The following is a 115,343-nucleotide window of genomic DNA, read 5'->3' on the forward strand; positions in this document are numbered from 1 at the left end:
AAATTACACGCAAAAATATACTCCTCACCAGAAACGTATTTAGCACCTAACCCAAAATTTTCATTAAATCTAATGCCATTAAGTAGATCTACTTTTATAATCATATCAATTGAAGAAATAGATGCTGCAGATATTTTATTTATATTTTGTTCTTTATTACCGGGAAGATATTCAATTTCTTCATGAGAATGTGACACAACCAACATCGATAATTTAGGATGTTTTCTCAAATAATCTTCAACATAAATCAAAGCAGAATCATGAATTCCAACATCATCATCCATAATCCATAAATATTCAGCATTTGTATTTTCAATCGCTAAATTCCGGCTTTTTGATAAACCAACAGTATTAGATTTTATATAACGAACATTTTTAGGTAATGTTTGTATGTAATCACTATAATCTACATCATTTGAAATCTGATGTATTATAAGATAATTAAAATCATCTCGAAACTTAGGATTGTAAATGCCATCATTTAACGTTGATATACCTACTTCAATCTTTAGTGTTGAACCCAGCATTATACTTCCTCCCAACACTTCATATATTTATTTGTAACCTGTTCCCAAGTTAATAAATCATTATCGATCATTTCTCTTTCTTTATTATTATATTGAAGAAGAATGGCTTTTTCTAATTGTAGTTTATTATCAACGACCATATAGCTATTAGATTTTGAAATGAAATCATTAATACCAACTAAATTAGACGTAATAATGTAACATTGATAATTAATAGCATCAGCGACAGCTAAAGAAAAAGACTCAAAGTCACTATATTGAATGAAAAACTTTGATTCTGATAATGACTCAAATACTATATTTTTATCACAAAAACCAAAGTCTTTAACAAAAGAAAAACTATTTATTTTATTCGAATCAATCCCATTTTCACCAAAAAGATTAACCTTAATATTCAAACTATGTTCATCATTTATTTTTTGTATTACTTCACAAATATCTAAATGACGTTTTTCCTTGCGACCACCACCAATTAGAGTTATTAAATTATTATTTTTTGATATGGATAAATTATCCATATAATTAAATCCATTCGGTATAACAACAACTTTTTTATTGATTTTTGCCTTTTCCGCCAATAATTTTGATACTGGCATAATTTTATTTGCACATTTTTGTTGTACAAATTCAAAAATACGACGATATAGTGATATTTTTCTAAACCGTGACTCGATAGCAAGACTACCATGCATAGTCATAAATGCTTTTTTTCCACATAAGCGTGAAAAAATCATAAAGAGCATTCCAAGAAATGACACTCCAGATACATGTACAGCATCTACATTAAATATCTTTTTTAAAACAATAAAACTTAATTTTGTCGTTGATTGTAGAAACTCTACCTGATTAACTTGATTTGAATTCTGAATGCTATCTCTAATATTAATATCTACAGTACTAGGTCCATTGCCTTTAATAAAATCACCAATATAAAGTACTTTCATTAACTCTTTAACCTCCGCTTAATTAATACATATATCGTCGCTAAAATTAAAGGTATCGATTTATTTAATGGGTATTTTTTAAATACTTTAATTGTATTTTTAATGGAGAATATTGCAGCAAAATGAAAAGCTGTTTGTTTTACTATATTTAATTTAAATTTTAATAAATTTAGATTCGTATCTAACAAACTAAAAACACCTTTGGGGTTGTTTTTTAACAATTCCTGATAATTATTCGTTAAACCACCATCAATATATTCACCCGTTATTATTGGATAATTAAAACAATGAATATTATATTTATCTACAACTTTATTCCATATTACAGATTCAGTGACGAATCTTTCTTTTTTATAAATAGGAAATTTATTTTTTCTAAAGACATTTGTTTTTATTACAATAAGCCTATCACCACCGAGTTTGATAAATTCATCTAACGAATAAATCTCCTTATCAAAATAAGGATACTGACTTTTACCATCAATAAAAGCATTTATCTCATAATCACAATCAGATAATGATGAAAATAAAGAATCTAGTGCATTATCGACCAAATGATCATCACTATCAACAATAGTTAAATATTTCCCTTTAGCATAATCGATCCCTAAATTTACAGCAGTATGTTTACCACCATTTTCTTTTCTAAGATATTTTAACTTGAAATTTATTTTTGATTTTATATCTTCTATAACTTCACTTGCATTATCTGTCGAACCATCATCAACAACAATCCATTCTATTTTTGATAGCCATTTAATATTTTGATTGTGTATTGATTCAGCTAAAATATTCAAATAATGTGCACGATTATAAAGTGGTGTTATTATTGAAATAAACATTTAATACCTTTTAATTCCTTAATATATTGAATAGGATTAAATATTAACATATAAGCTTTAGACTGCGTTATAAATAACATTCTAGATTCTTTAAATATAATTAGTGATAAATAATTTGCAATTAAATATGCAACAAATGAAGATCCAACAGCACCAATAATACCAAATGTAGGAATAGTATATAAATTCAACCCTATATTAACTATCGCAGCTAGAATAGTTTTTACTATTTCAACCTTATAGAATTCATTTGCATACAGATATCTTGATGTAAATGCACCAGAGAAAATAAACAATGAACACCAAATATGGAATGATAATACTAAGCTAATATTATTATTTTCCCCATATAATGATGATGTCAAATATGGTGCAATTAACATTGTTATAAATGAACCAATGATACAAAATATAGTTACTGTCGTAATGGCTATTTTAATAAATTGAAGTTTATCATTATTAGTTAACTTTACTATTTTCGGATAGAATGTATTAGCTAGAATGCCTGCTAAAATAAATATTGATGTAGATAATCTTGTCGCTGCAGAGAATTCGCCAGTCGCTGTATTACCAATAAAGTATTTAATCATCAATACATCAGTTTGAGTAAATAACATAACACTTAATGTCGATAAAATTAAACTTACACCAACTTTAGAATATTCCTTACATTTATTTTTATTAATGGAAAAAACATATGAAGCCTTAAAAAGGTATTTATTTACAAACCATGAAACCACAAATTGAATAACATAATATATAGCATAAATAAACAATACATATTCTTTATTTTTAATTAAATCTAAATAAACACTAATAACTGGTATAAAAATCAAAAAACTAATGACGACTGCAATAGTTCTATACTTGGATTCGACTAAAGCTGAATAATTCCAATAAAAAGATTTTGATAATATAATAAAAAAATTAGCTATCAAAATTGATGTTATTGCATTTTTAATAATAATATCACTATTATCAAACACAATTAATGATGTTATCATAACAAAAACAAATCCTATAAGCTGGATTATTATCCCAGAATATATATACTCACCCGTTTTATTTTTATTATTAACAATATCTTTTATTACAATAACATCAATTCCAAGAATGAATATTGATATTATAATCGTTACCATATTTAATGTATAAGCCCATTGACCATAATTACTAATACCTAATGTTTGTACATAATATGATGCCATCCATATTTGAAAAACAAGCATAGCCACCCTATCAAAAAGAATAACACCAATATTTAACAAATACTTTTTCATTATTTTATTAGTTACCTTGTGTTAGATATGGTAATTCTTCCGTTAATCTATTTGCAATTAATATAATTAAATCAAAAATATTAGAACGAATTGGCTTAAAAGACATGAAGTTAAGATCGCTACCAAGTAGAGTTACATTATAAAACAAATATAACGCTGGAACTAAATTAATCAGAACAATAGAAATAAGTATTACATACTTTAATTTGAAATTTATATTGCCACTCAAAATAGGATATAATAACAATCCAGGGAAAGCACACATAAATAATGCAAATCGATTCGACATTGCAGGTATGTTTATAAAAACCCAAAAAAGAAGAAAGCTAATGACGCCAAAGAAAATTAGGAACAAACTATTTTTCTCTTTATTTATCTTATGTCTAAACATATATAACAAGATAAATATAATAACTATTTGACTATTATATATGATTATTTGAGATATATTTAATTTTGAAAAACTGACATTTGAGTTAATCAACTTACTTATAATATAGTGATAAAAACCAAGCTCATATGCCGTCAATAATCCGATAAATAATATTGGTGTAATTAAGTATAATACTTTTTTAAATCTTTTCGCATTTATAATAACAATTAAACTTATAGGTATTACGGCTGATGTATGAGATATAATACTAAGAAAACCATATATGATACTTTTCTTATTAAATTCAACTATCATCATAAAAACAAATAACATTGAAATCATTTGCCTTATAAAATATGAATTAGCTTGAACAAAACCATAACTGAAAAATATGCAAAAAAACAACAATAGATAAAATTCATTTGTCATTTTTTTACAAACAATCATTAAAAGAGTAAAAATTAATGCATATATTGAAACTAAAAAAGCAAATTGATTACCTTGTGTTATAAAATACACAACTTTCATTAAGATAAGAATAAAAAACTCAATACCTTTACCAAAACGTGTATAATGAAAAATATCTATAGTATTTATATTATTATATATATGAAGATATTCAGATAAATCACCAAATGGTTGTAATGTCGCATAGAAAAGAACACTAAATATAATTATAACTATTGATGCAATTTTTAGCTCTAATTTGGAAAAAAAGGGACTAAAAACACATATAGCAGCAACACCTAAAAGTGGACTTAAACTAAAAAAAACTAAGAACAATATGAATACAAAAACATCCACTTTCATCAGACTACTGCTAACATTCATGATATTACTACTTATTTATTAAATTCGCTTTTTATTAACACCAAAGAAAAGCCAAAAAATAGCCCAACTACAGAACTAATAATGATTATTAATTTATTTTTTCCATAATTAGCCTTACTAACAGATTGCTCTGACATTATTGATATTTTATAAAAATCCAACTTATTTGATATGACAACTTTATCTAAGGATTTGATATTTTCTGTTACATAAGATATTTCTGGTGATATTAAGCTCAAATCTTTTATGTTTTTTAATATCTCTAATTTTTCAGATAGCACCCTACTACCAAAATAAAAATCAGAATCATTACTTGAAGAAATAGGATTAATAAGTCCTATTTTCTCTGCAATTTTAAGATTATATTCCACATTTTTCTTTTCAATATTTATTTTTACTTTTGCTCGTTCTTCTAATCTATTAAGTTTAACAATTTCTCTTATTTTATTTTCATCTAATATATGATTTAAGGTAGTTATGATACTTTTATTAGCTACTTCTTTGCTATATTCAATATACTTATTAAGTAAATTAGATATTTGTTTTTTGTTTTCACTATTAATAATTATTTTATATTGCTCATTATTATTAATAACCTTAATTACAATTTTCTTAATCTTATCTTTTGATGATGTAGAATTTATCATATTAATAAAATCTACTTGGTTATCAGTTGACTCAATCGTTTCAATATACTCTTTAGCTATATTCTTATTGCTAAAGAGTAATTTAATTTCATTCGATGTTTTCTTATTTGTCGCTATATTATCAAGTAATATTTGTGTGTTCTTTGGAAGGAAATAATTTTTATTAATGCTAACTTCTGTTGCTGTCGTCCATAGCAACGTACTACGATAAGAATAGAAAATAGCGAATGATATAAATAGTATTGACATTATAAAAATTGTTAATCGCCCTCTCCAAAGGGTTTTAATTAACTCTGCACGACTATTATTTATACTATCGATTGTATTCATGAGGCAGATATAGATCCTTTATCCAAAAACGCTACCGCCCTTGGGATATGCTATAAACCCACAAAGCAGTTGTTCTAATTTTTAAACTTACTCATAACAACACGTTATAACATGTTGTTATGCCATTAATTTATCGCTATATTGCTGTACTAATAGCCAATCACTTGGGCTTAATTCACTTTTTGCATCCAATAAGCTTTGTTTTACTTTCTGCTGTATTTGTGCAATATCATCAATACCTTGCTGTTCACAATCAGCAGCGGCAAGTGATATATGCCCACGTAAATAGCCGCCTGCAAATAATTCATCATCCGTTGCAGTATCGATATTGTCATCAATAAGCTGTAATAGTTTATGTTCGTAATCGTGGATCATGTTCTATCCTTGCTGTTAGGCATAATCAGTTAATGGAATCGGCTTAGGAAAATCAGCAGCTGTTAATGGTGCAATACCATAAAAATCACGGAAGGCATCAGAAAGCATTTTAGCTCGTTCAGGAATACCGTTTGTTAAATAACTGATAACTTTATCGCGTACTTTTAAAGTAAAACCAACTCTATCTGGCTCACAGTTACCACTTAAATTATCGCAACTTACCTGATATTTGAACCCACAGCTGGCAGATAAAATCCACTCTATTGCTTGTGGATTAATCTCAACAACCTCAAATGCAGCTTGTACTTCAGCGCTACGTCCGTCGGGTTGATACCAATAACCATAGTCTTCCAATAACCGTCGTGCTTCACCAGCAATACACCAGTGCCCTAATTCATGCATTGCAGAGGCATAATAACCACGCGCAAAGATAATTTGATGATGAATGCGTTCCTCTGAGGCAGGAAGATAGATAGGCTCATCGCCACCTAATAATAGCTCAGTATTTAAACGTTCTAGAAATACCGAGTTAAACAAACGAATAAGATCGTTATAGTCATGATTTATATGTTTTTTCATCTAATTCTATTTAATATGTCATTATGGTTTAACGCTCAAAGTATATAGGTTTTCATAACCAAGCGCGACTTATCACTACCTTTTATGCGGTATAGTCATTATTTTTATAAATACTATAAATATTATTTTTACATGAGCTCAATTCATCTCTAAATTAATTCTTTTCATTAGAAGTTGAGAACCGTCACTATTACAATGCCCTATCTTCATGATTAACAACGGCCATCACAGTTATTATGCTACTTTCTATCTTATACATTATCGGTATTACTGCAGAAGCAATGACGGGCGCACTCGCCGCGGGTAAACGTCACATGGATTGGTTCGGTGTTATGTTAGTCGCAAGTGCTACCGCTATCGGTGGTGGTACTGTAAGAGATATTTTACTCGGTCATTACCCTTTAGGCTGGGTCGCACACCCACAGTATTTAGTCATTACTTGTCTTGCAGGCTTATTAACAACTGTTTTAGGCAAATGGGTAGTACGTTTTCACAAGATTTTCATCATTCTTGATGCCATTGGCTTAATTGTATTTAGTATTATCGGCTGCCAAGTGGCGATCACGATGGGCTTATCACCAATTATCTGTGTTGTCGCTGCGGTAGTAACGGGGGTTTTTGGTGGCTTACTTCGCGATATGATCACTCGTCGCAAACCAATGGTATTACATAAAGAGCTTTATGCGTCAGTCTCTTTTCTTGCGGGTATTATGTATGTCACCATGTTGCACTTTAACGTACCAGCAGACATTACAACGTTGACAACACTAGTCGTCGGTTTTGGTTTACGTATGGCGGCAGTGTTCTTTAGCTGGAGCTTACCTGTATTTAAGTTCGAAGAAGCGTAAAGCAGGGAAAGCAGGGAAAGCAGGGAAAGCAGGGAAAGCAGGGAAAGCAGGGAAAGCAGGGAAAGCAGGGAAAGCAGGGAAAGCAGGGAAAGCAGGGAAAGCAGGGAAAGTGTATTTTAGTTATTGAATAAAAACAACAATAACTAAAAATCAGCCACAAATTCTCATTATTCTATTCTTTCCTGATTCCCTAGATCCTCGAACCTCGTTCCTAAAAACCTAAATCCTAAAAACCTCGTCCCTTGCTTCCCCTCGAAACCTCTATCTATATCTTCGGCGTTGTTGTGACAACATCTGCATTTTGACCACGATTACGTAGCAAGTGATCCATGAGAGTGATTGCTAACATTGCTTCAGCAATCGGCACCGCACGAATACCTACACATGGATCATGACGACCTTTAGTGATAACTTCGGCTGACTCACCCTGCTTAGTGATTGTTTCACCTGGAATGCTGATACTTGAGGTCGGTTTTAGAGCAATATGCGCAATAACATCTTGTCCTGATGAGATACCACCAAGAATGCCACCAGCATGGTTAGTTTTAAACCCTTGTAATGTCATGGCATCACGGTGCTCACTGCCCCGTTGTTCAACCACATCAAAACCATCACCAATTTCCACCCCTTTAACGGCATTAATACTCATTAATGAGTGGGCAATATCTGCATCTAAGCGATCAAATACTGGTTCACCTAAACCTACTGGCACATTACGAGCAACCACGGTAATTTTAGCGCCAATCGAATCACCATCTTTTTTAAGGTGACGGATCAGTTCATCAAAGGCATCAACTTTATCTACATCAGGGCAGAAAAAGGCATTTTGTTCTATTTGTTGCCAATCAACCTTCTCTATTTTTACATCACCCATCTGGGATAAGTAAGCACATACTTCTATACCATGCACTTGTTTAAGGTATTTCTTAGCAACAGCACCCGCAGCAACTCGCATTGCTGTTTCACGTGCAGATGAACGACCACCACCACGGTAATCACGTACACCATATTTTTGATGATAAGTGTAATCAGCGTGACCGGGACGAAATAAATCTTGAATATTAGAGTAATCTTTTGAGCGTTGATCGGTATTTTCAATTAATAAGCCAATTGAGGTACCTGTAGTTTGACCTTCAAAGACGCCGGATAAAATTTTAACTTCATCCGCTTCACGACGTTGAGTGGTGTATTTTGAGGTGCCAGGACGACGACGATCAAGATCGTGTTGCATGTCTGCTTCGGTGAGCGCTAATCCTGGTGGGCAACCATCAATAATACATCCTAATGCTACCCCATGACTTTCGCCAAAGGTGGTAACGCGAAACAATTGTCCTATGGTATTTCCGGCCATGACTTCCCCTGTGAGGTATCTATGCTTACATGCATTTTTAATTATGGTGATTAATACATACTGCAAAGATGTGATTTGAAAAGCAAGGAATAAAGTAGGGGCGAGGAAGTGCAGTGGCGAGTAGCGAGATCATTAGTAACGAGTTTCGAGAATGACTTAGCCCAATATCCGGGATCTACTCAATGCGCGCTTAAGCCTCAAAGACACAGTAAATAGATTAAATCCACAACGCGCGAACAATAGATTCCCTATCTCGTTCGTAACCTCACTGTAGGGAATGACGGGATTTTGGTTTGGCATTCACTCAGCCCTATATCCGTCATCCCGGAAGTTGAGGCACGAAACTATCCGGGATCTACTCACCACAAGCTTGAGCCTTAAAGACACAGTGAATATATTAACTCTACAACGCGCGAACAATAGATTCCCTATCTCGTTCGTAACCTCACTGTAGGGAATGACGGGATTTTGGTTTGGCATTCACTCAGCCCTATATCCGTCATCCCGGAAATTGAGGCACGAAACTATCCGGGATCTACTTAACGCGTGCTTGAGCCTCAGGAACAAAAAAAAGCGATAGGCTTGCACCCATCGCTTAATCTCGTATCTTTAAAACTCGATACTCAAAACCCCTACGCTACCACTAACACTTTATCCGCTTTTGCTTTACGGAATTTCTTCAGTGATACCGCAACCAGTGCTGTAACTACCATACCTGTTGCCATACATACTAAAGCAAGCAATGGTTTATTCATCGCACCTAGTAATGCAACCACTGGACCACCGTGAGCTACGCTATTAGTGATACCAAACGAGAATGCCATTACCGCGGCAACCATGCTGCCTAATACGTTTGCTGGAATAACTGAGATTGGATCTTGCGCTGCAAATGGAATCGCACCTTCAGAGATACCGACCAAGCCCATTGCACCCGCCGCTTTACCCGCTTCAATTTCTGATTGCTCAAAGATATTGAGTTTACGACCAATTATCGTTGCTAGACCCATACCCAACGGTGCTACAGGAATCGCACATGCCATCGCACCCATAAATTGTGTTTGGCCATTGGCGATCATGCCAACAGAGAACAAGAATGCCACTTTGTTAAATGGACCGCCCATGTCAAAGCCAGCCATACCACCTAATACAATACCCAGTAAGATTACGTTACCTGTACTCATTTCAGTTAGTACGGTGTTCATGGTATGCATTAGACCTGCAATTGGCGCACCAATAACAAAGATAAACGCACTTGCAATGAATAATGTACCTGTAATCGGTGCAATAAGAATTGGCACTAAGGGTTGTAATAACTTGTGGTATTTACGTGTTGCAACCCAACGTACAAAGTAACCCACTAATAGACCTGCAATGATGGCACCGATAAAACCTGTACCTGCATCTGCACCATAAAATGAGCCGTTATTCGCAATCCAGCCACCAATGAAACCCGGTGCTAATGCAGGACGATCACCAATCGCATACGCTATGTAACCTGCAAGCACTGGAATCATTAATGTAAAGGCGACCACACCGACATCAAGTACTTTTTGCCACATACTACCGACAGGGATCTGCATTCCCGCATCCGTTGGCTGTCCACCAATCGCTAATGCCAACGCAATTAACAAACCACCAGTAACAACAAACGGGATCATGTGTGATACGCCGTTCATTAAGAAACGGTATAAATCAGAACGGGCTTTAGAAACTTTACTTTCACCGTCATCTAAGCCATCGCCATTAGCATCAAATGGTTTCGCAACTAATGCTTGTTGAATAACGCCTTTACCATCTTTAATCGGGGCTTTTACGCCAGTCTTAATTAATTTCTTACCCGCAAAACGATCCATATCGACTTGCTTATCACAACTAACAATGATCGCTTCTGCACGGGCAATTTCTTCAGCGGTTGGTGAATTTTTAACACCAATAGAGCCGTTAGTTTCAACTTTGATTTCGTAACCTAATTCAGCCGCCGCTTTTTCTAATGCTTCTGCTGCAAGGTAAGTATGCGCAACGCCAGCTGGACAGCCAGTCACCCCAATCAATAAGCCTTTATCTTGTGGTAATGTTGCTACCGCTTGTTTTTCAGCAAGCAACAATGCCAATGCATCAGCCGGTGTTTTAGCGGCTAGGAAGGCGTCAATAAAACCATCTTCAATCAATTTTGATGACAACTCAGCCAATACTTCAATATGGTGATTATCACCACCATCAGGAGAAGCAATCATGAAAAATAGTTTTGATGGCAAACCGTCTTCTGCACCGTATTCAATACCTGTACGGCTAACACCAATCGCAACCGCAGGTTTAATAACGGCCGCACTCTTAGCGTGTGGTAGCGCAACACCGTCTTCAAAACCTGTGTTACCTAATTCTTCACGTGCTTGAATGTCTGCTAAAAATTGGGTTTTATCCGCAACGCGACCTTGTTGAACTAAAATATCTGCCATTTCAGCAAACACTTCATCTTTAGTGGTCGCTTTAAGGTTGATGTTAATCAACTGCTCATTGATGAGGGTGGTAATCATATTCTATCCCCGATAATTTTATTATGGGCTCGATGACATTGTATTGGTCATCAGCATGGCAATATTGTCGGTTTTTTAATGGGGATAAAGTAGAGTACAAAACAGGCTTTAACTGGAAATTTGTAACATTAAACTATCAGTGTGAGCTATCACTCATAATTTTCACCATATATAAAACAAGTTGAACTGCATTTAAAAATTAATTATTTCAATTACTTAAATTTATTATTCTGTGTGGATATTTCAAAAAATGATTATCAAATTATTTTTATAACTATCTAAATGAGGCTTTACTTAGTGTGGATATTGGATTTTTTAGTGCGATAGATCACAGAAGGAAGGGCTAGGAAAAGAAGGACAAGCAAAAAGCAGGTTTAAGGGACGAGGTTTCAAGAGGCGAGGAAAAGCAGTAGCGAGTGGCGAGAATAATCCAGCCCATTATTCACATCTCGAAAGTTGAAGTACGATACTATCCGGGATCTACTCATCACGAGCTTGAGCCATAAAGACATCAGTGGAAACTAGGTAAAAACGAGGTTTTGAGCGGCGAGGAAAAGCAGTGGCGAGTAGCGAGAATAACCCAGCCCATTATTCACATCTCGAAAGTTGAAGTACGATACTATCCGGGATCTACTCACCACGAGCTTGAGCCATAAAGACACCAGTGGAAATAAGGTAAAAACGAGGTTTTGAGGGGCGAGGAACAGCAAGAGCAGTGTGCGGATAGTAGATTCCCTATCTCGTTCGTAACCTCACTATAGGGAATGACGGGGTTTATTACTCACATCCCGGAAGCTAAGGCACGAAGTTATCCGAGATCTACTTAACGCGAGCTTGAGCCTTAAAGAAACCTGTGAATTCAATAATTATAACCATTAAATCAAACGCCAATAATATATCTTGAATTATATCCAAGTACTTTTTTCATACAAACACAAAACAATAGAGATAACGATATACTGATTAAAGAATAAAAAATAGATATTGGAATAATTAAAAATGTTGACGTGAAAAATATATCATAATACTTTTCCATTAATAATTTATTTAATAAATCATTAATAAAGAAGTGAACAAAAAATAAGGCAAAACTATATTTTGCAAACACATTAAGGATATTAATATCTATATGATCTATTCTTTTAAAGAAAACGATAAAAAATAACAAGATAGCTATTTTTTGAATGTAATGAAAAGATTCATAAAGATTAAAAAATAAAAATTTAGGATCAAACAACATTACGATAACAATCAAACCCGTTGATATTATTATTGCAGCAATTAATAATAAAAAACGTTCTTCAATTAAGATTATAAAGCGATCATAATTTGCTGCACATAGTATACCTAAAATATAAATTGGAAAAAAATAAACATATTGGCCTAATGATATTATCGTTCCAGTTCTTGTTCCAATTAACGGTAATATCAACAAGATAGGTAAGGTTAACAGTAATGTTTTATTAGGTATTTTTAATAGCATGGGGCTAATTAAAAATATAGTCACAATAAAAGGTATATACCAATATTGAACTTGTGCCTCCCCCAGAAAAATGTATCTAAAAAACGTTAACAAAGAAAAATTAATTTCACCAATATATATATTAAAAATGAATATAGTAGAGCTTAAAACTATATACGGTAACAATATATTTTTAAACTTTGTTTTGTAATACTTTAAAGGAGATGCAAAGGATAAATATTTAAGAAAAAACCCAGATATAAAAATAAAATAAATAGAACTATCATGAAATAATATTTCTTTTGTTACATTTATAATCTTTGGATATATAGAATCATTTTCAACATACAACGTTGGAATTGTCCATATATGAACAATTATAATATTTAAGATAGCAAAGCCTCTTAAATAATTCATGTTTTTTAAAAAAATTTTTTTTGTCATCGTTATTACTTAGTAAAGAATATTGTCTTAATGCGATCTTATTTAAGATTTGAGTGTTGACAGATATATTTATAAAATAAAAAAGTGATTAATCAACACTACATAGTGCATTAACGGTGTAGGTTTAGGTTTAGGTTTATTTAGTAATGCTATGTTTCTAACAGCAACTAATGATTTTCAAGTAGATTATACATTTCCTTGTTTATGTCCTGTCATTTATTTGTAATTTCGAAGTTAATTTATAAAATTACATAGGGGTATTTTATCTAACCATCCCGCAGCGCGCGGACAGTAGATTCCCTATCTCATTCGTAACCTCACTGTAGGGAATGACGGGGCTATAAAAAAAGCGACAGGCTTTCACCCATCGCTTAATCCATTATCCTGAGAACTAGAGACTCACAACCTCGTCCCTGCTCTTCCCTATAACCCTTTAGTTATACGCACGCGCAAACATACCATCACAATGCGCTGAATATGCCTTTGCATAAGCAGGAATAAACACTGACTGGCCTTTTTCAAGCGTCAATGTTTCACCATTTTGATGCGTCACTGTTAGCGGTGCATCAATCGCAAATAAAATTTCAGCACTGGTATTTTGTAATGCAATATCATTAACTTGCTTATAAACGCTAAATTTAAAATCAGGCACTGGGATCTGATAATCTAAACCACCAGCAACCATTGTTGGCGCCAGTAATAATTCATTCGCCGCCATGCTCTTAAATTCTGTATTCGCGACTAACTCTGGTACATCCATAAATTTCGGCGTCAAACCTGCACGTAGCACATTGTCTGAGTTAGCCATGATCTCAAGGCCAGTTCCTTTAATGTAGGCATGTGGAGTACATGCGCTTAGGAACATCGCCTCGCCTGGTTGTAATGTTAATACATTCAACATTAATGGAACAAACAGACCGATATCACCAGGGTATTGCTCAGATAAATCAATCAATAACGCAAATAATGGCTGATCTTTATGTTCATGACAGAACACTAAAAGTCCATTAACAGCAGACTCTTTACGCTCACCTTCAAGCGATAGCATCGCTTCAAAGAAATCTCGTAAACCTGCATCCGTTTGATTAGCTGCAAAAGTATTAACCAGATCACTGATCACATCGAGATTGATTGTGGTAAATAATTCAACGATTTCAGCTAACTCACGAAAACCATTCATTGCTTGATAAGGTGTTAACGCAAACACTAGCTCAGGTTTATGGTTAGGATCTTTGTAGTTACGGTTAGCGGCATTACGCGCAATACCGATTTTTTCTTCTTTTGCATAGCCTATTTCAGCTTGATGCTTACTTGGGTGAACTTGCACTGATAACGCTTTTTCAGCTGCTAACACTTTAAATAAGTATGGTAACTCAGCAAATTTAGCTTGAGTTTCTGCACCAATAATTGCGTCAGGATCGGTGGCAATAAAATCAGCTAAGCGTACTGCTTCACCATTAACCGTGATCACTGAGCAACCATTAGCATGGGCACCCATCCACATTTCAGCTTGTGGCTTTTGATCTAGATTTGGAATAGCAAACAGTTGCTCAATTGATGTTACACTGCCCCAAGCATAATCTTGGATCACGTTATCCATCTTAAAAAAGACAGTGCGGGTAGAGTCAGTCATTGTCAGGTCCTATTCTTATTATTGCTCACGATATTTATGGTATGGCATCAACCATTATTATTGACGCCATACACTAACTGACAGCACTATAACAAAACTTAATCGGTTTATTCAGCACAAACTAATAATCCTGCTACCACCATTCCAAACATGAAGTGAATACCATGGATAATGTTTTCTTTAATTTAATTGATTCTGTGTTGACGGAACGGGAAAGTTTTAATCGAATTTGGTTTGCTGGCGGTAAAACTCAACCACCACAATTTAGCTATCAGGTAAATTTTCCACGCCTCGAATTGGTACTAAAAGGCGAATATATTAACCAACTCGATGATGGTGATAATGGCATCTGTCAGATTAGTCTAATGGGGGGTGATGCGATCTATATTCCACCCAACAGTTGGAACCAACCAAGCTGGAATACTGAATGTTCGGTGTTGAGCCTGCTGTTTGGTAAGCGTCAATTGGGCTTTAGTCTGGTCAGTAAAACCAAGGATAGCCCCAAGTTTTATGATGTTCAAAAACACTCGATTCAAGCATGGACAGGACACGCAGTTGATCCCATTTTAACAGCACTGAATATGTTAGCGACAGAACACCAACAGCAGCCAATGGATGAGCATTTATTACAAGCTTTACTCAGCTACACCCAAAATATGCTCCATGTTCCATTGCACCAATCAAAAAATCGTACTGAAGATCTGTATCAAGGGATCTGTATTTATATTCAAGAAAATTTTCACCGCGCCATTAGCCGTGACACAATTGCCAATCGATTTAACATTACACCCAATCACCTATCGCGTTTATTTCGTCAACAAGGTCATATGCGACTCGCAGATTATATTTGTTGGGTACGAATTGAACGTGCCAAATTTATGTTACGCCAATACCCGTTTCGATTAACTGAAATTGCTAGCCGCTGCGGGTTTGTCGATGTGAATTATTTTTGTCGTGTTTTTAAAAATAAAACCGGCCGTACGCCATCGGAATATCGAGGTGTCACCTAACGTTGCTATCTTAACGCTTCAATAATTAATGCTTTTAGTTCTTGAGGCTGTTGGGCTAATGTTAGTGCAGTACAATAATCTTCGTTTAATAAACATTTTGAAAACTGCGCAAAGGCCATGATCACGACTTTCTGAGGAGGCTTGGGCAAGATCATCGCAACCGCACGGCTAATATTACCCCGTGACGATCCCCAATCAATAGCCTGAGGGTGACACACTATCGCCATTGCTGGTTTTGCGATCATTTCATGCATCACATGTGGCAAGGCAATACCCGGCCCCATAACAGTGGCAGAAACATTTTCTCGAGCCAATAGTGCTTGTTTTAATGCGGGCTGTTGTTCAGAAGTGATCGCCTGTTGTGCCACCAGCATCTGGCTTAATTGCGTAATGGTGTCTATTTTATGATTCTCACCGCCATCAGCCCAACCAATACTGGTTAATGGCAAACTGATCTTAAATGGCACGGATGGAGTGTATTGTGTCAGCGATAGTGCATATTGAGCAATAAAATCAGTTAACACTAAATTCGCTAATTCAGCATCGCTACCATTAATAATTAATTGGCATAACGCATGGGGTTTATTCGCTAACGATAGCATTTTTAATGGCTGTGATACTGGCGCGCGCGTCAATTGACTCACATTAAATAATTCAACCTGTGATTGAAAATAACCCGTCAGTTTTTTTAGCTGATTAAGTTGGTAAGAAGGCAAACCTGCTGCACCACAATAAAAGGTGATCCGTCGCTCTAACATCCGTTATCCCTGCCGTGTTATGACCTGTTTTATTAGCATGAAAATTATTGACACAATTGCTGGCAACGCTCAATCACTGCGGTTGCATCAACTAAGACTTCTTCTATCGTCACACAATGAATGCGGCTACCGGTAAAACGCGCCCGTTGTTCAACTTCAATATCCGAAGCAATTAAAACAATATTTGCAGCTGCGATATCTTTGGCGGTTAAAAAGTTCTCAATCCCCATTGCACCTTGGGTTTCGACTTGAATCTTGATTCCCATCTGATGCGCAGTTTTGTTAAGTACATCCGCAGCCATATAGGTGTGTGCGATACCCGTTGGACAGGCTGTTACCGCGACAATTTTCATTTTTAATCCTTAAGTAAATAGTGGGGAGGTTTCGAGGGGCGAGGAAAGAGCAGTGGCGAGTGGCGAGTGGCGAGTGGCGAGTGGCGAGTGGCGAAAAATAATGTTCAAAAAAACGAGGAAAGTTAAGCGGTTATTATTGGCTTCACTTTTCCTCGTTTCTGTTTTATTTCAAGCTCTACGCTCTTCCTCGATACTCGAAACCTCGTCCCTGCTCTTCCCTATCTTCTACTCTTCACGCTTTGATTTCCACTTCTTAATACCATTGCTCTTACCGCCAAAACTTGGCTTAGTATCACGGCTTGGCGCAGAAGTACGTGCTGGACGATCATCATTATTACGGCGAGGGGCATCAGTACGACCGCCACGGCTTTCATTACGACTATGACGATCTTCGTTGGTGCGGCTGCTACGGTTAGCGCCATCAGGACGACGATTAAACTCACCTGTACCACGGTAAGTTTTAAACTGCTTCTCAGCGGCATGTTTTTCATTACGTGCTTCTTGCGCACGGTGATCATACAACTTCGCATCTGTTGCTTTAGCAATCGTACGGCCTTCAGCATCGGTTTTTGATGCTTCTTCAGTACCGCTTGATTGTGAAATTAACTGTTGAATTTCAGTAATTTCAGCTTCAGTTAAATAACGCCATTTACCGTTTGGTAAGCCATCAATAGTGATGTTCATGATACGTACGCGACGAAGTTTATACACTTCATAACCTAACGCTTCACACATACGACGAATTTGACGGTTTAAGCCTTGTGTTAAAACGATACGGAATGAGAAATTCGTTTCTTTAGTCACTTTACATGGCAAAGTAACTGTATCTAGAATCTCAACCCCTGATGACATTTTTTCAATAAATTCAGGCGTGATCGGTTGGTCAACACGAACAACGTATTCTTTCTCATGCGAGTTACCCGCACGCAGAATTTTATTAACGATATCACCGTCATTGGTTAAGAAAATAAGACCATCAGACGGCTTATCTAAACGACCAATAGGGAAAATACGCTTACGGTGACCAATAAAGTCAATCACGTTACCTTCAATATGGCGCTCGGTAGTACAGGTGATACCTGTTGGCTTATTAAGTGCAATATAGATTGGGCGTTCTTTACTACGTAGTGGTTTATCATCAACCAATACTTCGTCTTTATCCATTACACGCATACCCATTTCAGGCGCAGTGCCATTGATGGTTACACGTCCCTGATCAATCAGCTTGTCCGCCTCACGGCGTGAGCAATAGCCAGTATCACTGATAAATTTATTAAGTCGAACCCCTTTCGGGCTCTGTTGGTCAGTAGAATGTTGTGACATGTTTTTCTTCTATAAAGGGCTTTAGGTCGATCAGGGCAATAAACCACTTAATTGTAGTTTACTTGCTCGATAGTTGTTATGAGGAGGAGTTTAACTGATTGTCGATTAAAGAGGTAGTTTTGATGTAAAGCTCTTAAGTAAAGGACAAAGGGCGTTGATGTTCTGGCACCAAATATAAATATATTCAGCATCCTCGACACTTTGCCCTCGTCCTTCGTCCCTAAATACGCTTACTTCGGTAAATCACCGTGACTAATACGACCAACATAATCATGCTGCAATTCTTTTTCTAATTGCGCTTCAATATAGCCTGGTGATTTAGTTTTAGCTGATAACAAACGGTACATCGCTGGAATCACTAATAATGTTACCAAGGTAGCAAATGCCATTCCAAAGAACACTACCGTACCCACAGCAATACGACTCTCAGCCCCCGCCCCCGTTGATAAAATCAGTGGTAAGGCGCCAAATAAGGTTGTAAACGCGGTCATTAAAATAGGTCGTAAACGACGTACAGACGCATCAACAATTGCTTGTTCAAACTCAATGCCTTTGTCACGTAACTGGTTAGCAAATTCAACGATCAAAATACCGTTTTTAGTCACCATACCAATCAACATGATCATCCCGATTTGACTATAAATATTGAGCCCTTGCCCCATTATCCATAATCCAGCTAGACCACCAAAAATACCCATTGGTACAGTTAACATCACCACCAGCGGGTTAATAAAGCTTTCAAACTGCGCCGCAAGCACTAAATAAGCAACCAATAACGCTAATCCAAACACCATTGCAATACTGCTTTGGTTATCTCTAAAGTCTTGTGATTCGCCAGCATAATCAATCGAAATATCTGACGGTAAATTATCAATCGCTTGTTGATCAAGGAAATCAAGCGCTTCACCAAGAGTATAACCATCAGAAAGACTCGCTTTTAACGTGATCGATTTCTGTTTTTGGTTATGACTTAACTTCTGTGCTGATGCCACTTCATCAATAGACGCAACAGTATCTAAGGTAACGAGCTTGCCATTTTTTGCGCGTAGGTAAATCTGACTAAGATCGGTCGAGCTATTAAAGCTATTTTCGTCACCGCGAAGATAAACATCATATTCTTCACCACGCTCAACAAAGGTTGTTTCACTGCGACCGCCAAGCATTACTTCTAATGTTTCTGCGATTTCAGTGACGGGAATGCCTAATTCAGCCGCACGCTCACGATTAACATTAACCAATAGCTCAGGTGTTGTTTCTGCATAGTCTAAATCAACCCCTTCCATTAATGGGCTATCTTCAGCAAGATGTTGTAGCTTTGTCGCCCACTTAAACAGTTCTTGGTAATCAGCGCCACCTAATACAAATTGTACTGGTTCTGATGATCCACCGCCAAAACCTGGCATCATCGGCATCACTCGCACATCAGGAATACCTGCCAGCGTTTTACTGATCATACCCAGTGCTTGTTGTGCTCCGACTGAACGATCATTCCAATCTTCTAATTGCATGATCACAAAGCCCGTTTGATCCCCCGCGCGCCCACCAAATGCAGGTGATTGAATACTGACAGATTTCAATACTCCTTTACCTAACAATGGCAATAAACGTGCTTCCACTTGATCCATGTTACCGATCATACGGTTATAACTGGTACCTTCAGCGCCTTTCACAAACGCAAACAACACTCCGCGATCTTCTTGTGGTGCAAGTTGAGCGGGAATTACCTTCATTAATCCGCCACTGGCAGCAATACAACCTAAAACCACTAATGGTGCAACAAACCGTTTTTTCACTGCCACGGTAACAATTCGACGATAACCGTTTTCTAATTTATCAAATTGACGATCAATCCACAGGTTGAACCGATTGGGCTTCACATTGACTTGCAATAACTTACTGCACATCACTGGCGTTAACGTTAGTGCAATTAATGATGAGAAGATCACTGACATCGCCAGTAATACGGAGAACTCAGTAAATAGTCGCCCAACCATTCCTTCCATAAAAGAAATCGGTAAGAATACCATTACTAATACTGCGGTTGTTGCCACCACTGCAAATCCAACTTCTCGAGTGCCTTTATAAGCGGCTAATAAGGGTGATTCTCCGCGTTGTAGATGGTGAAAAACGTTTTCCACCACCACAATCGCATCATCAACCACCAATCCAATGGCTAAAATTAACGCCATCAGAGTTAATAAGTTAATTGAAAAACCAAAGAAATAAGCAGTGATAAAAGCTGAGATTAAAGATACAGGCACCGTAACTGCAGGAATTAATGTTGCCCGAACTTGGCCAATAAAAATATACAGCACCAAAATAACCAGCGCACCAGTGACTAATAGCGTGCTGTAAACTTCATTAATCGAACGTTCAATGAATACGGTGGCATCATAATCCACTGTCAATGACGCACCTTGCGGTAAAAACTGCTGCATCTTAGCAACTTCGGCGCGTACTTCTTTAGCGACATCAAGCGGATTAGCATCAGACATGGTCACAATGCCGAGACTTAAATTAACGGCACCATTACTTTTAAAGGTTGAATTTTCATTTTCAGCGCCAATCGTTACCTCTGCCACATCTTTTAAATAAATCGGTGTGCCAGCTTCTGTGGTACGAATAACGAGATATTTAAAATCATCAACGGTTTGGTAAAGTCGCGCAGTACGCACCGACATTACCGTTTGGTCATTACGTACTTCACCACCGGGTAATTCTACGTTTTCATCATTTAATGCGTTGACAATATCTTTGGTAGTAACACCGCGTCCTGCCATTAATACCGGTTGTAATTTTACATACATTACCTTGTACAATGCGCCACTCAGGCTCACTGAACTGACGCCATTTAACAGGCTAAAACGATCTTCTAAAACGCGCTGAGCGTAATCGGTTAATTGAGTACGATCCATTTCAGATGACGACAAATTAATATAGATCGCGGGTTCACCCGAACCATTATCTTTTGACACAATCGGATCATTGGCATCATCAGGAAGACGACGTTGCGCGCGAGCAACCGCATCTCGAATATCACTGACACCTTCGGTAAGATCCCAGTCCATATTAAATTCAACCGTGATCCGCGACATACCATTACGAGTAACAGAGGTAATATTATCAATACCACTGATCCCTGAGAGCTCATCTTCTATCGGGGTGGTAACTTGGCTTTCCATTACTGTTGCTGATGTGCCGTCATAAGTTGTCATGATGGTCACAACTGGACTTTCAACATCTGGCATTTCACGCACAGCCAGTTTAGAGAATGAAACAATACCAAACACACACAACAGCAAACTTAATACAATGGCGACAACTGGTCGTTTTACTGAAATATCCGATAACCACATTAGCTCGCTACTCCAGTCGTAGGAGTAATGTCTTTAATGGTTATTCCATCACGCATATTCACCAGTCCTTGTACAACAATACGTTCGCCTGTTTTTAAGCCTTTTTTAATGACCACATTATTATCAATACGCTCACCTAACTCAACCAAGGTGCGGTGTACTTTTTGTTGTGAATCAACAAGGTAAACATAACGTTTAGTGCCTGAATATTCTAACGCTTGAACAGGAATAATCGCTTGTTGCTGCGGAATAAAATCAAGCTCTGCCGCAAGTAGCATTCCAGGTTTTAGCGTGTGATCGCTATTTTCAAATACAACGCGCACTTTAATATTTAAAGAGTCCGCTTGAACACGAGAATCTATGGCTTGAATTTCTCCCGTAAAGGCACGATCACCCCATGCTTGGCTTTTTGCGGTAACTTTAATTCCGACCTTTAAAAAAGAGATATATTGCTCTGGAACTTCAATATCCAAACGCATAGAGGAAAGGTCATCAAAATTAAATAATGCACCGCCAGCGGCGACCATGTGGCCAGGGCTAAAATCATATAACCCAACAGTGCCATTGAATGGGGCACGTATAGCATGATCATTAAGATTAGCTAAAGCGGCTTTTAAACGAGCATTTGCAATACTGGCGCTGGCAGATTGAGCATCGATTTCAGTTTTAGTGATAGCACCACGAGATAATAACCGTTGAAATTCAGTTAATTTACGTTTTTCATCATTACGGTATGCCAAGGCTTCATCATAAGCAGCAACGGCTTTATCATTATCAAGTTGAATTAATAATTGCCCTTTGGTTACCGTACTATTTACAGGAACCACAATCGTTTTTATTTTAGCCGAGACTTCCGCTGCAACATTAACCGCATGTTCAGCCTTTAACTTACCCACTAATGATAGTGATTGAGCAACCGCTAAAGAGTTAACTTCTCCGGTTGTTACCGACACAACACGTGATGATTGCGCCGACTGAGATTTATCTTGCGCAGCATGTGATGTCCCTTGAAAGTAAAAGTAACTCCCCGATAATGCGGCGGTGACTAATACGGCTACGGCTATCTTTTTCATTTATTAAAAACCATCATAAAAATCCTAGTCGAATAATATCTGAACTAAAGGTCGAGTAACGTCAAGAAATGTAAAGTTAAGCAAAAATTAGCTTACTGATGAAAAATCCAGCAAGCACTCAATGATATTGATAAAAAAGGTTTACAGCGCTGAAATGTTTGTTATTATCCGCCCCGCACTTGTGGTGGGGTTCCCGAGTGGCCAAAGGGAGCAGATTGTAAATCTGCCGGCACTGCCTTCGAAGGTTCGAATCCTTCCCCCACCACCATTAATTTTGAAGAATTGTTTTATAACAGTTTTTCGATGGTTAAAGTGGCCTTTAATCATCATAGTAACGAATAACTATTGCCACTCACAATAGAGTAGCAAGCAACATCCCGTGGTGGGATTCCCGAGTGGCCAAAGGGAGCAGATTGTAAATCTGCCGGCACTGCCTTCGAAGGTTCGAATCCTTCTCCCACCACCATCATTTTGAAAAGTTGTTGATAATAACTTTTCAGTTATTGAAGTGGCCTTTAATAACCATAGCTTCAACAAATTATTGTAATACCCCGTGGTGGGGTTCCCGAGTGGCCAAAGGGAGCAGATTGTAAATCTGCCGGCACTGCCTTCGAAGGTTCGAATCCTTCCCCCACCACCATCATTTTGAAAGGTTGTTTTATAACAGCACTTCAGTGGTTAAAGTTAAGCTTTAATCACCATAGCAACATCCCGTGGTGGGATTCCCGAGTGGCCAAAGGGAGCAGATTGTAAATCTGCCGGCACTGCCTTCGAAGGTTCGAATCCTTCTCCCACCACCATCATTTTGAAAGGTTGTTTTATAACAGCATTTCAGTGGTTAAAGTTGGTCTTTAATCACCATAGCAATACCCCGTGGTGGGATTCCCGAGTGGCCAAAGGGAGCAGATTGTAAATCTGCCGGCACTGCCTTCGAAGGTTCGAATCCTTCTCCCACCACCATCATTTTGAAAAGTTGTTGATAATAACTTTTCGGTTATTGAAGTGGCCTTTAATAACCATAGCTTCAACAAATTATTGTAATACCCCGTGGTGGGGTTCCCGAGTGGCCAAAGGGAGCAGATTGTAAATCTGCCGGCACTGCCTTCGAAGGTTCGAATCCTTCCCCCACCACCATCATTCAGCCAGTTGCTTAGCAGCTGGCTTTTTCATATCAAAAAAATAACACCATATAAACATCAACAAATTAGACTAACTTATTTTATATGTGCAATACTGCATATAGTTATCTGGTTTATATATGGATTGTTATGACAGAAGCTTCTACTTACACCAATATTGATTGGGCACAAGTTAAGGTACTGATTATTGATGATCAGCTATCTTCTGCATTACTCATTCAAAATATTCTCCACAGCATCGATCTTACTGCGATTGATATTGCAACTAACAGTGTCAATGCGATTCGACTTTGTAAAACCACCGCTTATGATCTAATCCTGCTTGATTTTCATCTTGATCCACAACTCAGTGGTAGTGAACTTCTTACCGTAATGAGAAAAAATAACTATATCAGTGCCTATTGCGGCATTATCTTTATCTCAGGCGATCGCACCCCTGAAGTTATCGTGACCTCGATTAGCCTAGATGCTGATAGTTTTCTCAGTAAACCATTAAATATTGGACAATTAAAACAACGTATCATAACTGTTTATCAAGCATGCTTAATTCGCAAACCAATTTATATCGCAATAACAAACAATCAAACATCAACAGCCATATTCTTATGTCGACAGTTATTACAACAGCATGGTCATAATCTTGAAATTGAAATCCTATTGCTTGATTTATTAATCAGCCAACAAGACTGGTTACCCGCTCAGCAATTATTAAGCCTATTTAGTGAGCGTAGCCAACACCACAAACTGGGATTACTTCAAACCCAATTAATGCATAAGCAAGGCGATACCATTGCGGCTATTCAACGGCTACAAACACTGATTAAACAAGTGCCCTTATTTGTCGAAGCCTATGACGAACTCGCACTGTTATTGCACCAGCAACAACAGCCATGTGAAGCAAAAGCCATTGCCTACCAAGCCCTAATGCTTACGCCAAGTATCAGCCAACGTTCATTAATGGCTGCTCAATTAGCCGTTTGTACTAATGATCTCTCTTTATTTATTAAAATAGGAAAAACATTCGTTACTCACTTACCTATTATTAATCAAGATTGGATCATTTACTTTGCCCAATTTACAGCTTTATTTGAACAACTTCATAGTCAGCAATTATCACCACTGTCGCAACGAAAACTTCTTAAACAATTAAAAAATATCCATCGTTTAGCACAGCAACGATTAACCTCAAGCCAAAAAAAACACCTTGCAGCATTTTGTCATATAACCCTGGCAAGATTTGCTGTAACCAATAACCAACCATTAAAAGCAAAACGCCGTTTATTGCATGGCCTAAAGATATATTTTGGTCAAATGTCACAGGCACCCGCGGCCATTATGGTTGATGCATTGCCTTTATTGGTGTATTTCGGAGAGACTCGATTAATTAAAGAAATATATCAAGTATTAATGACGCGTAGTGTATTAGATGAACATAGCCATCATCGTCTTAGCCAACTGCAACGTAATAAATTTATTATTGAAAACATTCGCCTGTTAGTTGATCAACTGGCAACCGCAAAAGCGACAATATCACCAGACCCTCAACGCGCTTACCATATCTATCACACCATTTTGCGTGATTATCCTTATAATACAGAAGCACATTTAGGGCGCATGAATAGCTTACTTGTGCTGCAACAAATACATCATCCAGAAATTGATATCAGCTTACAACAAATTAAAAAGATGCCGCTCGCTTCACCATTACAAGAGTGGTTCATTCAATTACAGCAATTGTATATTGATAAACACAGTGTGGTTTACCCTTAACTTTCACCATCACTATTATCACTTGGTGCACCTTGTCTGTATTTATCATTCCGATGTTCTTGATCGCTATTCTCTTGATCCTGACGCTCTGTTGTTGTCGCTTCAGGTTCCGCACCAAACATACGCTTTATAAAATCGAACATACTCTACTCCATGACTATAGCGTCAAAACAACGCTGGGGTTAATAAACAAGTTAGCACAGTCATTACTCGGCATAAGCCCAAACGAATGTGACAACGATAACACCATCTACTTAGTGACATGTCAGCGGATTATTTAAAAACAATAACTTGTCATAAATGATATATTTCCTTTTAGCATAGACCCGCATCTTCGTTATACCCAAATAAACTTACACTACAGGTATGATCGCTTCTGATTGAATGGATCATATATCGAAGTGATAGTGCAATGTGCTAATATCAGTAACCAATAATCATTCGCAGTTATGGACACTAAATATGAAAGTTATTTCTTTTAATATCAATGGGCTACGTGCTCGATTACATCAACTACAAGCTATTATCGATAAACACCAGCCTGATGTTATCGGTTTACAAGAAATTAAAGTTCATGACGAAGCTTTTCCGTTAGCGGATGTTGAAGCAATGGGCTACAAAGTCTACTTTCATGGTCAAAAAGCCCATTACGGCGTTGCGATGTTATGTAAACAAGAACCGATTAGTGTTCAGAAAGGGTTTCCAACTGACGACGATGAAGCGCAACGTCGAATGATCATGGCGACGTTTAAACAAGAAGATGGCAGCAATATAACGGTAATGAACGGCTATTTCCCTCAAGGCGATAACGTTAAGCATGAAACCAAATTTCCGGCAAAAGAGAAGTTTTACGCTGATCTAATGAACTACCTTAATACCGCGCACACCAATGATGAACAACTCATCGTGATGGGTGACATTAATATTAGCCCTATCGATTTAGACATAGGTATCGGCCCCGTCAACGCTAAACGTTGGCTAAAAACAGGCAAATGTTCATTCCAGCCAATTGAACGCCAATGGTTACAAACACTATTAGATTGGGGTTTTATTGATACTTTCCGTCAACTTCACCCAGCAGTAGATGATCAATTCTCATGGTTTGATTATCGTTCAAAAGGCTTTGTTGATAATCGAGGCCTGCGTATTGATGTGATTCTAGCAACGCCAACATTAGCGAACCGTTGTACTGACGCTGGAATTGATTACGAATTACGTGGAATTGAAAAGCCTTCTGATCACGCTCCAATTTGGTCAACTTTCAGCAATTGATATGCGCATTAAGCTTCAATAATCACCATCACCAAAACAAATAATCACAGCTGAAGCCGACTATCTTATTGGTAGCGGCTTTTGTCTGTTTTGCATATATATTCACCAAAATACTGGCACCATACCTTTACAGTATCGATTTAAACTATATTGATGAATATTATCCATCGACAAGATGAATATAAAAAAAGTTGAATCAATATTTTTTAAACGGCATAAATACGTTAAAAAAAAACAGACAAAATCATAACTTATTGATTTTAAATGATGCTTTATTTTGTGATCATGGTTAGAAAATTATGAAATTAAATTACATTAAAATTTTTTTTAGTTTTATCAAAAAAATTATACCGTTACAATTCAAATGATTACATTATTTTGCAGTGTCACAATATGTCTAATTTTGTTATAAATTTTCACCGCAATGATCCAGATCAAATTTATGATTCACAACCTTTGCTATTATTCTGGCAGCCAAATTTAAACCATTAAAGAGCACTCCTGTGAAAATGGAAACGAATCCTTTTGACTCACTGATGCCACCAGCTATGGCACATAAAGCCGAAGAAGTCGGTGTTTATAAAGCGACAAAACACCCGTTACAGTCATTCTTTTTAGCGATAACTGCAGGTGTCTTTATCTCAATTGCTTTTGTATTTTATACAACAGTAACTACTGGCGCTGGTGATATGCCTTGGGGTATGTCTAAATTTGTCGGTGGTTTAGCTTTTAGTTTAGGTTTAATCCTAGTAGTTATATGCGGTGGCGAGTTATTCACCTCTTCTGTATTAACCACTGTTGCTCGTGCAAGCGGTCGCATTACTACTGGTCAGTTAATGAAAAACTGGGGCATTGTTTACCTCGGTAACTTTGTTGGTGCAATTTTCTTTGTTGCCTGTATTTGGATTGCAGAACAACACCTTGGCGCGAATGGCCAATGGGGTATTAACGCAATGAAGATCGCCCAACATAAACTTCATCATGATTTTGGACAAGCTGTTGTTTTAGGTATGTTATGTAACCTAATGGTTTGTCTTGCAACATGGATGACTTTCTCATGCCGTAGTGCTACTGATAAAGTTATGGTAATGTTGCTACCCGTTGCAATGTTTGTTGCATGTGGTTTTGAGCACTGTATTGCAAATATGTTTATGATTCCTATGGGTATTGTAATTCATGCTTTCTCTGGTCCTGAATTTTGGGCTATGACAGGTGTCGATCCTGCACAGTTTGCAGACTTGAACATTCATAATTTTGTTGTTAACAATCTAATCCCAGTAACCATTGGTAATATCATTGGTGGTGGTGTATTAGTTGGTCTAACATATTGGATTATTCATCGTCGTCCAGAACTTAACGGCAATAGCCATCACTAAGTTTTGACGCGGTAACATTTATTTTTTTCTACTGAATAGTATAGGTAGGTATACAATGGCAGAGCAATTTGCTGCATGGGAAGGCTTCACAGCTGGTGATTGGCAGAACGAAGTAAACGTTCGTGACTTTATCCAAAAGAACTACACTCCTTTCGAGGGTGACGGCTCTTTCCTAGAAACAGAAGCGACTCCAGCTACAGCTAAACTTTGGGAAGCTGTAATGGTAGGCATCAAACAGGAAAACGCGACTCACGCACCTGTTGATTTCGATACTGACGTTGTTTCTACTATCACTGCACACGACGCTGGTTACATCGACCAAGAACTTGAAACTATCGTAGGTCTTCAAACTGACGCGCCTCTTAAGCGTGGTTTGATCCCTAACGGTGGTATCCGCATGATCGAAAACTCATGCAAAGTATACGGTCGTGAACTAGATCCTACTATCAAGAAGGTTTACTCAGAGCTTCGTAAAACACACAACCAAGGTGTTTTCGATATCTACACTCCTTCTATCATCAAGTGTCGTAAGTCTGGTGTTCTAACAGGTCTTCCTGATGCATACGGCCGTGGTCGTATCATTGGTGACTACCGTCGTATCGCACTTTACGGTATCGACAAGCTAATGGCTGACAAGCTAGCTCAATTCAAATCTCTAGAAGAAATGTTTGAGAATGGCGAAGATCTTCAAATGACTATGCAACGTCGTGAAGAGATCTGTGAACAGCACCGTGCTCTTGGTCAAATCAAGACTATGGCTGCTAAATACGGTTGTGATATCTCTCTTCCTGCTGCTACTGCACAAGAAGCTATCCAGTGGACTTACTTCGGCTACCTAGCTGCTGTTAAATCACAAAACGGTGCTGCAATGTCTCTAGGTCGTACTTCGACTTTCCTAGACATCTTCATCGAGCGTGATATCGCTGATGGCAAGATCACTGAAGCACAAGCTCAAGAAATGATCGACCACTTCGTAATGAAGCTACGTATGGTTCGTTTCCTACGTACTCCTGAATACGATGAGTTGTTCTCTGGTGACCCAATCTGGGCAACAGAATCAATGGGTGGTATGGGTCTTGACGGTCGTACACTAGTTACACGTTCAAACTTCCGTTTCCTAAACAGCCTATACACAATGGGTCCTTCTCCAGAGCCAAACATCACTGTTCTTTGGTCTGAGCAACTACCTGTAGGCTTCAAGAAGTTCTGTGCGAAGGTATCTATCGATACTTCTTCTATCCAGTACGAAAACGATGACCTAATGCGTCCAGACATGAACTCTGACGATTACGCAATCGCTTGTTGTGTATCTCCAATGGTTGTTGGTAAGCAAATGCAGTTCTTCGGTGCTCGTGCTAACCTTGCTAAGACTATGCTTTACGCAATCAACGGCGGTGTGGATGAGAAGCTTAAGATCCAAGTAGGTCCTAAGACTGATAAAGTAACTGCTGAAGTTCTTGACTACACAGATACTATGGATCGTCTAGATCACTTCATGGATTGGTTAGCAACGACTTACGTTTCTGCGCTAAACGCTATTCACTGGAGCCACGACAAGTACAGCTACGAAGCATCGCTAATGGCTCTACACGATCGTGACATCAAGCGTACAATGGCTTGTGGTATCGCTGGTCTTTCTGTTGCTGCTGACTCACTATCAGCTATCAAATACGCAACGGTTAAGCCTATCCGTGACGAAGATGGCATCGCTATCGATTTCGAAATCGAAGGTGACTATCCTAAGTTCGGTAACAATGACGCACGCGTTGATGACATCGCATGTGACCTTGTTGAGCGCTTCATGAACAAGATCCGTACTCACAAGATGTACCGTGATGCGATCCCTACTCAGTCTATCCTAACTATCACATCTAACGTTGTGTACGGTAAGAAGACAGGTAACACTCCAGACGGTCGTCGTGCAGGTGCTCCTTTCGCACCAGGTGCTAACCCAATGCACGGTCGTGACGAAAAAGGCGCTGTAGCTTCACTTACTTCTGTAGGTAAACTACCGTTTGCACACGCTAAAGATGGTATTTCATACACATTCTCTATCGTTCCAAACGCACTAGGTAAAGATCTTGATACTCAAGAAACTAACCTAGCTGGCCTAATGGATGGTTACTTCCACCATGAGTCAGGCATCGAAGGTGGTCAACACCTAAACGTTAACGTTCTTAACCGCGAAACTCTAGAAGACGCAGTTAAGCACCCTGAGAACTACCCACAGTTAACTATCCGTGTATCGGGTTATGCTGTGCGTTTTAACTCTCTAACTGCTGAACAGCAGGCTGACGTTATCGCTCGTACTTTCACAGCGTCTCTATAATATAGAGCCTTCTGTGTAGGAAGTTCGCTTCCTAATAAAAACCGGCTTATATAGCCGGTTTTTTTATGCTCAAAATTTAAGAATAAAAACACGCTTCGTTACACTTCTTCGATTGTACCTATCACATTTTATGGATATTCTGCGCCGCCCTATTCCAAGCATTAATTTACTTCTGTATTTAAGGACATGACTTTCTGATGCGAAGATCTCAATCGGTATTGATTGTCGACGACAGTAGTATTATCCAACAAACAACCAAGCTTATTTTGGTTAATGGGCAATTCCAAAGTGCCAATATTTATTGCGCCTCAAACGCATCTGAAGCGATTAAGTATTGCCAGCAGCAGACCTTTGATATTCTCTTTCTTGACTTTAATCTTGGCTTTGGTAGTACCGGACTACAATTACTTGAGCGTCTATATCACAATAAATTATTGCAGCATTCACCGCTAATTTTTATTCTAACTGCTGATGACTCACCCGCCGTTCTAATGGGTTTTTCTGAATACCAACCCGATGATTATTTGGTTAAGCCTTTACGATTAAATACCTTAAAGCAACGCTTAGAATATGTTTTTGAACAACGCGTCATCAATGATCGTGCTTTTGAATGTTACTTACATTCAGGCATTGATGGTGTTGAAGAGATGTGTGCGAAATCAAATGTAACCGTCAGCACCTATTGCACTACGATTACTGCTGTTGCTAAACGCTTATTTAATCAAAAACAGCCTCATCTTAATGCTGATATTGAAACACTACTAACCCTGATTCAGCAGCATTACCACAGTCTACCAGCACAACTTTTACTGGCTCAACTGTGGTTACAGCAACAAAATTTTCAGGCTCTTAATCCATTATTAAACCAATTAAGAGACTTATATCCTGATCATTTAATGCTACTTGAATACAGTGCCTGCTCTGCATTATTACAACAAAAAATCACCCAAGGTTATGATTTTTGGTTAAAGGCACATAATGTCAGTAAAAATAACTTACATCGCTTATTTGGCCTATTATGGATTGAATGTCATTTCCATAACCACAGCGCCATGCAACAACACTTACGTGAAGCCATCTCATATCTTCGCCATTCAGTATGGGATAAACCTTGCTATCACGCGTTTATTGTTTGGCTGCAACTACAACATAGCGATAAAAAGAATTTACCAATAGAACGGCTCTGGCGCACAATTAGCCAACAAAAAACCATAACTAAACATGAGCGTGCGTTTATTTACTTATTACAAGCATGGCAATATTTAGACAATGACAGCAATCTTCATGCCTATAAAAGCTATATTGCTGCGATAGAAACGATTCAACAAACAGCGCCAGAACAGCACAGTTTTGAATTTGATGCGATTGCCCTTTGTATTAGCAAACGCTTAGCCATGACTCGTCATAAAATAGACTGTTATCAACGATTACAACACAATCTACATCAGCACCAAAATGAGCCGCATTCGATTATAAAACAGATGTGGTTAGAAACAATGCAGCCAACAACTAGCCATCACACAGATGAACAATACCGTTATGCGCTTAGATTGTTAAAACAAAAATATTATATTGAGGCTGGTCAATCGATGTTGCTATTATGGCCTCAATATCGTTTTGATGATGTTTTAGCTCGGTGTTTAATTGAGTTATCTTCACGGGGTTATATAGACAATGATCCACAGCATCAACAATGGATTAGAGAAGCGAGATGGACCTTTGAATCACAAGAGTTTAAACCTGACTGGTATTTAAGATTAAAAGCGCAATATCGCTTTCTTCAACAACCATTATATTAATGTCTTGATTTGTTCTTCTAGGTAGCTCTACATGCGAAACTTTATACTGCTGCTAGTACTGATATTACCACCTTTTATACAGACCATTTATGCTAATGAATTAACGCATAAGACGACGGCTAAACCCATTTTAACTGTTGGCTATACCTCGCTTAATTGGGCACCATTATCTTTTAAACATGGCGATAAAATTGTCGGTTTGTTACCTGATTTGATGGATACTATTGCAGCAAAAGCAAACTACCAAATAAAAAGTGTCTATTTCCAAAGTTTTGATGAAATGCTCGCAGCATTTAAAAGTAACGATGTTGATCTATTGATTGGTATAGCGGCAACATTTAATCGTCAAAAATACATGGTATTTAGTGATCCTATTCTAAGCTCATCATTTGCGATGCTTAGCCGATCGCCTCTGTACACCAAAATATCAGATCTTAATGATGCTACTATTAGTGTTGAAAATGGCTTTGCTATTAAACAAAAAATAATAGATCTTCATCTTAACGGGCAAATTCTAGCAATGCCATCCAGCACCGTGGCACTTAATGCTGTTGATACAGGTCTAGCCGATGTTTATATTGGTAATAGCCTGATCCTACACCACTCACTCACAACTAATAAGCAACAACCACCACTTTATTTCTCACCGATAACTACATTGCCTTTTGAACGCTTATACATCACAGCTACACGAAATAATAGAGTCCTCATCGACAATATTAATCAAGCTTATAGTCAACTTCATCCCGCAGTCTTAACCGCAATTTATGATCGCTGGCTAACGCCAATACAAAAAAAGATGTTAAGTGATCCGCATACGGTTCATTTAACCGCAGCTGAAAATAATGCCTTACAGCAGCAGAATAATATTCGTATCGGCTATAAATATCCTATGTCGCCAATATTGAACAAAAATGATTTTATTTTAAGTCAACTCAACGACACTTTAACCAAAATAAAAGATAAGCTTCCTATCACCACCACCATTGTTCCCATCGATAATTATCAAGATGGTAAGCAAAAACTGCTCAATAATGACATTGATATTATGGCTGCGGTAGCGATAACAAACCAACGTCATAAGGAACTGACCTTTACGACCCCTTATTCTAACGATCGGTGGGTTATGCTTGATCACATCAACCATAAAAAATTAACCTCCATTAATTCAACGGATACCATTGGTGTTCTCGCCTTTGGATTTGGAGGAAAACTTGTCAAAGAATATTACCCAACAGCGAAGATTCGCTTATTTAAAAATAAATTTGATATTCTCAACGCCGTGGTCGATGGGGAGATTAATTATGCGGTAATTTCGTTATCTACCGCGAATGTTTTATTACAAAACAATTTCTTAGGGCAATTAAAAATCATTACAAGTCGTATTGATGATTATGATCGAAAAGTTGCCTTTGCTCTGTCAAAAAATAACCTTTTACTGCGTAATATTTTAAATAAAACCATTGATTCTCTGCCACCAACGACTATTCAAAAACAATGGCATACTTTCACAATAAAAAATGATGGTATTTACAATCGATTAATCTTATTTATCATGATAATGGGCGCGGTTATTAGCTGTATTATTGGGGCCATTACCATTTGGAACCGCCGTTTAAGTAAAGAAATTAAGTACCGTAAAGCGGCAGAAGATAAGTTAACTTATTTAACCAATAATTTTGATGGTGTTCTGATTCAACACCACCAAAAAAGTGATGACCCAATGGATATTGATATCCAATTTATGAGTGAAAAAATCATTGATTTTACGGGTATTTCAGCCAGTAAATTCTATTTTTTTCCACACTTATTAAAAGATCGCATCTCTATGCGAGATGATTATTCAAGCTTAGTTGCCGAAATGCGTAATGCTGTACAGCAAGGCTATTGGCGTACCGAGTTACAAATTAAAATCAATGAATTAAGTGCACCTTGTTGGATTGAACTACGTTGTCAAATTACGCCGGCAGCAATCGGTTGGCAGTGGAATAGCATCCTGATTGATATTACTCAATTAAAACAGCAACAATTCGCACTGACAATCGCCAAACAAAAATCGCAAGCAGCCACAATAGCAAAATCACGCTTTTTAGCCATGATGAGTCATGAAATTCGCACGCCAATCAGCGGCATTATTTGTTTATTAGATTTAATGAAACCTTATGCTCAACAGCCTGAACTCTATCAAATCCATAAAAATCTCACCTTTTCAGGTGAAAACCTACTTAATATTGTGAATGATGTTTTAGATTTCTCTAAGCTTGAATCAAAAAAACTAGAGATCAATCCGCAACAAAAAATAATGTATAAAATAGCCACAGTGTTAGTACAACCTCATGCTATTCATGCCGCACAGAAAGGGCTAGATTTTAAATTATGGCTTGATCCTAATATCGCCAAAAGTTTACGTTTTGATAGTTTTCGTCTTAAACAAGTGCTGAATAATTTACTTAATAATGCGATTAAATTTACGTCTCAAGGCGCTATACACCTTGATATTAATTTATTATCCCAACAAAATAATCAGCAAACTATTAGCTTTACAATCACAGATACTGGCATAGGTATTGCGGCTAAAAATATCAATAAACTCTTTCAGCCATTTGAACAAATAGAGCAAAACACCGATCGTCGCTATGATGGCACCGGATTAGGGCTATCAATTTGCCACCAACTGATCCAATTAATGAATGGAACGATTTCAGTATCAAGCCAACTTAATAAAGGCACTAGCTTTACGATCACTCTCACGTTTGATATCTGCCAAGCCGCTGAGGTTAAATCATTAAACAAGCACTGTGGCTTACTCTCGATAGTCAATGATCTTATTTTAACCAACTATTTAACTGCTTGGGGTTGTTCTATCTCGCGGTTAAATGTCACCACCAAAGAACAACTCGCGGTTGCAATATCAACCCAATGTATTGATACTATTTTTGTGCCTCAATCATGGGCAAATCAACATAATATTGATCTTAATTGGATTGCAATTAACTTACCTTCGGTTAATTGGATCACTATAACCTCTACTGATGTCATGCTTACGTCCAACATTAATGCCCGTAATATTTCCCTTAGCCCGCTTTTATCTCAACAACTTTATCGTGCATTAACAGAGCCCTTTCAACCGTATAACAATGACAATCAGTCTCGCTATAATGTGCCTATAACGCTAACTCGTGAACAAGCTATCGCAGATAACCGCTATGTGTTGGTCGCAGAGGATCATCCAATTAACCAACAGATACTCAAACAACAATTAGAGCAACTTAACTATGCGGTAGATATTGTTGATAATGGAAAACAAGCTTTAGTTGCATTAGCACAGACTAATTACAATATTTTACTCACTGATTGCCATATGCCAGAAGTCGATGGCTATGAGTTAACCAAAATAATTCGAGAGCAAGAACAACGAACAGACGCGATAGCTTTACCTATTATCGCGATTACAGCCAACGCTCTCACTAATACCTGTCGTTTTCAAACCATGGGTTTTAGCGATTATTTAATTAAGCCATTAAAGCAACAACAGCTAAAAGATATATTAGCAAAATGGATAAAACCATTAAGCATAGACCAAAACGTCAAAAAAATGTCACAATTAACTATCGAGCCAACAATATCGTCAATAACATCAATTACACCAAAACAAGTTATTGATATAAAAGAACTATTACCCATATTTGGTGACAGTGAGCTGTGTCAGTTATTGCTACAACAATACTTAGAATCTTGTTTTGACGATTTATCACAGCTTAAAACAGCAATATCACAACAAAATAATGATAGTATCTTTATGGTTAGCCATCGCATGAAAGGTGCTGCACGGATGATGGCTTTTCATCCATTAGCACAAATAACCCAGAAGCTTGAATTACACTCGCAACAAGCGCAAATAGACTCGACCGATTTACAACAAGACTACTTGCACATTGAGCAACTAATCGAACAATTATCACACCAAATTAACAGTAAATAGGATCGAAGAATGAACATATTATTGATTGAAGATCATGACTTTCAACGTCAAGTTCTTGCAACCCAATTAGCTCATCTTATCGATCCAAATCAAGACCATATACACTGTGCAACTAATGGTGTGTGCGGATTGAAGGCGGTAGCACTATATCAACCGCAGTTACTGTTTTGTGATCTCAACATGCCACAAATGGATGGCATCAGTTTTCTCGGTCATCTTGCTGAACAGCAATTCACTGGTGCAATTATTATCACTAGCGCATTAAATGCGGATGTACTTCTTAGTGTCAATAAAATGTGTAAAAACTATGGCCTTAATTTATTAGGTACATTAGCGAAACCAACCCATCTTGAGCAACTAAAACAATTATTAGCTTTAGCGGTCAATCAACAACCGTTGGGCGATGCACCAATATCAGCATTACAACTCGCACTCACAGAGCAGGATATTATTGATGCTTTTAATGCTAACTACTTAACCCCTTATTATCAGCCCATTGTTAATTTAAAAACTGGCGAATGGGTCGCTAGCGAAGCATTAATTCGATTTATTCACCCAGATTATGGCATTGTGCCTGCAAGTAATTTCATCCAGCACTTAACCCAAATAGGTAAAGACAGCCATCTCGCCTTACTCATTATCAATCATGTAATCAGCCATCAAGCTATATTTGAAGGCCGAAGAGTTGCTGTCAATATCTCAGCCAAAACCTTAGTTGAACGTAGTTTTATTAATCATGTGCTGGCATTACATAATCAATATCCACAATTGCATCACTGGCTTTATTTTGAATTAACTGAGTCAGATTTATTTGAGTCGGCAGGCAAAGCTCTAGAAGCTGCTGCCCGATTAGGCATGCATGGGTTTAATCTTTCGATTGATGATTTTGGTACGGGTTATTCATCGCTAAAACAACTCGATATCTTACCGTTTAAGTCGCTAAAGTTAGACATTAGCTTTGTGCAGGCGATGCCAACAAATTACACCGCTAAAGTAATTATTGAGACTTGTTTATTATTAGCACATCGACTTAATTTAACAGTGATAGCTGAAGGTGTTGAAGATATTACATTGTGGTTAAAGCTACAAAAAATGGATTGTGAACTCGCGCAAGGTTATTTTATTTCACCACCGTTACCTTTTAGCCAAATTCCAATTTGGCATGATCAATGGCAACAACGAAGCCAACAATTACTCAATAATTCAGCCTCCAAAGAGATATTAACTAAAACACAAGAGAGATGAATATCACCCACTCTTATCTGATCCATGCTAATGAGGGATCCTGAGTTTTCGCTATATTCACACCTCGTTTTGTAATAAAATAACATATAAATAAAACGCAGTATGCGGAGAAATAGAACAATGTCAGTAACAGGTCGTATTCACTCTTTCGAATCTTGCGGAACCGTCGATGGCCCAGGAATTCGGTTTATTGTATTTCTGCAAGGTTGCTTAATGCGTTGCCAATATTGCCACAATCGTGATACATGGGATACCCATGACGGTCGTGAAGCGACTATTGAAGAATTAATGCATGAAGCAAGATCATACCGTCACTTCATGAATGCTTCTGGTGGTGGTGTTACCGCCTCTGGTGGTGAAGCAATGCTACAACCAGAATTTGTCCGCGATTTCTTCCGTGCTGCGCAAGCAGATGGAATTCATACTTGTCTTGATACCAATGGCTACATTCGTAAACATACCGATGTGGTTGATGAGGTATTAGATGCTACCGATCTTGTGATGCTTGATCTTAAACAGATGAATGATAGCGTTCACCAAAACTTGGTTGGTGTTTCCAATAAACGTGTGCTTGATTTTGCACGTTACCTACACCAGCGTGGTCAAAAAACATGGATCCGTTACGTAATTGTACCGGGCTACACTGATGATGAACAATCTGCACACCAATTAGGTGAGTTCATTAAAGACATGGATAATATCGAAAAAATTGAGCTGCTGCCCTACCACCAGCTTGGTGAGCACAAATGGGAAGCTCTTGGCTTTGAATACCCATTAACTGGGGTTAAGCCACCGAAAAAAGAGACAATGGAAAATATTAAAAACATTCTTGCAAGCTATGGTAAGAAAGTTATGTATTAAACAACTGTGTCATAGTTGTTAATACAAAAAAGAGCGGCTTATCTTTATCTCTAAGGAGTTAGATAAGTCGCTCTTTTCTATTTAAACTGAAAAGATAAAATAGTATTTATCGTGACAACGGTAAAATTGTGACAAGAAAAGAGATTAACAACACCATAATTAACAATGAGATTGGTACTGTATACTTCCACTTAGTTACAGGTTCTTGCATCATAACTTCCTTTGCTAAATTTACACCCTACTTGATCAGGGTCATTTTTATATGGCACATACTTTAAATGCAGAGCAAAAAACAACCAATAACTAATAATGAAATAATACATTCCATTATCAATGAAAACTAAAAACATCACCTCTTTATCTTCCACTAAATAGCAATAGCCCCTATAAAAAAACCATAAAAGGATATTTATCCATGATAAAATTATGGTATAAACCAAAAGCAAACGTTTGCGTTAATGCAAAAAGACAGATTTGCAGTTAAAAAAGCGTTCAATATCAGCATTAATATTACTCTATCTGCCTATGAGGAAATAAGCTCTCATGAAAAGTGACATCGAAATTTGCCGAGAAACGCGACTCACTCCCATTGATCGCATCGCCTTCAATGCCGGCATTGAAGCACAAGATCTTACGCCTCAAGGCAGCTTAAAAGCGAAAGTAAAACCCGCTATTTTAAAACGGTTAAGCAACAAACCTGAAGGTAAGCTCATTTTAGTAACGGCTATTACTCCAACCCCACTCGGTGAGGGTAAAACAGTAACAACCATTGGTTTAGCACAAGGGTTAGCTAAAATTAAGCGCTCAGTATTTGCCTGTATTCGCCAACCATCAATGGGGCCAGTATTTGGTATCAAAGGCGGAGCGGCAGGAGGCGGTTATAGCCAAGTAGCACCAATGGAAAAGCTCAACCTACACTTAACGGGAGATATTCATGCCGTAACCGCAGCGCATAATCTTGCAGCAGCAGCATTAGATGCTCGTCTATACCATGAATCACGCTTAGGCTACGACGGTTTTACTGCACATACGGATTTACCCGCCCTACGGATTGATATTAATAATATTAGCTGGAAGCGAGTAATGGATCACAATGATCGTGCGCTACGTATGATTACAGTTGGTCAAAATGAGCCAGGAAAAACCATTAATGGCCTTGAACGCCACGATGGATTTGATATATCTGCCGCTTCTGAATTAATGGCAATTTTAGCCCTTGCCACAGATTTAGCCGATATGCGTCAACGTATCGGAAAAATCGTGGTTGCTTATAACCTTGACGGTGAGCCTGTTACAACAGAAGATCTACAAGTTGCAGGCGCAATGGCTGTCACTATGTGTGAAGCGATTGAACCGACGTTAATGCAAACCTTAGAAGGGGTGCCAACACTTATTCATGCCGGACCTTTTGCGAATATTGCTCACGGTAATTCTTCGATTATTGCCGATAAAATCGCATTAAAATTAAGTGAATTTACGGTGACTGAAGGCGGTTTTGGCTCTGATATGGGATTTGAAAAAGCCTGTAATATTAAAGCACAACAAGCACAGCGTGGTCCTGATTGCGCAGTCGTCGTTGCAACTTTGCGTGGCCTAAAAGCAAACTCAGGACTCTATGATTTACAGCCAGGGCAATCATTACCTGATAGTATTTTTGAACCGGATAGTACAGCTTTATTAGCTGGTTTTGAAAATTTACGTTGGCATATTAATAATGCCGCCAAATACGGTGTGCCCGTTGTAGTGGCGATTAATCGTTTTCCACAAGATACTGATCAAGAACTTGAACAATTAAAACAACTGATTTTAACCACAACCTTTAATGTACATGTTGATGTTGCACTCAGTGAAGCTTTTGCCAAAGGTGGAAACGGTGCAGTTGAACTCGCCCATGCGGTGGTTAACGCTTGTAAAACACCAGCAAACTTCACACCACTGTATCGCTTGAATCAAACCATTGAAGAGAAATTAATGGCAGTGGCTGAAATTGGGTATGGCGCGAAAAATCTTGAGCTATCACCTTTAGCCACACAACAGTTAGCTAAGTTAAAAGCGCAAGGGTTTAATGATTTAGCGATCTGTATGGCAAAAACACCTTTATCTATTACTACAGATCCTCATATTAAAGGTGCACCAACAGATTTTACGGTTCCAGTAAGAGAGCTAAAATTATGTGCAGGAGCTGGGTTTATCTATGCTTTATGCGGTAATGTCATGACCATGCCTGGTTTACCTGAAAAACCTGCATTTATGAATCTTGATCTTGATGCTGATGGCAATATTATTGGCCTAAGCTAAAGCCATACCATTAAATACTCAGGTATCGGTGATCATCATGGTTACCGATACCCAGCCTCACATTGGCCACCAATTCAATTGCAATCCTATTTAACGATTAAATAAACCTACAAAAATAGTGGTTTTTAATTAAAATCAATTAGATATGTTTTTTATCAACATATCAATTGGATAACATTCGTTAACAAAAAATAATCCTATTCGTGGTGTCAGATCATTTTATTTTACACTCAACCTGCTAATCTCACGCTCATAACAAATATTCCTTGTGCTCACTATCGCGATAAAATCACAACTGAGTGAGTGCAATCTATAAAAAATTTGAGGCTTACTACAATGGAAATGACTAACGCTCAACGTCTAATTCTATCGAATCAATATTACATCATGTCAAAACTTGCACCTGAAAATGCTGACAAATACCGTCGTTTACAAATGATCATTGAACGTGGTTACTGTTTACAGATGCGTGAGCTTAACAAAGACTTTGGTGAAGTTTCTGAAGATGAATGTAAACAAGTTCTTGAAATTATGGAAATGTACCATGCTCTACAAGAATCATTTAATTTAGAAGATTGCCGTTGTGATGGTGCTAAAGACATTGACCAGCGTCGACTACAATTTTTAGGCTTTGATGTAATTACTGAAGCTAAGTTAGTTAATTATGTTCGCTTTCTTACCAATGATGAAGGCCTATACCCACAGTTTCCTAAAAATGAACACCAGTTCAATAGTCATGTACCAATGCTAGACAAATACCTACGCATGCTGACTATTTGGCGCGCATGTCCACGCCATTACCACTTATCTTGCAGTGAAATCCAACAAATCATTACTGCATAAGTTTGATAAGCATTCACAATAAAACCGAGTTAATCAACTCGGTTTTTGTTTTTATTCTCATACAATGATAATAAAACACAAAACTGAAACGTGATCCATTGTTTAGGATAACACCACTCTCTCACACTAATAACAGCCGTTGTTTTGTTATAAAAACCATTAGTGATCATTTCTGTCGCTGACGTATAATTACGTCTACTTCTTCACGCTATTAATACGTAATCTAGCAAGGTTACATTTATTAGTAATATGTCATTTAAATTTGAATAGATAATAACAATGATTAGCTATGTAAAAAATAATACCATTGGTAATCGTCTGACCTCTGCCATTATATTAATGGCATTCTTAACGATCAGTGTCAGTGTTATTGCCGCATTAACATGGCAAAAATTAAGTCAACAAATAGGCACTATTGCTAATGATAATATGCCAACTTTACGATCAAGTTATCGTTTAGAGCGCAGTACGGCAGAATTACAAGCCGCATTAACAGCATTAGACATGAATACTAATCCGTTAAAGCATAAAGCGATTAAAAAAAATATTGTCTCTATTTTAACGGCGATTAGACAATCAATAGATAATATTTCAAGTTTATATTACTACCCCAAAATAAAATCGGGTCAGCAACTATTAGTTGCCAATATCGATAGCTATATCGCATTATTACAACAGCGAAATACCCAGCGATTAGCATTAAAACAAATAGAAAATACCATTAAATGGCTACATCAAGATTTAATTGATGAGTTACAACCACTGCGACTAGAAATCGAGTGGCAAATGATGCGATTACTGAATAGCCCTCAGAAATTACCGCAAGATCATGATACTAATATCAAAAATATCATGGCTGAGTTTTCTGTTATTCAAACCATTACCGTCAATGTCAATGAATTACATCAACTGATAGAAGACAGCATTCTTCACCGTCAACATAATGACATCAATACCGCTTTTGATGCTATTGCTCAAAAAATATTACAACTCAATAAAATCAGTAAGCAATTAAATAATTACCCTTCGACAATTACATACCGTCAATTACAGCAAGAATTTACACAATTAGTGACACCTAATGGCCACCTTCAAAAGCTCTTAATCTTAGACAATATAAATAGTGTAAAGATCACTCAATCTCAGCGTGATATTCGAAATCAATTAACACAACAAGAAAATATAATTCAAACACTTGTGGGTCACGCTGATAATGCACTCGCAAAATTAAATGGCAAAACAAGACATTCGATCTGGATCAGTAATTTAGTTTTATTTGGTGTGGTATTTATTACCATTATTCTTAGTGTTATTTTATCAATTTATTTAGTGGGTCGTGGCGTAGTAAAACGCTTAAACCTTCTAGGTCAAGATTTACAAGCTATTGCCAATGGTAATCTCAACGCCCATATTCAAACAACGGGCGTTGATGAAATAGGTATTTTAGGGGATAACCTGCGCTACTTCTGCCAGCAGATGCAAGAAATACAAAACTCTAATGCGCTTAATCTCATCAATAATACGCAAGCCAGCATTATTACTTGTGATCTCAATGGTGCAGTTGAATCTGTAAACCCTCAAGCATTAAAACAATTAAATTTTTGTAATGTCACCAAAAAACATCAGGTTTGGGATCTATTTAATATCTCAACCCTAACCAAGCTACAACATTTATTTACTACCAATGGGCCATTAATGACCAATGGCGCTTATAACATGACCGTCAAATTAATTACCAAAAATGGTCAAAGCTTATATTTACGACTAGATTTCCGCACTTTTACTCAAGGCAATGATGACAAAGTTATTATTACAATGACGGATATCACCGAACAAGAAAATACTGCTCGCTGGCTTGAAAATACGGTGGCAGAGAAAACGCAATCATTAACTATTCGAAACCAACAACTGCGCGATGAGATTGAAGATCGTAAACGCATTGAAGGTGATTTAATTGAAACGCAAGATGAATTAATCCAAGCGGCAAAAATGGCCGTCGTCGGTCAAACGATGACATCACTTGCACATGAACTCAATCAACCATTGTCAGCAATTTCAACTCGAATATTTAGTGCAAAACTTGCACTTGATCATAAAAAATACGAAAATCTACCCACAAATCTGACAAAAATAGACGATCTTGTTACTCGAATGAGTAAACTGATCGTAAACTTTAGAAACTTTGCTAAAAAGCAATCAGCAACCAAGCCATTAAGCAAAGTGGATGTTCAAGATTCAATTAAACAAGCATTAATCTTGGTAGAAAGTCGCGCTAAAGTACAAAAAACAACAATGGTGAATACCATTGATCACCCTCTTTACGCACTTGCAGATCAAGTCCAGTTTGAACAAATTTTAGTTAATTTATTAGTTAATAGCTGTGATGCGGTTGCCCATTGTGAGCAACGAGAAATAACAATTATTCTACTAAATAGCCCATCTAATAAAATTCGGTTGGCTGTTTATGATAGTGGCGATGGTTTTGATGCCACGATCATTGACAAATTATTCATTCCCTTTACCACCACCAAAGATGTTGGGTTAGGCCTTGGGTTAAGTATTTGTGGTTCAATTATGACGCGACTAAAAGGTGAAATCTTCCTTGCTTCTAGTTTAACAGGTGGAGCAATGGTCGTACTGGAGTTAAATAAATATGATAAGTGATGATATTGAAGTATTGATTGTGGATGACGATCATGATGTTGTCGAAGCCTATCAAGAACTACTTGAAATAGCTGGATTTAAAGCGCAAACAGTGACAGATTCCACCTTGGTTTTAGGAATGTTAAAGCGTAATTGGCCCGGTGTTATCGTGTCGGATATGTATATGCCCGGCTTAGATGGCATGGAATTATTAGCCAAAATTCAACAGTATGATCATGAATTACCTGTAATTATTATTACAGGTCATGGTGATATTCCAATGGCTGTTGGTGCCTTGAAAAAAGGGGCGGTTGATTTCTTACAAAAACCATTACAGCCTAAAGAGTTAATTACGCTACTTGAAAAGTATTTACCTCAACGTCGCCAAATTATTGAACAACGTAACACCTTGCACACGACAACCGCAGAAGTATTATTGGGAGAAAGCCCACTCATCATTAAAATTCGCGAGCAGTTAAAAACTATCGCATTAACGACTAAAGATGTGTTAATTGAAGGTGAAAGTGGTACAGGTCGCCATACGGTTGCAAAATTACTTCATCAAAATAGCCAATTAAGTAATGGCCCTTTTGTTGAAGTCAATGCCGCAAATATTACTCGTACGCCGGATTTACAACGTAGCATGATTTCAGCTCGTAGTGGGTGCTTATGTTTATCTAACCCCCACCACATGCCCATTGAAACTCAACAGTGGTTGTGTCGTTTTTTACTTGAGCAAGAACGCCAAGGTAAAAAAGAAGTCCGCGTTATCGCTTTATTTGATGGTGATCCGACGGAATCTGTTGAAACTGAACAATTTTTACCTGAATTATTCTACTTTTTAAGTCAGGTACGATTTAACTTACCAACCTTGCGTCAACGTAGTAGTGATATCACATTGATATTTAAACACTATATTAAGCAAAGTTGTAAGAAATTGAACAAAGCAATCCCCGCCATTGATAAAGCTTATCTGGCGATTTTAAATCGTTATGAATGGCCGGGAAATGTATTAGAACTTAAAAATGTGGCTGAATTATACGCCATAGGGATCGTCAAACTTGCAGGGCAAGAACGCTCAAAACCGTTAGATCAAATGAGTAGTCCACTTGATGATCTGGTTGATGGTTATGAAAAGCAAGTCATTGAAGATGCGTTATACCTCTTTTCAGGCCGTATCAATGAAGTGTCATCATACTTACAAATACCCCGTAAAAAATTGTATTTGAGAATGAAAAAACACGGTTTAGATAAAGCTGAATATAAAGTACGCTCAAACCAACCGCTATAAATCACAACCTATTCCCCAGAATTTGAACTATTCTGGGGAATTTTTTTATTATAATTCTAATGCCCACCGTATAAACTTCTTACGCTGTTCTTTATTTGCCTGTTGATATAGTTGTTGTAAGAGTTGATCCGTTTGTTGAGCCGTTAAATGCGTAGTATCAATCGATGTAACCGCAGTGCTTTTCGAATGTGACATCTGTTTATTTGTCACCATCGCTACGGGCACAACCGCTTCTCCCACCGACTCATTTAATAATTTATTGTAATCAGTAAATAATGGCGATCCCGTCATTGGAATAACTTTTTGCTCCAGCGCTAATTGAGAGCCATCGTCATTATATAACTTAAAATAAGGTTGCTTTGCGAAACGGTTAATTTCTTGCGGCGTATCTAATCGTGGTATTTTCACGGTTACTGTCGCTTGATCATCAAGCTTAAAACGCAATAAAACAGGTGACGAATTCACATATCCCATCGTCTGCCCTGTCGAGTGAGGATTCTCTGGACTATCAAATCGCACTAATAATTGCTGTTGCCCTGCGGGTAACGTCACCTGATGCTGAGTATTTTTTAAATAAACGGCTTTGGTTGCTAAAATTTCAACATTACTTGGTGTTTGTAAGTTTGTCTCTGCCCATGATGGTGCACTCATTGACGTAAATATAACGCCAGCAATAATTGCAGATGTTTTAATGTTCATTTATATCCCTCAACATAACTAAGCCAGCATTTTCTCTGCTGGCTTAATTGATACTTCTTTATTTACGCAATAAGATTAGAACTCGTAACGTAAACCGACGTTGAAGTAATCTTCTTCAGGATTATTCCAGCCATTCCAATCGGTACCGACGATAGAGCCATCGCCTTTTTTACCATCACGGAACACATAACTACTGAAGATTGATGAACGACTGGTTAACTTATACTGCGCTTCAAAGGTGGTATCTTTATATTCCGTTTCATCGCCGCCTTTGTTTTCAAGTGAACGGTAACCTGCACGCAATACCCAATCGGCAGTTAAATCATAAACAGCTGTTAATTCATATACTTTATCTGTGCTGTCACCACGACCATTATTAAAGGCTAATTGACCTTCAGAATACATCGCACCTAGCATCAAGTTATTGTAGTAATAACGCGTACCAGCACCCCAGAAAGTATAGTCTTTAGCATCACTACTAATGGTGTTATCTGACTTATCATATTGATACGCAATTACAGGTGCTAATTTACCTGCATCACCAAAATCAAAGGTGTAACGTGCGGCAGCGTTGTAACCTGTTTTTAAATTAGAAGTGCTGTTACCAAAAATATAGGCGGTAGAAACATCAAGATTACCAAACGTGTTTTGATATTGAAGAGTGCCATCTTGACGGAAAACTTGTGTTGCAGTGGAATCAACAGCGGAAACTTGTCGAGCAATCGTAACATCAGAGGCTGAGAATACATCCGCAATATCCGTAAGCATAATTAGACCAGAGGCAACCCGTCCTCCTGTTACCTTACCGTATTGTGATGCATCAATTCCGGCCCAAACATAACGTGCGGTCAGATCTTTACTATCCGGATTAAGGTTATTCGCATATTCAGCAGCATTAACTTGGTATTCAGCCCAACCGATAACAGAGACCGTATCGTTAACAGTTTGAGATCCACCCAAACCAAAACGGCCATCAAAATTACCATCAACACCAGATTGATCAGGATTATTATCACGATCGGTTAAGTTAAATCCTAAACGGCCATAAACATCAACATGAGAACCATCATCTGCTTCATAAACAGTGGCAGCCTGCGTGACACCAGCAACCAATAATGCGGGTAATACTACTGCTAATCTTGTTTTTTTCATTTTATAACGTCCTATTATTATTTCGTATGTCCGCCTTAACTGAAGTAATGCAAACAATACGACTACATTGCTGTAATAAAAAAATCAATATCGCTAATTAAAACCATGTCTGTGGTACAAAAATAATCTCTAAAGAAAACAATCTAACGCTGTTTTTCTCGATTATTTATTCACTTTTATGACTACAATAAGCAATAATCCTGAACAATTACTGAACAGTATTTTCTTATTTCACGATAAAAATTATTAATCAACAACTGTGAAATAGATCGTTTTTTAAACAACTTTTTTTGTGACGTGTCTGCTGGTCAAATAGATGATTTAAAGGTATATGAGGGAAATATGAATAATAAATAATGCTTATTCTATATAAAATAAATATAAAGCACGTGGGAGTAGTTCAAGCTATAAATTCCGATTACACTATGCAGCTGTTTTTCAGCTTTGGTCTATTACATGTCTTATCAATGCCCTTTATGTCACTTGCCCCTTAATGTCGATGCTAACAACACATCATCAACATCTTACCGTTGTAGCAATAATCATCAGTTTGATCAGGCAAAAGAAGGCTATGTAAATTTAATGCCTGTACATCATAAAAGTTCGAAAAACCCTGGTGACAATAAAGAAATGATGCAAGCACGACGCTTATTTCTTAACACTGAACATTATCAGCCACTACGCGATGCTGTTATGGCACAGTTACGTCAGTACTTACCGCAACAAGCTACAGAACTGCTTGATATTGGCTGTGGTGAAGGTTATTACACCTCTGAATTTGTTCAATTACGCCAACAATTTCCGACTATCAACATTCATGGATTAGATATTTCTAAAGTTGCGGTTAAATATGCCGCCAAGCGTTACCATGATTGTGATTTCTGTGTGGCTTCTAGTCACCGCTTACCATTTGCCGATCACTTTTTTGATGGTGTCGTTCGTATTTATGCCCCATGTAAAGGCGAAGAGTTACATCGCGCGATTAAATCTGGTGGAATTCTTGTTGCAGTAACCCCTGCACCACGCCATCTATATCAACTAAAAGAATTAATTTATGACGGCGTTAACTTGCATGATGTGCCAGTAGAGAATATTGAAGGATTTGAGTTAGTCGTAGATCAACAATTGCATTACGACATGACATTAAGTGGTGAAGAAGCAACAGCACTAATGCAAATGACGCCTTTTGCATGGAAAACATCAGAACAAGTATGGCAACAACTGGCACAAGCCCAAAATTTCGAATGTGAAGCTGATTTTGCTATTCGTGTTTATCGTCGCCAATAGTTACAAATAGTGAGATTGATTATCATTTGATATTGATAATCAATCTCAAGTTGTCTATTATTTGCCGTTTATCCTCTCGGTATAACGACAATGAAGTCATTAATTTGTTTAGGTGTTGCAAGCTTATTAATTGGTTGCGCCTCTCCCCCGTCAGCCAATAACACTCTCGCCTCCACCAGCACCGCAACCACCATGTATGATTACACTATTGCAAGTCCTCAAGGTGAGCCTCTTTCCGTCGTTCAATTAGCACAAGCGCTACGTGACGCTGATATTATTTTAGTTGGTGAATGGCATAGCCACCCCGCAGCCCATCTTTTACAAGCTCAATTATTGGCAGCACTGTACCAACAAAATCCTAAAATCACCTTATCAATGGAACAATTTACACGTGACAACCAACTGATCCTTAATGATTATTTAGCTGGTAACATCGGTGAAAAAACATTAGTCAAAGAGGCCAATGCATGGCCTAACTATGACAGCGATTACCGCCCATTAGTTGAGTTTGCAAAACAAAATAACGTAGATGTTATTGCAGCAAATGCACCAAAATCAATTGTTCGTTGTGTTGGACGTCAAGGGCCGGAATATCTTAATAAGCTTCCCCCTAATGAACGATTATGGGCCGCGCGTTCATTAACACTAGCCACAGATGCTTATCAACAAACCTTTATTGCTTCGATGCACCATGGCGATGAAGCACAAACTAAACGTCAATTTGCGGCCCAAACGACATGGGATGACACCATGGCAGAAAGTATGGTTGATTATTTAAAACAACACCCACAACAACAAATCATTCATGTTGCTGGACGGTTTCATACTGCAGAAGGATTAGGTACTGCATCACGAATTCAAGCGCGAAACCCAAAGCTTAAAATAATGATGGTGACCCCAATTTCAAATCAAGTCACATTGCATGCGAACGCACCTGATTTCACTGTAAAAATGCAGCCTTTACCACAACGGTATGTACAAAAAGATAAAATGATGGCGGCAATGACTGCCATGGGGAAAAGAAATTCTGATTTAAAATGCTATTAATATAAGTCAATAAACACAATAGCAAACGCTAGATAAAGAAGAACCCCATCGGCGGCCAAGCAGTTGGGGTTCTAAGAGAGATAACAGCTATATCTCAAGTTACTGAGCAATTATACCTTAGTAACCTGTTTATTGCCTGAATAATCATTCATTATCGAATAATATTCGCGCTATAATACGGTTATAGCATGACATTATAGTTACTGCATAATGTCATTTAAGTGTTCCTATACGAATAAGACCACAGTGAACAAGATTAGTTGCAAAAAAGAACGCGTTTACTGAATATTTTTTTATCGCACGAATTTCAGCCTTACCCCATCGCTACCCACGCCAATTTACAGTAAAATAAAACCAGAGCTCTTTTCTTTGAGCCAAATTAATTAGGAAAACAATGAAAAAAACATTTGCTTTAACTCATCCCAAGAAAGCGTCTGCGCGTGTTGTAGAAGCAATTAAACACGATGTAAAAAAATACATTCGTCGTGAGCGTAATAAAACATTACCTGCTGGTACTGATTTTTGGGATTTTGATTGCAAGTTTGGTCATACCGAGCAAGAAGCAAAAGTTATTCACGTAAAAGAAATCAACAAGTACATTGATGAAGCTGAAAAGCTAGAACTTCCATCATTATACTTAGAGATTCTGGCAAAGCCTGCAACACGTGCACCACGTCCAGATTTTGATTTCGACGAAGAATAATTGCTCATTAGCCATTATGTAATGTGCTATAGATCCAAACAAAAAAAGAGTCGCTAATGCGACTCTTTTTTATTACAACAAAACAAATGCTCTTGCTTAGAACCAACGATCTAATGCATGTCGATCTAATTGCTTGAATGCTCGATTTAATACATCTGCTAATTCTTGGTAGCGTGGCTGCGATTTTTTAGGCTGCATTGCATGCCCTTCACTAACAATCTTCTGATAAATTTCACTATACCACTTCGCGAGTGATGGCGGCAAAGTCGTTTGACTGCGTTTCCCCAACCACCATAAGCCTTGTAATGGCATTGAAATAGCTAATAACGCAATCGCTATGGCTTGTGGCATTGCATCATAATTATGAAACGCCATTTGAGTAAGAATACTAATTGCAGCGACCGCAGGCATCACTTTTGTCGCAAATTGGGTGGCTTTAATATACCGATGCTCAGGAAAAACAGCCGCCAGCTCTTTGCGCATTGGCCATGTCGTCATGTAATGCTGACCATTCTGAAAGTGTTTCCACATTGTATGTTGAGCCATAATGCACCACTCATCAAAAAAAATTATAACATTTAAAAAAAATACACAACAAACTTGATTCAAATTAAAATATTCTAAAAATCTTTTTGTTATATTGCGTAACAATCGGTTATTCTAGACCAGCCTAGATGTAATTGTTGCTGTTAATGACCTTAACTGCAAGCTAGGCTCTGTCAAGGATGACCCAGAATTAGAGGTAACTCAATTCTATTTCTCAGGAAAGAGCGTGATTTTTCCCTCTAGTAAGACGTGTCATAAATATTCGTCTATTCTAGGGGTACTTTTTTATTCAAAAATGAATATCAACTTTCAGACAGATTATAGGTAGTCACTCTCATGTCTAAGCTGGTTTTAGTTCTAAACTGCGGTAGTTCATCTCTTAAGTTCGCAATCATTGATCCAGTATCAGGTGAAGAACATCTTTCAGGTCTAGCAGAATGTCTAGGCCTTCCTGAAGCTCGTATCAAGTGGAAACTTGATGGTAAGCACGAAGCACAACTAGGTGACGGCGCTGCTCACGAAGAAGCTCTAGCATTCATGGTTGATACTATTCTTGCTTCTAAGCCAGAACTTAAAGAATCTCTAGGCGCTATCGGTCACCGTATCGTACACGGTGGCGAGCAGTTCTCTGCATCAGCACTGATCGACGATGTTGTTCTTCAAGGTATCGTAGATGCGTCTGATTTCGCACCTCTACACAACCCTGCACACGTTGTTGGTATCGAAGCTGCTAAGCATAACTTCGCTGGCCTGAAGAACGTTGCTGTATTTGACACTGCTTTCCACCAGACTATGCCTGAAGAAGCATTCCTATACGCTATCCCTTACAACCTATACAAAGAAAACGGTATCCGTCGTTACGGCGCACACGGTACTTCTCACCGTTTCATCGCTCGTGAAACAGCGATCCTTCTTGACAAGCCTCTTGATGAACTAAACATCATCAACTGTCACCTAGGTAACGGCGCATCTGTATGTGCAATCAAAGGCGGTAAATCTGTAGATATTTCTATGGGTCTAACGCCTCTTGAAGGTCTAGTAATGGGTACTCGTTGTGGTGACCTTGACCCAGCAGTTATGTTCCACCTACACGATCGTCTAGGTATGAGCGTTGCTGAAATCAATACTATGTTCACTAAAGAGTCTGGCCTACTAGGTCTTACTGGTGTGACTTCTGACTGTCGTTTCGTTGAAGAAAACTACGGCGTTAAAGAAGAAGCAACTCGCGCAATGAACGTATTCTGTCACCGTCTTGCTAAGTACGTAGCTAGCTACGCAGCAACAATGGACGGTCGTCTAGACGCAATCGTATTCACAGGCGGCATCGGTGAGAACTCTGCACCAATCCGTGAAGAAGTACTTAAGCGTCTAGCTATCTTCGGTATCGAAGTAGACAGCGAAGCTAACCTTAAAGCTCGTTTCGGCGGCGAAGGTGTTATCACTACTGCAAACAGCCGCATTCCTGCAATGGTTGTTTCTACTAACGAAGAATTAGTAATCGCAGAAGATACAGCGCTTCTAGCTGAAATCTAATCTTACGATTATTAAAACGGCTGACTTTTTGTCAGCCGTTTTTTCATGGCATTTTGTCATATTTTACTGTGGTGCTGCTCTATGATTATTCTACTTAAATACTAAGTCGAATTGTTATTGAACAGTGCTGTATCGATTCAATAGTCAGAGGAATCTATAGTGTCTCGTACTATTATGCTTATCCCAGTTGGCGCTGGTGTTGGTCTAACAAGCGTTAGTCTTGGTGTGCTTCGTGCAATGGAACGCAAAGGCGTTCGTGTTTCATTCTTCAAGCCTATCGCGCAACCACGTCAAGGTGGCGACCAGCCTGATCTAACAACAACGATCATCCGTGCTAACAGCGATATGCAAATCGCTGAGTCATTCTCAATGGCAAGCGCAGAAGAACTTATTCGTAACGATCAAACTGACGTTCTTCTAGAAGACATCGTTGCTCGCTTTAAAGCAGCAACAGCAGATGCTGACGTAACGCTAATCGAAGGTCTAGTTGCTACTCGTAAGCACCCTTTTGCAAACCAAATTAACTTTGAAATTGCAAAAACACTAGATGCAGAAATCGTATTCGTTGTCTCTCCTGGCACTGATAACCCAGCGCAACTTAAAGAGCGTATCGAAGTAGCATGTTCTAACTTCGGCGGCATCAAGAACAAGCAAATCTCTGGTGTTATCGTTAATAAACTTAACGCACCAGTTGATGCTGAAGGCCGTACTCGCCCAGATCTTTCTGAGATTTTTGACGATGTTGAAGGCACTGTTCCTTCAAACGTTGAAATCATGCAAGTGTTCAACTCTAGCCCTATCCGTGTACTTGGTTGCGCACCTTGGAGCGCAGAGCTAATCGCTACTCGTGCAACAGATATTGCTCAGCACCTAAATGCTGACATCATCAATGCAGGCGATCTAGAAACACGTCGTATTAAGAGCATCACTTTCTGTGCACGTTCTATCCCTAATATGGTTGAGCACTTCCGTCCAGGTTCACTACTTGTGACGTCTGCTGACCGTCCTGACGTTATCGTTGCTGCATGTCTTGCTGCAATGAACGGCGTTGAGCTAGGTGCACTTCTACTAACAGGTGGTTACGACCTACCTAAACCTGTTATGGATCTATGTGAGCGCGCATTCGCAACAGGTCTTCCTGTTATGACGGCACAAGGTAACACTTGGCAGACATCGCTTAACCTACAGAGCTTCACTTTAGAAGTTCCTGCAGACGATAAAGAGCGTGTTGAGTTTGTTAACGAGTACATGGCAAGCCACATCGACGGTAACTGGATTGAATCTCTAACTGAAGGTTCAAACCGTGAGCGTCGTCTAAGCCCACCAGCATTCCGTTACCAGTTAACTGAACTTGCTCGTAAAGCAGCTAAGCGTATCGTTCTTCCTGAAGGTGATGAGCCACGTACAGTTAAAGCTGCGGCTATCTGTGCTGAGCGCGGTATCGCTGAATGTGTGCTTCTAGGTAACCCTGAAGAAATTCGTCGCGTTGCTGAGCAACAAGGCGTGGTTCTTGGTGCTGGCGTAACTATCATCAACTCTGATGAAGTACGTGAAAACTACGTTGCTCGTTTAGTTGAGCTACGTGGCGCGAAAGGTATGACTGACGTTGTAGCGCGTGAGAAACTACAAGATTCAGTATTCCTAGGCACAATGATGCTTGAGAATGGCGAAGTTGACGGTCTAGTGTCTGGTGCAGTTCACACAACTGCAAACACTATCGTTCCTCCATTCCAAATCATCAAGACTGCACCTGATGCGTCTATCGTATCATCTGTATTCTTCATGCTACTACCTGACCAAGTATTGGTTTACGGTGACTGTGCGATCAACCCAGATCCAACAGCAGAGCAACTTGCTGAAATCGCTATCCAATCTGCAGATTCTGCAAAAGCATTTGGTATCGACCCTCGCGTTGCTATGATCTCATACTCTACTGGTACTTCTGGTAAAGGCGCAGACGTAGATAAAGTACGTGAAGCAACTAAACTTGCTCAAGAGAAGCGTCCTGATCTAGTGATCGACGGTCCTCTACAGTACGATGCTGCAATCATGGAAAACGTAGCGGCTTCTAAAGCGCCTAACTCTCCAGTAGCAGGTAAAGCAACTGTATTTGTATTCCCAGACCTAAACACTGGTAACACAACTTACAAAGCGGTACAGCGTTCTGCAGATCTAGTCTCTATCGGTCCAATGCTTCAGGGCATGCGTAAGCCAGTTAACGACCTTTCTCGTGGCGCACTAGTAGACGATATCGTTTACACAGTTGCACTAACTGCGATTCAGGCAGAACAAGCTAACGCTAAGTAAGTTCTTTTTTCTTACTTAAAAAACTGTTCTAACGCCCCTGCACAATAATTTTGTGCAGGGGCGTTTTTTATTGCTGGCAACAGCGGATTTAAGCCTTTATGCTAATTGTCTACTTAGGTTAAGGATGACCCAATAGCATGGATGTGCTCAATACCTTAGGGCTTTTTATCGGCTCTTTAGTTTCAAATACCCTCGCTTCACTTTCTGGTGGTGGCGCTGGTTTAATTCAATTCCCATTACTTCTTTTTCTTGGTTTACCGTTTGGTATTGCCCTTGCTACCCATAAAGTTGCCAGTGTTGCTTTAGGTATTGGTGCTACCGTTAATCATCTCCGTAATGGCAACTTACCGTGGAAACTAACCCTCTACGTGATTAGCGTTGGCGCTATTGGCGTCATTATTGGGGCAAATCTCATTCTCGCCATCCCCGTTAAATTTGCCGAAGCCGCTTTAGGTGCATTGATCATTAGCCTAGGTATTTATTCTGTTACTACTAAAGATCTTGGCCAAACATCCACACCACAACGTCGGCATAGTTTAGGATTTATTATTGGCGCTATTATTTTATTTATTATCGGCATGATTAACGGCTCACTGACCGCGGGGAGTGGTTTATTTGTCACTATGTTCTTAGTGCGATGGTTTGGATTTGACTATAAACAAGCTGTCGCCATCACTTTAGTCAGCGTTGGATTATTTTGGAATGCCATCGGTGCCATTGCTATCTACCAAGCGGGGGCAACCATTTACTGGCCGTGGCTACCAGTATTATTGATTGGATCGTTACTCGGTGGCTATCTTGGTGCTCACCTTGCCCATCAACGTAGTAATCAGTTAATTAAACGTTGCTTTGAAAGCTTAACCTTTGTGATTGGTTTTAAATTATTACTCGACCTTTAATAATAACCATCGCCTCAAACAGGAATTAACATGAATAAAGCCACCATCGATATTTATTATTGTCGTCAGTGTAATTGGATGCTGCGAGCAACATGGATGACACAAGAATTACTGCATACCTTCAGTGAAGAAATCACCTCCATTAGCCTTCATCCTGATACCGGTGGACGTTTTGAAATTTTTTGTAATAAACAGCTTATTTGGGAACGTAAAGTCGATGGCGGCTTTCCTGATGCAAAACAACTTAAACAACGGATTCGTGATGAGATAGATCCCGAACGTGATTTAGGTCATATCGATAGATAATCTTGCTTTCAACAAAAAAGCGCATGCTCGATAGCTCAAGCATGCGCTTTTTATTAATGGCTAAGATGCTAATTAAGCACTGTTCGTGCCAACACCTCACCCTCAAAACTAATCACAGATAGCTGATTACCGTCTAATAAACCGTAGCTTGCAGGTAAACCGTTACGAGGAATAGCAACGGAGCCAGGATTAAAGGCGTAGTAATCCGATTTTAATTCAGCAACAGGAATATGCGTGTGGCCAGATACAATCACATCACCATTCATCAACGGTGGATGCTTATCGGCATTATAAATATGACCATGAGTTAAAAATAACCGTCGACCATCAGCTAACATCACCAAGTTATAATCTGCCATCATTGGAAAATCTAACAGCATTTGATCAACGTCGCTGTCGCAATTACCTCTTACCGCGGTAATTCGATCTGCATACTGATTTAATAATTCAGCCACTTTGATCGGATCGTACCCTTCAGGTAACGCATTGCGAGGCCCATGATTAAGAATATCACCTAATAAAATAAGATACTTAGCCCCACTTTGTTCAAAAGCAGCAATGGCTTTTTGAGCAGCAACGAAACTACCGTGAATATCTGATGCAAAAAATAATTTCATGATTAAGCTCGACCAAAAAATCGTAAATATATTGATTCAGTCTACGTGAGCCGCAATAAAAATACTATTATCACAATCAAGCCATAATGTGATCAGCCAGTATCACTTATACTGTGAAAGTAATTGGCAATAATAATATTCATTGCAGCACAAACTTGCTTACAGCATCAGTTAATTTAATATAGTACATCGATAACCGCGAGGAATAACACTATGAAAATCTTAGTGACGGGCGCGACAGGGCTCATCGGTAAAGCACTGCTTCCCCATTTAAATCATGATGAAATTACGGTTATTAGCCGTGATCCCGCTCGCGCTTATCAACAATTAGGTCATCATATTAACGCGCTTGATTTACTTGAGTCATTACCTAGCCTTGATCAATTCGATGCTGTTATTAATCTTGCGGGTGAACCAATCATTGGCAAGCGTTGGAGTGCTCAACAAAAACATGTTATTGAAGACAGCCGCTGGAATATCACCCAACAACTGGTTGATAAAATAAAAGCCAGTGATAACCCTCCTCATACATTTATTAGTGGCTCGGCTGTTGGTATCTACGGTAATCAACACGATCAAATCATTGATGAAACATTTAATATTACACCTAATAATACTGATTTTTCCCAGCAAGTTTGCTCTCAGTGGGAACAAATAGCCCTTGAAGCACAATCTGATAAAACGCGTGTATGCTTATTAAGAACGGGGATCGTACTTGCTAAACAAGGCGGTGCATTGGCGAAAATGTTATTGCCTTATCAATTTGGCGTTGGTGGCCCTATTGGCAGTGGTCAGCAATATTTCCCATGGATCCAACTACAAGATATGGTGCGAGGAATTTTATTTTTACTTAATAATAATGATGCTCAAGGTCCGTATAATATGACCGCCCCCAACCCGGTCACTAATCGTGTTTTCAGTGCCACTCTTGCCGCCACCTTACATCGTCCACATTTATTGTTTACCCCTGCTTGGGTACTAAAATGTGCCCTTGGAGAGTCTTCACAACTGCTATTAGACGGTCAACGCGCATTACCGAACAAATTACTGGCTGCAGGGTTTAACTTTACCTTCCCTGATATTGAGCAAGCGTTAAAGCAGACGTTGGGGGATTAATTAAGTGTATTTGCACAATAAAAGCAGACTAGAATAACAGCCCTGTAGAGTAATAACCCTGTAATAAATTCATCAGATATTAGGCCTAAAGATCTTGCTATAATTATCCCCACCCAATAACATGTATAATAAATACAACATTGGAGTTTGTTATGTTAGATCTCACCAATCTTACTGTTATTAAATCTCTTATATTTTTAACTATTGAATCTATCGCTTTAATTTTAATGGTTTCACTACCTATTTTATTAACATCAGCACTGATCATTAAAAATATTCGATCTTTTTTTAATCCAAACAAATAATGATCTGGCTATAGTTAAAATATAGATAACGTTGGCTTAATCATCGTAACGGTAACAACAATTTATTAATCTGCGACCATGACACCAAATACACCAATGCTATCGCTAGCAGTGGCAACCCTAACCACATTAGCGGATGTAAACTAAACGGTAGTTCAAACCCTTTAACCACCAGCAAACCGACCACAAACTCTGCGCCTATCGCAGCAATCATACCGGCTAACACAGCAATAATGCCGTACTCAAACCACAGAGTAGCGGCAATACGCTTTCGGCTGGCACCTAAAGTTCGGTATAACTGAATTTCGGTTTGGCGCTCTGAAATACTCAACCGCAACAACGTCATGATCAACAGTAAGCCGCTGACAACACCTAGCCCAGCTAACACAGTCAACGACCAACTCACTTGCGCCAACAAGCCTTGAATACGGGTTGCCATCATCCGTAAATCAAGCACACTCACAGTAGGATATTGACTAGCTAACGTATTTAATAATCCATTTTGTTGCTTACCAACCCGAAAACTGACTAATCCCGTTGCAGGAAATGACTGCAACACATCCGGCGTAAAAATAAAGTAAAAATTGGGCTTCATATTGCGCCATTCAACATGTCGAATGCTGTTAACGGTGGCGTTAAATTCCAACCCGCCAACGGTAAATACCAACTTATCACCTAAGCGAATATTCAATCGTTTGGCAATTCCAGATTCAACTGAAACACCGTCCGCTTTACCCCATTGCCCTTTGGTAACCACATTATGGCTTGGTAGTGTTTTCGCCCACGTAAAATTAAGTTCACGCTTTAAAGCAGGATCAACACTTTCATCATCTGCCTTTCGATTTAGCTCATTACTTATCTCAGTATTATTTTCAGCTTGATCAGTCGCCGTTTCATTTGATGTAGCGTAAAAACGTTGATCATTAATTGCGACTAACCGACCTCGCGTTACTGGATAGCCTTGCGAACGGGTTAGATTAGCTTTATCTAAATCGGCTAAATAGCTTTGCTGTTGCTCAGGGGCGATATTGAGTGCAAACACATTCGGCGCATTCGCAGGTAGGGTATTTTGCCAATCCGCGAGTAATTCATTACGTAATAATCCAATCACCGCCAATAACATTAATGAGCAAGTTAACGCCACCAGTTGAGTCGCAGTTTTGGTTTTACTGCGATTCACACGGCTTAACGCTAAACTATAAGTTGCACCTAATTTCACTCGTTGTAATAACGCGATAGCAGTCACACCAATACCCGCTAAAACCAACAACAACCCCACGATACCTAACAGGGTTAACCACACTAAAAAATTAGTGCCAATCCACACGATAGCCGCTAACACAGGAGGCAATAACAGTAACCATGCCAAACGACTAGAAGTGGGGGCTATTGTCGATACTTGTACTGAATTGATCGCGGAGGTTTGAACTAACCGTGACAGCGGGATCCCTAACGCAGGTAGTGCAATTAACAATGCCAACAATAAACTGATCGCAAAAGGCGCAATTCCCATCGCAGGTAGCTGATCGGGTAATAAGTTTTGCAGGGGATAACGCAGCAACCACTCAAGTCCTAATCCGAGCATTAAACCAACAATGATCGCAACCACAAACACGAGGCCGATCTGAGTTAATAGCCAGCGCCATAAAAAACCTTGGGTCGCACCAAGACTTTTCATCATCGCCACCGCCGTCTTACGCGTTGCCGCATAGTGTTGGCAAGTTAGCACTAATGTGGCAGCAGCCATTAATACCACCAGCACCAATGTGAGCGATAAATATTGCCGCGCACGTTCAATAAAATCACCACTGCGTCCAGCATCATTTTCAGTTAGCCACCGTTGGCTTGGAGTTAAGATTAATAGCTGACGAATATCATCTAATACTTGATTGGAACCAGAGAAATAATAACGATAGCTGATGCGACTGCCGGGCTGCACACCACCGACAGCTTCAATATCTTGTTGATGAATAAACACCGTCGGCATTTGGCTAAACGGATTAAACGATAATTCAGGATCTTGGGTAATACGGCCACTAACGGTTAACTCAGCATCACCCAGCATGAGTACATCACCAATTTTCACGTTTAACAGCGAGAATAAACGCTCAGTTAGCCATAATTGCTGCGGTTTTACATGGTGTTCTAATAACGCGGTATCTGCACTTTGTAAGTTAAGTTCACCCCGTAATGGAAAGCCTGAGTCGACAGCTTTAACACTCACCAACTGCATGCCGTTATCACTAAATGCCATAGTACCAAAACGGATTTGCTGAGCGACTTTTACCGCATCGGTTGATAATGCTTTAAGCTGCGAAAGATCAATCGGCTGTGAAGAAACAAGCACACTATCAGCCGTTAATGCAGATCGTCCTTGATCAACAATGATCGCTTCTACTCGGCTCACTAATGCTGATAACGCAAACACACACGCGATAATTAAACTCAACGCTAAAGTGACTAACCATAATTGACCTTGGCGAATTTCACGCCATGCCCAACGCACAATAAATGTTCGATTATTAGCAGCAACAGCAGTATTAAACATCGCGATCGTCCTTATTTAATGGCTCATTATCAGTCCTTTTTTGCACTTGATTTAATATGCCATTATCTAATCGCAGTACTCGATCGCACCGTGCGGCTAAGGCATCATCATGAGTCACTAATATCAGGGTAGTACCGTTGTCTCGATTAAGCTCAAACAATAACTCAATCACCATTGCAGCCGTTTGTTGATCTAAATTTCCTGTTGGCTCATCGGCAAACAAAATTTTAGGGTTGATCATAAACGCGCGTGCTAATGCTACCCGTTGTTGCTCGCCACCTGATAATTGGCTCGGTATATGAGTCTCTCGTCCTTGTAAACCAACAACAGCTAATAGTTGTTTAGCACGTTCAATATCGATCGCTTTATTTTGAATCAAACATGGCAGAGTAACGTTTTCTAACGCATTTAAGGTCGGCAATAATAAGAAGTTTTGAAACACAAACCCAATCGATTCACTGCGCAACTGTGCCCGTTGTTCATCATCTAAGCGCGTTAGATTATGACCTAATAGTTCAATCTCACCGGCAGTTGGCACATCTAACCCTGCCAGCAACGTCATTAGGGTCGATTTTCCTGCGCCTGATACACCCACTAACGCAATTGACTCACCTTGCTCGACCTCAAGCGAAACATCCTGCAAAATGGTCATTGGCGACAAGGCTGTCGTAACCTGTTTAGAAACAGCGTGTGCTTTTATTACGGAGATTGACATGATACGAATCCTTTCATTATTAATGCTGTTATTTTCATCGACAGCATTTAGTCAAACGCTATTAGTCTTGGGTGATAGCTTAAGTGCGGGTTATCAAATGCCTACCAATAAAAGCTGGCCTGTACTACTACCTGAAATATTAGCCCAACAATCCCAACCAACGACAATTATCAATGCCAGTATCTCAGGCGATACCAGTGGTAATGGGTTAGCACGACTGCCGCAACTGCTTAAGCAATACCAACCTGACATAGTATTAATCGAATTAGGTGCAAACGATGGTTTACGCGGTTTTGCTCCTAAAATACTACGCAATAATCTCAATCAGATGATCACTTTAATTAAAGAAATGGGATCACAGCCGTTATTAATGCAAATCGAAATTCCACCTAATTATGGTAAGCGTTATAACATGTTGTTTCGTAATACTTACCCAGAGTTAAGCCAATCATTGAACGTACCACTGTTGCCTTTTTTCCTTATTGATATCATTGTTAAACCTCAACTGATGATGAAAGATGGTCTTCATCCAACAGCGGAAGCACAACCGCTTATCGCCCAATTTATGGCAAAGCAACTTCAACCGTATCTCAATCAGGAAAGTTCACAATGACGACTTCTATCTTAATTACTGGCTGTAGTTCTGGTATTGGCTACTACTGCGCCGCCGAGCTCAATAAATTAGGCTATAACGTCATCGCCAGTTGTCGCCAACAACGCGATGTAGAACGATTAAATAGCCAAGGTATTCCTTGTATTCAACTGGATCTTCGTTGTTCTGAATCGATTGATCGCGGATTAAAACAAGCATTAGTTTTAGCAAATGGTCAACTAGATGTGTTATTTAACAATGCGGCTTATGGCCAACCAGGAGCATTAGAAGATTTATCTACAGAGGCATTGCGCGCTCAGTTTGAAACTAACTTCTTTGGCTGGCATCAACTAACTCGTGCAGTAATCCCGTTGATGCTACAACAAGGCCACGGCAAAATTATTCAAAACAGTTCAGTATTAGGTTTAGTTGCGATGAAATACCGCGGCGCCTATAACGCCAGTAAATTTGCCATTGAAGGTTATACTGATACGCTTCGATTAGAATTAGCGAACACCCCCATAAAAATTGCCTTAATAGAACCGGGACCTATTGAAAGTCATTTTCGTCAAAATGCTAAATCTCAATTTGAACAACACATTGATATTAATCATTCTCGTCATCATGATGCTTATCAACAAACATTACATAGATTAGGCACGACAACCCCAAATAATAAGTTCACTTTAAGCCCCGATGCCGTCTTTAAGCAAGTGTTGGCTATAATTAACAGTAAGCGCCCAAAAGCACGTTACTATGTTACTCAACCAACATATATTTTTGGCTTTCTTCGTCGTATATTACCGACAAAATGGTTAGATAAACTGCTAATAAAGAGTAATTAATTAAATATAAGCCATAATAACAAGGTTTATTATGGCTGATTTTAATTTATTGAATTCAGATAAAATGGTGACAAAAACAACAATCAAAAAATAAACAAAGAAAAATACATCACATTTCCGTGCTTAAAGTTAAACAAATAACCTTTATACCAACATTCTTCTCTATCAATGACAAAATCTATAATAACGTCATATTAGTGTCACAATAAAACGCTACAGTAAGCACAAGTCAAAAAACTTATGTCATTAAAAATTATCTTATCTGAGGTGTAGTATGTCGTTGCGCCAAATTAATCTTATCTGTCTCTGTATCACACTCGCGGTTATGCTTACCTTTAATAATTAATGTCATTTAATGCTCTTTTCTTGATTCGTCTCGATTCATCCCCATATATTTGATATAGCCTTTCAAATAGCCAACGGATATCAGCACATGTATCAAAATGTCGCTCTTGAATTAAACGAACAGAATCTTCAGCAAATCATCGATCAATCAATACAAACACCGGTGGTGATCAGTTTTTGGGCGCCTTCAATGCCAGAAACGCTAGAAGTAAATGCAATCCTTGAAAAAATTGCCCGTGAATACCAAGGACAATTTACGCTAGCAACGGTGAACTGTGAGACTCAACAGATGGTTGCTTCTCAATTTGGTGTACGTGGATTACCTACTGTCGCCCTATTTAAAGGGGGCCAACCTACTGATGGCTCAGCGGGTCCACAAACAGAACAAAGTTTACGTGAAATGCTAACCCGTCATTTACCAACCCCCGAAGAATTACAACTACAACACGCATTAGCGTTAGTAAAAAGTGAAGATTACAATCAAGCACTCGCATTACTACGTCAGTTAGCACAAAAATTTCCTAAAAATAGTGTGATTGAGCTGGCGATTGCTGAATGCTTAGTGGCTGCGGGATTATTTGATGAAGCAGAGTTAATTCTTGAAACCATTCCGATGCAAGATCAAGATGCACAATATAAAGGACTACTTGCCAAGCTTGAATTACATAAACAAGCGGGTAACTCGCCTGAAATACAATTATTAGAAGAAAAATTAGCGGCAAACCCAAGTGATGCCAATATTGCTTTTGAGCTTGCGGTTCAATACAGCCAAGTAAACCGTAATGAAGAAGCATTAGCACTCTTATTAAATATTCTTCGTAGCGATCTTAATTTTGCTGACGGTAATGCTAAAAAGACCATGATGGATATTTTAGCGGCACTCGGACAAGGCAACCCGATTGCAGGAACTTATCGTCGTCAACTGTATTCTTTACTATATTAAGTGATAGACCAATAAAAAGGCCCGTCAGCGTCATGCTTACGGGCCTTTTTTATTCAGCAAATTAAACCTAACTGCTAACGTGCATTCGTTTTTTCAAACACTAAAAATTTATTGCCTGAGTCAACAACCAAAGTATTATTAATAACTTCAATACTGGTCGCACTACGTAATACATTCAACATATTTTCTTCCTGAGTAACAAGTTCAGGTAAGCAAATTCTACGGGTGACACTAGGTAAAGTAAAACTACCATCAGCCGCAATTAGGCGTCCTTTAAATTGATTACAACCTGTAAAACCAGACACTTTCATATCAGCATTAATATCTAATTTAGGTTTATGCTTTGTTACACCAGGGATACATACGCCCCCCTTTAGTGTCCATTCCCCTACAAGTTGAGTTGATTTATTCAGTTGTTGATTAGAAAAACAACCTGTCAATGAAATGGCTAATAGTATTAATAAACAAAATTTACTTTTTTTCATCATCGCTCTATAACTCAATCTTAATCTCAATAGACTGCTTTTTCATTTAGAAACAAGCTATTGAGATAACAATCGCATAAAACAATGCCGATGATCTCTCATCGGCATTAATATTCAAACTATACAGTCTGTACTATCGTCTTAATTACTTAAGGATGATTTGTACTGAACGCTGAACGTAGTTAGTGCTGTCAGCTGAGTTAGTTTGGATTGGGTTGCTGTTAGCTACGTGAGAAACAGTTAGGCGAGATGCGCTAATACCGTTTGCTTCTAGGAAGCTAGCAACGTTCGCTGCACGTTCTGCAGAGATTTTTTCGTTGATTGCTTGGCTACCAACTTTATCAGTACGACCGATAATTTGAGCGTTAACTTCTGGGTTAGCTTGCATAGTTGCAACAACTTCGCCTAGGTTGTAACGGCCGTAGTCGTTTAACTTAGTTTGACCATTTTGGTATGGAAGAACGTAAGAAGAACGAGTTGGGATTTGTGCTTCAACAGCAACTTCTTTAACAACTTCTACAGTGTTTGTAACAACTGCTGGTGTAGCAGGTTGACCAAACTTGTATGTCATACCCCAGTACGCTTGAGTTAGATCAGCGTGACCTTGTGAAGTACGTAGGTTTTGGTAGTAATCAGCACCGATTTGAGTAGATAGTGCGTGAGTGATCTGGTAAGACAGACCTAAACCACCAGTTGCTGAGAAGCTATCAGAATGCATGTGGAATACTTGATTAGCATCTTTGTCATTAGCATAGATGTAAGTACCACCTACTTTAGCAAATGCAGATAGTTTCTGTGTAAGAGGTAGATTACCTTTAATACCTACAGTTGCAAGGTTTAGGTCAGAGTTACCTAGGTCATGCATGAAGTCGTAGCTAGCGTATACGCCAACATATTGGTTGAAGTCGTAACCAGCATCTAGTTTAGCACTTGGAGCGCTAGTTTGGCCGTTGAATGCACCTGAATCTGCGCTACCAACATAACCCATACCTAGTGCACCACCAACCCAGAAACCGTGGCCTTGACCAGCGTACCAGTGACCAGTTGCAGCTGATTGACTTAGAGCAGTGTTATTTGTAGCCGTTGCAGGTGCATCAGCAGCCATTGCAGATGTAGCAACGCCTAGAGATAAAGCTGCTACTACAGCTAGAGATAGAGATTTCAATTTCATGTTTAACTCCATTGGTTAAATGCTTTAAAACTTTCTAATTGTCTGTCCATATAAGTGCGTACTATCTATTTTTTTAAGCGTGTATCGCAGGACAGTCTTTGTTAGGAACCCCACCATTTTGTGACTGAGTTGGCATTAAGGCAAATAATAAAAAATGATGTTCACAATTAATTGTTGTTTTTTCACACGCGTCAAAAAAATGACTTCTGAAAAATAAATCTTTCAGAAATAATTTAGATAAATGAAAATAACGTTTTTTTTAAACGATTTAATTCATATAAAAAAAGATAAAAATAATACAAAAACCCAATATAACCACTAATAAACAATATGTTATATACAAAATATCACATAAGCATCACTTAAAAAAAAATATGAAAAACATACTTTTTTATACTATAGATAATGTGATAAATAATCATATGGCGCTATTTAAGATGCCAATTATCCTTTATCATCTCTTCCATAAATATTTTTTTTTGTTAGCATTTGCTTTGAAAATAAAGATCCGAGATGTGTAATGGACTTTTTCATGGTCGAAATAGAAGAACTAACTCCCTTGTTACGCTTTTATCTCTACCAAAAAATGATGATTTTATGTCGCTATAAAAACCAGGCGCTTCGATACTGAAAGCAATAACAATAAAAAGCAGTAGTCATATAAAACATACGCTGCGCAAAACAGATACTAAGATAGGTAGTTAGAGCCATGATCATATATAAATACGGTAAGGATGTTTTTGAACCGCAAAAAAGCGCTTATACCAACCAAGAAGCCACCACTAAACTAAGTGCTAGCGAAACAAAAATCCTCCAATTTTTAATTGATAACAGTGGCGAAATTATCAGTAGAGAAAAACTACTTGAAATTGGTTGGCCAGATAAGGTTGTGGTACCAAACTCATTGAATGTTGCTATTGCTAACTTACGCAAAGCATTTAAGAGCAAAAATGAAATTATCATTACGATTAAAGGTGCGGGTTTTACTATCGCGAATAACACTTTTATTCAGCAACAGTTTCAACCTGAAGTTGTTATCGATAATGAGCAACATCAAACAGAACAATTACAACCAGCCGATAACCTTACTGAAAATAATGCGGCAGGTACTGAAACAAATAACACTAAAACACCGTCAAAGAACAACGCATTTCCTACCATGGCAAAAATAGGTTATAGCGTTTGTTTAACGGTTATGTTTGCTTGGATTATGCTTTGGGCTAGTAGTTGGCAATCACCGCCTTGTGTTACCGTTAATAATCAAAAGATTTGTGGTAATATTGAATTGCTCAATCTACAAAAGTTGCCACAAAACTTGAGTGGTAAAAATACGGTTTACATTGATACCACTGGAAAAATGTATGAAAAAATTTAAATATATTGTCATAGCATTATTACTTCTAATGCTATACCCCGTTATTAACGGTATGGGGTGTGACTTTAACTATAAATACGTAAATTCCAATCACGAACAATTTGGCAGCTGTAAATTCGGCCAATACACATTAATTGACTATCCTAATCCTAAACAAGATAACGGCTACACGGTATTAAAAGGACTCTATTTTTATGCCTTTGGTAATGCGGCAGTATTAGTCGTTGATACAGAAGATCACACGAAAAAAATCACCGATGCTGCAATTGAAAGCCTCAATTGGACTCATGAACGTTTTTGGCATCAATTTAATCTCAAACGATTAGATAAAAATACAATGGTCAGCTATAGCTCATCACCTAAAAAAGCACTACATGTCATTCCTTATGATGGTACCTTATCTATGACAGATAGTGGTCACTAACAAACTAACGGCTAAATAATCATTATTTAGCCGTTTTTCGTTAGGCTTTCCAAAATCGGGCAATGCGCACTTTTGTCTCCCGGACACTGATCCGTTAATGCTACCAATGTTAATTTAATTTGCTTTAACTCTTCAATTTTATGATCAATTTCTATCAATTTTTGCAGTGCTTTTTGCTTAACATCTCGACTATGACGATCTGGATTTGTCGATAAAGCCAATAACTGCTGGCATTCCTCTAATGAAAAACCAATCATTCGTGAACGTTTAATTAATAACAATTCAGCAATGTGACTTTCATTATAATAACGGTAACCATTGGACCCACGAGGCGCAGCACTGATCACCCCTTTACTTTCATAAAAACGAATCGTTTTTGCCGTCAATCCTGTTTGTTTAGCGACATCACTGATACTCATCATCACTTATTCCCTCTATATAGTTAAACAACTCTTGACATTATAGTTACTGGAAGGATTATGCTAGGTACATTATTTCATCTAAGCATAAAAAGGCGAGCACATGAATACAATAACTCTTCCTCTTGCCAATGTAAGTTGTATGCATTGCGTCAATAAAATTCGTGATGCTATCAGCCTATTACCTAACATCCAACTCATTGATATAGATACTGAACAACTAACAGTATCTGTAGACAGCTCTTTACCTAATTTGTTCGATGCTATTTCAGCATTAGGCTACCAAGTCGGCTTCCATTATCAATTGCCTCTTACAGGGTTATCTTGTGGACGCTGTGTGGCAAAAATAGAACAAGCCTTAACCGCACGTCATGACATTGCACACTTTAATATTACTAAACAGTTAGCAGATGTTTATGGTGCAATCAGTGAGCAAGCACTAACAAACATAATTGTCGAATTAGGCTATCAAGTCGTAACACATTCAGCGGCACAACATTATGATTTCACATTAAATGGCCTTTCTTGTGGTAAATGTGTGGCTAAATTGACCACAGCATTAACTCAAGACAATATTGAAATTATTACACTAGATAAAAATGCACTCAGTGTAGTAACGTCATTAACTGCTGACGATATTATCGCCATTGTGACCACAACCGGCTATCAAGCAACATTACATACTGATATTGAACCAATAACTGAGACCGATACAGTGATCGCCCCTGAGCCTGAGCCTGAGCCTGAGCCTGAGCCGATTATCGCACTTCAAGACAATGCAACTCAATTACTGCTATCAGGATTAACTTGTGCCAGTTGTGTTGCATCAGTCGAGAAAGCCATTAAAGCGGTTGATGGGGTTAGTAATGTTAACGTTAACCTTGCTGAGCGTACGGCTTTAATTTACGGCCAAGCACCGTTACAAGCAATTATACAGGCTATTGAAAGTGCAGGTTATGGCGCAGAAGAGAGTGAAGATGACCAAACCCGCCGAATTCGTCAACAACAGCAAAATCAACAAACATTTAAAACCCATATCCGTAATGCTACAGCCTCTCTTGCATTAGGTGTACCGTTAATGGCATGGGGGATATTTGGCGGAAGTATGGTGATTAACTCGACGACCAGCCAGATAAGTTGGGGCATTATCGGTTTGATCACTTTGGCGTTATTAGTTACAGCAGGTAAAGACTTCTATATCAATAGTTGGAAAGCTTTCCTACATCACCGTGCCACCATGGATACCCTTGTTGCGCTAGGTACAGGTGCTGCATGGCTATTTTCAATGACAGTTGTTCTTGCTCCTAATTTATTCCCATTGGCTGCTCGTCACGTGTATTTTGAAGCATCAGCAATGATAATTGGTCTAATCACTATTGGCCATGCATTAGAAGCGCGTGCTCGTAGTCGTACATCAAAAGCGTTAGAACGTTTAATCGATCTTCAACCTCAAACCGCAATTGTGGTTGAAAATGGTCAAGAAATAGAACGTCCTCTAAGTGCAGTTATTGCAGGAATGACATTACGTTTAAAACCTGGGGCCAAAGTTGCAGTTGATGGTCTTGTTATTGAAGGAACAAGCTATCTTGACGAATCAATGCTGACAGGAGAGCCTCTTGCGGTGCATAAAAAAGCGGGGGATCACGTTCGCGCAGGGACAATTAATCAGCAAGGCAGTTTACTTTTTAAAGCAGAACATATTGGCAGTGACACCATGCTGGCACGTATTATTCAATTAGTCCGCCAAGCACAAAGCAGTAAACCCGCACTGGCACGCTTAGCTGATACTATCTCAAGTGTCTTTGTACCAAGTGTTATGATCATTGCCATAATAACCGCCATGGCTTGGTATTATTTTGGTCCACAACCCGCATCTGTATATATGCTTGTTGCCGCAACAACGGTACTTATTATTGCCTGTCCATGTGCATTAGGCTTAGCAACACCAATGTCAGTAACCGTTGGTGTTGGCCGTGCAGCAGAGCTGGGTATTCTTATTAAAGATGCCGAAGCAATGCAACAAGCCGCAAGTATTGATACCGTGGTATTAGATAAAACGGGTACATTAACCGAGGGTAAACCACAAGTTGTTGATTATAAAATTTATAATACACTAACTCGTGAGCAGCTAATTCAATTGGCTGCAAGCTTAGAGCAAGGTTCTGAGCACCCACTTGCCAATGCTATTGTTAAATCAGCACAGCAACAACAGTTACAATTGTACCCACACAGTGACTTCATGACGTATTCAGGATTGGGTGTTTCCGGCACAGTAGATCAACACCAACTACTGTTAGGTAATGCTAAATTCATGGTTCAGAATAATATTACGATTAACCATGCTGAAGCAGATTTCAATTTCATTGCTAATCAAGGTGCAACACCTGTCTATCTTGCACAGAATGGTGCTTTAGCTGGCATTATTGGTATTAGTGATCCATTACGTAAAGATTCATTGTCCGCTGTTAAACGGATGCAAAAAATGGGCCTTAAAGTCGTTATGTTAACAGGTGACAGTGTTAAAACTGCCAAAGTTATTGCCAATAAACTCGGTATCACTGACGTCGTTGCTGAAGTATTACCAGATGGTAAAGCGGCACAAATCACCTTATTACAACAACAAGGTCGACGCGTAGTTATGGTGGGTGATGGTATTAATGATGCGCCGGCTCTAGCATTGGCTGAAGTTGGTATTGCAATGGGTAGTGGTACTGATGTTGCGATTGAAAGTGCGCAATTTACCTTAATGCGTCATTCACTACACGGTGTTGCTGATGCATTAGAGTTATCAAAAGCAACACTACGAAATATCAAAGAAAATTTATTTGGTGCCTTTGTTTACAATACATTAGGCATTCCAATTGCTGCTGGTGTGTTATTCCCTCTTACAGGAACACTGCTTAGCCCTGTTATTGCAGGTGCAGCGATGGCGTTATCATCCATTACCGTAGTAAGTAATGCTAACCGGTTACGTTTATTTAAGCCAAGCCGACAAGATCAGGAGAAATAATATGTGTTTATTATTAGGCGTTGCCGCAATTGGATTTATTGTCTGGTGGTTCTGGCTTAATCCACGTTCTCGTAATTCAAAATAATACGAGTCCAATAATTGGATAATCATATTAAGGCTACTTCGGTAGCCTTTTTTGATCTCGTTTTCTATCAATCTTTGGTATAACTTAATCAATGTTTCTTAATCGGTGGTACGCATGTTCAAATCTCTCTTATCAAAGGCATTATTAGTGCTGCCTTTTATTGCTCAACCTATACTTGCCGACCCTATTGTATGGAAAATTTATGACCAACAACGTGAATTTTATGTCCTAAGCTCAATTCATGCGGGTAAAGAGGCAATGTTCCCTCTGCCTGATATATTTCTTGAGCAATGGCAACAAGCTGATGCCTTAATTGTAGAAGCTAATATACTACAACAATCACCAGTTACGCCCACACTATCCCCGCCCTTTACGCACCAAGCATTACCTGAACCAGTCCTCAAAAAATTAAAAAAAATCACGACTACATTGAACATTCCATTTGAAGCATTATTGCAACAACCACCGTGGTTAACGGCCGTAACGCTACAGTTAGCTCTAGCTAATAAGCTCGACCTTAAATCAGACTATGGTATTGATTATGTATTGTTGCAGCGTGCTCAACAGCAACATCTTCCTATTCTAGAATTAGAAAGTGTTAGCCAGCAATTCAATATGCTTGAAAACCTGCCTGAGAATGGTGCACCAATGCTGATAGAAACCATCAATGAATGGGATAGAACCCAGTCATCATTACGTTGTTTGGTTAAAGTATGGCAACATGGAGACAGTGAAAAACTTGAGCAACTTTTCCAAGAGAGCCAAATTGATCCAACTACTGATGATGCTTTAATTTTTGATCGTAACAAACGTTGGGCTGAAACACTTGCACACACCGCCCCCTATCAATCAGGAAAATTTATGATTGTGGTTGGTGCCTTTCATTTAATTGGCGATCAAGGACTGCCTAATCTAATGAAACAGCAAGGCTTTAAGGTTGAGAAAATCACCTCAAGTACAGAAGCCAATTGCAACTAAAGTGGGATTTCTTAATAGTGGTCGGTGAAGAGCTAGGTTCTAATATCAGTAAACCCCCGCCCCTCTGGTCCGCTACACCTAACATCAGAGATGCGCTATCAAACTGTGCTATTCACTATTACCACACACTACAGACGAAAAAAAACCTGAATCTTTCGATTCAGGTTTCTTAATAGTGGTCGGTGAAGAGCTAGATTCTAATTTCGGTGAACCCCCGACCCTCTGGTCCGCCACACCTAACATCAGAGATGCGCTATCAAACTGTGCTATTCACTATTACCACACACTACAGACGAAAAAAAACCTGAATCTTTCGATTCAGGTTTCTTAATAGTGGTCGGTGAAGAGGGATTCGAACCCCCGACCCTCTGGTCCCAAACCAGATGCGCTACCAAACTGCGCTATTCACCGACTAATTCTTTTCTAGGAACGCTGCTAGAAGGGTCAACCCTCTGGTCCGCTATTCCTAACATCAGAGATGCGCTATAAAACTGCGCTATTCACCGACAATGTTTAGGCTTACAAGGCCAAGGTCTCTAACAAAAGATAACCTGAATAATGGGGTGGCTAACGAGGCTTGAACTCGCGACAACCGGAATCACAATCCGGGACTCTACCAACTGAGCTATAGCCACCATTGTAAGTGGTCGGTGAAGAGGGATTCGAACCCCCGACCCTCTGGTCCCAAACCAGATGCGCTACCAAACTGCGCTATTCACCGACAATAATAATGGTTTTAACAAACCACTACTTTTAAATAGTGGTCGGTGAAGAGGGATTCGAACCCCCGACCCTCTGGTCCCAAACCAGATGCGCTACCAAACTGCGCTATTCACCGACTTAATTCTTTTCGAGAAGCGTTATTAACTAACATATTCTCTGATAATAATGGTTTTAACAAACCACTACTTTTTAAATAGTGGTCGGTGAAGAGGGATTCGAACCCCCGACCCTCTGGTCCCAAACCAGATGCGCTACCAAACTGCGCTATTCACCGACTTAATTCTTTTCTAGGAACGCTGCTAGAAGGGTTAACCCTCTGGTCCGCTATTCCTAACATCAGAGATGCGCTATCAAACTGCGCTATTCACCGACAATAATAATGGTTTTAACAAACCACTACTTTTAAATAGTGGTCGGTGAAGAGGGATTCGAACCCCCGACCCTCTGGTCCCAAACCAGATGCGCTACCAAACTGCGCTATTCACCGACTTAATTCTTTTCTAGGAACGCTACTAGAAGGGTCAACCCTCTGGTCCGCTATTCCTAACATCAGAGATGCGCTACCAAACTGCGCTATTCACCGACTAATTCTTTTCTAGGAACGCTGCTAGAAGGGTTAACCCTCTGGTCCGCTATTCCTAACATCAGAGATGCGCTATCAAACTGCGCTATTCACCGACAATAATAATGGTTTTAACAAACCACTACTTTTAAATAGTGGTCGGTGAAGAGGGATTCGAACCCCCGACCCTCTGGTCCCAAACCAGATGCGCTACCAAACTGCGCTATTCACCGACTAATTCTTTTCTAGGAACGCTACTAGAAGGGTCAACCCTCTGGTCCGCTATTCCTAACATCAGAGATGCGCTATCAAACTGCGCTATTCACCGACTAATTCTTTTCTAGGAACGCTACTAGAAGGGTCAACCCTCTGGTCCGCTATTCCTAACATCAGAGATGCGCTATCAAACTGCGCTATTCACCGACTTAATTCTGTATGCTTGTAAACAAGCGGGCTTTAAAAGCCAAATGCTAACTGGAGATCAACATTTTATAATATGGGGTGGCTAACGAGGCTTGAACTCGCGACAACCGGAATCACAATCCGGGACTCTACCAACTGAGCTATAGCCACCATTGTAGTGGTCGGTGAAGAGGGATTCGAACCCCCGACCCTCTGGTCCCAAACCAGATGCGCTACCAAACTGCGCTATTCACCGACTAATTCTTTTCTAGGAACGCTGCTAGAAGGGTCAACCCTCTGGTCCGCTATTCCTAACATCAGAGATGCGCTATCAAACTGCGCTATTCACCGACTAATTTTTATTAAGAATGCAGCTAGAAGATCAACCATCTGGCCCGCTATTCCTAACATCAGAGATGCACTATCAAACTGTGCTATTCACCGACTTTTCAACGCGCTATGCGTTGTTGAGGTCGCTTATAATACTCGCCATTTTTATTTTAGCAACCCCTATACGGTATTTTTTTTGTAACTAAAAAATATGCTTACTAATCCAGCTATTTTAAGAGGTAACAATGACTTATTCTGTATAAAATACAATCAACTATCCACTTTTGCAGTAATTCCAAAGTCTTAATGATAAATATCATTACATGACATAGTTGATATTAAATAAATTTAAGTGCTTAAACCCTTAAATAACTACCTTTATCTTTCTTAATATATTCACTTTTGTTTCAATTAAGCGCAGGTATACTAAAATTATTGCTTAATTATAGTGAGCCTATTATGTCTAATAATGAATTAGATCTCTTTAAAGAGATGATGGCCGATGTAGCGCCGATAAAACAAGATACAATTTTAATCCAACAAAAATACCAAGTGTCTGAAGCTCAACTTGCTCGACGTCTTGCGGCACAAACACTAGCAAATGGTAATATTGATTATCTCTCGCTTGATAACGCTAATATGGTCAAACCTGATGACATGATTGAGTTTAAACGTGATGGGGTTCAATTAGCTGTATTTAAGAAAATGCGACAAGGTAAATATGACATTCATGCCCGTCTAGATCTTCATAAAAAGACCTTATCTCAAGCTCGAGATGAAATACTGGCTTTTTTAAAACAATCTCAACGTTTAGATATTCGTACGGTTATGATTGTTCATGGCAAAGGAGAACGAAGTAATCCTCCTGCATTAATGAAAAGTTTTGTCACCACTTGGCTAGAACAAATTTCTGATGTGCTTTGTTTTCACTCCGCATTGCGCCAGCATGGTGGAACGGGAGCGCTTTACGTAATGATCAAGAAAAGTGCAGAAAAGAAACAACAAACCCGCGATCGACATCTAAACCATCGAGACGCCTAACAAAACATAACCAAAACCAATAATTAATAAATTACTGATAAAAAAAGCAAATACCGCAACTTCGATAAAAAAGACACCCTTAGCCAAAGAGTAAGATAAATATATCCTAGGGTTAAATTGTTTTGAATTTAATTATCATACAATTTAAGTAAAGTCGCCGCCCTAGGAGATTATTCATGAATTCAGAAATACGCCCAATGCTGCTAATGCTAGTGTCTACATTTAGCTTATCAGTAACAGGATTGTTAGCTAAATGGCTAACCCACAGCTTTGACCCTGCATGGCTATGTTTTTTTCGCCTCTTATTCCCTGCGATTCTGGCCTTTTGGTTAATGGTGATCACCCAATGGTCACAACCCAATAAACAAGCGTGGAGTGGTTTAATCGTTCGCGGTATTTGTATTACAGGTAGCCAACTTTGTTTTCTTGCCTCAATTAAACACCTTAGCCTTGTTGAAGCCGTTGTTTTATTTGGTACCAGTCCTTTATTTGTTCCAATTTTAGAACGTATCTTTTTTAAAACACCGATCAAGCGCCTAATTATTATTAATTTAGGTATTACGTTTACTGGCTTACTTTTTATTGCGGGTAACCTGGAACAAATGAAATTTGGTGGTAGTTTATTATTAGGTTTAGCGGGCGGTATTTTTAATGCTGGCTCACAAGTGGCGATGTACCGATCAAGTAAAAGTAACCTAACACCTTTAGGGGTAAGTGCTTGGAGCTTTATCATTGCCTCAATATTTTTAGTACCATTCTTGATGTTCTCACCAATGACTACGGCGGTAGAGTGGCACACATTAACGGGTTGGCAGCATCCTTTACTATTACTCTTGCTATTTATGGCGGTATGTACGGTTAATACACAAGTGTTCCGCGCCAAAGCTTACCAACTTGCAGAATCAGGTTCACAATTAGCACCGATTATTTTTACTAATTTAATTTTCTCAGCAATTTGGCAATTCATGTTCTTTAATCACCCAATGTCATGGAACAAAATTGTGGGAGTTAGCTTAATTATATTAGCGACACTCTTAAATACTTTTGTACCCATTTGGTTACGTAACAAAAGATACCAGCCTAATTGTTAATATAAAATAGCCGAACTCAGTTCGGCTATTTTGATGTTTTGGTATAATTAAGCTAACCACACCACACGTAATGCTAATCCCAGTAAAACTATCCCTGACAGACGATCGATCATTTGTGCTTTTGTTCTTAACACTGTGAGAACGCGTGGATAAGATAAAATACTCGCAATTAATGTATACCATAATCCATCTACCAATAGTGGTGTGGCAACAATAATTACTTTTGATGAAACTTCATTACCTACCGCGACAAATTGACTAAACAGCGCTAAAAAAAATAACGCTAATTTAGGATTAAATAACGAGATCATCACCCCATCACGCGCAGCTTCAAGCAATGAGCTTGATTGTCCCTGTGCTAATTTTGCAGCAACACCGCCTTTAGAACGTAATGCATTAAGTCCTAAATAAGCTAAATACCCAGCACCAACATAACTGACACTGGTAAATAATAGGGGTGATTGATGCAGAACGACCGCTAACCCAAGTAAGGTAAGTAATGCGTAACATCCCACACCACAAGCATGAGCCCACGCACAAACAATGCCATGCCAACGTCCACCGGATAGGCTATGTTTGGCCACTACCGCTAAACTGGGTCCCGGTGACATCGCACCTAATAGACAAATGAGTAATAAAGAAAGCCAAATAGTAATAGTCATTGCTAATCTCCTTTTATCAATGAATATATCGGGATTCTTTATTACCCCAATGCGTTGTTATTGGTTAATCTTGTTTTGCGATAAGTGCAAAATGACCACTGGTTAATGCCACTAAATCTTTCGCAGCTAATTCTATTTCCAAACCACGACGCCCGGCACTAACACAAATAGTCTCAAACTGCTCTGCGCTACTATCAACAAACGTCGGCAAGCGTTTTTTCTGTCCTAGCGGACTAATACCACCCACAATATAGCCTGTCACTTTTTCGGCTAATTTAGGATCTGCCATTTCTGCTTTTTTACCACCAGCGGCTTTAGCGGCTGCCTTTAGATCTAACATCCCTGCGACAGGAACCACTGCCACAGCCAAGTTTTTAGGATCACCATTTAATGCAAATAATAGTGTTTTAAAAACTCGATGAGGATCTAACCCTAAAATTTCCGCAGCTTCATGACCAAAGTTATTATTAGCAGGATCATGTTCGTATTGATGAACTTGAAATTCAATTTTATTTTTTTTTGCTAATTTAATTGCAGGTGTCATAACATTTTCTCTTACAACTTGATTAATCAAACAGTTGTAATTAGCTCCCCTTTTATTCACATCATATCCATCAAAGAAGCTAACCACATCTGTTTACCAAAACAGAACTATATACCGAGATATATTTTTTAAAAAGTATAAAAAAAAAGGCGCTGAAAATTCAGCGCCGTAAAAAATAGATTTAGATAATAGTCATCACTTATTTATAAATAATCTCACCTTTTGGTGCATATTTATTAACGTCAATTGGGCTATTATTTTGTAAAAATTCTTTTAAAACTTCTGCATCAACAAATCCGGTATTGACATAACCTGAGTGATGACTAACTTTTGGATAACCATCGCCACCCGCAGCATTAAAACTTGGTACAGTAAAACGGTAAGTCTTATTCATTAATAATGGCTGACCACCAATCTTCACATCACTCACTTGCCCCTTAGCAACCGTCATACTAATGCCATAAAATTGCGCGTAAGCACCTGAATCAATAGGCTTAGTTGCGACAACATTTAAATAGTCTAAAACTTCTTTTCCTGACATATCAATATAAGACACAATATTGCCAAAAGGTTGTACTGTCAGCACATCTTTATAGGTAATGTCACCAGCATTAATTGAATCACGTACACCACCGGAATTCATCACCGCAAAATCAGCTTTCGCACGTTGCATGTGTGAAGCAGCAATTAAGCGACCTAAATTAGTCTGCTTAAAACGCACCACATTACGATCACCTTCTAACTTACCGTTAGACTCAGCAATTTTAACCGTTAGTTGTTCTTGACCTTTTTCTTGAAATGGCGTTAAAAACGATAGTACTTCTGGATTTTGTTGAATTTCATTTTGAATAAACACCCGTTTTTGAGTGCCATCTTCTAATTTGATTTTTTTCTTTAAATTCACAGGAATTAAATCATAACTAATTAGATTTAATTCACCATTTTGAAATTCAAAATCAGCACGCCCAACGTATTTGCCCCATTCATGAGCTTGGACTATCCATGTACCATTTTGTTGATCAGGCGTACATTTATCACCTGGCTTAAAGTTGTTATTGGTTTTATTTGGCCCTTCCATACAAACAGGTTCTTGTGAGTGGCCACCAACAATCATATCAAGATCGCCATCATCCACATAACGCGCCAGTGCAACATCACCAGGCGCATTAATACCGCGTTGACCATCTTCATAGTGACCCATATGAGTCGCAGCAATGATAACGTCTGGCTTTTCATTTTGTTCAAGCTCAGCGATCACACGCTTAGCTTCAGCTTTTGGATCTCGAAATTCAATAGCACCGATATATTCTGGATTACCAATTTTTGCAGTATCTTCAGTCGTTAATCCAATAACCGCGATTTTGATCCCTTGTTGTTCAAAAATCTGATATGGCTTAAATAAACGTTCACCCGTTTTTTTATCGTAAATATTAGCCGATAACATCGGGAATTTAGCCCATTGTTGCTGTTTACGTAAAACATCAAGTGGGTTATCAAATTCATGGTTACCTAATGCCATCGCATCATAGCCTAACATGTTCATGCCTTTAAAATCAGGCTCTGCATCTTGTAAATCTGATTCTGGCACGCCAGTATTAATATCACCACCTGAAAGCAATAATGTAGTGCCACCTTCAGCTTTTACCTCTGCACGAATATTATCTAACAACGTTTTACGTGCCGCCATTCCATACTCACCATTTTGGTTTTGCCAAAAACGGCCATGGTTATCATTAGTATGCAAAATAGTAATGCGATAGGTTTTATCTGCATTCCATTTTGTCGCAGTATCAGCTGTCGATGTCGCACACCCAGACAGTACAGCAAGTAGCGCAGCAGTTAATGCAGTTTTAGCAAATAGACGTTGTTTCATGTTATCCACCTTAACGATTTTAATCATCGATGCCACCATTTTGGATAGCAAAAAACAACTAAAATTGATGCAAAAATAATCGTGTTATTTGATTAAATAGTAATAATAAATAACAGCTTAAAAATAATTGCGCTCAGTGTAAGTGAATCAAAAATAACCACGTCTATAGCGTCACTATTTTGCAATCAAGATCACTGTTACAACATTCAAAACCAATAGTGGATCACAAACCATAAAAAAAGCTCGGACACTGCCGAGCTTTTTTAAAAAATATTGAGCAAATTTAGCCTCTAAAATTTGTCATTTAAGCCTAAAATACTTTTTCAAATTTAGTCGCTGAACGGCGAATAAAAATAGCAACCAACGCTGAAATGGCTAAAAAGAAACAATAGTAAGAATGAGACACTATTTCTAATGGTGATAACTTAAATACCGAACCTAACAATAGGGCTTGCGCACCATAAGGTAACACCCCTTGTATTACACAAGAGAAAATATCCAACAGGCTCGCAGAACGACGTGGAGTAACGCCATTTTCTTTGGCAAGCTCACGAGCTACACCACCAGACACAATAATTGCTACGGTATTATTTGCAGTACAACAGTTAGTTAAACTGACTAAGCTCGCAATGCCTAACTCACTTGCGCGTGAATTTTCTGAAAGACTATGCTTTGAACTAAACTTACCAATCACACGACTAATCAGTTGGGTTAAAAATGCTAAGCCACCTTGCTGACGCATTAATTCACTCACACCACCAATCAACATTGAAAGTAAGAAAATTTCCTGCATGTTGCCAAAACCACTATAAATATCTTTACCAAATGTAGTTAGGCTATAACTATCAATCGAGAATAAGCCAACACCACCAGCAAGCACAATGCCCAAACTCAGCACAACGAATACATTCACCCCAGAAACAGCAAGGATTAAAATGGTGATATAAGGTAAGACCTTAAGCCATTCAATAGGGTTAGCAGCAGGTAGGGTCGTCACTGAGCTACTGAAAGCAAACAACACCATCGTCACTATCGCTGCGGGTAAGGCGATCTTAATATTTTCACGAAACTTATCTTTCATCTGACAACCTTGAGAACGGGTTGCAGCAATCGTCGTATCTGAAATAATCGATAAATTATCACCAAACATTGCACCACTAAGAACAACACCAGCCGTTAATGCTACATCCATTCCAGCCGCTTGAGCGATACCTAATGCCACAGGTGCCACTGCAGCAATAGTGCCCATAGACGTACCCATTGAGGTAGCAATAAACGCTGAAATAACAAAAATACCCGGTAAAATCATACTCGCAGGCAATATTGCCATACCTAAGTTTACCGTTGCATCAACACCACCAGAAGCCTTAGCAACCGCCGCAAAAGCACCCGCTAATAAATAAATCATGCACATTGCAATAATATCGCTATGACCAACGCCACGGATAAATTGTTCTATTGCTTTATTTAATTTTTCTTTGCTCAGCAAAATAGCCACTATTACGGCAGGTAATGCCGCAACGGGTGAAGGCAATTGATAAAATGCGAAGTCGACACCTTGATAAGTAAGGTAACTACCGACACCGATAAATAAGGATAAAAAGATCCCCAATGGCAGCAATGCCAATGCTGAAGGTGTAATTGCTGCTGGTTTAGTTGTGTTTGACATGCTGATAATGAATATCTATTTTAGAATTTCCCTTAGGTTAATGGGATGTGTCATCACTGTCAACATCTAGACGTCTAAACATCCATATGCGCAATAATAACTCTCCGTAAAAAACCGTCAAAAAAACATTTACGCCAATATTTTGACTGTATTTCCCGTCATTAGCGCCAATAAAAAGTCATAAAATATCAACACCTTACCCCATTTAAAATAAAATATTTAATCATAACTGAATCAATTGTAATGCCAGTTAGAATTTGCTCTCATAGGGTATATTTTTACTCATGAGATGAACTAATGCAGTTTTCACTCAAACAAAAACTGATCATTGCTAGCGTATCTGCGGTGATAATAATGGCAACAGCATTAACATGGTTGGCTGCCAAGCAACTCGATAATGAGACTCACGCCAGTACCTCAGAGCGTGCTCATAGTATTGCCTCTACAGCAACAATAGGTATTGCCGACTGGATGAATATTCGCCGTGCAATTACACAATCATTCGATAAATATTATGATCAACCCAATAGTGTGATGTTTTTAGAGCAAGCACGTAAAAGCGGTGGCTTTGATGATATTTATTTTGGTGCCGTAGATGGCGCCATGGAGCGATCACATCCTGAACGTAATCGTGCTGACTACGATCCACGTACTCGACCTTGGTATCGCGATGCACAAACAGCGGGCAAACAAATCATTACCACCGCTTATAAAGATGCGATTACTAATGCTTTATTAGTCACGATAGCTCAGCCATTACAAGCTAAAGGCCAAATGGTGGGTGTCGTCGGTGCTGATGTTCTCATCGATCAATTAATCAATGATGTTATTAGCCTTGATGTTGGTGATAATGCTTTTGCCATGCTGATTAATAAACAAGATGGCACTTTTCTCGCTCACCCGAATAAGCAACTATTACTCAAACCATTAGCGCAATACAGTAACCAATTAACATTAGCCAATATTGAACAGCAGGTTGCAACGAACAAATCCCAAAGCTTAACTATAAATGGCCACCAGAAAGTATTCTATTTTTCTAATGTACCGAATACCGACTGGATTTTAGCGTTAGAAATGGATCGAGCAACAGAAGAAGCCAATTACTATTCAGCGTTACAGCAGTTAATTATTACTGCAATCGTTATTACACTATTAGTGATCGCCGCCTTAACAGTATTAGTTAATTTCCTCTTTCGCGATCTTAATCGAGTATCAGCAGCCTTAGCAGAAATTGCGAGTGGTGAAGGTGATTTAACCCGTCGTCTTGAACCTCATAGCAATGATGAAGTGGGTCAACTAGCACATAACTTCAACTTATTTGTGAGTAACCTCCATAGCATGCTGACGCGTTTAAGTCTCGTATCTAGCACCTTAAACCAACAGTCACATATTACAGCTTCTCAAGCAGAAGAACGCAGTACTCGTATTCAATTTCAACAAGATGAAATTAATATGGTGGCGACTGCAATTAATGAAATGGCAGCCGCTACCCATGAAATTGCGTCAAATGCAGAAAATACGGCCCGCACCTCAGAAGAAACGGTGATTGCTTCAGGCCATGGCAGCGTCCAAGTTAACCAAAGCCAACAATCAATCGCGAGTCTTGCCCAAGAAGTAGAAACGGCAACGGGTGTGATCAGCGCATTAAACAGCCATGCACAAAGTATCAATACCATTCTTTCTACAATTCAAGGTATTGCAGAGCAAACCAACTTATTAGCCCTGAATGCAGCTATCGAAGCGGCACGTGCGGGTGAACAAGGACGAGGATTTGCTGTTGTTGCTGATGAAGTTAGAGTATTGAGTCAACGTACCCATGCTTCCACTCAAGAAATTCAGCAGATGATCGAAACGCTGCAGCAAACCACCAGCCAAGCGGTGGGAATCATGGATGATAGCCGTCATTTAGCAGAAACCAGTGTTGATGATGCTAATTCGGCCTCTGCAAGCTTGTCTCAAATCACAACAGCTGTAAATAATATCAGTGATATGGCAACACAAATTGCTTCTGCGGCAGAAGAACAATCATCGGTGACATCTGAAATTACTCGTAACACTGAGGGAATTCGTGATGTATCAAATGAATTAGCAATAGAAGCTAATGAAGCAGCAAAACAAGCTGCTGAGTTATCAACATTGTCACATGAACTGCAACAAGAAATTAATCGATTTAAACTGTAATTATTCGCTATCCAGTTAATGACCAACAATAAAGGCTTGCCTACCCTGCTGCTAGTTGAAACTAGAAACAGAGTAGCAAGCCTTTATTTTTATGCTTTAGGTCGCTACCATTTTACTTAACCATATTAAATACAATCGCACCAACCGCTAAACACCCCATCAATAAGATGAAATACGTGCTTATTTTGCCGCGATAGATTTTTAAGCTTTCAATGTGATATACCGCCAGCATAGGCATTAAAAATAGAATCATCGCAATCACTGGCCCAGACAGCGCTTCCATCATACCTAAAATACTTGGGTTCATTACCGCTGCAAACCAAATGCTGATAAACATCACAACAATGCCGATCTTATCAATGGTCTTTAATGATAAAGAAGTCTGCTTAGCAACTAAGCCATTAAAACTCTCACGAGCCCCCATGAAATGCCCTAAGAACGATGATGTAATTGCAATAAAAGCAATTAATGGCCCTAAAATCATAATAAAAGGGCTGTCTTCAACATTCGCTAAATACGATAACACTGACACATTATCCACTTTCGCTTGCTGAAGTTGTGCTGGCGTTAAGCTCAGTACACATGAAAAAACAAAAAACAGTACAAACGCAATTAACATCACTGACGTACGTTTTAGAATTGTTTCTGATTTGGTATGTGCTTGTTTACCATATTGACGGCGCTGAGCATTAACAAAACCGGAGACCACTGGCGTATAGCTAAAAGCAAAAACAACCACGGGAACAGCTAACCATAACGACGCACTCAAATCACCAATGCTTTGATGAAAGCTAAAATCAGGCATATGCCAACTTGGGATCAAATAAATTGAAATGCCCGCTAAAATAAGTGCCAAAGGGTAAACAATCATACTAAATACTCGTAGCATGGTTTTTTCACCTGCAAGCATAATAGCGATCATACCAAACACTAACCCACCGGATAGCAAAACGCGTGACGGTGGAGCCATATTAAGTTGGTGCACCATAAAGCTATCAACCGTATTGGTTAAGCCGACACCGTATATAAGTAATATAGGAAAGATAGACAGAAAATAAAGCAGTGAGATTAAGCGTCCATAACGCTGGCCGAAATGCTCTTCAACCACATCAGTAAAATCTGCATCTTTTTGGGTAGATGATAAAACAAACCGAGCCAACCCGCGATGAGCCCAAAATGTCATAGGCCCTGCCAATAATGCCATGATCACTAATGACCAAAAACCACCAGAACCAATATTAATCGGCAAAAATAAAATGCCAGCACCAACGGAGGTCCCAAATAAGCTTAACATCCAACTGGTGTCATGCTTAGTCCAACGAGACGAAACGGTTGCGGCTTCAGATGCGGAAAGATCTTGTGATATTGACACGGTAACTCACTACGACTTAATAAAACTGGCCATCAGTATGAAACGAGCATCGACAAGACTCAAAAAAAGAGTGACACAGATCACCCTAAAATAACAGAGTTCAATATCCTACAGCCACTAATAAAGTAACAATAAGCAATATATTAAACTGCTTTTATGGTTAAATTTTAGAATAAACAACCAAAATTTTCAATTAAACAATTTTTTCAACATCGCGTGATTTTTACACAAAAAAACCCTATGAACAGAATTCATAGGGCCAAAAAGCTATCTCTAATAGATAATTAGTTCACTTCGATTGGTGCAAAACTTTTAATTAAATCATCTAATTGTTTAATTTGCGCAAGGAAAGGCTCAAGCTTATCAAGCGGGAAAGCTGATGGGCCATCACAACGAGCTGAATCTGGCGTTGGGTGCGCTTCCATAAACAAACCAGCAATACCGGTTGCAATACCTGAACGTGCAAGATCAATGGTTTGCTCACGACGACCGCCAGATGCAGCACCAAGAGGATCGCGACACTGAAGTGCATGCGTTACATCAAAAATAATTGGACTACCTTTTGATGCTTTTTTCATAACATCAAAACCTAGCATATCCACAACAAGGTTATCATAACCATACAGTACGCCACGCTCACATAGAATCACATTGTGGTTATCGCACTCAGCAAACTTCTCGACAATGTTACCTACTTGACCAGGACTCATAAACTGTGGTTTTTTCACATTGATCACGGCACCTGTTTTTGCCATTGCTTCAACAAGATCAGTCTGGCGAGCAAGAAAAGCAGGTAGCTGAATCACATCAACTACATCAGCAACAACTTGTGCTTGTTCTTTTTCATGAATATCAGTAATGATTTTCACACCAAAAGTGTCTTTTAGTTCTTGGAAGATTTTTAAACCTTCTTCTAAGCCAGGACCACGGTACGAATGTACAGATGAGCGGTTAGCTTTATCAAAAGACGCTTTAAATACGAAAGGAATACCCAATTTGTTGGTTACTTCTACGTAGTGCTCACAAATTTCCATCGCTAAATCACGCGACTCTAGCACATTCATACCACCAAAAAGGACGAATGGCTTATCGTTAGCAACATCAATATCACCAACACGAACAATTTTTTGTTGCATCATATTTATCTTCTCATCTAGTGCAAGGTAAGAGGCTCTTCATATAGAGCATCAACTTGAAGTTTAAGTAAATCAGCAGCAGGATCTTCAGGGCATTGCTCAATAAAATAAGAATAATCTACCGCAGCCGCATGAAGACAATCAAGTTGCTGGTAAATATAGCCCCGATCACGAATTTCGTGTGGATCGCCTGGATTTAATACGAGTGCTAAATCACTGCAACGTAACGCATCAGTAAATTGTTCTTCTCGTAATAACGCACTTTTCATTACCGTTAACCAGCGCGATAAAATAACGTTATTTTGTTGTTCATCAAGATACTCAGATTTAAATTCAGCAAAAGGACCACGATGACCAATCAACCAACTCCGTAAAATATGGGTGCTAACAAATTCACCATCAAAAGGATTGATGTATTGAATATCATCTTTCGACCACACAACTTTCAATAAAAATTGAGTTGGAAAACCAACGTTTTCAACAGGTAATTCTAGCTGCTTAGCCAGATACAACAAAATTGCCCCTAAACTAACTGGGATCCCTTTGCGTCGTTCTAATACTTTATCTAAAAATGCATTTTCTGATGAGAAATACTGCTGAAGATCGCCTTGAAATCCCCACTCACGATAAAACAGTCGTAATAACCCATCTAAACGTAAACGAGGGTTAACCTCCCCCATTAACATTTGTTCAGCTTCTTGTGCTAACTGTGTCAAGCGCAGCTGTACCCATGTTGTTGGGAAATCAGCCTCGACTTCAGCCATGAAAGCAATCGCGCCATCAACCAACGGCATCTGATTAAGCTCTTGTTCATTAAATGGCATCATGATTTTACCTGCATTAGCCTAAGATAGGTGTTTTAGTGATCGCTAATTGTGCCGCTAGCACTAGCCAGCCAATTGCGCCTAAAAAGGCAAACGTCTTAAAGACTTTATTCTTTCCATGATGAAGAGTGAAATAACCTAATGCTATATAAGCAAGAACACAGGTTAATTTTTCTGTTAGCCAGCCATTACCAGCGGTAAAAGGCATAAAGCCAGTAATAAAAATTAATGCCACACCAGACGCTAACATGATCGTATCAATGATATGGGGAGTAATCTTAAAGAATTTTTTCTGTATCATTGATGAGTTTGCCATCACCATTATATAGCGTGCGACAAACAATAAGACACTTAACGCAATTGCAGTAAGGTGGATGTGTTTCATTGCCATATACATCATTGTTAATGATCTCCTTGCCAGCAACCCATCGTAACACGATCGAGCCCAGCATAATCCTGACATGTTGATACCTGCACATAGCCTAATTGCTCAAGAATCATTCGAACGGCTGCGCCTTGTTCAAAACCATGTTCCATGAGTAACCAACCGTCAGGTAATAAATATTGGCGTCCATATTGGCTAATAATACGAATATCAGCGAGTCCGTTATCACTAGCGACTAACGCACTTTTAGGTTCAAAGCGTACATCACCTTCAATCAGATGTGGATCCGCTTCATCTATATAAGGCGGATTACTGACAATGACGGCAAATTGAGGCTGTTGTTCAAGTGGGGAATACCAACTACCGCATAAAAAACGGCTATTGGTAATATCTAATCTGTGGCTATTTTCAGTGGCTAATGCGACGGCTTCGGGGCGTAAATCAATTCCAGTAACGGCAATATCCGCTCGTTCAGATGCGATAGCTAAGGCTATGGCGCCTGTTCCGGTCCCTAAATCTAGTACCTGACATTGATGCGTTGGAATTTTCTCTAACGCGAGTTCAACCAATCTTTCAGTATCAGGACGGGGAATTAATGTCGACGGAGCCACTTTTAATGACAATGACCAAAACTCACGTTCGCCGACAATATAAGCAATCGGCTCACCCGCTATTCGACGGGCTAATAACGCTGAAAACATGTCAAATTGCGTATCATCAAGCTGCTTTTCAGGCCATGTTAACAAATAACTACGCGGTTTATCTAATACATGACATAGCAATACAGCACTGTCTAATTGCGGGCTATTTGAGCCCGCAATCGCAAGTTGTGCACTGGTCTGTTGTAATAGACATTCAATGCTACGTGACATTAGTTTTGCTCAGCCATCGCAGCAAGCTGATCGGCTTGGTATTCAGTAAATACAGGTTGGATCAAGGCGTCTAAGTCACCTTCCATCACTTCATTTAAACGGTAAAGTGTTAGCGTAATACGGTGATCAGAAACACGACCTTGTGGGTAGTTATAAGTACGAATACGGTCAGAACGATCACCTGAGCCTAACAAGTTACGACGAGTACTTGCTTCTGCTTCATGACGACGTTCCTCTTCCGCTTTAATAATACGCGCAGCAAGAACAGACATTGCTTTCGCTTTGTTCTTATGTTGTGAACGTTCATCTTGACACTCAACCACAATACCTGTTGGTAAGTGAGTAATACGAATTGCAGAATCGGTGGTGTTAACGTGCTGACCACCTGCGCCAGATGAACGGAAAGTATCGATTCTTAAATCACCTGCATTAATATCAGGAATTTCAGCTTCTGGAATTTCAGGTAAAATTGCGATAGTACAAGCAGAAGTATGTACACGGCCTTGAGATTCTGTAGCAGGTACACGTTGTACACGGTGACCGCCTGACTCAAATTTTAATACGCCATAAGCGCCATCGCCGTTTACTTTAGCAATCATCTCTTTGTAACCGCCTTGCTCTGAACGGTTTTCATTGATGATCTCCATACGCCAGCCACGACGCTCAGCATATTTACTGTACATACGGAACAAGTCACCCGCGAAAATACCTGCTTCATCGCCACCAGCACCTGCGCGAATTTCAACGAAACAGTTACGATCATCATTAGGATCTTTAGGAATCAATAATAGTTGTAACTCATCCGCTAAACGTTCAATTTCAGCTTTCGCGTCTTTGATTTCTTCTAGTGCCATTTCGCGCATTTCAGCGTCATCTTCTTGCGCCATTTCTTCAGCGGCTTCAAGATCATCTTTCGCTTGTTGGTACGCTTGGAAACACTTGGTCACTTCTTCAAGCTGAGAATACTCTTTTGATAGTGCGCGGAATCGGTTTTGATCACTAAGAACACCGGGATCACCCAGTAAATGTTGAACTTCTTCGTAACGTTCAACCAGCGTTTCTAATTTAACTAAAATTGATTGCTTCATAATCTTCTAATTAGGGTGCGGAGTGAAGGCCTAGGCCATCAACTACTAATCGTTATAGGAATCCAGCCCAAGTGCTTCACGGATCACAACCAATTTGTCAGATTCACCATCTTTGGCGACCTGTTGCATGGCTTTCGTCGGGGCATGGATAAGCTTATTGGTTAATTTATTACTCAATTCTACCAAGGCTCTTTCAGGATCGGTGCCATTGGCGATTGCTTGTAAGCTGCGTTGTAACAGCTCATTTTTTATTGCTTCTGCGTATTGGCGATAATCACGAATACTATCCACCGCTTCCAGTGAACGTAGCCACTGTAAAAAGGCAATACTTTCTTCAGCTATTATCGCCTCAGCTTGAATCGCAGCCACTTTACGTTGCTCACGATTTTTCTCGACAATCGAATGCAGATCATCAACAGAATATAAATAGACGTCATTAAGATCGCCCACCTGTGATTCAATATCACGTGGTACGGCGATATCAACAAAGAGCATTGGCTGATTGCGACGTTGCTTCAACGCGACTTCGACCATGCCTTTACCGACAATGGGTAATGGGCTTGCCGTTGAGCTAATCACAATATCAGCACAATGAAGGTGATTGGGAATATCTTCTAAGCCAATCACTTCAGCACCAAATTCTCGCGCTAGATTAGCAGCACGCTCACGGGTTCTATTGGCAACAATTAAACGGTTACAGCCTTGTTCAACTGCATGACGAGCAACCAACTCAATGGTCTCTCCTGCTCCGATGAGCAACATCGTCACACCTGATAAAGCTTCAAAAATTTGTCTAGCCAACGAACATGCAGCATAGGCGACAGACACCGCATTGCCACCGATATCGGTTTCAGTGCGTACTCGCTTTGCGACAGTAAACGTTTTTTGAAACAATTTTTCTAAGGTACCAACCACAGTTCCATTGTCTTTTGATTCCGAATAAGACTGCTTCACCTGTCCTAGGATTTGCGGTTCGCCTAATACTAACGAATCTAAGCCACACGCCACACGCATTAAATGTCGCGCCGCAGCTTGTTGTTCATGAAAATACAGGCTTGGCATCAATTCTTCGGCTGTGATCTGATGAAATTTGGTCAACCAGTCAATAATCACACCCGGTCCTGACTGTGATAATTCACAGTAAACTTCGGTACGGTTGCATGTCGATACAATAACCGCACTTGATACCTCAGGATGGTTTTTAAGCTCCTGCAGTGCCAAAGACAGTTTTTCAGGAGAAAAAGCTACCTTCTCACGCAAATCAACAGAAGCTGTTTTGTGGTTGATTCCTAATGCAAGCAAGGTCATGGAAACAGTATACCCACTTTGGCAGTGAAAAAATCTAAGGTGCAGATTTTACTTGATGCCATGTCGTAATAAAAGGCAACAGACGTAATCAATCCATAATGACACCATTTTTATCGTTTTTTAGCCACCTTCTTAGCTTCGTTAGGGGGTATAATTTGGCATTCGATTAAATTATCGCTATTGTTTTGACTCATTTTGATAGAGATCCCCTACGATGATATTGCGTAATCTTGTTAAAAATATCACTTTCACGTCGGTAACCCCGCCACTCAAAAATGTGGTTACAGCACATCAAAAAAAATGGCTTAGTGCATTTTTCGCTTTATCGCTATCACTGCTTGCAGGTTGTGCCCAGCAACCGACAGTAACGCATAAAGCCGATTGGCCCCTCCATCAAGCCCAATTAAAACAACTCACCAATTATCATGCTCAAGGTGTCTTTGGTTATATTAGCCCACAACAACGGGTGACGCTGTCCTTTAATTGGCAAAACCAACCTGATGATTATCAACTTATTTTAACCAAAATGTATAAAACGATCCTTAAGTTGGATGCTCGTCCTAATGCGGTAACGCTGACCGATCCAGATGGTAAAACCTACCATGGAACCAATGCAGCACAACTCGTACAACAGCTCACAGGCATTAGCTTACCACTCCAACAAATGCAAGATTGGCTAATCGGTTTACCCACAGGAGCCGATCATTACCTACTCAATAAAAATGACCAAGTCGCCTTTTTAACCAAAAGAATAGCGGGTCGAACTTGGGAGATGCATTACAGTACTTATGACAATACTCAAGTACCCTCACTGCCAACACTAATGACCTTAACGCAAGGAAATTTAACCATAAAAATAAAAGTCTCCCAATGGAAAACAGCGTAATAACCTTGGTTTATTCATATTTTAAATTTACGTAATAATGAGTTATTTTCATGAACCACAACGCCAAATTTGATATTGCCACTCAGTGGCCAGCACCTGCAAAACTTAACCTTTTTCTTTATATTACAGGTCAGCGAGACAACGGTTATCATGACTTGCAAACGTTATTTCAGTTTGTTGATTATGGTGATACATTAACCATAACAGCCCGTCAAGATAGTGAAATAACCCTAACACCCACCATTACAGGTGTTGCTACCGAAGATAATTTAATTTATCGCGCAGCCATTGCTTTGCGCCAAGCCGCGCAAGTAAATTTTGGAGCAGAGATTCACATTGATAAAATTTTGCCTATGGGTGGCGGTTTAGGTGGTGGTTCATCCAATGCCGCAACAACCTTAGTCGCATTGAATTTTTTATGGCAAACACACCTCTCCGTTGATGAACTTGCCGCTATCGGCTTAAAACTAGGGGCTGATGTGCCTGTTTTTGTTCGAGGTCATAGTGCATTCGCAGAAGGAATTGGTGAAAAATTACAACCTGCATTACCACAAGAAAAATGGTACCTCATCGCTAAACCCGATATTAGCATCGCAACTGCTGAAATTTTCAACCATCCGCAACTACCACGTAATACAAAAAAACGCAGCTTAGATGCCCTGTTACGTGGGGTTTACGAAAACGATTGCGAAAAAATTGTAAGAAGTCTTAATCCCGAGGTTGATCAGGCGCTTTCATGGCTGTTAGAATATGCACCGTCAAGATTAACTGGTACTGGCGCTTGTGTGTTTGCTGAATGTGACTCCGAGCAAAATGCCAATGATATTTTGAATAATTTACCTGACTGGCTCCAGGGATTTGTCGCAAAAGGTGTTAACGTATCTCCTTTGATGACAACGCTAGCCACATATTCTATGGATTGTCAGTAATTACAACTTGGACGCAACCTGAGGTTTACACCGTGCCTGATATGAAGCTGTTTGCTGGTAACGCTACACCAGAACTAGCCCAACGCATCGCTGATCGTCTTTATATTTCATTAGGAGACGCAACGGTTGACCGTTTCTCCGATGGTGAAGTATGTGTGCAAATTAATGAAAACGTGCGTGGTAGCGACGTATTCATTATTCAATCAACTTGTGCACCAACTAACGACAACCTAATGGAACTGGTTGTTATGATCGATGCATTACGTCGTGCTTCTGCAGGTCGTATTACTGCTGTGATTCCATACTTCGGTTATGCGCGTCAAGATCGTCGTGTACGTTCTGCTCGTGTACCAATCACTGCCAAAGTTGTTGCTGACTTCCTTTCTAATGTAGGTGTTGACCGCGTACTAACGGTTGATCTACACGCTGAACAAATCCAAGGTTTCTTCGACGTTCCTGTAGATAACGTATTTGGTAGCCCTGTGCTGCTAGAAGATATGTTAGCGAAAGACCTACAAGATCCAGTGGTTGTTTCTCCTGATATCGGTGGTGTTGTACGTGCGCGCGCAATTGCAAAACTATTAGATGATACTGATATTGCTATCATCGATAAGCGTCGTCCACGTGCTAACGTTTCTCAAGTTATGCACCTAATCGGTGATGTTGAAGGTCGCGATTGTATTATCGTTGATGACATGATCGATACTGGCGGTACATTATGTAAAGCGGCTGAAGCACTAAAAGAACGCGGTGCTAAACGTGTATTTGCATACGCGACCCACCCTGTATTCTCGGGTAGTGCGCTACAAAACATCACTGAATCTGTCATTGATGAAATCATTGTGACTGACTCAATTCCACTAACAAAAGAAATTGCTGCAACAGGTAAAGTATCAGTACTTACGCTGTCAGGCATGCTAGCTGAAGCGATTCGTCGTATCAGCAACGAAGAATCAATTTCTGCGATGTTTGAGCACTAATCACGTTCGATTAGAATGAGATTTATCTCAGCTAAATTCTTAGCTAAATAAAAACCAACGCCTCGCTTTTGCGGGGCGTTTTATTTTTTATTGACTGCTGAAAAACCCGATCACCGCAGAGTCGTATCAATTTCACTTGATTTAGTATAATATAGCGCGCGTTTTGAACCCGACTATTGCTCGGTTTAACCATTACAGTGGTCATCACAAAACGCTATCACTACTGCTATATGACAAGAGAGACAAGCGTGAGTAATAATATTCGGTTACTTGTCGGCCTGGCAAACCCTGGCCAAGAGTATGCACAAACCCGCCATAATGCTGGTGCATGGGTCGTTGAAGAACTAGCTCGAGTCCATAACGTTACCCTACGTCAAGATCCAAAATATTTTGGTCTAACAGGCAGGATCACAACTAATGGTCAAGATCTTCGCTTGTTGATCCCAACCACATTCATGAATTTATCGGGTAAGTCTGTTGCTGCGCTTGCTAATTTTTTCCAAATTAAACCGGAAGAAATTTTAGTGGCGCATGATGAACTTGACTTACCTCCTGGTGTTGCCAAGTTTAAAAAAGGCGGTGGTCACGGTGGTCATAATGGCCTACGTGATATCATTAGCAAAATGGGCAATAACAAAGATTTCTATCGTCTAAGGATTGCCATTGGCCACCCTGGCGATAAAAATAAAGTCGCTGGTTATGTGCTAGGAAAGGCACCGGCCAAAGATCAAGAACTTATTAATGCAGCCGTTGACGAATCAGTGCGCTGTATTGATGTGCTTCTAAAAGACGGCCTCAGTAAGGCACAAAATCGTCTTCATTCATTCAAGGCAGAATAGCACACTGATAACAGTACTGTTTTGTCGTTATAGACTCACCATTGAGTACTATAGTTGAGTTGTTACAGAATAATCACCAAAAGGGTTACAAGCCATGGGTTTTAAATGCGGTATCGTAGGTCTACCAAACGTTGGTAAGTCAACACTGTTCAATGCCTTAACAAAAGCAGGCATCGAGGCAGCTAACTTCCCATTCTGTACTATCGAGCCAAACACAGGTGTTGTACCTGTGCCAGATCCTCGCATGGATGCATTAGCAGTATTCGTTAAACCAGAACGTATTCTGCCAACCACAATGGAATTTGTAGACATCGCAGGCCTTGTTGCTGGCGCATCTAAAGGTGAAGGTCTTGGTAACAAGTTCTTAGCTAACATTCGTGAAACTGATGCTATTGGTCACGTTGTTCGTTGTTTTGAAAATGAGAACATCGTTCACGTTGCTGGCCGTATTGACCCTCTTGAAGATATCGATATCATCAACCTTGAATTAGCAATGGCTGACCTTGATACCTGTGAGCGCGCTATTTTCCGTGTCGCTAAGCGAGCTAAAGGCGGTGATAACGATGCTAAAACTGAGATCAAAGTACTAGAAAAAATGCTGCCAATATTAACTGACGGCGAAATGCTACGTTCAATGGAACTAAGCAAAGAAGAAAAAGCAGCAGTAGATTACCTGCACTTCTTAACGCTAAAGCCAACCATGTACATTGCTAACGTTAATGATGACGGTTTTGAAAATAACCCATTCCTAGACAAAGTTATTGAGCGTGCTGCAACAGAAAACGCGATTGTTGTGCCTATCTGTGCGGCAATGGAATCTGAAATCGCAGAACTTGACGATGAAGATCGTGAAGAGTTCTTGGCTGACATGGGTATCGAAGAACCTGGTCTTAACCGTGTTATTCGTTCTGGTTATGAACTACTATCACTACAAACCTACTTCACGGCTGGTGTTAAAGAAGTGCGTGCTTGGACTATCCCTGTTGGCGCTACTGCACCAAAAGCTGCGGGTGTTATCCACACAGACTTTGAAAAAGGTTTTATTCGTGCTGAAGTTATCGGCTACGATGATTACATCGAATGCGGCGGCGAATCAGCAGCAAAAGATGCGGGTAAATGGCGTCTAGAAGGTAAAGATTACATCGTTAAAGACGGTGATGTAGTACATTTCCGCTTCAATGTATAATCGTTTCTATTCAATTATTATTGATATAACGATGAATTGATGAATAAGCCAGCATTATGCTGGCTTATTTTTTATCACCTCAAGCCTAAAAATAAATCAGCGCTAGGTCACAATTTTAATTATTGTTAGCTGACAATTCATATATCAGTTTGTGATTCGCCCAGTTCGCCCAAATAACCGACGAACAAACGAATTTTCGCTGTTTTTCAAAAAAAACTATTGACGGTTTTAGCTGGTATGAGCATAATGCGCCCCGTTCCCAACGAAGCGGCTCACTAAGAGCAGTGGCTGTTGGAAGCAAAATGGCTACGTAGCTCAGTTGGTTAGAGCACATCACTCATAATGATGGGGTCACAGGTTCGAATCCCGTCGTAGCCACCATTTCAATTTTATTATAAGATTGAAAGTCAATGCTTGTTCATTGATAAAATGCGGAAGTGGCGGAATTGGTAGACGCACTAGATTTAGGTTCTAGCGCCGTAAGGTGTGAGAGTTCAAGTCTCTCCTTCCGCACCATTCTCTCAATAGAGTTGAGAGATAGCTTGAAAAAGCACACTGTAGGTCTATCGCCAAGCGGTAAGGCAACGGCTTTTGATGCCGTCATACCCTGGTTCGAATCCAGGTAGACCTGCCACTCTTTAAGAGTATTGATTTATTTCAGTATTCTATGTTGGCTACGTAGCTCAGTTGGTTAGAGCACATCACTCATAATGATGGGGTCACAGGTTCGAATCCCGTCGTAGCCACCATTTATTCTTCAACTAAGTATTTACCTATACTTAATTGAAAAATACAATCAGAGACAACAGTTATTTATAACTGACAATATGCGGAAGTGGCGGAATTGGTAGACGCACTAGATTTAGGTTCTAGCGCCGCAAGGTGTGAGAGTTCAAGTCTCTCCTTCCGCACCATTCTCTCTGATTTAAAAAGTCTTGTTACTACCCAACAAGCAACGCTTATGTATTTAAGCACTGTAGGTCTATCGCCAAGCGGTAAGGCAACGGCTTTTGATGCCGTCATACCCTGGTTCGAATCCAGGTAGACCTGCCATATTTAGATTAATTGTTGCGACAGTTAATCATTGCGGAAGTGGCGGAATTGGTAGACGCACTAGATTTAGGTTCTAGCGCCGTAAGGTGTGAGAGTTCAAGTCTCTCCTTCCGCACCATTATTCTTCATCTTAACTACGGTTAATGTGAAAAATACGATCAGAGAAACAACAGTTATTCGTAACTGACAATATGCGGAAGTGGCGGAATTGGTAGACGCACTAGATTTAGGTTCTAGCGCCGCAAGGTGTGAGAGTTCAAGTCTCTCCTTCCGCACCATTCTCTCTGATTTAAAAAGTCTTGTTACTACCCAACAAGCAACGCTTATGTATTTAAGCACTGTAGGTCTATCGCCAAGCGGTAAGGCAACGGCTTTTGATGCCGTCATACCCTGGTTCGAATCCAGGTAGACCTGCCATATTTAGATTAATTGTTGCGACAGTTAATCATTGCGGAAGTGGCGGAATTGGTAGACGCACTAGATTTAGGTTCTAGCGCCGTAAGGTGTGAGAGTTCAAGTCTCTCCTTCCGCACCATTATTCTTTAAATCGGCTTTTTACCAATTACTGATTTAAACAATACACTAGAGAAATACGGTTATTTATAACTGACAATATGCGGAAGTGGCGGAATTGGTAGACGCACTAGATTTAGGTTCTAGCGCCGTAAGGTGTGAGAGTTCAAGTCTCTCCTTCCGCACCATCTCTCTAGTTTGTGAAAAGTCTTATGAAAATAAGCATTGTAGGTCTATCGCCAAGCGGTAAGGCAACGGCTTTTGATGCCGTCATACCCTGGTTCGAATCCAGGTAGACCTGCCACTCTTTAAGAATATTGATTTATTTCAGTACTCTATGTTGGCTACGTAGCTCAGTTGGTTAGAGCACATCACTCATAATGATGGGGTCACAGGTTCGAATCCCGTCGTAGCCACCATTTCTTTTCTGATGACAGTTAAGAATAAAAATTTGCGGAAGTGGCGGAATTGGTAGACGCACTAGATTTAGGTTCTAGCGCCGTAAGGTGTGAGAGTTCAAGTCTCTCCTTCCGCACCATATTAGAGACCTACTCTTTGAGTAGGTTTTCTTTTATCTGCAATATAGTGATCATCTCTATTGATGACGACGGCAAATAAAAGAATAAATAAAAAGCCGAGTAATTAATTTTACTCGGCTTTTTGTTTTTATTTTCGTTACAAAAGACATTCAATACTATCGTTATATCCCCATTGCATACTTCAATACGTGTTTTTTTATCACACCAGTATGATCAGCAGCCCGTAATCCAACATTACGCAGTAACTTTAATGGCCCAATATTATTACTAAACGTGCTGTAGAAAAAATCCATTCCAGTTTGCATAATCAAATTATCAGGCCGACGACAACGTTCATAATTAGCCAGAACGTGAGGTTGTTGCCACTCACCACCAGCTTGGCTGATTTTATCGATTAAACAAGCAACATCTTTAAAGCCCAAATTAACCCCTTGCCCAGCTAATGGATTAATGGTGTGGGCTGCATCACCTAATAACACCACATTGGGTTTATAGTATGTTTGTGCATGACGACGAGTTAAGGGAAAGCTACCATGATTAAGCACGGTAAACTCACCTAATTCACTCGGGAACGTTGCCATGATCTCTGCCTGTAATTGCGCGGCAGGCATTGCTGATAATTGACGAATTCGAGCAGGAGAGTCATACCAAACAAGTGATCCTTGATGACCAGGCAAAGGTAAAAATGACCGCGGCCCCGCGGGGGTGAACTGCTGCCAAGTAATATCCTGTTGTGGCAAAGCCGTCGTGATATTAATTAGCATACAATGTTGACGATAATCCCATGCGGTAATACCAATATTTACTTGCTGGCGTACTTGAGAGTTAGCGCCATCAGCACCAATGAGTAAACAACAATTAAGCAGTGAGCCATCGTCTAATTCAATCTGATAACCATCATCAATCGCAGTTGCTGCCACCATGGTTGCTGGACACAATAAAGTAATATTGTCGTATTGTTCAAACTGTTGCCATAGCGCTAATTGAAGTACACGGTTTTCAACAATATAACCCAATTGCTGCAGATGCATCTCATCGGCATTAAACCGCGTGCGACACTCAGAATGTTCCCACGTTTCAAGACGCTTAAAGGGACATAAACGCATCGCCATTACAGATTGCCATGCGCCTAATTGTTCTAATAGGGCAACTGAACGTGGAGAAATAGCCGAAACACGTAAATCCATCGCTTGGGCTAACATAAAGGGCTGTGGTGCATAGCCTTCAATTACAGCCACATCTAGCCCTTGTTGCGCTAAACCAATCGCGGTAGCAGCCCCCACCATACCGCCGCCGGCAACAATGACATCATATTGTTCCATATCTTTACCTACCTATTATGCCCAAGCTTATTATTTGGTTATAATCTTTCAAACCATTGTGTTAGATGATTGTATAAGAAAATACGGTTATTGGGATACTACCATAATGTATTCATCGCTAATCGCCCATTAGCGACTCCCTCTCATCGCTGACAGGAATCCAACCACCATGCTGGCAGGCTTTAAACGTTTTACTATTAAACTTATTTTAAGCGCGTTAATTGTGCCTATTGTACTAATCATTATTTTTAAATTTATCAACCCACCGTTTTGGGGCTGGGAAATTAGCCGTACTCTATTTCCACCACAAGGTTATCCAAAGCAAACACATCATCAATGGGTTAATTTGGATAAGATTTCAAAAAATATGCAATTAGCGGTGATAGCCTCAGAAGATCAAACCTTTCCAGAACATCATGGTATCGATCTTAGTGCCACTTTATCTGTACTTGAACACAGTGGTAAAAACGGCCCTAGCCGAGGAGCCAGTACCATTACTCAACAAACCGCTAAGAATGTGTTTTTATTTCCCAGCCATTCTTTCATTCGTAAAGGCATCGAATTGTATTTTGCATTATGGATGGAGGTTATTTGGGGCAAAGATCGTATTTTAGAAACCTACTTAAACGTCATTGAATTTGGTCCAGGGATCTATGGTGTTCAAGCGGCTAGTGAGCATTTTTTCCATATTCCAGCGAGTCGACTTAGCGCTCAGCAAGCAGCACAACTAGCCGCAGTATTACCTAATCCGTATAAAATAAAAGCCAGTCCAATGAGTAATTATGTCTATCAACGAACATTATGGATCCGTAAACAAATGCGTCAACTAGGTATGGTTACGCTAAATAAGGTCTATGATGAACAATCACTTTTTAAATCTTTTAATCTCTATCGCTAGTCAATCCCAAAAGACCACACTTTTTTCAGGGTGGTGATGATCTAGTCAGACCGAGTTTAAAGCAGTACAATACGCGGCTTGCTACAGGGCATTACCTTTTACATACGGTAATGCGGCCTGTCAGCCCGTAATCTGAATGTAATGAATCAACACTACGAGCGAAGAGAGATGGCGAAGAAACTGCTGATTAAAACCTGGGGCTGCCAGATGAACGAATACGATTCATCAAAAATGGCCGATCTTCTTAATGCTGCTAATGGCTTCGAGTTAACAGAAATCCCAGAAGAAGCAGATGTTCTGCTACTTAATACCTGTTCGATCCGTGAAAAAGCACAAGAAAAAGTTTTCCACCAGCTAGGCCGTTGGAAAAAACTAAAAGATAAAAAACCTGATCTAGTGATCGGCGTTGGTGGCTGTGTAGCGACTCAAGAAGGCGATTCTATTCGCAAACGCGCACCTTACGTTGATGTTATCTTTGGTCCACAAACCCTACACCGTTTGCCAGAGATGATTAAACGTTCTCAATCAAATGAAAAAACCGTGATGGACATTTCATTCCCTGAGATTGAAAAGTTCGATAGTTTGCCTGAGCCTCGTGCAGACGGCGCAACAGCATTTGTGTCTATCATGGAAGGCTGTTCTAAATACTGTACGTATTGTGTAGTGCCTTACACCCGTGGCGAAGAAGTTAGCCGTCCAATTGATGACGTGTTATTTGAAATTGCTCAACTGGCAGATCAAGGTGTACGTGAAGTTAACCTGCTTGGCCAAAACGTGAATGCATTCCGTGGTCCAACACATGATGGTGAACTTGCCAGCTTTGCTGAACTTCTACGTTTAGTAGCGGCGATTGACGGTATTGACCGTGTACGTTACACAACCAGTCACCCGATTGAATTTACTGACGACATTATTGACGTTTATAAAGATACCCCTGAGCTGGTTAACTACTTACACCTACCAGTACAAAGTGGTTCAGATCGTATTCTAACGATGATGAAGCGTCCTCATACGGTACTTGAATATAAGTCAAAAATTCGTAAGTTACGTAAAGTACGCCCAGATATCACCATGAGCTCAGACTTTATTGTCGCGTTCCCAGGTGAATCTGATCAAGATTTCGAAGATACCATGAAACTGATTCGTGATATCGATTTTGATATTAGTTACAGCTTTATCTTCTCACCTCGCCCTGGTACGCCAGCAGCAGATTACCCATGTGATCTGACTGAAGAAGTGAAGAAAGAGCGTCTGTACGCCCTACAGCAACAACTAAATAGTCAAGCGATGCGCCATGCTCGTCAAATGCTTGGCACAGAGCAACGTATTTTAGTTGAAGGTCCATCGCGTAAAAATGTGATGGAACTACGCGGTCGTACTGAAAACAACCGTATTGTAAACTTTGAAGGCTCTGCTGAGTTAATTGGTCAATTTGTTGATGTAAAAATCATCGATGTATTTACTAACTCATTACGTGGCGAACTTGTTCGTACTGAAGCAGAAATGGATCTTCGCGTTGCAATGTCACCAGCAGCAATGATGGCAAAAACGCGCCGTGAAGATGATTTAGGTGTAGGCGTATATACTCCAGAATAACTGTCGTTCACTGCCGTCAAATCACGCGCAGTAATCACTATTATTCAAAGTAAGTCGCATGCCCTGAAAATATGGTCGCCTACATTTAGGCGACCTCAATGAGAGGCAAACCTTGAGCAAGATAATTACTGTAGAATTTGATCTGGAACCAGCTGATAATCAGCGTCTTTCCAGCCTTTGTGGTCCTTTCGACGACAACATCAAACAACTAGAACGTCGTTTAGGTGTTGAAATCAATCATCGCAGCAACCACTTTAGCGTCGTGGGTCAACCACACACTGCTGATATTGCCACCAATATCATTAAAGATTTATACGTTGATACGGCTCCCGTACATAACAACATTCCAGATATTGAACCCGACCATATTCATCTGGCGATCAAAGCTTCTGGCGTCCTAGAACAAACCGTAGAAACAAGTATTCCTTTTGGTAAAGAAGTCCATATAAAAACCAAAAAAGGGATCATAAAACCACGTACACCCAACCAAGCCCAATACATTGCCAATATCGTAACCCATGATATTACCTTTGGTGTTGGCCCTGCGGGTACTGGTAAGACCTACCTTGCTGTTGCCGCCGCCGTTGATGCGCTTGAGCGCCAAGAAGTGCGCCGTATTCTGCTAACTCGTCCCGCGGTTGAGGCTGGTGAAAAGTTAGGCTTCTTACCCGGTGATTTAAGCCAGAAAGTCGACCCATACCTACGCCCACTTTATGATGCTTTATTTGAAATGCTCGGTTTTGAACGGGTAGAAAAACTGATTGAGCGTAATGTGATTGAAGTCGCACCATTGGCTTATATGCGTGGTCGAACACTGAACGATGCCTTTATTATTTTAGATGAAAGCCAAAATACGACTGTTGAACAAATGAAAATGTTCTTAACTCGTATTGGCTTTAATTCTCGCGCCGTGATCACCGGCGATGTCACTCAAATCGATTTACCGCGTGGCGCACGTTCAGGTTTACGTCATGCGGTTGAAGTATTATCGAATGTTGAAGATATTAGCTTTAACTTTTTCTTAGCCAATGACGTTGTGCGCCACCCTGTTGTAGCTCGCATTGTTCAAGCTTATGAAGTTTGGGAAAGTGAAGATCAAAAACAACGTAAACAAGCAGAACAACGTCGTCGTACAGAACAAGACGCCAAAGACGCCGCCTTATTCGCCGTTGCGACTGCCGCTAAAATTGAATCACAAAAGAGTAACTAATGGCGATTTATCTTGATCTACAACTTGCAACAGCAGACGAAACTGGATTACCGACTGAAGCTGAATTTCAACAATGGCTAAATGCCGCAGTCATCCCATTTCAGGCCGATGCTGAAGTCACTATTCGATTAGTTGACGAGCAAGAAAGTCATGCACTCAACCTTGAGTACCGTGGCAAAGATCGACCAACAAACGTACTTTCATTTCCATTTGAAGCGCCACCTGAAATCGAAATGAATTTACTTGGCGATTTAATTATTTGTCGTCAAGTTGTCGAAGCGGAAGCCATTGAGCAACAAAAACCGCTTAATGCACATTGGGCACATATGGTTGTACACGGCAGTCTGCATCTGCTAGGTTATGATCATATCGAAGATGATGAAGCAGAAGAAATGGAAGCATTAGAGACTGAAATAATGCAAAACATGGATTTTGTCGACCCTTACATTTCTGAAAAGTAGTAACATACCAACGAATATTCCGCGGCTTACTAAACCAAGCCGCATTTCCGTGGCAATGTCCACTTAGTTGATAAAGTAAATAATGAACGAAGATAACTCTCCAACAACTGAAGGTCCGAGTAGAAAATCCTTCTTTGAACGTATTGGCCAATTTTTCCAAGGCGAACCACAAAACCGTGAAGAATTAGTTGAAGTATTCCGTGATTCGGAAGAAAACGATTTGATAGACCATGACACTCGAGACATGCTTGAAGGTGTAATGGAAATTGCTGAAATGCGTGTACGTGACATTATGATCCCACGTTCACAAATGACAACTATCGAGCGTTCTCAGAAGCTAGAAGATCTTATTGATTTAATTGTTGAAGCTCAGCACTCTCGCTACCCTGTTATCAGTGATGATAAAGACCATGTTGAAGGCATTCTATTAGCCAAAGACTTACTGCGTTATTTATTGCCTGATAGTGAACCTTTTGATATCGACAAAGTATTACGTCCTGCCGTTGTAGTGCCAGAAAGTAAGCGCGTTGATCGACTATTAAAAGAATTCCGCGAAGAGCGTTACCACATGGCAATTGTGGTTGATGAGTTTGGTGGTGTATCTGGTGTTATCACTATTGAAGACATTCTTGAGCAAATTGTTGGCGAAATCGAAGATGAATTCGACGACGAAGAAGAGCAAGAAGTTCGTCAATTAAGTAAGCATACTTACGCGGTCAAAGCCCTAACAACCATTGAAGATTTCAATGAACTGTTCCATACCTCATTTTGTGACGAAGAAGTCGATACTGTCGGCGGCTTAGTTATGATGAGTTTTGGTCACCTGCCATCACGCGGTGAAGTTGTTGAAGTTAATGGTTATTCTTTTAAAGTGACCTCGTCTGATAACCGCCGTGTTATCCAGTTACAAGTAACTGTACCGGACGAAGCATTTCAACCTACCATTACTCCGTAAATGATGACAAAAAAAACACTCATCTCATTGGGACAGTTGCTTGCAGCTGTCCCTGCGGGTGCGATTGCAACCTTGTCTTTTGCTCCTTATGACTACGCATTTATCGCCCCATTAACACTGATTCTGTTTTTCCTTTTATTACAGAAACAATCTCCTAAACGTTCAGCACTGATTGGCTTTTTTTATGGTCTAGGCATGTTTGGTACCGGTATCAGCTGGGTACATGTCAGCATTGATACCTTTGGTGGTATGCCTAAAATTGCCAGCATGTTCTTAATGTTTTTATTAATTAGCTATTTAGCGTTATATCCAGCGTTATTTGGCTATTTATTTAATCGCTTTAACCGCCAACGTCCTTTGCACCAATTACTGCTATCTGGCCCTGTTATTTGGTTGGTACTTGATTGGATCCGTGGTTGGCTCTTTACTGGCTTTCCTTGGCTATGGATGGGATACAGCCAGCTTAATACGCCATTGGCACACTTTGCACCCATTTTTGGTGTCGAAGGGATCACCCTCGCATTAGTGCTCATCTCGGGATCGATTACTGCGACCCTCTACTACCGTAACTGGCGTCCATTCATGGTTGCGGTGTTAGTGGTAATATTAGCCGTATTAGCGGGTATTCCGCAGTGGGTAAAACCCGATCCTAAGCACAGTGTCAGCGTTGCTTTAATTCAAGGTAATATTTCACAAGAAGAAAAGTGGTTACCTAGTCATCGCTGGCCAACCTTGATGAAATACATGGATCTCACCCGTGATAATTGGGGTTCAGATTTAATTATATGGCCAGAAGCTGCTATTCCAGCGCTTGAAGAAGATATTCCGACCTTCTTGCAGAATCTTGATGCTGCAGCACGTGCCAATAACAGCACGGTGATTACAGGTATTTTAGATCAAAAAGCCGATGGTGAGTTTTTCAATAATATATTGACACTGGGTGTCGATGCAGATGGGCCGTATAACTACAATACAGCCACGCGTTATACTAAGCATCATCTGTTACCTTTTGGTGAATTTGTACCGTTTGCGAGCATTCTACGTCCATTAGCACCGTTCTTTAACCTACCGATGTCATCATTTAGTCGTGGCGCTTATATTCAACCAAATATTCAAGCGCATGGTTATTCAATTGCACCGGCTTTGTGTTATGAGATTGCGTTTGGTGAGCAAATTCGTGAAAACATCACCAAAAAAACCGAGTTACTGCTCACGCTTTCTAATGATGCTTGGTTTGGGCGCTCAATCGGGCCCTTCCAACATATGGAAATAGCCCAAATGCGGGCGCTTGAGTTTGGTAAGCCGTTATTACGTGGCACAAATACTGGTATTACTGCCGTGGTTGACCATAATGGTCACATCACCAAAGAATTACCACAATTTGTAACAGGTGTTTTAAAAGATAAAGTGATCCCAACCATTGGAATGACACCGTATACCACTTTAGGCAGCTGGCCATTATACGGTTACTGTTTATGGGCGTTAGCGTTATCTTGGCTACTTGTTCGACGTAAACGCGGACATTTCCGTGACTTACCTCCAACGGAAACAGAATAAACTATAAGGTGAAGCTAATAACTTCACCTTTTTTTTTACGGTTAGTTTATTGTACTTTCATTGGCTAATAACAACCGCAATTCCGCAGACATTAACCACCCGCGGCGAGATAAGGAACGATAGATGAAAACGACACATAAAATTTTTACAACTTTGTGTTCATTATTAATGTTGATAATCTCAACACAAGCACTTGCTCAAGAACAACAAAATGACACCAAAGACGCATTAGCTCTTTTTTACAAATCCCCACAAACACAACCTTTTTTCCATTCTGCTTATGGGTATGCCGTGTTTCCATCGGTAGGTAAAGGGGGCTTTTGGATTGGTGGTGCTTATGGTTCTGGCGTAGTATTTAAAGCCAATCAAGCAATGGGATTTGCTAAGCTTTATCAAGTGTCTATCGGACTCCAATTTGGTGGCCAAGCCTTTAGTGAAATTTTATTCTTCCAAGATAAACGCGCTTACGATCGTTTTATTGATGGTGGATTAGAATTAGATGCTCAAGCGTCAGCGGTTGCCTTAACAGAAGGTGCCTCAGCTAAAATAGGTACCGCAGGTGCAGGAATGAATGCCGGTAGTGACTACATGACCCAAAGCTACATTAATGGTGTTGCTATCTTCACCCGCGCTAAAGGTGGCGCGATGATTGAAGCATCATTAGCAGGTCAAAAGTTCACTTACGAGCCAATGACAGCCGCAACTCGCCAGATCAAAGGCTACAATGATGTTCTGCCAACATTTAACAAGGAATATAAGCAGTCACCTACTGTGCCTCAACCACAACGATCACAACCGATGCAAAAGCCAGCCGATACGATTAAACCGGCAAACTCTGCTGTTGTCGTTGATATCATTGAAAAACCAGACTATTAATTAAATAGCTAGGTCTTGAGCAATAAAAAACGCAGCCCTATATGGCTGCGTTTTAGTTCATTTTAAAATAACGTTTCGAGTTAGTTATGGATTTAAAGGCAAACGCGTGAAATGCTTGCAGCCACACTTCACACATGGTGCAATGCGCGTTACATGAGTGATCATTTCTGTATGGCCACATTGTTCACACACAAGATTACCCAAACCAACAAGCTCACCCGCCTGATAAACACCTTTATGCTGAATATCATCCATCACTTCAATCCACTCTAATTGTGTTTTATCTGTGATCTCTGCTAAATTTTTCCAAATACTTTCACTGACTAACTTATAAAATGGACTTTCACTGAAAGGCTCTGAGCTATTTTTCACTTCTTCCGTAAAAGTTTTTAGATCGCTTTTGACATAAGCTTCAACTAATGACAATTCATCTTTAGTCATATCGCTGGCCGCTTTACCATAAAGCTCGGTCGTTTTAAGATCACTTTTGATGTACGCTTCGATCAATGCAAGCTCATCTTTGGTCATATCACTGGCAGCTTTACCGTAAAGCTCAGTTATTCTAAAAAACTTCTTTAGCTCTTCTGGACTATGCTTAAGCGCTTCAGTTACTTTTTCTAATACTGCTTCATAATGCTTTTGTTGCTTAGTCATGGGATTAATCCTCCGCCAATGTGCGAAATAATTACGTAATTACGGCCAAATGTAAGATTAAGGTCGCCGAATCGCTATCAGCTATTGTTGACACCTTTACCTTTGGTTATCCTATGTCGATTACAATGAATGTGTTTGTATTAAACTCACAAAATTCTGGATGTCATCGATGCAAGAACAATATCGTCCACAGGACATTGAACAAAAAGTTCAAGAACATTGGGATAACAATAAGACCTTTGTTGTTAGTGAAGACCCTAATAAAGAAAAATTCTACTGTCTCTCCATGTTCCCGTACCCAAGTGGTCGCTTGCACATGGGTCACGTGCGTAACTACACTATCGGTGATGTTATCTCTCGCTACCAGCGCTTACAAGGCAAAAATGTTATGCAGCCAATTGGTTGGGATGCATTTGGCCTGCCAGCAGAGAACGCAGCAGTAAAAAATAACACTGCACCTGCGCCTTGGACATACGAAAACATCGAGTACATGAAGAACCAACTTAAACTATTAGGTTTTGGTTACGATTGGAGCCGTGAATTCGCAACCTGTACTCCTGAGTACTACCGTTGGGAACAAGAGTTCTTCACTAAACTGTATAACAAAGGCCTAGTTTACAAGAAGACATCTTCTGTGAACTGGTGTCCTAACGACCAAACTGTACTTGCGAATGAGCAAGTAGAAGACGGTTGTTGCTGGCGTTGTGATACCCCTGTTGAACAAAAAGAGATTCCACAGTGGTTCATTAAAATTACTGAGTACGCACAAGAGCTACTTGACGATCTTGATACCCTTGATGGTTGGCCTGAAATGGTGAAAACCATGCAGCGTAACTGGATCGGCCGTTCTGAAGGTGTTGAATTAACGTTTAACGTTAAAGGTCAAAACGATTTAGAAGTTTACACAACCCGTCCAGATACCCTAATGGGTGTGACATTTGTTAGCATTGCAGCAGGTCACCCTCTGGCTGCAAAAGCGGCTGAGAACAACCCAGCCCTAGCAACATTTATCGATGAGTGCCGTAACACCAAAGTTGCTGAAGCTGAACTGGCAACAATGGAAAAGAAAGGCATGGATACCGGCTTTACTGCTATCCACCCATTAGATGGTCGTGAAGTACCTGTCTACGTTGCTAACTTCGTATTAATGGATTACGGCACAGGTGCTGTAATGGCGGTTCCAGCTCATGATCAACGTGACTTTGAATTTGCAACCAAATACAACATCGACATCATGGCAGTTATTAAGCCAGAAGACGGTAGCGAATTTGATATCTCTGAAGCTGCATTCACTGACAAAGGTATGTTGTTTAATTCTGGTGAATTTGACGGCCTAAACTTCCAACAAGCGTTTGATGCCATTGCAGCAAAACTTGAAACGGAAGGTAAAGGCAAGAAGACGGTTAACTTCCGTCTTCGTGACTGGGGTGTTTCACGTCAGCGTTACTGGGGTGCACCAATCCCAATGGTAACGACTGAAGATGGTCAAGTACATCCTGTTGCTGCCGATCAACTACCGGTTATTCTTCCAGAAGACGTGGTAATGGATGGCGTAACAAGCCCTATTAAAGCAGATCTAGAGTGGGCTAAAACCACCTTTAACGGCGAACCAGCACTACGTGAAACAGATACCTTTGACACCTTCATGGAGTCATCTTGGTACTACGCACGTTACTGTTCACCACAAGCAGATGATATTCTAGATCCTGCGAAGGCGAATTACTGGCTACCTGTTGATCAATATGTTGGTGGTATTGAACACGCTTGTATGCACCTATTGTACTCACGTTTCTTCCACAAATTGCTACGTGATGCAGGTTACGTAACCTCTGACGAACCGTTTAAGCAACTACTATGTCAAGGCATGGTATTAGCAGATGCGTTCTTCTACACCACAGATAAAGGTGGTAAAGAGTGGGTTGCGCCAACAGATGTAACGGTTGAACGTGATGGCAAAGGCCGTATCACAACAGCAGTTGATTCTAAAGGCCATAATGTTGAACACTCAGGCATGATCAAAATGTCTAAGTCTAAAAACAACGGTATCGACCCACAAGAAATGGTAGACAAATACGGTGCAGATACCGTACGTCTATTTATGATGTTCGCATCACCGGCTGATATGACGCTGGAATGGCAAGAATCTGGCGTTGAAGGTGCAAACCGCTTCCTTAAACGTGTATGGAAACTTGTGCGTGAGCATGCTGAAAAAGGTGAAGCTGAATCAGTAGATACAGCAGCACTAAACAGCAATCAAAAAGCACTTCGCCGTGACATTCATAAAACCATTGCTAAAGTAAGTGATGATATTGGTCGTCGTCAGACATTCAATACCGCCATTGCTGCAATCATGGAATTAATGAACAAGTTAGCGAAAGCGCCACAAGAATCAGCACAAGATCGTGCTATTCTTGATGAAGCACTAAAAGCTATTGTTACTATGCTTTACCCAATGACACCGCATATCTGTTTTGAAATGTGGCAAGCACTGGGTCAAACAGACATTGACCATGCAGTATGGCCACAAGCTGATGCAGCAGCATTAGTTGAAGATGAAAAACTGATCATTGTACAAGTTAACGGTAAACTACGTGCTAAATTAACGGTAGCGGCAGACGCAACCAAAGAGCAGGTAGAAGCGTTAGCAATGGCTGATGATGGCGTAACTCGCTTCACTGATGGCAACACAGTACGTAAAGTTATTTATGTACCAGGTAAACTGCTAAACATCGTAGCAAACTAATCAAGGTTACTTTGCTTTGTTAGCAAGCCTAATAAAGACAAGTGCCTTAAAGATCCCCGCTTCTGCGGGGATCTTTATAATTATGGTCATATTTAATTTTGCGCCCAGCGCACCTTCTTTTCTTTCAAGGAGCTGACTTTCGTGAAAAGTTTTTTCTCGGCCAACAGCCTAACTCGACTACTTATCATCACTCTTCTCGCGCTTACAACAGCTTCTTGCGGCTTTCATCTTCGTGGTAACTACATGCTACCAGAAGGCATTGCCAAGCTATCGTTAACCAGTTTTGACCCCTACGGCCAATTAACCCGTATGGTAAAATACCAATTTAAACTGCATGGTATTGAAGAAGTAAAACCAGCAGCAACCGTACCAAATCTTAATATCACCAGTGAATCAACTGGCGACAGTACGTTATCGCTATATCAAAATAACGGTAAAGCAGAATACGATTTAACGTTAACGGTTAACTACACTGTGACAATTCCTAATCAAGGCATTGAACAGTTTAGTACTAAAGTCACCCGTACTTTCCTAGATAACCCACTTTCAGCACTTGCAAAATCAGTAGAACGTGATGAATTAGTCAATGTGATGCGTGAACAAGCAGCACAACAAATCATGCGTAAACTGGCGCGTCTGACCACAGTGTTTAATAAAATGGAAGAAGACAAACTCAACGCTGAATTAGACCAAATATTGCATAATCAAAAAGTATCGATTAAAGATGGTAGTACAACCACTATCACCACAACACCTGCGATAATACATAAAAAACAAGATAATAACGCCCAATGAGAGTCTATCCTGAACAACTGACGCAGCAGCTAACAAAAGGTCTGCGTCAGGCTTATTTGTTGTTTGGTAATGAACTATTATTAAAACAAGAAGCGAGCGATAACATAAAGCATATCGCCCATCAACAAGGCTTTCTTGAACGACATAGTTTTACTATCGATAATAGTCTTGATTGGAATGCAGTATTAGATTGCTGCAATGCCATGAGCTTATTTTCAGCACAACAAATTATCGAGCTTGAAATTGCTGAAACTGGATTAAATGCCAATCAATCTAAAGCATTACTCGAAGTGATAACGGCGCTAAATCCTGATATTTTATTGATCCTTACCGGTCCTAGAATCAATAAAAAACAAGAAAGCACCAAATGGTTTAAAGCGCTGGATAATATCGGCCTATATGTGCCTTGCAATACACCAGACCCACGTCAAATGCCGCGTTTTATTCAAGGTCGTTGTCAGTTATTAGGTTTAAAGCCCGATCACGAATCGGTACAAATGCTCGCGCAATGGCATGAGGGTAATTTACTGGCGCTATCGCAAAGTTTACATAAATTAGTACTATTGTATCCCGATGGCATTCTCACCATCGTACGATTACAAGAAGCATTAAGTCGCCATAATCACTACACGCCATTTCAATTAATTGATGCTTTATTAGCTGGGCAAGCGAAACGAAGCCAACGCATATTGCGTCAATTACAAGCGGAAGGTGTTGAAGCGACTATTTTATTGCGAACATTACAGCGAGAATTAACTCAACTGTATAAAATGCAAGAAATGGGTAAAAAAGGTACGCCACTCAATCTCATCTTTGAACAATTTAGAGTGTGGCAAAACCGCCGTGAAATGTATATTGGGGCGTTACATCGACTGTCTCTAACAACCTTAGTAACGATTATTCATCAACTAACGTTAGTAGAAATTCAAGTCAAAACCGACTATGACACCCAACCATGGTCGGCCTTGAGTTGCTTATGTGCAGAGATGTGCGGTATTCCAACCCACTTACAACCACGAGATTAATATCAATACAGGTCAAAATTGCGACTTTTTGCCAGTTTGAAGCAAATCACTCAACAAACATGCGAAAAAATACCGTCTGAACCTTGTCCGCTTATCGCTGTCTGATAAGAGCATGGTATACTGCGGCACAATTCATGGTCAGTATGTCTATTTGACATTATAGATGCTAGTTATAGCGTCATTCGGCCACTACTATACTAACACTCAAGTGAGGGAATCCCTTTGCAGGTTCAAGAACTACACGATTTCATTGTTGATAAAATTGACGACATTAAAGCACAAGATATCGTAACTATCGATGTCCGCGGTAAATCAAGCATCACTGATTTTATGGTTATCTGTACTGGTACATCTAACCGTCACGTTGCATCTGTTGCTGATCACATCAACAAAGAATCTAAATTAATTGATTTTCCTCCATTCGGCATCAGTGGCGAAAAAGAAGGTCAATGGGTTATTGTTGATATGGGCGACGTTATGCTTCATATCATGCAAGAAGATGCTCGTGAGCTTTACCAACTGGAGAAGCTTTGGAGCTAATTGACCATGAAGCTTCAACTGATTGCTGTTGGTACTAAAATGCCAAAATGGGTTGAGGAAGGCTATAAAGAATATAGCCGCCGCTTCCCAAAAGATATGCCTCTGGAATTGATTGAAATTTCAGCGGGAAAGCGTGGCAAAAACGCTGATATTCCTCGCATTCTACAAAAAGAAGGCGAAGCCATGTTAGCTGCAGTTGCTAAGGGCAACCGAATTGTTACTCTGGATATTCCCGGTAAACGCTGGGATACAGGACAATTGGCACAACAATTGGATGCATGGAAACTAGACGGACGCGATGTATCAATTTTGATCGGCGGACCTGAAGGACTTTCTCCTGCATGTAAAGCAGCGGCAGAACAAAGCTGGTCATTATCACCATTGACTTTACCACACCCATTGGTGCGCGTGGTAATGGCAGAAAGCTTATACCGTGCATGGAGTGTCACGGCTAACCATCCGTACCACAGGGAATAATCATAAATGAGACAAAAGCGAACCCAGATCCGCGACCATCGCGCTGAGTCGGCATTATTTTTTCGTCGAGCTCTTGTCTCATTTATTGGTATCGCAATACTTGTAGGCCTGCTGCTGTTTAATCTGTTCCATATTCAGGTTGAGCAACATCAGGACTATCAAACCCGCTCAAATGATAATCGTATTAAAATTGTCCCTGTCACCCCTAATCGCGGCCTAATTTACGACCGTAATGGCGTGATCTTAGCGGAAAACAGACCCATTTATAGTCTTGAGATCACCCTAGAAAAAGTCTCTGAACTCGATCAGACTTTTGCCGATCTTAAACAGATCATGGGCATCACTGACGAAGATATTGCCAACTTCCAAAAAGAGCGCCGTCGTACTCGCCGCTTTAAGTCTGTGCCTATTCTTGATCACCTCAATGAAAAGCAAGTTGCACTGTTTTCTGTTAATCAGCATCGCTTGCCTGGTGTAGAAGTAAAAGCACACTTAAAACGCTATTATCCTTACGGTGATACCCTCACCCACGTTTTAGGTTATGTTGCTAAAATTAACGATCGTGACCTTAAAAAGCTGGATAAAGAAGGTAAGTTAAGTAATTACAAAGCAACCCGCGACATGGGTAAACTCGGTATCGAGCGTTACTACGAAGAACTATTACATGGTACCTCTGGCTATCAAGAAGTTGAAGTCAACAGCCGCGGTCGTGTTATTCGTACCCTTAAATATATTCCGCCTATTCCAGGTAAAGATATCAAGATCAACATTGATATTAAACTTCAGCAATATGTTCAGAACTTACTTATTGAGCATAAAGTTGATCCTGTTACAGGCAAAGAGATCATTAAACATAAACGTGGCTCAATTGTTGTATTAGACCCTAAAGATGATGCAATTTTAGCCATGGTATCAAGCCCTAGCTACGATCCAAATTTGTTTGTTCGCGGTATCTCAAGTAAAAAATACAACGCCTTGCTCAATAATCCAGATCGTCCATTGGTGAACCGCGTTACGCTGGGTATTTATCCACCCGCATCAACGGTCAAGCCACTGATTGCCGTTGCCGCATTAACCGAAGGGGTGATCACACCCAATACCACCCGTAACGATCCCGGTTGGTGGCAAATCCCTAATTCAACCAGCCGTAAATTCCGTGACTGGTTACGTTGGGGACATGGGCGTGTCAATATTTACAAAGCAATTGAAGAGTCAGTAGATACTTACTTCTATCAAGTTGCTTACGATCTGGGTATTGATCGTCTTTCAACCTGGATGAATAAATTTGGTTATGGCGAATACACAGGCATTGATATTCACGAAGAAAGTAGAGCCAATATGCCAACCCGTGAATGGAAACAAACACGCCACAAACGCCCATGGTATCAAGGTGATACGATTCCTGTTGGTATCGGTCAAGGTTATTGGACGGCAACACCATTACAAATAGCCAAAGCCACATCAGTGCTAGTAAATAGCGGTGTCGTGCATCGTCCGCACCTGCTGAAAAATATTATTGATGATAAAGTCGAAGCACCGGCTAAATTTGAAAACTTTCCACCTATCACAGGTGTAGATCCTAAAACATGGGAAATTGCGCGAGAAGGTATGCACCGTGTCCTTTATGGTCACCGAGGTACTGCGCGTAAAGCCTTTTACAACACTCCTTATCAAGCAGGGGGTAAATCAGGATCAGCACAGGTGTTTGGTTTAGCTGAAAACCAAAAATATAACGCTGATGAGTTAGAAGAGCATTTACGTGACCACGCCCTATTTACTGCATTTGCACCGTTTGATAAACCGCAAGTGGTGGTCTCAATGGTATTAGAAAATGCCGGCGGTGGCTCAAGTAATGGTGGTCCAATAGCTCGACAAATATTTGACCATATGCTGATAGAGCCACCAGCCACGGTTCCTTTACAATTAGCGGCACCAACACAAGCTACTGCGGAAGTACGTTAATGAGCATCATGGCAACAACAGGGTCAAAGCCAAGTCTAAGTGACCGCTTACATATTGATATCCCCTTGCTATTGGGATTATTAGCCATCATGAGTTTCTCATTGGTGATCATGTACAGTGCCAGTGGTCAAAGCATGCCGATGATGGAACGCCAAGCAATGCGAATGCTGCTGTCACTTGGCGTCATGTTTGTTCTTGCCCAAATTGCACCACGCCGTTATGAAGCATGGGCCCCTTATTTATTTGGTCTTGGACTGATACTGCTCATTAGCGTACTTTCTTTTGGTGAAGTATCTAAAGGCGCACAACGCTGGCTTAACTTAGGCTTTATTCGATTTCAACCATCAGAATTAATCAAACTTGCAGTGCCATTAATGGTGGCACGGTTTATTGGTAACCGTCCGCTCCCGCCCACGTTTACCCATATTTTTGTTGCACTGGTATTAATTTTCACACCAACGATTTTAATTGCCAAACAACCTGACCTTGGCACTTCAATTTTGATTGCCGCATCAGGGATATTTGTTCTGTTTCTGTCAGGAATTAGCTGGCGAGTGATAATTGGTGCATTGGTATTACTCGGTGCCTTTATTCCTGTGTTATGGTTCTTCCTAATGCATGACTACCAACGTACTCGCGTAATGACCTTATTTAATCCCGAATCTGATCCTTTAGGAGCGGGATACCATATAATCCAATCAAAAATAGCTATTGGTTCAGGAGGAATCACTGGTAAAGGCTGGCTTCATGGTACTCAATCACAATTAGAATTTGTTCCTGAACGTAATACTGACTTCATTTTTGCGGTGATCGCCGAAGAATGGGGATTAGCCGGTGTTATCGGTTTACTCGCAATGTATCTGTTTGTATTGGGGCGAGGATTATTACTTGCAAGCCGTGCTCAGACCGCGTTTGGGCGTATGATGGCAGGCAGTATTGTACTTAGTTTTTTTGTTTATATTTTTGTTAATATCGGAATGGTAAGTGGACTATTACCTGTTGTAGGTGTTCCTCTTCCCTTAGTCAGTTATGGTGGTACCTCAATGGTTACTCTCATGGCTGGTTTTGGTATTCTGATGTCTATCCACACTCATAGAAAAATGTTGTCTAA

Annotated in this window: 90 protein-coding genes, 29 tRNA genes and 1 pseudogene (2 of these 120 cut by a window edge); 71 read left to right on the top strand and 49 right to left on the bottom strand. The window is 39.6% G+C overall.

The genetic code is table 11. The annotated features are described in order from the left end of the window. The 8 genes from CZ809_RS12925 to CZ809_RS12960 form a co-directional block, all read right to left on the bottom strand. Nucleotides 1–527, bottom strand: the 5' portion of a protein-coding gene (locus tag CZ809_RS12925) for a glycosyltransferase family 2 protein (protein ID WP_080158043.1). Its footprint begins 238 nt before the window's first position; only the first 527 of its 765 coding nucleotides appear in the window; its start codon is at nucleotides 525–527; the stop codon falls past the left edge of the window. Continuing rightward, nucleotides 527–1,471 (bottom strand): glycosyltransferase family 4 protein, encoded by a 945-nt coding sequence (locus CZ809_RS12930; protein ID WP_080158044.1) that lies wholly within the window; start codon nucleotides 1,469–1,471, stop codon nucleotides 527–529. The genes CZ809_RS12925 and CZ809_RS12930 overlap by 1 nt, the downstream gene beginning before the upstream one ends. After that, the gene (locus tag CZ809_RS12935) at nucleotides 1,471–2,313 is read right to left on the bottom strand and encodes a glycosyltransferase family 2 protein (protein ID WP_080158045.1); all 843 of its coding nucleotides are present in this window, start codon (nucleotides 2,311–2,313) and stop codon (nucleotides 1,471–1,473) included. Before CZ809_RS12935 ends, CZ809_RS12930 begins: the two co-directional genes overlap by 1 nt. Further along, complete coding sequence (locus tag CZ809_RS12940; RefSeq protein WP_080158046.1) at nucleotides 2,298–3,593, bottom strand: oligosaccharide flippase family protein; 1,296 nt, start codon at nucleotides 3,591–3,593, stop codon at nucleotides 2,298–2,300. The genes CZ809_RS12935 and CZ809_RS12940 overlap by 16 nt, the downstream gene beginning before the upstream one ends. Before the next feature lie 7 nt (nucleotides 3,594–3,600). Further along, the gene (locus CZ809_RS12945) at nucleotides 3,601–4,776 is read right to left on the bottom strand and encodes an EpsG family protein (RefSeq protein WP_159447953.1); all 1,176 of its coding nucleotides are present in this window, start codon (nucleotides 4,774–4,776) and stop codon (nucleotides 3,601–3,603) included. 32 nt (nucleotides 4,777–4,808) lie between these two features. Then, nucleotides 4,809–5,774 (bottom strand): Wzz/FepE/Etk N-terminal domain-containing protein, encoded by a 966-nt coding sequence (locus CZ809_RS12950; RefSeq protein WP_080158048.1) that lies wholly within the window; start codon nucleotides 5,772–5,774, stop codon nucleotides 4,809–4,811. Nucleotides 5,775–5,891: 117 nt separating this feature from the next. Then, a complete protein-coding gene (locus CZ809_RS12955) occupies nucleotides 5,892–6,149 on the bottom strand; it encodes a YfcL family protein (protein ID WP_080158049.1) in 258 nt (85 codons plus the stop codon). Nucleotides 6,150–6,164: 15 nt separating this feature from the next. Further along, nucleotides 6,165–6,716: an elongation factor P hydroxylase gene (locus tag CZ809_RS12960; RefSeq protein WP_080158167.1), complete on the bottom strand. Its 552-nt coding sequence runs from the start codon at nucleotides 6,714–6,716 to the stop codon at nucleotides 6,165–6,167. Nucleotides 6,717–6,964: 248 nt separating this feature from the next. Here CZ809_RS12960 and CZ809_RS12965 point away from each other — a divergent pair, with 248 nt between their 5' ends. Beyond that, nucleotides 6,965–7,576 carry a trimeric intracellular cation channel family protein gene (locus tag CZ809_RS12965; RefSeq protein WP_080158050.1) on the top strand — a complete coding sequence of 204 codons (612 nt, stop codon included), beginning with the start codon at nucleotides 6,965–6,967 and terminating at the stop codon, nucleotides 7,574–7,576. A 265-nt stretch (nucleotides 7,577–7,841) separates the two neighbouring features. Here CZ809_RS12965 and aroC read toward each other — a convergent pair whose 3' ends face one another. From aroC to manA, 4 genes are all read right to left on the bottom strand, one after another. Further along, on the bottom strand, nucleotides 7,842–8,927 hold the full coding sequence (gene aroC, locus CZ809_RS12975) for a chorismate synthase (protein ID WP_080158051.1): 1,086 nt from the start codon (nucleotides 8,925–8,927) through the stop codon (nucleotides 7,842–7,844). A 632-nt stretch (nucleotides 8,928–9,559) separates the two neighbouring features. Beyond that, a complete protein-coding gene (locus CZ809_RS12980; protein WP_080158052.1) occupies nucleotides 9,560–11,461 on the bottom strand; it encodes a PTS fructose transporter subunit IIABC in 1,902 nt (633 codons plus the stop codon). Nucleotides 11,462–12,341: 880 nt separating this feature from the next. After that, nucleotides 12,342–13,367 (bottom strand): acyltransferase family protein, encoded by a 1,026-nt coding sequence (locus CZ809_RS12985; RefSeq protein ID WP_080158053.1) that lies wholly within the window; start codon nucleotides 13,365–13,367, stop codon nucleotides 12,342–12,344. 433 nt (nucleotides 13,368–13,800) lie between these two features. Further along, nucleotides 13,801–15,000 carry a mannose-6-phosphate isomerase, class I gene (manA, locus tag CZ809_RS12990; RefSeq protein WP_080158054.1) on the bottom strand — a complete coding sequence of 400 codons (1,200 nt, stop codon included), beginning with the start codon at nucleotides 14,998–15,000 and terminating at the stop codon, nucleotides 13,801–13,803. A 164-nt stretch (nucleotides 15,001–15,164) separates the two neighbouring features. On the opposite strand from manA, the gene CZ809_RS12995 reads away from it, so the two are divergent. Then, nucleotides 15,165–16,010, top strand: a complete 846-nt coding sequence (locus CZ809_RS12995; protein ID WP_080158055.1) for a helix-turn-helix transcriptional regulator — start codon at nucleotides 15,165–15,167, stop codon at nucleotides 16,008–16,010. A 5-nt stretch (nucleotides 16,011–16,015) separates the two neighbouring features. On the opposite strand, the gene CZ809_RS13000 is transcribed toward CZ809_RS12995, so the two are convergent. The 5 genes from CZ809_RS13000 to CZ809_RS13020 all read right to left on the bottom strand — a co-directional run bounded on the left by CZ809_RS13000 (nucleotide 16,016) and on the right by CZ809_RS13020 (nucleotide 22,873). Beyond that, the gene (locus CZ809_RS13000) at nucleotides 16,016–16,768 is read right to left on the bottom strand and encodes a PTS sugar transporter subunit IIA (protein ID WP_080158056.1); all 753 of its coding nucleotides are present in this window, start codon (nucleotides 16,766–16,768) and stop codon (nucleotides 16,016–16,018) included. A gap of 44 nt (nucleotides 16,769–16,812) precedes the next feature. Continuing rightward, nucleotides 16,813–17,121, bottom strand: coding sequence for a PTS fructose transporter subunit IIB (locus tag CZ809_RS13005; protein ID WP_080158057.1), 309 nt, complete (start codon nucleotides 17,119–17,121; stop codon nucleotides 16,813–16,815). 225 nt (nucleotides 17,122–17,346) lie between these two features. Continuing rightward, on the bottom strand, nucleotides 17,347–18,444 hold the full coding sequence (gene rluF, locus CZ809_RS13010) for a 23S rRNA pseudouridine(2604) synthase RluF (protein WP_080158058.1): 1,098 nt from the start codon (nucleotides 18,442–18,444) through the stop codon (nucleotides 17,347–17,349). Nucleotides 18,445–18,674: 230 nt separating this feature from the next. Further along, a complete protein-coding gene (locus CZ809_RS13015; protein ID WP_080158059.1) occupies nucleotides 18,675–21,800 on the bottom strand; it encodes a multidrug efflux RND transporter permease subunit in 3,126 nt (1,041 codons plus the stop codon). Next, nucleotides 21,800–22,873, bottom strand: a complete 1,074-nt coding sequence (locus CZ809_RS13020; RefSeq protein ID WP_080158060.1) for an efflux RND transporter periplasmic adaptor subunit — start codon at nucleotides 22,871–22,873, stop codon at nucleotides 21,800–21,802. Before CZ809_RS13020 ends, CZ809_RS13015 begins: the two co-directional genes overlap by 1 nt. Before the next feature lie 183 nt (nucleotides 22,874–23,056). Between CZ809_RS13020 and CZ809_RS13025 the strand changes: the two genes are divergently transcribed. The 7 genes from CZ809_RS13025 to CZ809_RS13055 all read left to right on the top strand — a co-directional run bounded on the left by CZ809_RS13025 (nucleotide 23,057) and on the right by CZ809_RS13055 (nucleotide 25,782). Then, a tRNA-Tyr gene (locus CZ809_RS13025) sits at nucleotides 23,057–23,141 on the top strand. 113 nt (nucleotides 23,142–23,254) lie between these two features. Next, nucleotides 23,255–23,339: transfer RNA gene (locus CZ809_RS13030), tRNA-Tyr, on the top strand. A gap of 89 nt (nucleotides 23,340–23,428) precedes the next feature. Then, nucleotides 23,429–23,513 (top strand) — tRNA-Tyr (locus CZ809_RS13035). Between the two features lie 75 nt (nucleotides 23,514–23,588). Then, a tRNA-Tyr gene (locus CZ809_RS13040) sits at nucleotides 23,589–23,673 on the top strand. Between the two features lie 75 nt (nucleotides 23,674–23,748). Further along, nucleotides 23,749–23,833 (top strand) — tRNA-Tyr (locus CZ809_RS13045). 89 nt (nucleotides 23,834–23,922) lie between these two features. Next, a tRNA-Tyr gene (locus tag CZ809_RS13050) sits at nucleotides 23,923–24,007 on the top strand. Between the two features lie 134 nt (nucleotides 24,008–24,141). Next, on the top strand, nucleotides 24,142–25,782 hold the full coding sequence (locus CZ809_RS13055) for a response regulator (protein WP_159447954.1): 1,641 nt from the start codon (nucleotides 24,142–24,144) through the stop codon (nucleotides 25,780–25,782). Here the strand turns inward: CZ809_RS13055 and CZ809_RS21185 are convergent. After that, nucleotides 25,779–25,925, bottom strand: coding sequence for a hypothetical protein (locus CZ809_RS21185; RefSeq protein WP_158258955.1), 147 nt, complete (start codon nucleotides 25,923–25,925; stop codon nucleotides 25,779–25,781). The two genes, CZ809_RS13055 and CZ809_RS21185, sit on opposite strands and share 4 nt — an antisense overlap. A 319-nt stretch (nucleotides 25,926–26,244) precedes the next feature. On the opposite strand from CZ809_RS21185, the gene xthA reads away from it, so the two are divergent. The 11 genes from xthA to CZ809_RS13110 all read left to right on the top strand — a co-directional run bounded on the left by xthA (nucleotide 26,245) and on the right by CZ809_RS13110 (nucleotide 45,721). Next, complete coding sequence (gene xthA, locus CZ809_RS13060) at nucleotides 26,245–27,054, top strand: exodeoxyribonuclease III (protein WP_080158062.1); 810 nt, start codon at nucleotides 26,245–26,247, stop codon at nucleotides 27,052–27,054. Nucleotides 27,055–27,563: 509 nt separating this feature from the next. Then, complete coding sequence (focA, locus tag CZ809_RS13065) at nucleotides 27,564–28,430, top strand: formate transporter FocA (protein ID WP_080158063.1); 867 nt, start codon at nucleotides 27,564–27,566, stop codon at nucleotides 28,428–28,430. Nucleotides 28,431–28,485: 55 nt separating this feature from the next. Then, nucleotides 28,486–30,759 (top strand): formate C-acetyltransferase, encoded by a 2,274-nt coding sequence (gene pflB, locus CZ809_RS13070; protein ID WP_080158064.1) that lies wholly within the window; start codon nucleotides 28,486–28,488, stop codon nucleotides 30,757–30,759. A gap of 197 nt (nucleotides 30,760–30,956) precedes the next feature. After that, nucleotides 30,957–32,558: a response regulator gene (locus tag CZ809_RS13075; RefSeq protein WP_080158065.1), complete on the top strand. Its 1,602-nt coding sequence runs from the start codon at nucleotides 30,957–30,959 to the stop codon at nucleotides 32,556–32,558. Between the two features lie 31 nt (nucleotides 32,559–32,589). Then, complete coding sequence (locus CZ809_RS13080; RefSeq protein WP_080158066.1) at nucleotides 32,590–36,540, top strand: ATP-binding protein; 3,951 nt, start codon at nucleotides 32,590–32,592, stop codon at nucleotides 36,538–36,540. Between the two features lie 9 nt (nucleotides 36,541–36,549). Continuing rightward, nucleotides 36,550–37,785 (top strand): EAL domain-containing response regulator, encoded by a 1,236-nt coding sequence (locus CZ809_RS13085; protein ID WP_080158067.1) that lies wholly within the window; start codon nucleotides 36,550–36,552, stop codon nucleotides 37,783–37,785. A 120-nt stretch (nucleotides 37,786–37,905) separates the two neighbouring features. Continuing rightward, nucleotides 37,906–38,646 carry a pyruvate formate lyase 1-activating protein gene (gene pflA, locus CZ809_RS13090; protein ID WP_080158068.1) on the top strand — a complete coding sequence of 247 codons (741 nt, stop codon included), beginning with the start codon at nucleotides 37,906–37,908 and terminating at the stop codon, nucleotides 38,644–38,646. 543 nt (nucleotides 38,647–39,189) lie between these two features. After that, on the top strand, nucleotides 39,190–40,944 hold the full coding sequence (locus CZ809_RS13095) for a formate--tetrahydrofolate ligase (RefSeq protein WP_080158069.1): 1,755 nt from the start codon (nucleotides 39,190–39,192) through the stop codon (nucleotides 40,942–40,944). Between the two features lie 336 nt (nucleotides 40,945–41,280). Then, nucleotides 41,281–41,787: a YfbU family protein gene (locus CZ809_RS13100; RefSeq protein WP_080158070.1), complete on the top strand. Its 507-nt coding sequence runs from the start codon at nucleotides 41,281–41,283 to the stop codon at nucleotides 41,785–41,787. A 279-nt stretch (nucleotides 41,788–42,066) separates the two neighbouring features. Beyond that, nucleotides 42,067–44,451: a sensor histidine kinase gene (locus tag CZ809_RS13105; protein WP_080158071.1), complete on the top strand. Its 2,385-nt coding sequence runs from the start codon at nucleotides 42,067–42,069 to the stop codon at nucleotides 44,449–44,451. Further along, nucleotides 44,441–45,721: a sigma-54-dependent transcriptional regulator gene (locus CZ809_RS13110; RefSeq protein ID WP_080158072.1), complete on the top strand. Its 1,281-nt coding sequence runs from the start codon at nucleotides 44,441–44,443 to the stop codon at nucleotides 45,719–45,721. The genes CZ809_RS13105 and CZ809_RS13110 overlap by 11 nt, the downstream gene beginning before the upstream one ends. A gap of 48 nt (nucleotides 45,722–45,769) precedes the next feature. Here the strand turns inward: CZ809_RS13110 and CZ809_RS13115 are convergent, their stop codons facing one another. Then, the gene (locus CZ809_RS13115; RefSeq protein WP_080158073.1) at nucleotides 45,770–46,420 is read right to left on the bottom strand and encodes a DUF2057 family protein; all 651 of its coding nucleotides are present in this window, start codon (nucleotides 46,418–46,420) and stop codon (nucleotides 45,770–45,772) included. A 75-nt stretch (nucleotides 46,421–46,495) separates the two neighbouring features. Further along, complete coding sequence (locus CZ809_RS13120; RefSeq protein WP_080158074.1) at nucleotides 46,496–47,572, bottom strand: porin; 1,077 nt, start codon at nucleotides 47,570–47,572, stop codon at nucleotides 46,496–46,498. Between the two features lie 456 nt (nucleotides 47,573–48,028). On the opposite strand from CZ809_RS13120, the gene rlmA reads away from it, so the two are divergent. The 3 genes from rlmA to CZ809_RS13135 all read left to right on the top strand — a co-directional run bounded on the left by rlmA (nucleotide 48,029) and on the right by CZ809_RS13135 (nucleotide 50,609). Then, nucleotides 48,029–48,859, top strand: a complete 831-nt coding sequence (rlmA, locus tag CZ809_RS13125; protein ID WP_080158075.1) for a 23S rRNA (guanine(745)-N(1))-methyltransferase — start codon at nucleotides 48,029–48,031, stop codon at nucleotides 48,857–48,859. A gap of 90 nt (nucleotides 48,860–48,949) precedes the next feature. Continuing rightward, nucleotides 48,950–49,906, top strand: coding sequence for a ChaN family lipoprotein (locus CZ809_RS13130; protein ID WP_080158076.1), 957 nt, complete (start codon nucleotides 48,950–48,952; stop codon nucleotides 49,904–49,906). Nucleotides 49,907–50,300: 394 nt separating this feature from the next. Then, the gene (locus CZ809_RS13135) at nucleotides 50,301–50,609 is read left to right on the top strand and encodes a DUF6172 family protein (RefSeq protein ID WP_080158077.1); all 309 of its coding nucleotides are present in this window, start codon (nucleotides 50,301–50,303) and stop codon (nucleotides 50,607–50,609) included. A gap of 96 nt (nucleotides 50,610–50,705) precedes the next feature. Here CZ809_RS13135 and yfbV read toward each other — a convergent pair whose 3' ends face one another. Further along, entirely contained in the window at nucleotides 50,706–51,155 is a 450-nt protein-coding gene (gene yfbV / locus CZ809_RS13140; protein ID WP_045038210.1) for a terminus macrodomain insulation protein YfbV, read from the bottom strand. A 336-nt stretch (nucleotides 51,156–51,491) separates the two neighbouring features. Here yfbV and CZ809_RS13145 point away from each other — a divergent pair, with 336 nt between their 5' ends. The 4 genes from CZ809_RS13145 to CZ809_RS13160 all read left to right on the top strand — a co-directional run bounded on the left by CZ809_RS13145 (nucleotide 51,492) and on the right by CZ809_RS13160 (nucleotide 56,200). After that, the gene (locus tag CZ809_RS13145; protein ID WP_080158078.1) at nucleotides 51,492–52,688 is read left to right on the top strand and encodes an acetate kinase; all 1,197 of its coding nucleotides are present in this window, start codon (nucleotides 51,492–51,494) and stop codon (nucleotides 52,686–52,688) included. Nucleotides 52,689–52,847: 159 nt separating this feature from the next. Continuing rightward, a complete protein-coding gene (gene pta / locus CZ809_RS13150; RefSeq protein WP_199190809.1) occupies nucleotides 52,848–54,995 on the top strand; it encodes a phosphate acetyltransferase in 2,148 nt (715 codons plus the stop codon). A gap of 137 nt (nucleotides 54,996–55,132) precedes the next feature. After that, nucleotides 55,133–55,894 carry a sulfite exporter TauE/SafE family protein gene (locus CZ809_RS13155; protein ID WP_080158079.1) on the top strand — a complete coding sequence of 254 codons (762 nt, stop codon included), beginning with the start codon at nucleotides 55,133–55,135 and terminating at the stop codon, nucleotides 55,892–55,894. 30 nt (nucleotides 55,895–55,924) lie between these two features. Beyond that, nucleotides 55,925–56,200 carry an Rdx family protein gene (locus CZ809_RS13160; RefSeq protein ID WP_080158080.1) on the top strand — a complete coding sequence of 92 codons (276 nt, stop codon included), beginning with the start codon at nucleotides 55,925–55,927 and terminating at the stop codon, nucleotides 56,198–56,200. Between the two features lie 68 nt (nucleotides 56,201–56,268). On the opposite strand, the gene yfcE is transcribed toward CZ809_RS13160, so the two are convergent. Then, entirely contained in the window at nucleotides 56,269–56,817 is a 549-nt protein-coding gene (gene yfcE, locus CZ809_RS13165; RefSeq protein WP_080158081.1) for a phosphodiesterase, read from the bottom strand. 213 nt (nucleotides 56,818–57,030) lie between these two features. On the opposite strand from yfcE, the gene CZ809_RS13170 reads away from it, so the two are divergent. After that, on the top strand, nucleotides 57,031–57,933 hold the full coding sequence (locus CZ809_RS13170) for a TIGR01777 family oxidoreductase (RefSeq protein ID WP_080158082.1): 903 nt from the start codon (nucleotides 57,031–57,033) through the stop codon (nucleotides 57,931–57,933). Between the two features lie 345 nt (nucleotides 57,934–58,278). Here CZ809_RS13170 and CZ809_RS13175 read toward each other — a convergent pair whose 3' ends face one another. Together CZ809_RS13175 and CZ809_RS13180 are read right to left on the bottom strand one after the other, a co-directional pair. Then, on the bottom strand, nucleotides 58,279–60,786 hold the full coding sequence (locus CZ809_RS13175) for an ABC transporter permease (protein WP_080158083.1): 2,508 nt from the start codon (nucleotides 60,784–60,786) through the stop codon (nucleotides 58,279–58,281). Further along, nucleotides 60,779–61,399, bottom strand: a pseudogene (locus tag CZ809_RS13180) (ABC transporter ATP-binding protein); the annotation flags it as partial. The gene CZ809_RS13175 and the pseudogene CZ809_RS13180, both read right to left, overlap by 8 nt. 100 nt (nucleotides 61,400–61,499) lie before the next feature. Here CZ809_RS13180 and CZ809_RS13185 point away from each other — a divergent pair. From CZ809_RS13185 to CZ809_RS13195, 3 genes are all read left to right on the top strand, one after another. After that, nucleotides 61,500–62,114: an arylesterase gene (locus CZ809_RS13185; protein WP_080158085.1), complete on the top strand. Its 615-nt coding sequence runs from the start codon at nucleotides 61,500–61,502 to the stop codon at nucleotides 62,112–62,114. Then, entirely contained in the window at nucleotides 62,111–62,938 is an 828-nt protein-coding gene (locus CZ809_RS13190; RefSeq protein WP_080158086.1) for an SDR family oxidoreductase, read from the top strand. The genes CZ809_RS13185 and CZ809_RS13190 overlap by 4 nt, the downstream gene beginning before the upstream one ends. A gap of 433 nt (nucleotides 62,939–63,371) precedes the next feature. Beyond that, entirely contained in the window at nucleotides 63,372–64,226 is an 855-nt protein-coding gene (locus CZ809_RS13195; RefSeq protein ID WP_080158087.1) for a co-chaperone YbbN, read from the top strand. Between the two features lie 74 nt (nucleotides 64,227–64,300). On the opposite strand, the gene CZ809_RS13200 is transcribed toward CZ809_RS13195, so the two are convergent. Next, a complete protein-coding gene (locus CZ809_RS13200; RefSeq protein ID WP_080158088.1) occupies nucleotides 64,301–64,711 on the bottom strand; it encodes an META domain-containing protein in 411 nt (136 codons plus the stop codon). A gap of 145 nt (nucleotides 64,712–64,856) precedes the next feature. After that, entirely contained in the window at nucleotides 64,857–65,882 is a 1,026-nt protein-coding gene (locus CZ809_RS13205; protein WP_080158089.1) for an OmpA family protein, read from the bottom strand. Between the two features lie 709 nt (nucleotides 65,883–66,591). On the opposite strand from CZ809_RS13205, the gene CZ809_RS13210 reads away from it, so the two are divergent. Both CZ809_RS13210 and CZ809_RS13215 read left to right on the top strand, forming a co-directional pair. Then, on the top strand, nucleotides 66,592–67,257 hold the full coding sequence (locus CZ809_RS13210) for a winged helix-turn-helix domain-containing protein (RefSeq protein ID WP_080158090.1): 666 nt from the start codon (nucleotides 66,592–66,594) through the stop codon (nucleotides 67,255–67,257). Then, complete coding sequence (locus CZ809_RS13215) at nucleotides 67,244–67,681, top strand: hypothetical protein (RefSeq protein ID WP_080158091.1); 438 nt, start codon at nucleotides 67,244–67,246, stop codon at nucleotides 67,679–67,681. The genes CZ809_RS13210 and CZ809_RS13215 overlap by 14 nt, the downstream gene beginning before the upstream one ends. A 26-nt stretch (nucleotides 67,682–67,707) precedes the next feature. Here CZ809_RS13215 and cueR read toward each other — a convergent pair whose 3' ends face one another. Further along, a complete protein-coding gene (gene cueR, locus CZ809_RS13220) occupies nucleotides 67,708–68,100 on the bottom strand; it encodes a Cu(I)-responsive transcriptional regulator (RefSeq protein WP_080158169.1) in 393 nt (130 codons plus the stop codon). 103 nt (nucleotides 68,101–68,203) lie between these two features. On the opposite strand from cueR, the gene CZ809_RS13225 reads away from it, so the two are divergent. Together CZ809_RS13225 and CZ809_RS13230 are read left to right on the top strand one after the other, a co-directional pair. After that, entirely contained in the window at nucleotides 68,204–71,110 is a 2,907-nt protein-coding gene (locus CZ809_RS13225; protein WP_080158092.1) for a cation transporter, read from the top strand. A 199-nt stretch (nucleotides 71,111–71,309) separates the two neighbouring features. Beyond that, complete coding sequence (locus tag CZ809_RS13230) at nucleotides 71,310–72,173, top strand: TraB/GumN family protein (RefSeq protein ID WP_080158093.1); 864 nt, start codon at nucleotides 71,310–71,312, stop codon at nucleotides 72,171–72,173. A 334-nt stretch (nucleotides 72,174–72,507) separates the two neighbouring features. Here the strand turns inward: CZ809_RS13230 and CZ809_RS13235 are convergent. From CZ809_RS13235 to CZ809_RS13275, 9 genes are all read right to left on the bottom strand, one after another. Then, a tRNA-Pro gene (locus tag CZ809_RS13235) sits at nucleotides 72,508–72,584 on the bottom strand. Between the two features lie 148 nt (nucleotides 72,585–72,732). Further along, nucleotides 72,733–72,808 (bottom strand) — tRNA-His (locus CZ809_RS13240). A 9-nt stretch (nucleotides 72,809–72,817) separates the two neighbouring features. Beyond that, nucleotides 72,818–72,894: transfer RNA gene (locus CZ809_RS13245), tRNA-Pro, on the bottom strand. Between the two features lie 40 nt (nucleotides 72,895–72,934). Continuing rightward, nucleotides 72,935–73,011 (bottom strand) — tRNA-Pro (locus CZ809_RS13250). A gap of 82 nt (nucleotides 73,012–73,093) precedes the next feature. Further along, nucleotides 73,094–73,170, bottom strand: a tRNA-Pro gene (locus CZ809_RS13255). A gap of 136 nt (nucleotides 73,171–73,306) precedes the next feature. Beyond that, a tRNA-Pro gene (locus CZ809_RS13260) sits at nucleotides 73,307–73,383 on the bottom strand. A gap of 231 nt (nucleotides 73,384–73,614) precedes the next feature. Next, a tRNA-Pro gene (locus tag CZ809_RS13265) sits at nucleotides 73,615–73,691 on the bottom strand. Between the two features lie 264 nt (nucleotides 73,692–73,955). After that, nucleotides 73,956–74,031, bottom strand: a tRNA-His gene (locus CZ809_RS13270). An 8-nt stretch (nucleotides 74,032–74,039) separates the two neighbouring features. Beyond that, nucleotides 74,040–74,116: transfer RNA gene (locus CZ809_RS13275), tRNA-Pro, on the bottom strand. 533 nt (nucleotides 74,117–74,649) lie between these two features. Between CZ809_RS13275 and smrA the strand changes: the two genes are divergently transcribed. After that, complete coding sequence (gene smrA / locus CZ809_RS13280; protein ID WP_080158094.1) at nucleotides 74,650–75,231, top strand: DNA endonuclease SmrA; 582 nt, start codon at nucleotides 74,650–74,652, stop codon at nucleotides 75,229–75,231. Nucleotides 75,232–75,407: 176 nt separating this feature from the next. Continuing rightward, complete coding sequence (locus CZ809_RS13285; RefSeq protein WP_080158095.1) at nucleotides 75,408–76,322, top strand: DMT family transporter; 915 nt, start codon at nucleotides 75,408–75,410, stop codon at nucleotides 76,320–76,322. A 47-nt stretch (nucleotides 76,323–76,369) separates the two neighbouring features. On the opposite strand, the gene CZ809_RS13290 is transcribed toward CZ809_RS13285, so the two are convergent. The 4 genes from CZ809_RS13290 to CZ809_RS13305 form a co-directional block, all read right to left on the bottom strand. Next, a complete protein-coding gene (locus tag CZ809_RS13290) occupies nucleotides 76,370–76,984 on the bottom strand; it encodes a LysE family translocator (protein WP_080158096.1) in 615 nt (204 codons plus the stop codon). Between the two features lie 64 nt (nucleotides 76,985–77,048). After that, a complete protein-coding gene (ybaK, locus tag CZ809_RS13295) occupies nucleotides 77,049–77,528 on the bottom strand; it encodes a Cys-tRNA(Pro) deacylase (RefSeq protein ID WP_080158097.1) in 480 nt (159 codons plus the stop codon). 199 nt (nucleotides 77,529–77,727) lie between these two features. Continuing rightward, nucleotides 77,728–79,401: a bifunctional UDP-sugar hydrolase/5'-nucleotidase UshA gene (gene ushA, locus CZ809_RS13300; protein WP_080158170.1), complete on the bottom strand. Its 1,674-nt coding sequence runs from the start codon at nucleotides 79,399–79,401 to the stop codon at nucleotides 77,728–77,730. Between the two features lie 310 nt (nucleotides 79,402–79,711). Then, the gene (locus tag CZ809_RS13305; protein ID WP_080158098.1) at nucleotides 79,712–81,070 is read right to left on the bottom strand and encodes a Na+/H+ antiporter NhaC family protein; all 1,359 of its coding nucleotides are present in this window, start codon (nucleotides 81,068–81,070) and stop codon (nucleotides 79,712–79,714) included. Between the two features lie 297 nt (nucleotides 81,071–81,367). Here CZ809_RS13305 and CZ809_RS13310 point away from each other — a divergent pair, with 297 nt between their 5' ends. Further along, entirely contained in the window at nucleotides 81,368–83,251 is a 1,884-nt protein-coding gene (locus CZ809_RS13310) for a methyl-accepting chemotaxis protein (protein WP_080158099.1), read from the top strand. A 112-nt stretch (nucleotides 83,252–83,363) separates the two neighbouring features. Here CZ809_RS13310 and CZ809_RS13315 read toward each other — a convergent pair whose 3' ends face one another. From CZ809_RS13315 to hemA, 7 genes are all read right to left on the bottom strand, one after another. Beyond that, nucleotides 83,364–84,623 (bottom strand): SLC5/6 family protein, encoded by a 1,260-nt coding sequence (locus CZ809_RS13315; RefSeq protein ID WP_080158100.1) that lies wholly within the window; start codon nucleotides 84,621–84,623, stop codon nucleotides 83,364–83,366. Between the two features lie 284 nt (nucleotides 84,624–84,907). Continuing rightward, nucleotides 84,908–85,762 (bottom strand): 3-deoxy-8-phosphooctulonate synthase, encoded by an 855-nt coding sequence (kdsA, locus tag CZ809_RS13320; protein WP_080158101.1) that lies wholly within the window; start codon nucleotides 85,760–85,762, stop codon nucleotides 84,908–84,910. 14 nt (nucleotides 85,763–85,776) lie between these two features. Next, nucleotides 85,777–86,586 carry a SirB1 family protein gene (locus CZ809_RS13325; RefSeq protein WP_162841605.1) on the bottom strand — a complete coding sequence of 270 codons (810 nt, stop codon included), beginning with the start codon at nucleotides 86,584–86,586 and terminating at the stop codon, nucleotides 85,777–85,779. 13 nt (nucleotides 86,587–86,599) lie between these two features. Continuing rightward, a complete protein-coding gene (locus tag CZ809_RS13330; protein ID WP_080158172.1) occupies nucleotides 86,600–86,980 on the bottom strand; it encodes a SirB2 family protein in 381 nt (126 codons plus the stop codon). Between the two features lie 5 nt (nucleotides 86,981–86,985). Continuing rightward, nucleotides 86,986–87,840 carry a peptide chain release factor N(5)-glutamine methyltransferase gene (gene prmC / locus CZ809_RS13335; RefSeq protein WP_080158102.1) on the bottom strand — a complete coding sequence of 285 codons (855 nt, stop codon included), beginning with the start codon at nucleotides 87,838–87,840 and terminating at the stop codon, nucleotides 86,986–86,988. Then, nucleotides 87,840–88,928: a peptide chain release factor 1 gene (gene prfA, locus CZ809_RS13340; protein ID WP_080158103.1), complete on the bottom strand. Its 1,089-nt coding sequence runs from the start codon at nucleotides 88,926–88,928 to the stop codon at nucleotides 87,840–87,842. Before prfA ends, prmC begins: the two co-directional genes overlap by 1 nt. A 45-nt stretch (nucleotides 88,929–88,973) precedes the next feature. Further along, nucleotides 88,974–90,236 carry a glutamyl-tRNA reductase gene (gene hemA / locus CZ809_RS13345; RefSeq protein WP_080158104.1) on the bottom strand — a complete coding sequence of 421 codons (1,263 nt, stop codon included), beginning with the start codon at nucleotides 90,234–90,236 and terminating at the stop codon, nucleotides 88,974–88,976. Nucleotides 90,237–90,450: 214 nt separating this feature from the next. Here hemA and lolB point away from each other — a divergent pair, with 214 nt between their 5' ends. The 19 genes from lolB to CZ809_RS13440 all read left to right on the top strand — a co-directional run bounded on the left by lolB (nucleotide 90,451) and on the right by CZ809_RS13440 (nucleotide 97,160). Continuing rightward, entirely contained in the window at nucleotides 90,451–91,122 is a 672-nt protein-coding gene (gene lolB, locus CZ809_RS13350) for a lipoprotein insertase outer membrane protein LolB (protein WP_080158105.1), read from the top strand. A gap of 50 nt (nucleotides 91,123–91,172) precedes the next feature. Continuing rightward, on the top strand, nucleotides 91,173–92,051 hold the full coding sequence (ispE, locus tag CZ809_RS13355; protein WP_080158106.1) for a 4-(cytidine 5'-diphospho)-2-C-methyl-D-erythritol kinase: 879 nt from the start codon (nucleotides 91,173–91,175) through the stop codon (nucleotides 92,049–92,051). Nucleotides 92,052–92,083: 32 nt separating this feature from the next. Beyond that, complete coding sequence (locus CZ809_RS13360; RefSeq protein WP_036793517.1) at nucleotides 92,084–93,031, top strand: ribose-phosphate pyrophosphokinase; 948 nt, start codon at nucleotides 92,084–92,086, stop codon at nucleotides 93,029–93,031. A 248-nt stretch (nucleotides 93,032–93,279) separates the two neighbouring features. Further along, entirely contained in the window at nucleotides 93,280–93,870 is a 591-nt protein-coding gene (gene pth / locus CZ809_RS13365; protein WP_080158107.1) for an aminoacyl-tRNA hydrolase, read from the top strand. A 94-nt stretch (nucleotides 93,871–93,964) separates the two neighbouring features. Beyond that, the gene (gene ychF / locus CZ809_RS13370) at nucleotides 93,965–95,056 is read left to right on the top strand and encodes a redox-regulated ATPase YchF (protein ID WP_080158108.1); all 1,092 of its coding nucleotides are present in this window, start codon (nucleotides 93,965–93,967) and stop codon (nucleotides 95,054–95,056) included. A gap of 304 nt (nucleotides 95,057–95,360) precedes the next feature. Next, nucleotides 95,361–95,437: transfer RNA gene (locus CZ809_RS13375), tRNA-Met, on the top strand. 50 nt (nucleotides 95,438–95,487) lie between these two features. After that, nucleotides 95,488–95,572: transfer RNA gene (locus CZ809_RS13380), tRNA-Leu, on the top strand. Between the two features lie 43 nt (nucleotides 95,573–95,615). Continuing rightward, nucleotides 95,616–95,690, top strand: a tRNA-Gln gene (locus CZ809_RS13385). 38 nt (nucleotides 95,691–95,728) lie between these two features. After that, nucleotides 95,729–95,805: transfer RNA gene (locus CZ809_RS13390), tRNA-Met, on the top strand. 80 nt (nucleotides 95,806–95,885) lie between these two features. Continuing rightward, nucleotides 95,886–95,970 (top strand) — tRNA-Leu (locus CZ809_RS13395). A 64-nt stretch (nucleotides 95,971–96,034) separates the two neighbouring features. Further along, nucleotides 96,035–96,109 (top strand) — tRNA-Gln (locus tag CZ809_RS13400). A gap of 33 nt (nucleotides 96,110–96,142) precedes the next feature. Beyond that, nucleotides 96,143–96,227 (top strand) — tRNA-Leu (locus tag CZ809_RS13405). 75 nt (nucleotides 96,228–96,302) lie between these two features. Then, nucleotides 96,303–96,387, top strand: a tRNA-Leu gene (locus tag CZ809_RS13410). A gap of 64 nt (nucleotides 96,388–96,451) precedes the next feature. Further along, nucleotides 96,452–96,526 (top strand) — tRNA-Gln (locus CZ809_RS13415). Between the two features lie 33 nt (nucleotides 96,527–96,559). Then, nucleotides 96,560–96,644: transfer RNA gene (locus CZ809_RS13420), tRNA-Leu, on the top strand. Nucleotides 96,645–96,725: 81 nt separating this feature from the next. Then, a tRNA-Leu gene (locus tag CZ809_RS13425) sits at nucleotides 96,726–96,810 on the top strand. A 41-nt stretch (nucleotides 96,811–96,851) separates the two neighbouring features. Next, a tRNA-Gln gene (locus CZ809_RS13430) sits at nucleotides 96,852–96,926 on the top strand. Between the two features lie 38 nt (nucleotides 96,927–96,964). Beyond that, nucleotides 96,965–97,041, top strand: a tRNA-Met gene (locus CZ809_RS13435). A gap of 34 nt (nucleotides 97,042–97,075) precedes the next feature. After that, a tRNA-Leu gene (locus CZ809_RS13440) sits at nucleotides 97,076–97,160 on the top strand. 162 nt (nucleotides 97,161–97,322) lie between these two features. Here the strand turns inward: CZ809_RS13440 and CZ809_RS13445 are convergent. After that, entirely contained in the window at nucleotides 97,323–98,483 is a 1,161-nt protein-coding gene (locus tag CZ809_RS13445) for a 2-octaprenyl-3-methyl-6-methoxy-1,4-benzoquinol hydroxylase (RefSeq protein ID WP_080158109.1), read from the bottom strand. Nucleotides 98,484–98,652: 169 nt separating this feature from the next. On the opposite strand from CZ809_RS13445, the gene mtgA reads away from it, so the two are divergent. The 7 genes from mtgA to CZ809_RS13480 all read left to right on the top strand — a co-directional run bounded on the left by mtgA (nucleotide 98,653) and on the right by CZ809_RS13480 (nucleotide 106,036). Continuing rightward, nucleotides 98,653–99,381, top strand: a complete 729-nt coding sequence (mtgA, locus tag CZ809_RS13450; RefSeq protein WP_080158110.1) for a monofunctional biosynthetic peptidoglycan transglycosylase — start codon at nucleotides 98,653–98,655, stop codon at nucleotides 99,379–99,381. A gap of 168 nt (nucleotides 99,382–99,549) precedes the next feature. Then, nucleotides 99,550–100,977: a tRNA (N6-isopentenyl adenosine(37)-C2)-methylthiotransferase MiaB gene (miaB, locus tag CZ809_RS13455; RefSeq protein WP_080158111.1), complete on the top strand. Its 1,428-nt coding sequence runs from the start codon at nucleotides 99,550–99,552 to the stop codon at nucleotides 100,975–100,977. Between the two features lie 112 nt (nucleotides 100,978–101,089). Further along, the gene (locus CZ809_RS13460; RefSeq protein ID WP_080158112.1) at nucleotides 101,090–102,187 is read left to right on the top strand and encodes a PhoH family protein; all 1,098 of its coding nucleotides are present in this window, start codon (nucleotides 101,090–101,092) and stop codon (nucleotides 102,185–102,187) included. Next, nucleotides 102,187–102,648, top strand: coding sequence for an rRNA maturation RNase YbeY (gene ybeY / locus CZ809_RS13465; protein ID WP_080158113.1), 462 nt, complete (start codon nucleotides 102,187–102,189; stop codon nucleotides 102,646–102,648). Before CZ809_RS13460 ends, ybeY begins: the two co-directional genes overlap by 1 nt. 82 nt (nucleotides 102,649–102,730) lie before the next feature. After that, nucleotides 102,731–103,603, top strand: a complete 873-nt coding sequence (gene corC / locus CZ809_RS13470; RefSeq protein ID WP_080158114.1) for a CNNM family magnesium/cobalt transport protein CorC — start codon at nucleotides 102,731–102,733, stop codon at nucleotides 103,601–103,603. Nucleotides 103,604–103,606: 3 nt separating this feature from the next. Further along, nucleotides 103,607–105,160, top strand: coding sequence for an apolipoprotein N-acyltransferase (gene lnt / locus CZ809_RS13475; protein WP_080158174.1), 1,554 nt, complete (start codon nucleotides 103,607–103,609; stop codon nucleotides 105,158–105,160). Between the two features lie 123 nt (nucleotides 105,161–105,283). After that, nucleotides 105,284–106,036, top strand: coding sequence for a lipid-binding SYLF domain-containing protein (locus CZ809_RS13480; protein ID WP_080158115.1), 753 nt, complete (start codon nucleotides 105,284–105,286; stop codon nucleotides 106,034–106,036). Nucleotides 106,037–106,120: 84 nt separating this feature from the next. On the opposite strand, the gene CZ809_RS13485 is transcribed toward CZ809_RS13480, so the two are convergent. Continuing rightward, nucleotides 106,121–106,690, bottom strand: coding sequence for a zinc ribbon-containing protein (locus tag CZ809_RS13485; RefSeq protein ID WP_080158116.1), 570 nt, complete (start codon nucleotides 106,688–106,690; stop codon nucleotides 106,121–106,123). A gap of 169 nt (nucleotides 106,691–106,859) precedes the next feature. Here CZ809_RS13485 and leuS point away from each other — a divergent pair, with 169 nt between their 5' ends. The 7 genes from leuS to rodA form a co-directional block, all read left to right on the top strand. Continuing rightward, the gene (gene leuS / locus CZ809_RS13490) at nucleotides 106,860–109,433 is read left to right on the top strand and encodes a leucine--tRNA ligase (RefSeq protein WP_080158117.1); all 2,574 of its coding nucleotides are present in this window, start codon (nucleotides 106,860–106,862) and stop codon (nucleotides 109,431–109,433) included. A 141-nt stretch (nucleotides 109,434–109,574) separates the two neighbouring features. Beyond that, on the top strand, nucleotides 109,575–110,228 hold the full coding sequence (locus tag CZ809_RS13495) for an LPS-assembly lipoprotein LptE (RefSeq protein WP_080158118.1): 654 nt from the start codon (nucleotides 109,575–109,577) through the stop codon (nucleotides 110,226–110,228). Further along, entirely contained in the window at nucleotides 110,225–111,253 is a 1,029-nt protein-coding gene (gene holA / locus CZ809_RS13500) for a DNA polymerase III subunit delta (RefSeq protein ID WP_080158119.1), read from the top strand. Before CZ809_RS13495 ends, holA begins: the two co-directional genes overlap by 4 nt. A gap of 222 nt (nucleotides 111,254–111,475) precedes the next feature. Then, nucleotides 111,476–111,793: a ribosome silencing factor gene (gene rsfS / locus CZ809_RS13505; protein WP_080158120.1), complete on the top strand. Its 318-nt coding sequence runs from the start codon at nucleotides 111,476–111,478 to the stop codon at nucleotides 111,791–111,793. Nucleotides 111,794–111,799: 6 nt separating this feature from the next. After that, a complete protein-coding gene (gene rlmH / locus CZ809_RS13510; RefSeq protein ID WP_061000179.1) occupies nucleotides 111,800–112,270 on the top strand; it encodes a 23S rRNA (pseudouridine(1915)-N(3))-methyltransferase RlmH in 471 nt (156 codons plus the stop codon). 6 nt (nucleotides 112,271–112,276) lie between these two features. Beyond that, entirely contained in the window at nucleotides 112,277–114,232 is a 1,956-nt protein-coding gene (gene mrdA, locus CZ809_RS13515) for a penicillin-binding protein 2 (protein ID WP_080158121.1), read from the top strand. Continuing rightward, nucleotides 114,232–115,343: the 5' portion of a rod shape-determining protein RodA gene (gene rodA / locus CZ809_RS13520; RefSeq protein ID WP_080158122.1), read on the top strand. It continues 10 nt past the right edge of the window; the window shows 1,112 of its 1,122 coding nt (coding positions 1–1,112); it begins with the start codon at nucleotides 114,232–114,234; its stop codon lies beyond the right edge, outside the window. The genes mrdA and rodA overlap by 1 nt, the downstream gene beginning before the upstream one ends.

This window comes from Photobacterium piscicola (assembly GCF_900166965.1).
In the GTDB taxonomy this organism is placed as follows: domain Bacteria; phylum Pseudomonadota; class Gammaproteobacteria; order Enterobacterales; family Vibrionaceae; genus Photobacterium; species Photobacterium piscicola.

Coding starts and splice junctions, on each gene's coding strand:
- CZ809_RS12950 (WP_080158048.1), bottom strand. CDS start 5,774: ATGAATACAATCGATAGTATAAATAATAGTCGTGCAGAGTTAATTAAA.
- rluF (WP_080158058.1), bottom strand. CDS start 18,444: ATGTCACAACATTCTACTGACCAACAGAGCCCGAAAGGGGTTCGACTT.
- CZ809_RS13305 (WP_080158098.1), bottom strand. CDS start 81,070: ATGTCAAACACAACTAAACCAGCAGCAATTACACCTTCAGCATTGGCA.
- rlmA (WP_080158075.1), top strand. CDS start 48,029: ATGTCTTATCAATGCCCTTTATGTCACTTGCCCCTTAATGTCGATGCT.
- CZ809_RS13075 (WP_080158065.1), top strand. CDS start 30,957: ATGCGAAGATCTCAATCGGTATTGATTGTCGACGACAGTAGTATTATC.
- CZ809_RS13215 (WP_080158091.1), top strand. CDS start 67,244: ATGAAAAAATTTAAATATATTGTCATAGCATTATTACTTCTAATGCTA.
- CZ809_RS13105 (WP_080158071.1), top strand. CDS start 42,067: ATGATTAGCTATGTAAAAAATAATACCATTGGTAATCGTCTGACCTCT.
- CZ809_RS13200 (WP_080158088.1), bottom strand. CDS start 64,711: ATGAAAAAAAGTAAATTTTGTTTATTAATACTATTAGCCATTTCATTG.
- CZ809_RS12985 (WP_080158053.1), bottom strand. CDS start 13,367: ATGACAAAAAAAATTTTTTTAAAAAACATGAATTATTTAAGAGGCTTT.
- CZ809_RS13110 (WP_080158072.1), top strand. CDS start 44,441: ATGATAAGTGATGATATTGAAGTATTGATTGTGGATGACGATCATGAT.
- ychF (WP_080158108.1), top strand. CDS start 93,965: ATGGGTTTTAAATGCGGTATCGTAGGTCTACCAAACGTTGGTAAGTCA.
- CZ809_RS12935 (WP_080158045.1), bottom strand. CDS start 2,313: ATGTTTATTTCAATAATAACACCACTTTATAATCGTGCACATTATTTG.
- CZ809_RS13115 (WP_080158073.1), bottom strand. CDS start 46,420: ATGAACATTAAAACATCTGCAATTATTGCTGGCGTTATATTTACGTCA.
- CZ809_RS13480 (WP_080158115.1), top strand. CDS start 105,284: ATGAAAACGACACATAAAATTTTTACAACTTTGTGTTCATTATTAATG.
- CZ809_RS13020 (WP_080158060.1), bottom strand. CDS start 22,873: ATGAAAAAGATAGCCGTAGCCGTATTAGTCACCGCCGCATTATCGGGG.
- CZ809_RS13310 (WP_080158099.1), top strand. CDS start 81,368: ATGCAGTTTTCACTCAAACAAAAACTGATCATTGCTAGCGTATCTGCG.
- pflB (WP_080158064.1), top strand. CDS start 28,486: ATGGCAGAGCAATTTGCTGCATGGGAAGGCTTCACAGCTGGTGATTGG.
- focA (WP_080158063.1), top strand. CDS start 27,564: ATGGAAACGAATCCTTTTGACTCACTGATGCCACCAGCTATGGCACAT.
- CZ809_RS13185 (WP_080158085.1), top strand. CDS start 61,500: ATGATACGAATCCTTTCATTATTAATGCTGTTATTTTCATCGACAGCA.
- lnt (WP_080158174.1), top strand. CDS start 103,607: ATGACAAAAAAAACACTCATCTCATTGGGACAGTTGCTTGCAGCTGTC.
- manA (WP_080158054.1), bottom strand. CDS start 15,000: ATGACTGACTCTACCCGCACTGTCTTTTTTAAGATGGATAACGTGATC.
- aroC (WP_080158051.1), bottom strand. CDS start 8,927: ATGGCCGGAAATACCATAGGACAATTGTTTCGCGTTACCACCTTTGGC.
- CZ809_RS13145 (WP_080158078.1), top strand. CDS start 51,492: ATGTCTAAGCTGGTTTTAGTTCTAAACTGCGGTAGTTCATCTCTTAAG.
- smrA (WP_080158094.1), top strand. CDS start 74,650: ATGTCTAATAATGAATTAGATCTCTTTAAAGAGATGATGGCCGATGTA.
- kdsA (WP_080158101.1), bottom strand. CDS start 85,762: ATGATGCAACAAAAAATTGTTCGTGTTGGTGATATTGATGTTGCTAAC.
- yfbV (WP_045038210.1), bottom strand. CDS start 51,155: ATGGCTCAACATACAATGTGGAAACACTTTCAGAATGGTCAGCATTAC.
- CZ809_RS13100 (WP_080158070.1), top strand. CDS start 41,281: ATGGAAATGACTAACGCTCAACGTCTAATTCTATCGAATCAATATTAC.
- CZ809_RS13055 (WP_159447954.1), top strand. CDS start 24,142: ATGACAGAAGCTTCTACTTACACCAATATTGATTGGGCACAAGTTAAG.
- mrdA (WP_080158121.1), top strand. CDS start 112,277: ATGAGACAAAAGCGAACCCAGATCCGCGACCATCGCGCTGAGTCGGCA.
- CZ809_RS12965 (WP_080158050.1), top strand. CDS start 6,965: ATGCTACTTTCTATCTTATACATTATCGGTATTACTGCAGAAGCAATG.
- CZ809_RS13190 (WP_080158086.1), top strand. CDS start 62,111: ATGACGACTTCTATCTTAATTACTGGCTGTAGTTCTGGTATTGGCTAC.
- ybeY (WP_080158113.1), top strand. CDS start 102,187: ATGGCGATTTATCTTGATCTACAACTTGCAACAGCAGACGAAACTGGA.
- CZ809_RS13230 (WP_080158093.1), top strand. CDS start 71,310: ATGTTCAAATCTCTCTTATCAAAGGCATTATTAGTGCTGCCTTTTATT.
- CZ809_RS13330 (WP_080158172.1), bottom strand. CDS start 86,980: ATGTATATGGCAATGAAACACATCCACCTTACTGCAATTGCGTTAAGT.
- CZ809_RS13170 (WP_080158082.1), top strand. CDS start 57,031: ATGAAAATCTTAGTGACGGGCGCGACAGGGCTCATCGGTAAAGCACTG.
- prmC (WP_080158102.1), bottom strand. CDS start 87,840: ATGTCACGTAGCATTGAATGTCTATTACAACAGACCAGTGCACAACTT.
- lolB (WP_080158105.1), top strand. CDS start 90,451: ATGATATTGCGTAATCTTGTTAAAAATATCACTTTCACGTCGGTAACC.
- ushA (WP_080158170.1), bottom strand. CDS start 79,401: ATGAAACAACGTCTATTTGCTAAAACTGCATTAACTGCTGCGCTACTT.
- CZ809_RS13205 (WP_080158089.1), bottom strand. CDS start 65,882: ATGAAATTGAAATCTCTATCTCTAGCTGTAGTAGCAGCTTTATCTCTA.
- CZ809_RS12945 (WP_159447953.1), bottom strand. CDS start 4,776: ATGAAAGTGGATGTTTTTGTATTCATATTGTTCTTAGTTTTTTTTAGT.
- CZ809_RS13445 (WP_080158109.1), bottom strand. CDS start 98,483: ATGGAACAATATGATGTCATTGTTGCCGGCGGCGGTATGGTGGGGGCT.
- CZ809_RS13155 (WP_080158079.1), top strand. CDS start 55,133: ATGGATGTGCTCAATACCTTAGGGCTTTTTATCGGCTCTTTAGTTTCA.
- CZ809_RS12955 (WP_080158049.1), bottom strand. CDS start 6,149: ATGATCCACGATTACGAACATAAACTATTACAGCTTATTGATGACAAT.
- CZ809_RS13015 (WP_080158059.1), bottom strand. CDS start 21,800: ATGTGGTTATCGGATATTTCAGTAAAACGACCAGTTGTCGCCATTGTA.
- CZ809_RS12980 (WP_080158052.1), bottom strand. CDS start 11,461: ATGATTACCACCCTCATCAATGAGCAGTTGATTAACATCAACCTTAAA.
- CZ809_RS12930 (WP_080158044.1), bottom strand. CDS start 1,471: ATGAAAGTACTTTATATTGGTGATTTTATTAAAGGCAATGGACCTAGT.
- CZ809_RS13120 (WP_080158074.1), bottom strand. CDS start 47,572: ATGAAAAAAACAAGATTAGCAGTAGTATTACCCGCATTATTGGTTGCT.
- cueR (WP_080158169.1), bottom strand. CDS start 68,100: ATGAGTATCAGTGATGTCGCTAAACAAACAGGATTGACGGCAAAAACG.
- CZ809_RS13005 (WP_080158057.1), bottom strand. CDS start 17,121: ATGAAAATTGTCGCGGTAACAGCCTGTCCAACGGGTATCGCACACACC.
- CZ809_RS13325 (WP_162841605.1), bottom strand. CDS start 86,586: ATGATGCCATTTAATGAACAAGAGCTTAATCAGATGCCGTTGGTTGAT.
- CZ809_RS13135 (WP_080158077.1), top strand. CDS start 50,301: ATGAAAAAAACATTTGCTTTAACTCATCCCAAGAAAGCGTCTGCGCGT.
- CZ809_RS13225 (WP_080158092.1), top strand. CDS start 68,204: ATGAATACAATAACTCTTCCTCTTGCCAATGTAAGTTGTATGCATTGC.
- CZ809_RS13085 (WP_080158067.1), top strand. CDS start 36,550: ATGAACATATTATTGATTGAAGATCATGACTTTCAACGTCAAGTTCTT.
- CZ809_RS12995 (WP_080158055.1), top strand. CDS start 15,165: ATGGATAATGTTTTCTTTAATTTAATTGATTCTGTGTTGACGGAACGG.
- CZ809_RS21185 (WP_158258955.1), bottom strand. CDS start 25,925: ATGTTCGATTTTATAAAGCGTATGTTTGGTGCGGAACCTGAAGCGACA.
- yfcE (WP_080158081.1), bottom strand. CDS start 56,817: ATGAAATTATTTTTTGCATCAGATATTCACGGTAGTTTCGTTGCTGCT.
- CZ809_RS13000 (WP_080158056.1), bottom strand. CDS start 16,768: ATGTTAGAGCGACGGATCACCTTTTATTGTGGTGCAGCAGGTTTGCCT.
- CZ809_RS13195 (WP_080158087.1), top strand. CDS start 63,372: ATGTATCAAAATGTCGCTCTTGAATTAAACGAACAGAATCTTCAGCAA.
- ybaK (WP_080158097.1), bottom strand. CDS start 77,528: ATGACACCTGCAATTAAATTAGCAAAAAAAAATAAAATTGAATTTCAA.
- xthA (WP_080158062.1), top strand. CDS start 26,245: ATGAAAGTTATTTCTTTTAATATCAATGGGCTACGTGCTCGATTACAT.
- ispE (WP_080158106.1), top strand. CDS start 91,173: ATGAACCACAACGCCAAATTTGATATTGCCACTCAGTGGCCAGCACCT.
- prfA (WP_080158103.1), bottom strand. CDS start 88,928: ATGAAGCAATCAATTTTAGTTAAATTAGAAACGCTGGTTGAACGTTAC.
- rlmH (WP_061000179.1), top strand. CDS start 111,800: ATGAAGCTTCAACTGATTGCTGTTGGTACTAAAATGCCAAAATGGGTT.
- pflA (WP_080158068.1), top strand. CDS start 37,906: ATGTCAGTAACAGGTCGTATTCACTCTTTCGAATCTTGCGGAACCGTC.
- hemA (WP_080158104.1), bottom strand. CDS start 90,236: ATGACCTTGCTTGCATTAGGAATCAACCACAAAACAGCTTCTGTTGAT.
- CZ809_RS13080 (WP_080158066.1), top strand. CDS start 32,590: ATGCGAAACTTTATACTGCTGCTAGTACTGATATTACCACCTTTTATA.
- CZ809_RS13485 (WP_080158116.1), bottom strand. CDS start 106,690: ATGACTAAGCAACAAAAGCATTATGAAGCAGTATTAGAAAAAGTAACT.
- CZ809_RS13175 (WP_080158083.1), bottom strand. CDS start 60,786: ATGTTTAATACTGCTGTTGCTGCTAATAATCGAACATTTATTGTGCGT.
- corC (WP_080158114.1), top strand. CDS start 102,731: ATGAACGAAGATAACTCTCCAACAACTGAAGGTCCGAGTAGAAAATCC.
- CZ809_RS13290 (WP_080158096.1), bottom strand. CDS start 76,984: ATGACTATTACTATTTGGCTTTCTTTATTACTCATTTGTCTATTAGGT.
- holA (WP_080158119.1), top strand. CDS start 110,225: ATGAGAGTCTATCCTGAACAACTGACGCAGCAGCTAACAAAAGGTCTG.
- miaB (WP_080158111.1), top strand. CDS start 99,550: ATGGCGAAGAAACTGCTGATTAAAACCTGGGGCTGCCAGATGAACGAA.
- CZ809_RS13095 (WP_080158069.1), top strand. CDS start 39,190: ATGAAAAGTGACATCGAAATTTGCCGAGAAACGCGACTCACTCCCATT.
- CZ809_RS13160 (WP_080158080.1), top strand. CDS start 55,925: ATGAATAAAGCCACCATCGATATTTATTATTGTCGTCAGTGTAATTGG.
- CZ809_RS13210 (WP_080158090.1), top strand. CDS start 66,592: ATGATCATATATAAATACGGTAAGGATGTTTTTGAACCGCAAAAAAGC.
- CZ809_RS13130 (WP_080158076.1), top strand. CDS start 48,950: ATGAAGTCATTAATTTGTTTAGGTGTTGCAAGCTTATTAATTGGTTGC.
- mtgA (WP_080158110.1), top strand. CDS start 98,653: ATGCTGGCAGGCTTTAAACGTTTTACTATTAAACTTATTTTAAGCGCG.
- CZ809_RS12940 (WP_080158046.1), bottom strand. CDS start 3,593: ATGAAAAAGTATTTGTTAAATATTGGTGTTATTCTTTTTGATAGGGTG.
- CZ809_RS13285 (WP_080158095.1), top strand. CDS start 75,408: ATGAATTCAGAAATACGCCCAATGCTGCTAATGCTAGTGTCTACATTT.
- leuS (WP_080158117.1), top strand. CDS start 106,860: ATGCAAGAACAATATCGTCCACAGGACATTGAACAAAAAGTTCAAGAA.